This window comes from Paenibacillus xinjiangensis, assembly GCF_059686975.1.
The window spans coordinates 288,358-403,700 of record NZ_JCAALS010000002.1; the positions used below are offsets into that span (position 1 = coordinate 288,358).

Annotated in this window: 103 protein-coding genes and 2 riboswitches (2 of these 105 only partly in view); of the genes, 80 read left to right on the forward strand and 23 right to left on the reverse strand. The window is 47.6% G+C overall.

Translation table 11 applies throughout. The annotated features are described in order from the left end of the window. The 8 genes from argC to AC6ESP_RS03440 form a co-directional block, all read left to right on the forward strand. Positions 1-846, forward strand: partial view of an N-acetyl-gamma-glutamyl-phosphate reductase gene (argC, locus tag AC6ESP_RS03405; RefSeq protein WP_497095265.1) — the 3' portion only. 207 nt of this gene lie to the left of the window's left edge; only the last 846 of its 1,053 coding nucleotides appear in the window; its start codon lies off the left edge, out of view; it ends in the stop codon at positions 844-846. Next, positions 846-2,693, forward strand: a complete 1,848-nt coding sequence (locus tag AC6ESP_RS03410) for a M20/M25/M40 family metallo-hydrolase (protein ID WP_497095266.1) — start codon at positions 846-848, stop codon at positions 2,691-2,693. The genes argC and AC6ESP_RS03410 overlap by 1 nt, the downstream gene beginning before the upstream one ends. Continuing rightward, positions 2,694-3,497, forward strand: coding sequence for a thiamine pyrophosphate-binding protein (locus AC6ESP_RS03415; RefSeq protein ID WP_497095267.1), 804 nt, complete (start codon positions 2,694-2,696; stop codon positions 3,495-3,497). Beyond that, positions 3,494-4,429: a transketolase family protein gene (locus tag AC6ESP_RS03420; protein WP_497095268.1), complete on the forward strand. Its 936-nt coding sequence runs from the start codon at positions 3,494-3,496 to the stop codon at positions 4,427-4,429. Before AC6ESP_RS03415 ends, AC6ESP_RS03420 begins: the two co-directional genes overlap by 4 nt. Continuing rightward, positions 4,419-5,633 (forward strand): MFS transporter, encoded by a 1,215-nt coding sequence (locus AC6ESP_RS03425; RefSeq protein WP_497095269.1) that lies wholly within the window; start codon positions 4,419-4,421, stop codon positions 5,631-5,633. The genes AC6ESP_RS03420 and AC6ESP_RS03425 overlap by 11 nt, the downstream gene beginning before the upstream one ends. A 45-nt stretch (positions 5,634-5,678) precedes the next feature. Next, complete coding sequence (locus tag AC6ESP_RS03430; protein ID WP_497095270.1) at positions 5,679-6,941, forward strand: ATP-grasp domain-containing protein; 1,263 nt, start codon at positions 5,679-5,681, stop codon at positions 6,939-6,941. 77 nt (positions 6,942-7,018) lie between these two features. Continuing rightward, positions 7,019-7,558, forward strand: a complete 540-nt coding sequence (locus tag AC6ESP_RS03435) for a flavodoxin family protein (protein WP_497095271.1) — start codon at positions 7,019-7,021, stop codon at positions 7,556-7,558. A gap of 184 nt (positions 7,559-7,742) precedes the next feature. Continuing rightward, entirely contained in the window at positions 7,743-8,477 is a 735-nt protein-coding gene (locus tag AC6ESP_RS03440; protein WP_497095272.1) for a hypothetical protein, read from the forward strand. Here the strand turns inward: AC6ESP_RS03440 and AC6ESP_RS03445 are convergent. After that, the gene (locus AC6ESP_RS03445; protein WP_497095273.1) at positions 8,474-8,971 is read right to left on the reverse strand and encodes a hypothetical protein; all 498 of its coding nucleotides are present in this window, start codon (positions 8,969-8,971) and stop codon (positions 8,474-8,476) included. The genes AC6ESP_RS03440 and AC6ESP_RS03445 overlap by 4 nt on opposite strands. 220 nt (positions 8,972-9,191) lie before the next feature. Here AC6ESP_RS03445 and AC6ESP_RS03450 point away from each other — a divergent pair, with 220 nt between their 5' ends. The 10 genes from AC6ESP_RS03450 (at position 9,192) to AC6ESP_RS03495 (ending at position 20,939) form a co-directional block, all read left to right on the forward strand. Further along, a complete protein-coding gene (locus tag AC6ESP_RS03450) occupies positions 9,192-11,504 on the forward strand; it encodes a beta-galactosidase (protein WP_497095274.1) in 2,313 nt (770 codons plus the stop codon). Positions 11,505-11,666: 162 nt separating this feature from the next. Continuing rightward, entirely contained in the window at positions 11,667-12,473 is an 807-nt protein-coding gene (locus AC6ESP_RS03455; RefSeq protein WP_497095275.1) for an alpha/beta hydrolase, read from the forward strand. Between the two features lie 755 nt (positions 12,474-13,228). Next, positions 13,229-13,945: a response regulator transcription factor gene (locus AC6ESP_RS03460; RefSeq protein WP_497095276.1), complete on the forward strand. Its 717-nt coding sequence runs from the start codon at positions 13,229-13,231 to the stop codon at positions 13,943-13,945. After that, the gene (locus AC6ESP_RS03465; RefSeq protein ID WP_497095277.1) at positions 13,942-15,012 is read left to right on the forward strand and encodes a sensor histidine kinase; all 1,071 of its coding nucleotides are present in this window, start codon (positions 13,942-13,944) and stop codon (positions 15,010-15,012) included. The genes AC6ESP_RS03460 and AC6ESP_RS03465 overlap by 4 nt, the downstream gene beginning before the upstream one ends. Before the next feature lie 120 nt (positions 15,013-15,132). After that, positions 15,133-15,909 (forward strand): ABC transporter ATP-binding protein, encoded by a 777-nt coding sequence (locus tag AC6ESP_RS03470; RefSeq protein WP_497095278.1) that lies wholly within the window; start codon positions 15,133-15,135, stop codon positions 15,907-15,909. Continuing rightward, the gene (locus tag AC6ESP_RS03475) at positions 15,884-17,815 is read left to right on the forward strand and encodes an FtsX-like permease family protein (protein ID WP_497095279.1); all 1,932 of its coding nucleotides are present in this window, start codon (positions 15,884-15,886) and stop codon (positions 17,813-17,815) included. The genes AC6ESP_RS03470 and AC6ESP_RS03475 overlap by 26 nt, the downstream gene beginning before the upstream one ends. A gap of 110 nt (positions 17,816-17,925) precedes the next feature. After that, the gene (locus AC6ESP_RS03480) at positions 17,926-18,780 is read left to right on the forward strand and encodes an SDR family oxidoreductase (protein ID WP_497095280.1); all 855 of its coding nucleotides are present in this window, start codon (positions 17,926-17,928) and stop codon (positions 18,778-18,780) included. A gap of 94 nt (positions 18,781-18,874) precedes the next feature. Next, complete coding sequence (locus AC6ESP_RS03485) at positions 18,875-19,465, forward strand: NAD(P)H-dependent oxidoreductase (RefSeq protein ID WP_497095281.1); 591 nt, start codon at positions 18,875-18,877, stop codon at positions 19,463-19,465. Positions 19,466-19,623: 158 nt separating this feature from the next. Next, complete coding sequence (locus tag AC6ESP_RS03490) at positions 19,624-20,370, forward strand: AAA family ATPase (protein ID WP_497095282.1); 747 nt, start codon at positions 19,624-19,626, stop codon at positions 20,368-20,370. Between the two features lie 11 nt (positions 20,371-20,381). Next, positions 20,382-20,939: a hypothetical protein gene (locus AC6ESP_RS03495; protein ID WP_497095283.1), complete on the forward strand. Its 558-nt coding sequence runs from the start codon at positions 20,382-20,384 to the stop codon at positions 20,937-20,939. Positions 20,940-20,943: 4 nt separating this feature from the next. On the opposite strand, the gene AC6ESP_RS03500 is transcribed toward AC6ESP_RS03495, so the two are convergent. Continuing rightward, on the reverse strand, positions 20,944-22,095 hold the full coding sequence (locus tag AC6ESP_RS03500) for a metallophosphoesterase (RefSeq protein WP_497095284.1): 1,152 nt from the start codon (positions 22,093-22,095) through the stop codon (positions 20,944-20,946). A gap of 127 nt (positions 22,096-22,222) precedes the next feature. On the opposite strand from AC6ESP_RS03500, the gene AC6ESP_RS03505 reads away from it, so the two are divergent. Next, the gene (locus AC6ESP_RS03505; RefSeq protein WP_497095378.1) at positions 22,223-22,549 is read left to right on the forward strand and encodes a YnfA family protein; all 327 of its coding nucleotides are present in this window, start codon (positions 22,223-22,225) and stop codon (positions 22,547-22,549) included. Positions 22,550-22,687: 138 nt separating this feature from the next. Continuing rightward, the gene (locus AC6ESP_RS03510; RefSeq protein WP_497095285.1) at positions 22,688-24,856 is read left to right on the forward strand and encodes a DNA topoisomerase III; all 2,169 of its coding nucleotides are present in this window, start codon (positions 22,688-22,690) and stop codon (positions 24,854-24,856) included. 45 nt (positions 24,857-24,901) lie between these two features. Here the strand turns inward: AC6ESP_RS03510 and AC6ESP_RS03515 are convergent, their stop codons facing one another. After that, the gene (locus AC6ESP_RS03515) at positions 24,902-25,588 is read right to left on the reverse strand and encodes a class I SAM-dependent methyltransferase (protein WP_497095286.1); all 687 of its coding nucleotides are present in this window, start codon (positions 25,586-25,588) and stop codon (positions 24,902-24,904) included. Between the two features lie 236 nt (positions 25,589-25,824). Between AC6ESP_RS03515 and AC6ESP_RS03520 the strand changes: the two genes are divergently transcribed. Next, on the forward strand, positions 25,825-26,496 hold the full coding sequence (locus tag AC6ESP_RS03520; RefSeq protein ID WP_497095287.1) for a YheC/YheD family protein: 672 nt from the start codon (positions 25,825-25,827) through the stop codon (positions 26,494-26,496). A gap of 319 nt (positions 26,497-26,815) precedes the next feature. Then, positions 26,816-26,959: a sporulation histidine kinase inhibitor Sda gene (sda, locus tag AC6ESP_RS03525; protein ID WP_497095288.1), complete on the forward strand. Its 144-nt coding sequence runs from the start codon at positions 26,816-26,818 to the stop codon at positions 26,957-26,959. A 14-nt stretch (positions 26,960-26,973) separates the two neighbouring features. Here sda and AC6ESP_RS03530 read toward each other — a convergent pair whose 3' ends face one another. After that, the gene (locus AC6ESP_RS03530) at positions 26,974-27,237 is read right to left on the reverse strand and encodes a hypothetical protein (RefSeq protein WP_497095289.1); all 264 of its coding nucleotides are present in this window, start codon (positions 27,235-27,237) and stop codon (positions 26,974-26,976) included. Between the two features lie 71 nt (positions 27,238-27,308). Then, on the reverse strand, positions 27,309-28,325 hold the full coding sequence (locus AC6ESP_RS03535; RefSeq protein WP_497095290.1) for an NAD(P)/FAD-dependent oxidoreductase: 1,017 nt from the start codon (positions 28,323-28,325) through the stop codon (positions 27,309-27,311). Positions 28,326-28,656: 331 nt separating this feature from the next. Between AC6ESP_RS03535 and AC6ESP_RS03540 the strand changes: the two genes are divergently transcribed. Both AC6ESP_RS03540 and AC6ESP_RS03545 read left to right on the forward strand, forming a co-directional pair. Beyond that, entirely contained in the window at positions 28,657-29,850 is a 1,194-nt protein-coding gene (locus AC6ESP_RS03540; protein WP_497095291.1) for an NAD(P)/FAD-dependent oxidoreductase, read from the forward strand. After that, positions 29,850-30,116 carry a hypothetical protein gene (locus AC6ESP_RS03545; RefSeq protein WP_497095292.1) on the forward strand — a complete coding sequence of 89 codons (267 nt, stop codon included), beginning with the start codon at positions 29,850-29,852 and terminating at the stop codon, positions 30,114-30,116. The genes AC6ESP_RS03540 and AC6ESP_RS03545 overlap by 1 nt, the downstream gene beginning before the upstream one ends. A 768-nt stretch (positions 30,117-30,884) precedes the next feature. On the opposite strand, the gene AC6ESP_RS03550 is transcribed toward AC6ESP_RS03545, so the two are convergent. From AC6ESP_RS03550 to hemQ, 3 genes are all read right to left on the reverse strand, one after another. Further along, a complete protein-coding gene (locus AC6ESP_RS03550; RefSeq protein WP_497095379.1) occupies positions 30,885-31,415 on the reverse strand; it encodes a DUF559 domain-containing protein in 531 nt (176 codons plus the stop codon). Further along, the gene (locus tag AC6ESP_RS03555; RefSeq protein WP_497095293.1) at positions 31,351-31,548 is read right to left on the reverse strand and encodes a hypothetical protein; all 198 of its coding nucleotides are present in this window, start codon (positions 31,546-31,548) and stop codon (positions 31,351-31,353) included. Before AC6ESP_RS03555 ends, AC6ESP_RS03550 begins: the two co-directional genes overlap by 65 nt. Before the next feature lie 145 nt (positions 31,549-31,693). Further along, positions 31,694-32,437 carry a hydrogen peroxide-dependent heme synthase gene (gene hemQ, locus AC6ESP_RS03560; RefSeq protein WP_497095294.1) on the reverse strand — a complete coding sequence of 248 codons (744 nt, stop codon included), beginning with the start codon at positions 32,435-32,437 and terminating at the stop codon, positions 31,694-31,696. A 160-nt stretch (positions 32,438-32,597) separates the two neighbouring features. Between hemQ and AC6ESP_RS03565 the strand changes: the two genes are divergently transcribed. From AC6ESP_RS03565 to AC6ESP_RS03595, 7 genes are all read left to right on the forward strand, one after another. After that, positions 32,598-32,885 carry a YuiB family protein gene (locus AC6ESP_RS03565; RefSeq protein WP_497095295.1) on the forward strand — a complete coding sequence of 96 codons (288 nt, stop codon included), beginning with the start codon at positions 32,598-32,600 and terminating at the stop codon, positions 32,883-32,885. A gap of 109 nt (positions 32,886-32,994) precedes the next feature. Continuing rightward, positions 32,995-34,521 (forward strand): replication initiation and membrane attachment family protein, encoded by a 1,527-nt coding sequence (locus AC6ESP_RS03570; protein ID WP_497095380.1) that lies wholly within the window; start codon positions 32,995-32,997, stop codon positions 34,519-34,521. Positions 34,522-34,538: 17 nt separating this feature from the next. Further along, entirely contained in the window at positions 34,539-35,495 is a 957-nt protein-coding gene (gene dnaI / locus AC6ESP_RS03575; RefSeq protein ID WP_497095296.1) for a primosomal protein DnaI, read from the forward strand. 325 nt (positions 35,496-35,820) lie between these two features. Beyond that, on the forward strand, positions 35,821-36,927 hold the full coding sequence (locus AC6ESP_RS03580) for a sulfate ABC transporter substrate-binding protein (RefSeq protein ID WP_497095297.1): 1,107 nt from the start codon (positions 35,821-35,823) through the stop codon (positions 36,925-36,927). Between the two features lie 34 nt (positions 36,928-36,961). After that, on the forward strand, positions 36,962-37,804 hold the full coding sequence (gene cysT / locus AC6ESP_RS03585; RefSeq protein ID WP_497095298.1) for a sulfate ABC transporter permease subunit CysT: 843 nt from the start codon (positions 36,962-36,964) through the stop codon (positions 37,802-37,804). Positions 37,805-37,815: 11 nt separating this feature from the next. Continuing rightward, positions 37,816-38,703: a sulfate ABC transporter permease subunit CysW gene (cysW, locus tag AC6ESP_RS03590; protein WP_497095299.1), complete on the forward strand. Its 888-nt coding sequence runs from the start codon at positions 37,816-37,818 to the stop codon at positions 38,701-38,703. Positions 38,704-38,789: 86 nt separating this feature from the next. Continuing rightward, entirely contained in the window at positions 38,790-39,035 is a 246-nt protein-coding gene (locus AC6ESP_RS03595; protein ID WP_497095300.1) for a YezD family protein, read from the forward strand. A gap of 118 nt (positions 39,036-39,153) precedes the next feature. Here the strand turns inward: AC6ESP_RS03595 and AC6ESP_RS03600 are convergent, their stop codons facing one another. Further along, positions 39,154-39,300: a YqzM family protein gene (locus AC6ESP_RS03600; RefSeq protein WP_497095301.1), complete on the reverse strand. Its 147-nt coding sequence runs from the start codon at positions 39,298-39,300 to the stop codon at positions 39,154-39,156. Positions 39,301-39,445: 145 nt separating this feature from the next. On the opposite strand from AC6ESP_RS03600, the gene uvrC reads away from it, so the two are divergent. Then, positions 39,446-41,350 carry an excinuclease ABC subunit UvrC gene (gene uvrC, locus AC6ESP_RS03605; RefSeq protein ID WP_497095302.1) on the forward strand — a complete coding sequence of 635 codons (1,905 nt, stop codon included), beginning with the start codon at positions 39,446-39,448 and terminating at the stop codon, positions 41,348-41,350. On the opposite strand, the gene AC6ESP_RS03610 is transcribed toward uvrC, so the two are convergent. Then, on the reverse strand, positions 41,316-42,950 hold the full coding sequence (locus tag AC6ESP_RS03610) for a CPBP family intramembrane glutamic endopeptidase (RefSeq protein WP_497095303.1): 1,635 nt from the start codon (positions 42,948-42,950) through the stop codon (positions 41,316-41,318). The two genes, uvrC and AC6ESP_RS03610, sit on opposite strands and share 35 nt — an antisense overlap. Positions 42,951-43,229: 279 nt before the next feature. Further along, positions 43,230-43,407, forward strand: a riboswitch (cyclic di-AMP (ydaO/yuaA leader). 91 nt (positions 43,408-43,498) lie between these two features. On the opposite strand from AC6ESP_RS03610, the gene AC6ESP_RS03615 reads away from it, so the two are divergent. Both AC6ESP_RS03615 and AC6ESP_RS03620 read left to right on the forward strand, forming a co-directional pair. Continuing rightward, on the forward strand, positions 43,499-44,836 hold the full coding sequence (locus tag AC6ESP_RS03615; protein WP_497095304.1) for a TrkH family potassium uptake protein: 1,338 nt from the start codon (positions 43,499-43,501) through the stop codon (positions 44,834-44,836). Positions 44,837-44,853: 17 nt separating this feature from the next. Further along, positions 44,854-45,516: a potassium channel family protein gene (locus AC6ESP_RS03620; protein ID WP_497095305.1), complete on the forward strand. Its 663-nt coding sequence runs from the start codon at positions 44,854-44,856 to the stop codon at positions 45,514-45,516. 65 nt (positions 45,517-45,581) lie between these two features. Here AC6ESP_RS03620 and AC6ESP_RS03625 read toward each other — a convergent pair whose 3' ends face one another. After that, positions 45,582-46,466, reverse strand: coding sequence for a LysR family transcriptional regulator (locus tag AC6ESP_RS03625; protein WP_497095306.1), 885 nt, complete (start codon positions 46,464-46,466; stop codon positions 45,582-45,584). Positions 46,467-46,670: 204 nt separating this feature from the next. On the opposite strand from AC6ESP_RS03625, the gene AC6ESP_RS03630 reads away from it, so the two are divergent. The 3 genes from AC6ESP_RS03630 to sdhB are packed head-to-tail and all read left to right on the forward strand — an operon-like array spanning position 46,671 to position 49,892. Further along, positions 46,671-47,342 (forward strand): succinate dehydrogenase cytochrome b558 subunit, encoded by a 672-nt coding sequence (locus AC6ESP_RS03630; RefSeq protein WP_497095307.1) that lies wholly within the window; start codon positions 46,671-46,673, stop codon positions 47,340-47,342. Positions 47,343-47,366: 24 nt separating this feature from the next. Then, positions 47,367-49,124 (forward strand): succinate dehydrogenase flavoprotein subunit, encoded by a 1,758-nt coding sequence (gene sdhA, locus AC6ESP_RS03635; protein WP_497095308.1) that lies wholly within the window; start codon positions 47,367-47,369, stop codon positions 49,122-49,124. 3 nt (positions 49,125-49,127) lie between these two features. Continuing rightward, complete coding sequence (gene sdhB, locus AC6ESP_RS03640; RefSeq protein ID WP_497095309.1) at positions 49,128-49,892, forward strand: succinate dehydrogenase iron-sulfur subunit; 765 nt, start codon at positions 49,128-49,130, stop codon at positions 49,890-49,892. Positions 49,893-50,922: 1,030 nt separating this feature from the next. On the opposite strand, the gene AC6ESP_RS03645 is transcribed toward sdhB, so the two are convergent. Further along, complete coding sequence (locus AC6ESP_RS03645) at positions 50,923-51,216, reverse strand: winged helix-turn-helix transcriptional regulator (protein WP_497095310.1); 294 nt, start codon at positions 51,214-51,216, stop codon at positions 50,923-50,925. A gap of 209 nt (positions 51,217-51,425) precedes the next feature. Here AC6ESP_RS03645 and AC6ESP_RS03650 point away from each other — a divergent pair, with 209 nt between their 5' ends. Further along, entirely contained in the window at positions 51,426-51,824 is a 399-nt protein-coding gene (locus AC6ESP_RS03650; RefSeq protein ID WP_497095311.1) for a DoxX family protein, read from the forward strand. 144 nt (positions 51,825-51,968) lie between these two features. On the opposite strand, the gene AC6ESP_RS03655 is transcribed toward AC6ESP_RS03650, so the two are convergent. The 3 genes from AC6ESP_RS03655 to AC6ESP_RS03665 all read right to left on the reverse strand — a co-directional run bounded on the left by AC6ESP_RS03655 (position 51,969) and on the right by AC6ESP_RS03665 (position 55,000). Beyond that, positions 51,969-52,814, reverse strand: a complete 846-nt coding sequence (locus AC6ESP_RS03655; protein ID WP_497095312.1) for an EamA family transporter — start codon at positions 52,812-52,814, stop codon at positions 51,969-51,971. A 421-nt stretch (positions 52,815-53,235) separates the two neighbouring features. Then, complete coding sequence (locus AC6ESP_RS03660) at positions 53,236-54,045, reverse strand: histidinol-phosphatase (protein ID WP_497095313.1); 810 nt, start codon at positions 54,043-54,045, stop codon at positions 53,236-53,238. A gap of 52 nt (positions 54,046-54,097) precedes the next feature. Then, positions 54,098-55,000, reverse strand: coding sequence for a LysR family transcriptional regulator (locus tag AC6ESP_RS03665; protein WP_497095314.1), 903 nt, complete (start codon positions 54,998-55,000; stop codon positions 54,098-54,100). A gap of 274 nt (positions 55,001-55,274) precedes the next feature. Between AC6ESP_RS03665 and AC6ESP_RS03670 the strand changes: the two genes are divergently transcribed. Continuing rightward, positions 55,275-56,381, forward strand: a complete 1,107-nt coding sequence (locus AC6ESP_RS03670; protein WP_497095315.1) for a rhamnogalacturonan acetylesterase — start codon at positions 55,275-55,277, stop codon at positions 56,379-56,381. A gap of 124 nt (positions 56,382-56,505) precedes the next feature. After that, positions 56,506-57,438, forward strand: coding sequence for a cysteine synthase A (cysK, locus tag AC6ESP_RS03675; RefSeq protein WP_497095316.1), 933 nt, complete (start codon positions 56,506-56,508; stop codon positions 57,436-57,438). A 371-nt stretch (positions 57,439-57,809) separates the two neighbouring features. Here the strand turns inward: cysK and corA are convergent, their stop codons facing one another. Continuing rightward, positions 57,810-58,745 carry a magnesium/cobalt transporter CorA gene (corA, locus tag AC6ESP_RS03680; protein WP_497095317.1) on the reverse strand — a complete coding sequence of 312 codons (936 nt, stop codon included), beginning with the start codon at positions 58,743-58,745 and terminating at the stop codon, positions 57,810-57,812. A gap of 374 nt (positions 58,746-59,119) precedes the next feature. Beyond that, positions 59,120-59,230, forward strand: a riboswitch (SAM riboswitch). A 100-nt stretch (positions 59,231-59,330) separates the two neighbouring features. Here corA and metA point away from each other — a divergent pair. From metA to AC6ESP_RS03730, 10 genes are all read left to right on the forward strand, one after another. Further along, positions 59,331-60,248, forward strand: a complete 918-nt coding sequence (metA, locus tag AC6ESP_RS03685) for a homoserine O-acetyltransferase MetA (protein ID WP_497095318.1) — start codon at positions 59,331-59,333, stop codon at positions 60,246-60,248. Between the two features lie 23 nt (positions 60,249-60,271). Then, positions 60,272-61,432, forward strand: a complete 1,161-nt coding sequence (locus AC6ESP_RS03690; RefSeq protein WP_497095319.1) for a PLP-dependent transferase — start codon at positions 60,272-60,274, stop codon at positions 61,430-61,432. A 6-nt stretch (positions 61,433-61,438) separates the two neighbouring features. After that, entirely contained in the window at positions 61,439-62,611 is a 1,173-nt protein-coding gene (locus tag AC6ESP_RS03695; RefSeq protein ID WP_497095320.1) for a trans-sulfuration enzyme family protein, read from the forward strand. Positions 62,612-62,765: 154 nt separating this feature from the next. After that, on the forward strand, positions 62,766-63,902 hold the full coding sequence (mqnC, locus tag AC6ESP_RS03700) for a cyclic dehypoxanthinyl futalosine synthase (RefSeq protein ID WP_497095321.1): 1,137 nt from the start codon (positions 62,766-62,768) through the stop codon (positions 63,900-63,902). Positions 63,903-64,080: 178 nt separating this feature from the next. After that, a complete protein-coding gene (locus AC6ESP_RS03705; protein WP_497095322.1) occupies positions 64,081-65,022 on the forward strand; it encodes a putative sporulation protein YtxC in 942 nt (313 codons plus the stop codon). Positions 65,023-65,450: 428 nt separating this feature from the next. Continuing rightward, a complete protein-coding gene (gene thrS, locus AC6ESP_RS03710; RefSeq protein WP_497095323.1) occupies positions 65,451-67,388 on the forward strand; it encodes a threonine--tRNA ligase in 1,938 nt (645 codons plus the stop codon). A 61-nt stretch (positions 67,389-67,449) separates the two neighbouring features. Then, positions 67,450-68,022 (forward strand): 3D domain-containing protein, encoded by a 573-nt coding sequence (locus AC6ESP_RS03715; protein WP_497095324.1) that lies wholly within the window; start codon positions 67,450-67,452, stop codon positions 68,020-68,022. A 61-nt stretch (positions 68,023-68,083) separates the two neighbouring features. Further along, the gene (locus AC6ESP_RS03720; protein ID WP_497095325.1) at positions 68,084-68,212 is read left to right on the forward strand and encodes a hypothetical protein; all 129 of its coding nucleotides are present in this window, start codon (positions 68,084-68,086) and stop codon (positions 68,210-68,212) included. A 119-nt stretch (positions 68,213-68,331) separates the two neighbouring features. Then, positions 68,332-69,729 (forward strand): methyl-accepting chemotaxis protein, encoded by a 1,398-nt coding sequence (locus AC6ESP_RS03725; RefSeq protein WP_497095326.1) that lies wholly within the window; start codon positions 68,332-68,334, stop codon positions 69,727-69,729. Between the two features lie 85 nt (positions 69,730-69,814). Further along, positions 69,815-70,195, forward strand: coding sequence for a hypothetical protein (locus AC6ESP_RS03730; RefSeq protein WP_497095327.1), 381 nt, complete (start codon positions 69,815-69,817; stop codon positions 70,193-70,195). 58 nt (positions 70,196-70,253) lie between these two features. Here AC6ESP_RS03730 and AC6ESP_RS03735 read toward each other — a convergent pair whose 3' ends face one another. Then, complete coding sequence (locus AC6ESP_RS03735; RefSeq protein WP_497095328.1) at positions 70,254-71,549, reverse strand: ammonium transporter; 1,296 nt, start codon at positions 71,547-71,549, stop codon at positions 70,254-70,256. A gap of 268 nt (positions 71,550-71,817) precedes the next feature. On the opposite strand from AC6ESP_RS03735, the gene liaF reads away from it, so the two are divergent. From liaF to glnA, 10 genes are all read left to right on the forward strand, one after another. Then, on the forward strand, positions 71,818-72,828 hold the full coding sequence (liaF, locus tag AC6ESP_RS03740) for a cell wall-active antibiotics response protein LiaF (RefSeq protein ID WP_497095329.1): 1,011 nt from the start codon (positions 71,818-71,820) through the stop codon (positions 72,826-72,828). Between the two features lie 5 nt (positions 72,829-72,833). Next, entirely contained in the window at positions 72,834-73,865 is a 1,032-nt protein-coding gene (locus AC6ESP_RS03745) for a sensor histidine kinase (protein ID WP_497095330.1), read from the forward strand. Between the two features lie 14 nt (positions 73,866-73,879). Then, positions 73,880-74,527: a response regulator gene (locus tag AC6ESP_RS03750; protein WP_497095381.1), complete on the forward strand. Its 648-nt coding sequence runs from the start codon at positions 73,880-73,882 to the stop codon at positions 74,525-74,527. 63 nt (positions 74,528-74,590) lie between these two features. Next, complete coding sequence (locus AC6ESP_RS03755) at positions 74,591-75,007, forward strand: YugN family protein (RefSeq protein WP_497095331.1); 417 nt, start codon at positions 74,591-74,593, stop codon at positions 75,005-75,007. A gap of 227 nt (positions 75,008-75,234) precedes the next feature. Continuing rightward, entirely contained in the window at positions 75,235-76,914 is a 1,680-nt protein-coding gene (locus AC6ESP_RS03760) for a S1C family serine protease (protein ID WP_497095332.1), read from the forward strand. Between the two features lie 99 nt (positions 76,915-77,013). Beyond that, on the forward strand, positions 77,014-77,703 hold the full coding sequence (locus AC6ESP_RS03765) for a response regulator transcription factor (RefSeq protein ID WP_497095333.1): 690 nt from the start codon (positions 77,014-77,016) through the stop codon (positions 77,701-77,703). A gap of 6 nt (positions 77,704-77,709) precedes the next feature. Next, positions 77,710-79,233, forward strand: coding sequence for a sensor histidine kinase (locus AC6ESP_RS03770; protein ID WP_497095334.1), 1,524 nt, complete (start codon positions 77,710-77,712; stop codon positions 79,231-79,233). 28 nt (positions 79,234-79,261) lie between these two features. Next, positions 79,262-80,233, forward strand: a complete 972-nt coding sequence (locus AC6ESP_RS03775) for a 4-hydroxy-3-methylbut-2-enyl diphosphate reductase (RefSeq protein ID WP_497095335.1) — start codon at positions 79,262-79,264, stop codon at positions 80,231-80,233. A 192-nt stretch (positions 80,234-80,425) separates the two neighbouring features. Continuing rightward, positions 80,426-81,487 (forward strand): 3-deoxy-7-phosphoheptulonate synthase, encoded by a 1,062-nt coding sequence (gene aroF, locus AC6ESP_RS03780; protein WP_497095336.1) that lies wholly within the window; start codon positions 80,426-80,428, stop codon positions 81,485-81,487. A gap of 254 nt (positions 81,488-81,741) precedes the next feature. Continuing rightward, a complete protein-coding gene (glnA, locus tag AC6ESP_RS03785; RefSeq protein ID WP_497095337.1) occupies positions 81,742-83,166 on the forward strand; it encodes a type I glutamate--ammonia ligase in 1,425 nt (474 codons plus the stop codon). A gap of 76 nt (positions 83,167-83,242) precedes the next feature. Here the strand turns inward: glnA and thpR are convergent, their stop codons facing one another. Then, a complete protein-coding gene (gene thpR / locus AC6ESP_RS03790) occupies positions 83,243-83,827 on the reverse strand; it encodes an RNA 2',3'-cyclic phosphodiesterase (RefSeq protein ID WP_497095338.1) in 585 nt (194 codons plus the stop codon). A 137-nt stretch (positions 83,828-83,964) separates the two neighbouring features. Here thpR and serC point away from each other — a divergent pair, with 137 nt between their 5' ends. Continuing rightward, positions 83,965-85,050 carry a 3-phosphoserine/phosphohydroxythreonine transaminase gene (gene serC, locus AC6ESP_RS03795; protein WP_497095339.1) on the forward strand — a complete coding sequence of 362 codons (1,086 nt, stop codon included), beginning with the start codon at positions 83,965-83,967 and terminating at the stop codon, positions 85,048-85,050. A gap of 93 nt (positions 85,051-85,143) precedes the next feature. Here serC and AC6ESP_RS03800 read toward each other — a convergent pair whose 3' ends face one another. Continuing rightward, positions 85,144-85,860 carry a response regulator transcription factor gene (locus AC6ESP_RS03800; protein WP_497095340.1) on the reverse strand — a complete coding sequence of 239 codons (717 nt, stop codon included), beginning with the start codon at positions 85,858-85,860 and terminating at the stop codon, positions 85,144-85,146. A 160-nt stretch (positions 85,861-86,020) separates the two neighbouring features. Between AC6ESP_RS03800 and trmL the strand changes: the two genes are divergently transcribed. From trmL to AC6ESP_RS03815, 3 genes are all read left to right on the forward strand, one after another. Further along, positions 86,021-86,485, forward strand: coding sequence for a tRNA (uridine(34)/cytosine(34)/5-carboxymethylaminomethyluridine(34)-2'-O)-methyltransferase TrmL (gene trmL, locus AC6ESP_RS03805; protein WP_497095341.1), 465 nt, complete (start codon positions 86,021-86,023; stop codon positions 86,483-86,485). A gap of 119 nt (positions 86,486-86,604) precedes the next feature. After that, complete coding sequence (locus AC6ESP_RS03810) at positions 86,605-86,853, forward strand: AbrB/MazE/SpoVT family DNA-binding domain-containing protein (RefSeq protein WP_497095342.1); 249 nt, start codon at positions 86,605-86,607, stop codon at positions 86,851-86,853. A gap of 402 nt (positions 86,854-87,255) precedes the next feature. After that, positions 87,256-88,452, forward strand: coding sequence for an aminotransferase-like domain-containing protein (locus AC6ESP_RS03815; RefSeq protein WP_497095343.1), 1,197 nt, complete (start codon positions 87,256-87,258; stop codon positions 88,450-88,452). Positions 88,453-88,472: 20 nt separating this feature from the next. Here AC6ESP_RS03815 and AC6ESP_RS03820 read toward each other — a convergent pair whose 3' ends face one another. Beyond that, entirely contained in the window at positions 88,473-89,213 is a 741-nt protein-coding gene (locus AC6ESP_RS03820) for a DUF2161 family putative PD-(D/E)XK-type phosphodiesterase (protein ID WP_497095344.1), read from the reverse strand. Between the two features lie 219 nt (positions 89,214-89,432). Between AC6ESP_RS03820 and AC6ESP_RS03825 the strand changes: the two genes are divergently transcribed. The 11 genes from AC6ESP_RS03825 (at position 89,433) to AC6ESP_RS03875 (ending at position 105,907) form a co-directional block, all read left to right on the forward strand. Then, positions 89,433-91,328 (forward strand): PrkA family serine protein kinase, encoded by a 1,896-nt coding sequence (locus AC6ESP_RS03825; RefSeq protein WP_497095345.1) that lies wholly within the window; start codon positions 89,433-89,435, stop codon positions 91,326-91,328. Between the two features lie 225 nt (positions 91,329-91,553). Beyond that, positions 91,554-92,555, forward strand: coding sequence for a protoglobin domain-containing protein (locus tag AC6ESP_RS03830; RefSeq protein ID WP_497095346.1), 1,002 nt, complete (start codon positions 91,554-91,556; stop codon positions 92,553-92,555). Positions 92,556-92,791: 236 nt separating this feature from the next. Next, on the forward strand, positions 92,792-94,249 hold the full coding sequence (locus AC6ESP_RS03835) for a circularly permuted type 2 ATP-grasp protein (RefSeq protein WP_497095347.1): 1,458 nt from the start codon (positions 92,792-92,794) through the stop codon (positions 94,247-94,249). A gap of 40 nt (positions 94,250-94,289) precedes the next feature. Further along, positions 94,290-95,285, forward strand: coding sequence for an alpha-E domain-containing protein (locus AC6ESP_RS03840; protein WP_497095348.1), 996 nt, complete (start codon positions 94,290-94,292; stop codon positions 95,283-95,285). After that, positions 95,282-96,169 (forward strand): transglutaminase family protein, encoded by an 888-nt coding sequence (locus AC6ESP_RS03845; protein ID WP_497095349.1) that lies wholly within the window; start codon positions 95,282-95,284, stop codon positions 96,167-96,169. Before AC6ESP_RS03840 ends, AC6ESP_RS03845 begins: the two co-directional genes overlap by 4 nt. A 172-nt stretch (positions 96,170-96,341) precedes the next feature. Next, positions 96,342-97,034 carry a DNA alkylation repair protein gene (locus AC6ESP_RS03850; RefSeq protein WP_497095350.1) on the forward strand — a complete coding sequence of 231 codons (693 nt, stop codon included), beginning with the start codon at positions 96,342-96,344 and terminating at the stop codon, positions 97,032-97,034. A gap of 294 nt (positions 97,035-97,328) precedes the next feature. Further along, on the forward strand, positions 97,329-97,616 hold the full coding sequence (locus tag AC6ESP_RS03855; RefSeq protein WP_497095351.1) for a hypothetical protein: 288 nt from the start codon (positions 97,329-97,331) through the stop codon (positions 97,614-97,616). After that, positions 97,613-101,896: an endo-1,4-beta-xylanase gene (locus tag AC6ESP_RS03860; RefSeq protein WP_497095352.1), complete on the forward strand. Its 4,284-nt coding sequence runs from the start codon at positions 97,613-97,615 to the stop codon at positions 101,894-101,896. Before AC6ESP_RS03855 ends, AC6ESP_RS03860 begins: the two co-directional genes overlap by 4 nt. A 294-nt stretch (positions 101,897-102,190) precedes the next feature. Further along, positions 102,191-103,156: an ABC transporter permease gene (locus AC6ESP_RS03865; RefSeq protein ID WP_497095353.1), complete on the forward strand. Its 966-nt coding sequence runs from the start codon at positions 102,191-102,193 to the stop codon at positions 103,154-103,156. 18 nt (positions 103,157-103,174) lie between these two features. Beyond that, entirely contained in the window at positions 103,175-104,053 is an 879-nt protein-coding gene (locus AC6ESP_RS03870) for a carbohydrate ABC transporter permease (protein ID WP_497095354.1), read from the forward strand. A gap of 150 nt (positions 104,054-104,203) precedes the next feature. Then, the gene (locus AC6ESP_RS03875) at positions 104,204-105,907 is read left to right on the forward strand and encodes an extracellular solute-binding protein (protein WP_497095355.1); all 1,704 of its coding nucleotides are present in this window, start codon (positions 104,204-104,206) and stop codon (positions 105,905-105,907) included. Positions 105,908-106,017: 110 nt separating this feature from the next. Here the strand turns inward: AC6ESP_RS03875 and AC6ESP_RS03880 are convergent, their stop codons facing one another. Then, positions 106,018-107,622 (reverse strand): response regulator, encoded by a 1,605-nt coding sequence (locus AC6ESP_RS03880; protein WP_497095356.1) that lies wholly within the window; start codon positions 107,620-107,622, stop codon positions 106,018-106,020. Next, positions 107,600-109,312 carry a sensor histidine kinase gene (locus AC6ESP_RS03885; RefSeq protein ID WP_497095357.1) on the reverse strand — a complete coding sequence of 571 codons (1,713 nt, stop codon included), beginning with the start codon at positions 109,310-109,312 and terminating at the stop codon, positions 107,600-107,602. The genes AC6ESP_RS03880 and AC6ESP_RS03885 overlap by 23 nt, the downstream gene beginning before the upstream one ends. A 278-nt stretch (positions 109,313-109,590) precedes the next feature. Here AC6ESP_RS03885 and AC6ESP_RS03890 point away from each other — a divergent pair, with 278 nt between their 5' ends. The 4 genes from AC6ESP_RS03890 to AC6ESP_RS03905 all read left to right on the forward strand — a co-directional run bounded on the left by AC6ESP_RS03890 (position 109,591) and on the right by AC6ESP_RS03905 (position 112,416). Then, positions 109,591-110,073: an RrF2 family transcriptional regulator gene (locus AC6ESP_RS03890; protein WP_497095358.1), complete on the forward strand. Its 483-nt coding sequence runs from the start codon at positions 109,591-109,593 to the stop codon at positions 110,071-110,073. 32 nt (positions 110,074-110,105) lie between these two features. After that, a complete protein-coding gene (locus AC6ESP_RS03895; RefSeq protein WP_497095359.1) occupies positions 110,106-110,324 on the forward strand; it encodes a DUF896 domain-containing protein in 219 nt (72 codons plus the stop codon). 60 nt (positions 110,325-110,384) lie between these two features. Then, positions 110,385-111,377, forward strand: coding sequence for an LLM class flavin-dependent oxidoreductase (locus AC6ESP_RS03900; protein WP_497095360.1), 993 nt, complete (start codon positions 110,385-110,387; stop codon positions 111,375-111,377). Between the two features lie 157 nt (positions 111,378-111,534). Beyond that, entirely contained in the window at positions 111,535-112,416 is an 882-nt protein-coding gene (locus AC6ESP_RS03905; protein ID WP_497095361.1) for an NAD(P)-dependent oxidoreductase, read from the forward strand. A 392-nt stretch (positions 112,417-112,808) separates the two neighbouring features. On the opposite strand, the gene AC6ESP_RS03910 is transcribed toward AC6ESP_RS03905, so the two are convergent. Further along, on the reverse strand, positions 112,809-114,257 hold the full coding sequence (locus AC6ESP_RS03910) for a SpoVR family protein (RefSeq protein WP_497095362.1): 1,449 nt from the start codon (positions 114,255-114,257) through the stop codon (positions 112,809-112,811). A 297-nt stretch (positions 114,258-114,554) separates the two neighbouring features. On the opposite strand from AC6ESP_RS03910, the gene AC6ESP_RS03915 reads away from it, so the two are divergent. Next, positions 114,555-115,343 carry the 5' portion of an ATP-binding protein gene (locus AC6ESP_RS03915; protein ID WP_497095363.1) on the forward strand. It continues 405 nt past the right edge of the window, so only the first 789 of its 1,194 coding nucleotides appear in the window; the start codon lies at positions 114,555-114,557; its stop codon lies beyond the right edge, outside the window.

Genomic DNA, 115,343 nt, shown 5'->3' on the forward strand with positions numbered 1-115,343 from the left:
ATAGCCGAGCTGAACGGTCATTACGATGCCATCTTCTCTTGCTTGCCTACAGGTGCTCTGCCCAAAATCATTCAGCAGGTGGCGGAGCATACCGAGTATATCTTCAATGTAAGCGGGGATTACCGAATTGCCGATTCGGATTTGCTTAATAAGCATTATCCGGAGACGGTGAAGCATCCATTCGATGGAGGCTGGCATTATTATGTGCCTGAGTTCAGCACGATCAATACGGCGGTCAAGGTCGTTAATCTCCCGGGCTGTATGGCAGTTGCTACCCTGTATACGCTCTATCCTCTGGTAGCGCATGATTTAATTGAAGGCCGTGTGGTGACGGATGCCAAGACGGGCTCAAGCGGCGGCGGCAAGTCGACGACGGAGCATCATGCGGAGCGCTCCCATAACTTCCGAGCTTATAAGGTGCATGGACACCGCCATAAGCCGGAGGTGGAGCATGCGCTGGCTTATCATCTGGACCGCACGGTCGACCTTCAATTCTCGGTCTACAGTCTCGATCTTCCAAGAGGGATCATGGCGACCTCTTATTCCTTACTCAAGGAGCATGTGACGGACGTAGATGTCAGAAAAGCTTTTTACAGCACCTATAACGCGAAGCCGTTCCTTCATTATTTCAACTCAGGCAATGGCTCGCCTATGATCAAAACGGTTGTAGGAACGAATTACGCGGAGATTGGTGCTTATGTGGAAGGCCGGAACTGCGTATCTATCGCAACGATTGATAATCTGATCAAAGGGGCAGCAGGTCAGGCTATTCAAGCAGCTAATCTATATTTCAACTTCCCTGAGGAGTCAGGATTGTCATTCGAGTACGAAGGGGCGTGGCCTTGATGAGCAGTGGCAGTCTCTATGTCATCAAGCTTGGCAGCAGCACCATTGTGAATCATCCGCGAATATTCGAGGAGCTCGATCGCATCGTGAAGCGAGGCAACCAAGTGCTGCTCGTTGCTGGCGGGGCGGAAGCGATTCGCAAGAAATACGAAGCTATTGATCGCCCGATGCCCTTCCTCACGCTGCCATCAGGCGACGAGGTGCGATATTGCGCTCCCGAGGAAATGTCTATTATCCGTGAGGCTTACCATGAGTATATATTGTCAGAGGTTCATCAACAGGCGAAGGTACATGGTCTCACTGTCTACGCGCAGCTTGGCGGTGAGCATGGTCTGGTCTATGGGCAGAAAGCGAAGCCGCTGAAGGCGATCAGAGGCGAGAAGACCGTGATCATTCGAGATTCCTTATTCGGTTCGTTCAGAGGAAGCCATACAACCTTCCTGAGGTCTGCGCTGGCAGCCTTCGATATCGTATGTCTGACACCACCCATCTTCGACCCCGAGCTGAACGCTTATATCAATATCGATGCCGATGTACTGGCTGCTCACTTAGCTGTAGATTTGGGGGCGCATCATCTTCGCTTCGTTACCGGTACTGCAGGTCTGCTGCATGATATTGATAATCCGCAGTCGACGATCCAGGATGTCTATACGAATGATGAGTTAACCTCTGTCCAAGGACGGATGAAGCAGAAGGTGAGGGCTGCTGAGCTGGCGATTGCCGAAGGCATCTGTGATGTCAGCATTGCTGGCCCTCATACGCTGGAGCAGGGAAGCCAGACATGGTTCTGGAGCTTCGAGCGTGGCCCAAGCGAGCTTGATCTGTTGAACAAGGTTACACGTATTCCTTCGGTGTCCAAGGATGAGCATGTTCTTGCCCACTATTTGCTGGATACCATCGATTACCCTGATGTTAGCGGGAGCATAGACGATGCTGGCAATATCGTATTCCGCAAAGGGAGTGGCCCTCATACGCTGCTGCTGCTCGGACATATTGATACAGTTCCGCATGTGTGGCCTGTGCGCACCGATTCGGAAGGGACTACAGGCAGAGGTATAGTGGATGCCAAAGGCTGCTTCGTTAATTTCATCCATATGCTGGATGAGGTTCAGGTGCCTGAGCAGGGAAGCCTGCTCGTTGTAGGTGCTGTCGAGGAAGAAATATCGTCTTCCAAGGGGGCGTTCTTTGTTAGGGATCACTACGCTGCGGATGCGGTCATCATTGGTGAGCCTAGTGGGGAAGATAGCTTAACACTCGGGTATTACGGCTTGTTCAAGCTGCTGATTACGATACATCGCGCGCAGGAGCACACTGCAGCGAAGGACAGTATCAGCGTTATTGATGAGCTGTATAATGTCGCCACGGATATTCGTGCTCGCGTACGTGATATCGATCCACAGTCACTGTCCTCGCTCATCGATATTGAGCATCTTCAGGATAAAGGCTTTCTGACGGTTAAGGGGACGCTGAATTTCCGCCTATCGCCAGAGGCAGGGAGTGATTACGTAGACAAGATTGATCTTGCTTTCGGTGATGGCGTGAAGGTTGAGGTTCAGCGTGCAACAGCAGGGTTTGCCAATCCGCGAACAGGTACCCTGGTGAAGTCTTTCGTTCGAAGCTTCGCAAAGCACGGAAAATCGGTACATTATATCAAAAAACGCGGAACGAGCGACATGAATACACTTGCGACCAGCTGGACCTCAGTTCCAATGGTGGCTTATGGCCCTGGAGATTCCAGCCTTGATCATACGAACGAAGAGTATCTGTATGCGAGCGAGGCGAAGTCGGCTAGGAGCATTCTCAAGGAAGCCGTAGACGAATGGTTCCGGCTGCGAACGGAGGTATAAATGGAACAAGCTGTTCGAGAAGGTATTAGGGAAGATATCCCGGTGTTATTGGAGAGAGCTAGATTAGCAAGGGAACTCATTATCGATATGGCGGCAGCACCAACAGGCTGCCATATTGGGGGCAGCTTATCGGCTATTGATCTGTTGATTGGGGCTTATTCCAGATATATCGAAGATCCCCATACCGCCATTATTCTGAGCAAAGGGCACGCTGCTGCAGCGCTGTATGCCGCTCTGCATGTCTATGGAGTCATACCCGATAATCCTGGGGAGAGCTACGGGCAAGCAGGCTCTTTATTCACAGGGCATCCGAATCATAAGCTTCCGGGAATTCCCTTCGCAACGGGAAGTCTTGGGCATGGTATTGCTTATGCTGCTGGTTGGGCGCTTGCTCAGAAGCTTAAGGGGACCGATGGATTAGCTATCGTTATCGGAGGAGATGGGGAGCTTCAGGAAGGGCTATGCTGGGAAACTGCGCAGATTGTTCAAGCAAGGTCCCTGACGAACTTCATCTACATCGTTGACTGCAACGGCGGTCAGAACGATGGTTATGTTCAGGATATATCGCCGATTCGTCATTTGCGTCAGCGCTTTGAGGCATTCGGCTTCTCTGTCAGAGAAATCGATGGACATCGTTATGAAGACATTGTTGCGGCGATTGAGCCCGATCCTGAGAAGCCCTTAGCTATTCTTGCTAACACGATCAAAGGAAAGGGCGTGGCGGCGATTGAAGGAAATCCGGAAGCGCATTATGTGAAAATATCCGGGAAGCTGGCTCACAAATGGAAGGTGAGTCTGTCATGACGCAATCAGGTAGAGATTCGTATAAAGATGAGCTTGCCAGGCTTGCTGCTGGCAATGAGCAAATAGTATGTATTGAAGCGGATTTAGGCGGTAAGAACCATTCTTTTGGACAACAGCATCCCGAGCGATTCTTTAACCTCGGCATCGCGGAGCTGGCTGGCATTGATATAGCAGCGGGGCTTGCCGAAGCGGGATTCATTCCATTCTTCTCGACCTTCGCTTCGTTCGCAGCGCTGCGTGCCTCGGAGAGCATCAAGCTTACCATGGGCTATATGGGCAAGAATGTGAAGGTCGTAGCTGCTTACGGCGGTGTCTCAGGCGGCTGGTTCGGCACGACGCATCATGCGCTGGAGGATATCGCTGTCCTTCAGTCCTTCCAGAATATTCGAATCGCTTGTCCGCATGGTGAGCAAGAGACGAGAAGGGTTATTCAAGAAGCTGCGGTATCGGAGGAGCCTTACTATATTCGGCTATCGCGGAATGACGCATTCGAGAGCTTGTTCAGAGAGGAAGGCGCAAGCTGCAGAGAGCTGATTGTGGAAGGCGAGGAACGAGGTGAACGGCCTGCGCTATGCTTGATATCGGTCGGCGAGCAAGCAACTGAGCTGTGCAAGAAAATCGTTCAAGAGGATGAATCCATTGTGCACGTGCATTTGTGCTACGTCGATATTCAAAGCTTGAAAGACTATATCGAGCCACTGAAGGCATTGTCTGAATGCTTTCTAGTTGTGGAGGAGCATCGGGCTACTGGCAGTACAGCGTCCTATCTTGCCCTGCTGCTGCCGAGGCATGAGGTGTATTCGCATCATTGCGGGGAGCAGTGGCCGATCTATGGGGGAACCCATGAAGAGGTTCTGGATTATTTGGGATTCGGGTATGAGCCTCTTCAGCAGCAAATTCTGGCGATTAGAGGAGGTACGCATGGTCTTTAGTGTACTGAAACCAGGCAACTTCCGGCATTATTTCGCTGCGGATATCATCTCAGGCTTCGGTGTGGGGCTGAGTACGATCGGGGCTAACTGGTATTTGCTCGATCAGACGAATTCCAATACCTCCATTGGCTTCATGCTTTCTCTGAATGTCATTGCTGGCTTTATTGTGTCGGCATTCGCAGGGACCATCATTGATAAGTGGAACCGGAGGAACATTATATTATGGGCGAATGGGTTACGAGTGCTGGCGCTGCTGCTTCTTACGGGCGCTTTTGCGTGGACGGGCTTTCGGATCGAATATCTGTATGCCTTCACCATTATTAACGGCATGGGCTGGGCTTTGTATATGTCTGCCTCGCGCAGCTTGGTTCAAGAGATTGTGCCGGAGCAGGAGCTGATCCAAGGCAATTCGCTAATTGAAATCAGCTTGCAGGTGGGCATGTTCATGGCGGGAGCTCTCTCGGGCATTTTGTACAAATACGTAGGGTTTGAGGTTATTCTTCTATTGAATGCACTTGCCTTTATGATCAGCAGCTTCTTCTTGAGCCGAATGAAATATATCCCTATAGCTATCGACAATGCAGGAGAGTCGTTCTATCGAACGTTCAAGAATGGCATTCAGTACTTAGTGGAGAGGCCTTATATATTGCTATTGGGCATTGTATCCATTATTCCACTCGTCTCAACGATGGTGTACAACGTTGTGCTTCCAGGCTATGTCAGTACCACGGTACGAGGGGATTCTGTCGTATTCGGGTTATCGGATATGTTCTACGGTATCGGGGGATTGTTGTCTGGATTGATTGCCGCACCTCTGGCGAGGAAGCTATCGCATAACGGAACGGTGCTATTATTCTTTCTCTTATCTGTGGTTAGTCTATTGGCGGTCGCGTTCAATTCGACGGTGCTTCTCTTGTACTTGGGCAGTGTATTGATTGGCCTTACGAACTCCTCTCTGCGCATTCTTATTACAACGACACTAATGAAGTCGGTCTCGAAGTCCTACATGGGGCGGGCAACTTCGGTCTGGATGGCCTTCTCCCTGCTCCTACAGACCTTCTCGGCTACAGGGCTAGGCGTTCTGATTGACCGATATTCGCCAGGCGTAGGCTTTATCTGTATGAGCGGCTTGATGGTAGTAGGCTTGGTTCTGTTCTATATGCTCAATAGCAGAGTATCTGAAAAGAAAGTGCTGGAAGCCTAGGCATGCATGCATGCAGGCTCCATATCTCGTTAAGGAGGCAACCCTATGACAACGATTAAGACAGTCGCTTTTGTTGAACCAAGCTTCTATGGCGTTAGCTTCGCCAGAGCTGCTTATGAACAGGGGCATAAAGTTATTGCGATCGTATCTTCAACAGACAATCCGCAGAAATATGGCTATGAAGGCATTTATCATGATCTGATCGTGGCGGATATACGGGATGAAGAGTCACTCTACGAGGCTATCGTCCAATCTCCCTATGCAGATCAGCTCGATGCACTCATTCCTGCTACGGACTATGCCTCCCATCTCACGGCGAAGGTAACCGAGAGGCTTGGGCTGCGAGGGGTGCCCTACGAGGCAGCGCTTAAGTCCAGAAATAAGGACTTGGCTCGTGAGGCTTATGCGGAGCATGGCGTTCCAAGTGCGAAATTCCACAAAGTAAGCAATTTTGAAGAGGCTGCGGCTGCCGCGGCCGCCATAGGATATCCAGTGGTATTGAAGCCGACGAACTGTGCGAGCAGTCAGAACGTCTATTTCATTAAAGATGCAGACGAGCTGCGGCGTGCAGTGGATATTATCGTAGAGTTCAAGGTGACCTATATGGACTTTAAAGTTCGCGAGGAGTATTTGATCGAGGAATATTTGGATGGGCCGGAATTTAGTGTGGAGCTGTTCGTAAGAGAGGGTGAGCCGATCTTTTCTGCTGTTACGGAGAAGAGTACGTCAGCCTTGCCTTATTTTGTAGAGATTGCTCATACGCTTCCGACATCCGTGCATACTGATCGCGAAGAGGACATCATAGAGACAGCTGTGCAAGCATTAAGGGCGATAGGGATTACGGATGGTCCGAGTCATGTAGAGGTGAAGCTGTCCAGCACGGGACCGCGCATTATTGAGGTGAATGGCAGACCGGGCGGCGACAACATCTCCTCGGATTTACTAGTGCAGGCGTTCGGAGTAGACGTCTTCGAAGCGACGGTGAATTATTACTTGGATAACCCGATTGATATTCGGAAGAAGCATAACCGGGCAGCTGCAATTGCTTATGTGACTGCAGATCGTGAAGGGGTATTCGAGGGAATTGAAGGCTTCGAGGCTGCGAGCCAGCAGGAGGGAGTCGTCCGTGCTCAGCTTACCGCTGCTCCTGGCGATGTGGTATCAGAGGCGAGAAGCTCGGATGATCGCCTTGGCTATATCATTACCGCTGGCGATACCCCGCAAGAGGCCAAAGAGCTTGCTCTTGCTCTCGTGAGAAGCTTGAACGTAATCTATCGGCAGCAAGAAGCGGGTATAGCGAACGCTTAATAGCTCGTAGGCTAGCTGCAATGAAAAGTAAGAATGGCGACACAAGCAGCTGTATACACGAAGAGAGGATGTTGAATATGGGCATTGCAGTAATCTACGGAAGCTCGCGCAACAATGGCAACTCTGCTCAACTAGCTGATCTTCTGGTTGAGGGCTTTGAAGCAGACAAAATCCATTTGTCTGATTACAAGATCGAGCCCATAATCGACTACCGCCATTCTGTGGAGAAGGGTCCTTATCCCGATGATGATTATCACCACGTGATTGAACGTGTTCTGGCACAGGAGGTTCTTGTATTTACAACTCCAATATACTGGTATGGAGCCTCTGGCCTGACGAAAACCTTCATTGATCGCTGGTCGCAGTCATTACGGGAGAATAAGGCTGAGTTCCTGGCGAAGCTTGCAACGAAAACAGCTTGGGTAATTGGAGTTGGCGATGATGAGCCGCGGATCAAGGGGCTTCCACTCGTGCAGCAATTCCAGCATATTTTCGACTATACAGGTACAGAATTTGCTGGGTATATTCTAGGTGCCGGCAACCAGCCCGGGGACATTGTGCAGGATGAGGTAACATTAGCTGCGGTCGAGGGAATTCGTAAGAAATGGCGTACCTAATGGAAACCTAGCAAGGCTGGAATTATAGCATCATTCGAGACGGTCGATCTGCAGCACCTTGAACCAAGGTGGGAGCGGATTGGCTGTTTTTTTGCGAATTTGTGTTAATCGATATCTGCTATTCTCATCGACAATTGAAATATGTTAGTCTGTATTTCAGAATGATCTTGGAGGCAAGCAGCATATGAAAACAAAGGACATTATTTATTTGATTCATAATGAGGATGAACCATCCGTCACATCAATGGGAATAGAATTCAGTGATTTTGTGCAATCCCTTCGTCATGGGCTGCATCATATTGTGCTGCTGAAGTCGGATTATGCGGGAGAGGAGTATCATAAGGGGCTTCAAATGGAGGTTGTAAGGAATGAGCACTTGAGTGATCTGTACAAGGAGAATGTTCATCGTTATGGCGATTTTTGCTGGGTCGATTGTGAGGATGTAGAAAAGCTGGATAGTGTGGAGCCACACGAAAAGGCAGAGCTCCTCTATTTGGGTCATTACAAACAACCATTGGGAAGCCCTTTTTTTCCACAGCTGAATAATCGATTTGCTTATTTGGCCCATGACGATGGCTGGTATAATAAATTATTTTTGAGGGATAAGAATGATTATGTGGAGATGCTGCAACTACTCATTCCTAATAGAGTGGAAGCCTCCTATAAAAAGAAAAATCTACTGCCGCTTAGCTCGGAGATTGCGCAGCAATTGCTGCGACTGGCTGGGAGCGGCTTGCTAATCGATCTCTATAGAATAATCAAAGGGCAAGGACACGTGGAGATTCCTTTTAGCATAATTGGTGCTGCTCTTGACCTTGATGATGTCTACAACAACATGGAACGATATAAACGTAAGGCTAATGCGGAATACTGGCTAGTCTATGCCCAAAAAGAATGGACGATCAAGCGCTACTCCTAGATACTATCGATCTCGTTGATAGGAGATAGATCAGCCGACTCCGTGCTGATGCCATCTGCTCCGTCCAAGACGTCGATCAGACCAACAGCGATTACGCTGATAGCTGCTGCTGTCACCAAGCCTTTGGCGCCGGATTTGGCTCTGGCATAGTCCTCTTGCTGTAATCCAACGACGACATTTTTGCCGCTGCCATAGACAAAGTTGACGGATGATATGACGCCTGCAGCTGTCGTCTTCACGGCCCCGCCTATATCGCTCAGGCCTCCGTTAATTGTATCTCGATTCTGACGTATCGCCCCGCTTGCCACATCATATACACCACTTGCAAGCTCTCCGGCTGTTCTTCCCGTCGTTATTGTAGCCTGCTCCACACCGTTTCCAATTTCTTTGATATAGTCACTTCGCACGACCTCTCCTACAACACGTACCGTTCCTCCCAGCACCCTTCCCGTCATCTCGCCGGCAAACAGGCCTAATCCTTTTAAGAAGCTCATTCTCATCTCTCCTTGGAACAGTAATGGATACCCTTATGATACAGCATCACCTGCCCGAAAGTGTAGATCTGAGCAATGGACGCCTTGAACAGGTGTCTTTTTGATGAAATCCGAATATCGTCCATCATGAACAGGACATTGTGAATTGTGTTCGCCATGTTCCTCTAGTAAGGTGTAGCTATAAATAGCTTAAACAAGGGATATTAAAAGGAGTAACTAGATGAATAATGTAACTGTTAAGCTGGATACGGTGAATAAGCAGATTGTACCAGGTAAGCTTGCAAGCAACAGAGGGACCAGTCCGCAGGGCGAGAGCTACGGGTTTACTAATTATTATATGACGCGTAATGGCGAACCATTTATTCCGGTTGTCGGAGAGTTTCATTTTGCGAGATATTCTTATTTGCACTGGGAAGAAGAGCTGCTCAAAATGAAAGCTGGCGGCGTCCAGATCGTAGCAACTTATATTTTCTGGATCTATCACGAGGAGGAGGAGGGACGCTTCGAATGGGGCGGGGATCGGAATCTTCGTCATTTTATCGATTTGTGTAACAAGCATAACCTCCCGCTCATTCTCCGAATTGGCCCTTTCTGTCATGGTGAAGTACGTAATGGCGGTATCCCGGACTGGGTGTTCAGCAAGCCTATCGAGATCCGTTCGAATGATGCGGGTTATTTGTCATATGCCAAAAGGCTATACCGAGAGATTGCTAAGCAGATGAAGGGATCTTTGTTCCAGGAGGGCGGCTCCGTTATTGGTGTCCAGCTGGAAAATGAATTCATGCATGCGGGTGCGCCATTTGACGCTTGGGGCTACAAATCTGGCACCTTCATCTCATCTGGCACAGGTGGTAAAGAGCATCTTGCCGAGCTGCGACGTCTAGCAGAGGAGGCTGGCATTACGCCATTGTTCTTCACAGCAACAGCTTGGGGTGGGGCAGCGGTTCCGGATACAGATACACTGCCGATGCTAGCGGGCTATGCTTATACGCCATGGATTCCGAATCAACCGCCAAGCGGTGAGTATATCTATCGCGATCTGCATGTGACACCATCTGAGGCTGTCGGATATGATACGCTGGATTATCCTGTTGCTTATTGTGAAATGGCTGGAGGCATGCAGGTCAGCTATCATGCTAGACCCTATGTTAGCCCTGAGAGTATCGAGGCGATGACTTGGGTCAAGCTTGCCAGCGGCAGTAATCTGCTCGGCTATTATATGTACCATGGCGGTTCGAATAAGCAGGGGATGCATGGCTATCTGAATGAATCGGCACTTCCCAAAATTACTTACGATTACCAGTCTCCACTTGGTGAGTTCGGTCGAATCGGAGCATCCTATGACCGCATTCGGTCAGTCGCGCTGTTCCTGCAAGCATTCGGCAGCGTTATCGCTGATATGGGAACCGTGCTTCCAACGGGGCAGATGGATATAGCACCTGATAATACGAAGGAGCTTCGCTACTGCATTCGACAGAAGGATGGAGCGGGATTCTTATTCCTGAACAACTTCCAAGACCATGTAGATATGCCAGACCGGGAAGGGGTTCGAATCGAGCTCCAAACGTCTAGAGGAGCAATTGCTTTTCCGCGTCAAGGCATATTCACTCTGAAAAGTAATTGTAGTGTAGTGCTGCCCTTTCATCTGACGATGGAAGGTGTAGATATCGTGACGGCCACTGTACAGCCCTTGACGAAGCTCGCAGCGAGCCATGACAACGATGCATTGCTGGTCTTTTATGCGCATGAGGGCATGACACCAGAGATCATACTGAGCGCCGCTTCTGTTGTGAATGTGAAGGCAGGAGCGGGACAAGCACAGCGTGAAGATGATGTGTGGGTGGTGAGTCCAGTTACTGGGAAGCAGCATGCTGTTACACTAGAGCTGACAGACAAGCGAATCGTTCAGCTCATCGTGCTTACAAGGGAAGAAGCGCTCCAGACTTATCGCTTCCGTGTGTGGGGCGAGGATCGCCTCGTCATTAGCAGCAGTCATCTATATGTTCAGAATGAACGATTAGTTAGTACCTCAGAGGAGCAGTCCAATTGGAGCGTAGCGGTGTATCCGGCTCTGCGGGAAGGGCTGCGGACTAGTTATGGAGCAATATCGGATAGACAGGACGGCTTGTTCACCAGCTATGAGCTTAGCGTGGAGCCATATGCACCAGAGTTGTCTGTGCGTAAGGTGACAGAGCGCAATTCAATGATAGGCATAGAAACTGCGTGGCCTGAGCAAGTCGGTGATGTTTTCCTAGAGATTGAATACGATGGTGATGTCGCAGGTGCCTACTTAGGCGAGCGTCTGTTGACCGACCATATTCATTATGGCCAAAGCTGGCCAATCGGCTTGAAGCAATTCAAGGACGATCTAGAAAATAGGGAGCTGCATATTGCCATTACTCCACTTCGTAAAGGGACTATTCATACCTTCGTTAATCAAGCATTGGTCGAACGGTTCGAAGGCGTTGAGCTCAGCGAGCTTCATAGTGTTCGTGCGGTTCCGCATTATGTTGCTGCTCTAGCGCGCGCTTAGTTCTTATTGCAGGCAGGCTGTGCTTGACTCACTGAGTCTAGAACAGCCTATTTGCACGTGATGCCATTGATTGCCATGGATTAAAGCTGTTATGATAATGGAATGATGTAACCGCTTTAAATTCAGGTAAGACTAATTCATTCCGAAACGAGGGACATGGTTATGGCTTCTATTCCATTATGGGATGCTGATGTAGTTTTTGAGCAGGGAGAAACGCCGCGTATTACTCCTTATTTGTTGAAGGCGGACAAGCCGCTTGCAGCTGTTATCGTTCTGCCAGGCGGTGGATACGGAATGAGGGCCGATCATGAAGGGAGGCCGGTAGCGGAATGGTTGAACGATATCGGAGTGAACGCATTCGTGCTGGATTATCGAGTGGCACCGAATAAGCATCCACTTCCGCTCAGCGATGCCAAACGGGCAATCCGCATGGTAAGAAGTCAAGCGGCTGAATTCGGAGTTGATCCGAACCGCATAGGAATATTAGGCTTCTCCGCAGGGGGACATCTAGCTTCAACAGCAGGCACACATTATGATGCGGGCGATCAGAATCATGCTGATCCAGTGGAGCGTGTTAGCAGTCGGCCTGATGTAATGGTTCTGTGTTACCCAGTAATCTCATTCGGTGAGCATAGACATCATGGATCGATGGTTAATCTGATTGGCGAGGATGCCCCGCAGGAGCTGCGTGATCTGCTGTCCAGCGAGCTGCAGGTGACCGAGGATACGCCTCCAACATTCTTATGGCATACAGCTGATGACGGAGCTGTGCCGGTTCAGAACAGTCTTATGTTCACACAAGCATTGACCGGCAATGGGGTACCCTGTGAGCTGCATGTCTACGAGAGTGGGCGTCATGGCTTAGGACTAGCTTATGACCATCCCGAAGCACACACCTGGTCACTATGCTGCGCCAACTGGTTGAAACGACGCGGATTCGTTGAAGAATCTCCTATTGTGACGGAATAAGGGTTAAACTGGCTGCTGCGCAGACGAATGTTCTTACGATCGCTGTTGCTTCCGGATGACGTGAACAATAGTCATAGGCTGTCATCCGGAGGGTGGCGAACGCTGAAGCTTGTAGGGACAGCATGGTTTGCATAATGTTGCCTAAAAGTCAGCATTTCCGCCTCAATCGGCTAGAACCCCGCCTTAATGATGCATAAAAGTCAACACTCTCGTCCATCCGAGGCCCCCAACGCCCATAATGATGACCTTTGTGCAACATTATCGTCCATCCGAGGCCCCCAACGCCCATAATGCTGACTTTTGTGCATCATTATCGCCTAACTGGAGCCCCTACCGCCCATAATGCTGACTTTTGTGCAACATTCTCGTCCATCCGAGGCCCCCAACGCCAATAATGCTGACCTATGTGCAACATTCTCGTCCATCCGAGGCCCCCAACGCCCATAATGCTGACTTTTGTGCAACATTCTCGTCCATCCGAGGCCTACCAATCGGCCAGAACCGCGCCTTAATGATGCCTAAAAGTCAGCATTCTCGCCTCAATCTCGCCTCAATCTCTCGCCTCAATCTTCCTGCAGTACCCACAAAATAAAATCAGCATGACGGGAAAGTGTAGAACTCGAGTATTATCCCATTTGCTCGATATAAATGGAACTGCTATCATGAACGATGGATATAACAATGGAATCATGATACGCAGTATATAATGTCTCCGAGTCTATCGGGGGCCTTTTTTATAAGGAGGAATCATGCATATGTATCGTATTTTCATAGTGGAAGACGATGATAAGATTGGAGCCATTCTGACGACGACCATGGAGAAATACGGCTTCGAGGCGAGTCGGGCCAGCCGCTTCAAGGAGCTGCTTACCGAATTTGAAGGGTACAATCCACATCTCGTGCTGCTCGATATTAATCTGCCATATTTCGATGGGTTTTACTGGTGCCGGCAAATCCGTACGCGTTCTAATGTCCCCATTATCTTCATCTCGGCACGCGCTGGGGAGATGGATCAGGTGATGGCCATTGAGAACGGCGGCGATGATTATGTTGCCAAGCCGATACCGCTGGATCTTTTAATGGCCAAAATAAAAAGCTCACTTCGTCGTGTGTACGGTGAGTATGCAGCTACAATGGCTGCCTCAAGTACACTAGAGCTGAATGTAGATGGGCTGAAGCTGCATCTTAGCCGCAATGAGCTGGAGTGGAGAGGCCGGAAAGCCGAGCTGACCAAGAACGAAAGGCTGCTGGCCGAATGCCTGATGAACCAGCCAGAGAAGGTGATCTCCCGTGAGCAGCTGCTAGAGGCGTTATGGGATGATGTGCAATTCGTCGATGACAATACACTGACCGTTAACGTTACGCGGCTGCGGAAGAAGCTGGAGGAGCTCGGTATTATGAAAGCAATAGAAACGATTCGGGGACAGGGCTATAAGCTGCTTCCACAGGAAGTGTGGGAGGAAATACAGTGATCAGAGCCTTTCTGTGGGATCGAAAAATATATATTGCTCTGTATATCGTCTGTACAGCGATTGCTTCCTTCATGTTCGTATTGGATAAGCTGCGTTATTCGAAGCAAGCGGATGCCGGTCTGGTCTATTATTTTATCGTACTAGTGCTATTCGTTCTTATTGCTGGACTAGCCATTGATTATTTGCATCAGCGCAGCTATTACCGGCAGATGGATGAAGCGATCAACAATGGAGCGAGTTTGAAGTCATCCTCGATCGTACGTTCTGGCGTAACGGCGGAGCAGAAAAAAGTCCAGCTTCTATTGGAGTCGCAGCATAGCGCGTACTTGACCGAGCTGGGTAAATATCGCAGGCAGCAGGAGCAGCATAACCACTTCGTGCTGCAATGGGTCCATCATATGAAGACACCTGTCTCTGTCATTGATCTGCTGGCGCAGGATGCGCAGCAGCAGGAGCTCTCACAAGAGGAGCAGAAGCAGCTGTTATCCAGCCTGCAGGAGGAAACCGAGCGAATGACGAGAGGGCTGGAGATGATGCTCTATACCTCTCGATTAGAGAAATTCGAGCTTGATCTTCATCTTCGATCGGTTGCACTGCATGAGCTGCTTCGCAGCGTCATTAATGCCCATAAGCGGCTGTGCATCCGCTACGCCATCTATCCTCGCATTGAAGGAGAGGCTTACATTGAGACCGATGAGAAATGGATGACCTTCGTGCTGAATCAGCTTGTCAGCAACGCGATCAAATATTCGAAGCGGCAGCCAGGCAGCAAGAATCTGACTCTTCGCATTCGGCAGCACAATAGCAATAAGGGCGGGTTCAGCGTAGAGCTGTCCATTATTGATGAGGGGATCGGGATTGAAGAGCAGGACCTGCCGCGGATCTTCGATCCGTTCTTCACCGGAGAGAATGGCCGAGCTCTGGAAGAGTCTACGGGAATGGGGCTCTACTTGGCTAAGCAGGTATGCAGCCGATTAGGTCATGAGCTGATCGTCACATCGCAGGTTGGCGAGGGGACGACGGTGCTGCTTTATTTTCAGTCAGACGGCATACACCTATTATCTTAAAAGTGACAACAATGTAAGGTTGCTTCTAGGCAATTGAAAGGGAAATCGATGGGTGACACCTCTCCTCCAAGGCTATACTGGGTTCATCAAATGACATGGAAGACTTGGGAGGAACGAATAATGAGTGTATTACGCACACAAGGGCTTGGTAAAATATACAGCTCCAAAGGCAATGTATCCTACAAAGCGCTTGAGGATATTGACCTGAACATTGAGGCAGGAGAGTTCGTCGGGGTCATGGGCCCGTCTGGAAGCGGCAAGACGACTCTGCTGAATTTGCTGGCAACGATCGACCGGCCAACAACCGGAGAGCTTGAGATCAACGGCGTACAGCCGAGCAGATTGAATGATAAGAAGCTGGCGCTGTTCCGGCGCAGGGAGCTAGGCTTCGTCTTTCAGGATTTTAACTTACTCGATACGATGACGATCAAGGAAAATATTATTCTACCTCTAGTGCTTGAGGGCGTGGCTCCTAGAAAAATCGAAGAGAAGCTGGCGCCGATTACGGACATGCTGCAGATCAGCGCGATCCTTGGCAAGCGTACCTATGAGGTGTCCGGCGGACAGAAACAGCGTGCAGCGATTGCGAGGGCTATTATTCATCAACCATCACTTGTATTAGCCGATGAGCTGACAGGTAATCTGGATTCCAAAGCAGCGAAGGATGTCATGGATGCGTTGAAGGATATGAATGAAAGGCTGAAGGCGACGGTACTAATGGTTACGCATGATCCTTTCTCGGCTAGCTACTGCAAACGAATTGTATTCATCAAGGACGGCAGGTTCTTCTCGGAAATCCGGCGGGGCTCCAATAGACAGGCGTTCTTCCAACAAATATTGGACGCACTGAGCGTGCTGGGAGGTAATTTCGATGACGTTCCGTTCGCTCGCGCTTAGCAACATTAGAGGCAATTGGCGTTCGTATAGCGCATTTTTCCTGAGCAGCGTCTTCTCGGTTATTATCTTCTATATGTATGCCGCATTTATCTATCATCCTGATGTAGTCAATGGACATATTATGGCTGCCTCAAAAGTTCGCATAGGCATGCAGTTCTGCCTGTACATTATCGTTATCTTCTCCTTCCTGTTCGTCTTGTACTCCAATTCTGCCTTTCTCAAAACCCGGAAGCAGGAGTTCGGCCTATTCTCCTTATTCGGGATGACGAGGTCACAGCTGAGGAAGCTCGTTATTTATGAAGCAGTGGGGATCGCGGTTCTGTCCATCGCAACGGGGATAGCGCTTGGCATGCTGCTTAGCAAGCTGTTCTTCATGGCACTTGCGGTTATGCTGAAGGTAGCGGACCCTATTCCGTTCGCAGCTCCGGTTAAGGCGCTAGGACTAACTGGAATCGGATTTTTCACCTTATTCGTGGTCATAGCGGTATTAACGTCTTTCCGCATAGGGAAGTCGGAAATTGTGGATCTGCTGAAAGCTGGACGCAAGCCGAAGGGAGAGCTCGTCTTCTCACGTTGGCTAGTAGCATTGTCCGTTGTCTGTCTTGCGGCAGCTTACGCTATGGCTCTTATGATGAATGCAGGAACCTTCGTTCTATTCACACTGCCAGTATTGATTACGGTAGTGGTTGGTACGTATTTCGGCTTCACTCAGCTCAGCGTACTCGCTATTCGATTTCTTCAGAAGCGCAAGTCGGTGTTCTACAATCGGACGAATATGCTGGTATTGTCCCAGCTTGGCTATAAGCTGAAGGACAATGCTCGGATCTTGTTCATGGTATCGATATTGAGCGCGGTTATTTTGACGGCTTCTGGAACCTTCTATTTGATGCAAATCGGCTTTAAGCAAAATGTATCGACCTATCGACCTTATTCTATTGCTGTCGTTGAACGCGGATTAAATACACTTGAGGTAATCGATCCAGATCAGATGGCTAATTCGCTTCGTGAGGATGGATTTCCTATTACAAAAGAAGACAAGCTTGTTGGTGCGGAGCTGAAGCAGTCGCTCATCATTACTCAAGCTGGAAAGGAATATACCTACGATAGCGGTATGATTATTTCGGAGGAGAGCTATAACCGGAATGCGAAGAGCTTGGGACTTGATTCAATCACTGTAGATCAGAATAAAGTTGTACTCCAGAGCACTTGGTTGACAACAGCTAGTACAGTAAGCGGCGAGCTGAACGGTAAGCCGGTTGACTATAGCCTATCCGATACGGTCAAGCCAGCGGTTATGAACTTAACGAATCTGAATGCATTCCTTCTTATTATGGATGATGCTGCATATGACAAGCTAATCTCCTCCATTCCGGAAGAGAAGCAGTTGGCCGCATACGGTTATGAGCTTCATAACTGGGAGGGTGCAGCGGATGCAATAGCCAGCCTGCAAGCTAGTGTTCCGGAAGCAGTGGCTGATCAGGTAGATATGAGCCGCGCAGAGATGTATGAAGAATATCAAGAGACTAGCTCACTAACCCTGTTTCTTGGATTATTTATCAGTCTGCTGTTCTTCATCGCTTCTGGCAGCATGATTTATTTCAAGCTATTCACCGAGCTGCAGGAAGATCAAGCCCAGTTCCGAGCATTGAAGCGCATAGGGATGACGAAGCAGGAGATTCGCCGAATATCGGTAACACAGATTGCTATTATTTTCTACGTGCCCTGTGTAGTGGGCATCATACATGCTCTGTTCGCCATGAAGGCACTCGATAATCTGATGATGTCTGGGGTGTGGGTGTACTCCTTTGTCGTCATAGGCATATACGTAGCGATGCAGACGGTGTATTTCCTCGTGGCTTGTATCAGTTATTTGAGAAGCATGAATCGTAGTGGCGTATCGGCCTAGCGGTGGGTAAATAAAAACGTAGTGATGCAAGATTGATCTTGTATCACTAACGTTTTTTTGTTTTTTTACAAGTATAATAGAAGAAAAAGGGATACGGGAGGCTGATGGCAATGGCATCTCTGGATAATAAGATCGTTCTTATTACAGGTGCGAATTCTGGCATGGGGCTTGCTTCGACAATCGAGCTTGCTAGAGCAGGAGCAGTGGTAGTCATGGCTTGCAGAAGCTTGGAGCGCGGCGAGCGTGCACGGCAGGAGGCCATCGCTCAGAGCGACTCAAGCCGAATTGAGCTGATGGAATGTGATCTCGGCTCCTTCGCGAGCATACGCAGATTCGCGGACGCGTTCGAGAAAAAGTACAAGCATCTGGACATTCTGCTCAATAATGCGGGTGTCGTGTCGCTGAAGCGGGAGCTGACAACGGATGGGTATGAGAGTGCGATCGGCATTAACCACTTGGGTCATTTTCTGCTGACGAATCTGCTGCTTGAGCTGTTGAAGAAAGCACCCCAGGGCAGAATTATTAACGTCTCCTCAGGTGCGCATAAGGTAGGAACGATACATTTCGCAGATCCGAACTTAACGAAGGGCTACAACGTGTGGAAAAGCTATGCGCAGTCGAAGCTCGCCAATGTATTGTTCACGAAGGAGCTTGCCCGTCGACTGGGAGGCACGAATGTGACTGTGAACAGTCTTCATCCCGGCGCGGTTGGGACAAGTATCGGTGTTGATCGGCGAACCGGCTTCGGTAAAAGCCTACATGCCATGCTGAGACCGTTCTTCCTTACTCCTGTCCAAGGAGCAGATACGGCGATTTATTTGGCATTAGGCAGTGAAGGCGGTACGGCCACGGGACACTATTATTATAGAAGGAAACAAGCCAAAGTATCGGCAAAGGCGAATGATTCGGAGGCAGCAGCAAGGCTGTGGAAGTGGAGTGAGGAGCAGGTTGGACTTCAGCTTTAGTTAACCAGCTTAGTCTGTACACATAAAGCTGAGCTCCATGGAGACAATAACACCAATGCGATTACATTTTATCCAATTGGGGGTACCTGCGTCCATGAACCATCTAGTTATATACGGCCATCCTAATCCGGAGAGCTTCAACCATGCTGTCCTGAATACGTATACGGATGCCTTGCGAGAGCAGGGACATAACGTTGTTATTCGTAATCTATATGAATTGAGATTCGATCCTGTACTCAATGGCAGTGATTTCGAGGCTCTTAAATCGGGCAATATCCCGGAAGATATTAAGACTGAGCAGGACCATATCCGCCAAGCAGATGTGCTGACCCTGATCTATCCGATCTGGTGGACAGGCATGCCTGCTGTACTTAAGGGATATATCGATCGAGTGTTATCCTATGGGTTCGCATATGCCTACGGAGAGGATGGGAGCATCAACAAGCTGCTGTCGGGCAAGAAGGGTTTTATCATAAATACGCAAGGCTCACCCAAGGATTATTACGATTCCATCGGCATGACCGAAGCGCTTAAGAAAACATCGGATACGGGCATATTCGAGTTCTGCGGCATTGAATCAGTAGGCCATCTCTTCTTCGGAAGCGTGCCGCAAGCTGATGATGCCAAGCTGCAGCAGATGCTGGGTCAGGTGAAGGAAGCGGCTGGGAAGTTCGGCGGGAAGTAGTGGCATTGGTGTGGAAAAAAATAGTCATGTGGAGATATAGATAGGGCAACAGCAACAACAGTGAACAGAATTGTTTACTGTTGTTTTTTTGTGCGTTCATCCTCATAACAAGACAATCACTCCAAAATTTGTAATAATGGAACCTAAGGAGGGATGATATGCCTTTTCTCAAACGAATTACACTTGATTGGCAAGCTGCAGCGGATAAAGGGCTGGAACAGGAGTATCCATTCAATATACCTTCTTTGCAGCAGGTGGACCATCTGGCATTGAAGAGCAATGTGACCTTTTTTATCGGCGAGAACGGCTCGGGGAAATCAACCTTACTGGAGGCGGTTGCACATTTATGCGGCTTCAATACGGTGGGTGGCAACAACTCGATTCTGTACAAGGAGAAGGACGACTTGTCACTATCCTCCATTATGAGGCTGTCCTGGCTGCCGAAGGTGTCGAACGGGTTCTTTTTCCGGGCGGAGACGTTTAATGCTTTTGCTGACTATATCGATGAATTGGCTAAAGACCCGATGCAAGGGGGAAGGGCGTATTCGTCCTATGGTGGCAAGTCCCTCAATGAGCAATCGCATGGGCAAGCATTCTTAGCTCTATTCACGAACCGACTGGGCGGCAAAGGCATCTATCTGCTGGATGAGCCGGAGTCGGCGCTTTCCCCGCAGAATCAACTTGCATTCATGCGTGTGATATGGGATCTGGAGCGGGAGAAGCAGGCCCAGTTCATTATTGCGACGCATTCGCCAATCCTGCTGTCCTATCCGGGCGCGGATATCCTGAGCTTTGATGACACACCGATCGCTTCTGTGGAGTATGAGCAGACGGATCATTTTTTGCTGACTAGAGATTTTCTGAATAATAGGGAGAGGTACTTCCGCACATTATTCGAAGAATAGGAGGAAGGACTATGCGAGTAAGGGAGATGACCTTCATTGCCTTGCGGATTATGGCGGTATATGTATTTATTCGAGGCATAGGGTACTTGGGGTCGACGTTACAAATGTGGCTGACCTATATCGCTCAGACAACAAACGAGGTTGATAGGAGTATGGATGGGATATGGACGATTTCACTGCTGCCAGGACTGCTATTCATCGGTATAAGCTTGCTGCTATGGAATAAGGCAGGTGCCACTGCCTCTCGGATTCTAGGCCATACCGAAGAGACAGAGGCGGATTGGACGGCTATAACCAAAGGTGAACTGTATAGACTCGGCTTCTCTATTGTTGGAATCGTAATTATAATAATGACGCTTCCTGAGTTAATCGGTAATGTTGGACAGCTGTTTCAAGTTAATAGGAGTGATTATTATACAGTATCTACTCCTTTTATTGTGAGTGTATGGACAGTGCTATTCGTGAATATGATGAAGCTGCTGCTCGCTTGTATTCTTATCATGAGCAGGGATACGCTTTATAATTGGCTGAACCGGACAGCTAAGCAAGTTAGGGTGAATAATCAATAGCGGATCAGCGCGATTGCCCGAACTCCACGTCAATCTGAATGATCTCGCATCGGCTGCCGATACGGACAGGCGGGCCCCAAGTGCCGAAGCCGGAGGAGACGAAGGCATGTAAATTCCCTTTTTTCAAAAAGCCCCAATCGAGCTCGAACAGACGCCGCGTAATGAGATGATTCGGCGCCATTTGGCCGCGATGGGTGTGGCCGGATAGGGAAATATCAATACCATTATCAGCGGCTGCGCTAAGATCAGATGGCTGATGATCCATCATAATAAGCGGCAGAGATGTGTTGACGGAAGCTACCATTTCACTAATCGGGAGCCTGCCGGCGCGGCCTCTGCCACCAGCAGATAGATCCTTGCGTCCCATAACATAGAAGCTGTCTTGAATGAGCACGCTCTCGTCGAGCAGTACACGAATGCCGACAGCTTCCATCTCCGCAATAAACTGCGGGATACTGCCGCCGATATACTCATGATTGCCGAGAACCGCGTACACGCCGAGAGGTGCCTGCAGGTTTTTCATAACCGAGGCCATATTGCCGTGAATGAAAGGCTCAATAGCATCATCGATAACGTCGCCTGGAAGCAGAATAATATCGGGCTTCATCTGTTCCATCCCATCAACGAGGCGCTGAAGGTGGCGCTTGCCGACAATGGTTCCAAGGTGAATATCGGACGCCATTCCGATACGCAGCTTCTTAAGCGAGCCAGCCTGCTTGGGGAGAGACACGTTGTACGTTCGTACGATTGGTGTCCAAGCGTTCCAGGTTCCTTTTATGAGCAGGGCAGCCATGAGTACAATCGTCAACGTTCCTACGATTATGATGGAGGTCTTCTCAGGAACGGATGCTTGAATGAGCAGCCAGGCAATCAGATCAGCAGCTGGCAGCAGCAGAACGGAATACTCGACTACAGCGAACCAGTAGGAGCCTATGAGCTTCAAAAAATGACCGATTGGCCTAACGGCAGAGCCTTGCAGCATACGGCCAATAATGTAAGACAAGGAGATAATTCCGACAATGATGCCGTAGAGGGCGGCGTTCTCTAGTTGGATAATGGTTGATAGATAGACCCAGCCATTCCATCCGATATACCAATTGACTAGGCCAAAAATAACGAGTATGGATGCAATAACAGCGATAAAACGCGGCTTCATCTGAGCAGCACTCCTTGATAATTCTATTAGGATCAGATAGATTGTGAACTTACTATAACATATCCGGAATTGTCGGGTAAAATGTAGTCAAAGCAGCAGCATAGAGGAGTGTTAGCGTTAGATGGGTATGGGGATGCAAATCGCATTATTCGTGGCAGCAGGTCTTGCTGAGATTGGCGGCGGGTACCTGGTATGGTTATGGCTGAGGGAAGGGAAGCCGCTCTGGTATGGCGGAATTGGAGGGATCATCCTGATGCTGTACGGTGTAATTCCTACGCTGCAGCAATTTCCGTCCTTCGGCCGAGTCTATGCGGCTTATGGCGGAGTTTTTATCGTGCTGGCAGTGTTGTGGGGATGGCTCGTGGACAAGCGTACGCCTGACCTGTATGACTGGATAGGGGCAGCCATATGTCTAATAGGCGTCTCGGTTATGATCTGGGCACCTCGCGCTTAAATGAAGCAAGAATTCCACCACTTATGGAGTGATTAGGAACAGCGGTTTATTTTGACATTGAGTACGGGGTTACGGATAATGGGTTAAGGTAATGACAGACTTGGAAACCCCGTATATGGATTGGAGAGAAAGCAACGAATGAAAGCACTAGTATTGGCAGAGAAGCCGAGTGTGGCAAGGGAAATTGCCCGTGTACTCGGCTGCAGCCACAAAAATAAAAGCTATATTGAAGGCCCTGACTATGTAGTTACCTGGGCACTCGGACATCTGGTTACTCTAGCAGAGCCTGAGGAATATGATGCCAAATACCGGACTTGGAACTTGGAGGATCTGCCGCTGCTGCCTCCCAAGATGAACCTGAAGGTGATGAAAGAAACCTCGCATCAATATAAAGCGGTAGCGCAGCTATGCAAGCGTTCGGATATTGGCGAGCTAATCATCGCGACGGACGCTGGTCGTGAGGGTGAGCTCGTTGCCCGCTGGATCATGGAGCTTGTTCATTGGAGGAAGCCGTTCAAGCGGCTGTGGATATCTTCGCAGACGGACAAGGCGATTAAGGATGGCTTCAAGGCGCTGAAGCCGGGCAAGGATTACAATAATCTATATGCTTCAGCCGTATGCCGGGCAGAGGCGGATTGGCTGATCGGCCTTAATGTAACGCGTGCGCTGACGGTCAAATATAACGCACAGCTTGCGGCAGGTCGTGTACAGACTCCGACGCTTGGTGCGCTTATGGATCGGGAGAAAGAAATTAATCAGTTCCAATCACAGCCATTCTGGACAGTATCAGCTGTTATGGGAACCTTCCAAGCTGTATGGCGGGAATCGGATTCCCATGACGGCAGGCTGTGGAGCAATACGGATGCAGCCGATGTAACAGCCCGTCTGCAAGGAAAAGACGCGAAGGTGGATAAGCTGCGCACCATCGAGAAATCCGAGCCGCATCCGCAGGCTTACGATCTGACAGAGCTGCAGCGGGATGCGAATAAGCGGCTCGGCTTCTCGGCGAAGCAGACGTCGAATGTGCTGCAGAAGCTGTATGAGCAGCATAAGCTTGTGACTTATCCGCGTACGGATTCACGGTATCTCTCGAGTGATATCGTGCCAACACTGAAGGGCAGGCTGGAGAGTATTGCTATCGGACCTTATGCACAGCTTGCTCGCAAAGTGCTTCGCGGACAGCTGCCGGTGACGAAGAGGTTCGTTGATGATAGCAAGGTTAGTGATCACCACGCGATCATTCCTACGGATGAATATGTGAATCTATCTGCCTTAAGCAATGAAGAGAGGAAGCTGTATGATCTAATCGTACGTCGATTCATTGCATTGTTCTATCCAGCATACCGTTACGATGAGACGAGCGTGACTTTCACTGTCGGAAGCGATAAGCTGTATGCCAAAGGAAAGGTTCAGAAGGATATCGGCTGGAAAGAGCTGTACACCGCCGATTCACGTCTTGCGGATGATGACGATGACGAAGAGGATGAAGGCGAGGGAGGCCGCGGACGAGCTGAGCGTCAGCCAGAGCAGCTGCTGCCTGCGCTTGTGGTCGGACAGAAGCTGCCGGTGAAGATGAGCCGGATGAAGGAGCTTCGGACAATGCCCCCAGCACGTTATACGGAAGCAACACTGCTCTCGAAGATGGAGAAGCATGGACTGGGAACGCCAGCGACACGTGCGGATATTATTGAGAAGCTGCTATCGACGGATACGATCGAAAGATCGCAGAATAGACTTATTCCTACCGGCAAAGGCAAGCAGCTGATTGAGCTCGTTGTAGATGAGCTTCGCAGTCCTGATCTTACGGCGCAATGGGAGCGCGAGCTAGAACGGATTGCACAAGGCAAAGGCGATGCAGCGAAGTTCATGAGCGGCATTCGTGAGCAGGCGAGCAAATGGGTGGGTGAAGTGAAGAATGAGACGAAGGAATACAAGCCTCATAATCTAACTCATTCTCGTTGTCCCGAATGCGGCAAGCTGCTGATGGAAGTGAAGGGCAAGCGCGGCAAATCCTTCGTCTGCTCGGATCGGGAATGCAGCTATCGCCGCTCAGCGGAGCCGCAATTATCGAATAAACGTTGCCCGCAGTGCCATAAGAAAATGGAGATTCACACAGGCAAAGCAGGCAAATACGCGCAATGCCGTCCCTGCAATGTCATTGAGATGCTGGGAGACAAGCAAGGCGGCGGCCGTGTGAACAAGCACCAGCAGAAAAAACTCATCGACCAATATAGTGACAAGGTCTCCTTGTCGAGCAGTCTAGGGGATGCGCTCAAGGCAGCGATGTTGAAGCAGGACGATAATTAGACCTATGAAGTAGAGGACAGCCATGTGGCTGTCCTTTTTTTGTTGCTATTGCAGCTTCCGTCCATACATAACGACAAAGTTGAAATACTTATATACGCAATCTACATCGGAGAAGCCTATTTCCTGGAGCCAGTTAAGCTGAGACTGCAAGCTAGACATCCTGTCGAGCTTCGTTCGTTCATAAGCCGATGTCAATGCCGCCTCACTTAATCCGCTAGCCTGAACTTTGTTTCTCCAGTCTTTTTTATATAGAGAATCAATGAAGGAGGTATGACCGAGAACTTGATCCGCGTTAACCAAAATTCCGTTAGAGTTGAGGTTCTTATAAGTGTTACTGTACAGCTCCTGCTTATCCGCATCATCAAGATGATGAATGGACAGGCCAGAGATAATGATGTCATACTTCTCAGCAGCTACGTAATTCGTGTAGTCATCCAATATGTAGGTCACGTTCGCATAGCTTTGAAGCCTTGTTCGTGCAATATCTAGCATTTTCTCCGAAAGATCAATGAGTGTAATAGATGCAGCAGGATAGCGTTGTAAAATAAGAGAGGAGAACAGCCCCGTCCCAGCGCCTAAATCCAATATACGGGGAAATTGTGATTCAGTCTCTGCAATAGCTATCGCAGTCTGATAGAAATCATCAAAGCAGGGTATCAGCTTCCGTCGCTGCTCATCGTATGCCTGTGCAGCTTCATCAAAGGTGCTGCCTATTACATTGCGCCCAACCATAGTTCTCGTCTCCTCTTAGTTAACTTATGAGGCTATAATAGTCGATTAGGAATTATTTGTATAATATATAGAATGAATTAACTTAATAGGTATTGCCTATTACTTTCTATGACTAGTAGTCATGAGTCTCTATGAACACAATAAAAGGCTTCTAACCTGCGGCAATCATCCAAGAGACAGACGTCTTTATGTCATATGCTATGGATGTAGACGCTAGGAAAGGAGATTGATAGCATTTGGGTGAACATCAAGGAAGGCAATTGGCTAGCAAATGGGCGAAGACAGCGGTCCTCTTATCTCATTCTGCTATTGCCCCACATATCCCGCCAACGAGGAGATATACGGGCGAGAATCTGCGGAGTATGCTGAGCACGCATCAAATGGTGGTTGTTAAGCCCGTGTGTGGAGCAGGAGGGCATGGCGTTATAAAAGTAACGAAGGATAGCAGCGGTTACTCCTATTCCTATTATTCCAAGACGAGCCGATTCTCAAGCTTCGAAGGGTTGAAGAGCGCGCTTGACCGGAAGCGGAGAGGACGTGCTTATATTATTCAAAAGGGAATTCGACTGGCGACTGTCGGAGGACGTCCAATCGATTACCGAGTGAAATATGTGAAGACGGATAAGGGCTGGGTGTATCGTTCGATGGTTGGCAGAATTGCCAAGCCGGGCCTCTTTGTAACTAATCTATGCCGAGGTGGAACAATGGTTACGGCTGCCCAAGGAATAAGCAGATCATTGTCACCATCGCAGGTCAAAGCCAAAAAAAGCAAGATGCGCGAGCTGACGGTGCTATCAACTGGCATGCTGGAGAAGAAGTTCCCAGGCATTGGACAGCTGGGATTTGACTACGGGATTGATCAGAGCGGGCATATATGGATATTCGAAGTGAACACGCGTCCTCAATAAACCCGCTATGGGTTTATTTTTTTAGGTAAGGGGGTAATAGAGGGAATGATATTCCTTTTAGTTTATCCCATTAAATTATTACATTGATAGATTCATAGAATGTAATTAAAGTTTTTTATAGATTTGTAAAAGAAATAGGCTGTGCATAACAATATCCACATCATCCACGTTGGTAATCCTCATTATTCGACGTATACCCACAAATCATGCACACCCTGTCCACAGGTAGCTGTGTATAACCGGAACGGTTGTTCTAGTGAACAGGTACATGATACGATGAGGAAGAATTAGGAAACCATGGTAGAAAGGAAGTGCCGGTATGGACCTGTTATCAGATGAGCTGCTAGAGGATACCTATTTTGCAGCAATCCAGTTTGACTTAGAACCGGAATTTATCCAAATGCTCATGATCGAGATGAAGCGCAGACAGATGGATTTGGAGAGCTCTTCCATTACAGCTTAGCTGTATTTGTTCACTTATAACCATTCAGGTACAGTAATTTCAATGGATTGTTCACAATTGAAGCAGAACGCGATGTGTTTGCAATGATCTGCACCCGTCGATTGATTATATAGCTCATTCCCAGCCTCCAACGGCTCATACGGGGCATATGGTCCTGCTAAATCCGTTATTCGGCCTAGATCTGCAGCTAATTGCTTACACTGGCTGCACTCCGCTTGTAGCGGCTGTAGTCCGTTGCATACTGGACAAAACATAAGGGTATCCTCTCCTTGGCTCACGTAGTAGCGATGTAACGCTCTGCATGATCTTTTGTAGCCAAAGTTAGGATACCCTTATCGATTGTTGTTTACTATCGTTTCATATTGCTGCTGTGACCTGGGGACAGCTTAGCATTTGGATCAATATATACTTTTGCATTATTGATTGCAGTAGGAGCTTCGCCGAAGCCAACTGCGATAAGCTTAAGCTTACCAGGATAGGTAGTAACGTCACCTGCTGCGAAGATACCAGGGATATTCGTCTCCATGCGCGTGTCGACTACAATCGAACCGCTCTGGATGTTAATGCCCCATTCGGCAATCGGTCCAAGCGAGGAGACGAAGCCGAAGTTCACGATTACAGCATCTACATCAATAACCGCTGTTTCATTCGTCTTCACATCGCTAAGCGTAACTTGTTCAATGCGGTGTTCGCCGTGAAGCGCCGTTATTTCCATAGGTGTCATTACTTTGACAGTAGAGTTCATTAAGTTCTCAACACTATGCTCATGTGCACGGAACTTATCGCGGCGATGAATGAGTGTTACACTCTCAGCGATAGGCTCAAGCATAAGCGACCAGTCAACAGCGGAATCGCCGCCACCGCTAATGAGAACCTTCTGACCTTTGAAGCGGCTCAGATCGCCTACAAAATAATGCAGGTTTTCTTTTTCGTAGGCTGCAGCTTCTGGAAGCTCTAGGCGACGCGGCTCGAATGCGCCAACTCCAGCTGTAATAATGACTGCTTTGGCATAGTGAGTAGTTACGTTCGTTATAATCTCGAATTGACGCTCGTCCAGCTTATTAACCTGTACGACTTTCTCTTCCAGACATATATCAGGCTTGAAATGATCGAGCTGTTCAACCAGACGATCGACAAGCTCTTGTGCTGTTACTTTAGGAAAGCCTGCAACATCATATATGTATTTCTCTGGGTAGAGTGCAGCTAATTGTCCTCCGAGTTGAGGCATGCTTTCGATCAATTTAACGGATGCCTGGCGCATGCCGCCGTAAAATGCAGCGAACAATCCGGCAGGTCCTCCACCAATGATCGCAATGTCTACAATGTTTTCTGATGGGTCTAACGTAGTCAGGGTGAGCACCTCCATAGGTTAATGAATATAATACTCATTATAAACGTCTGGGTTCGAAGAAGGAAATAGTAATTTGTATGCGGCTCTAAAGTTTTTCGTATACTTTGCCCTTGAACTTTTTCTGAAAACTATGTAAAATTTCTGATGTATGTTATGTTTGACACTGATGTAAGCCATGGAAAGTGACGGTATCACGATATAGAATGCCGAGCCGAAACGGGTACAGAGTCGGGCACTAATAATTCGGAATCAGATTGCACAAGCTGCTAATACTATTAGGTTGCAGATACGCATGTGTAATTTTTCACAAACTAAATAAGAGCATAGGAATGGAAGGGATCATACAATGAGCAATATTCCGAAAATCGTTATTTTGGGTGCGGGCTACGGTGGCGTGTTGACGGCACTTCGGTTGCAGAAGGAGTTAAATTATAACGAAGCTGATGTCACTCTTGTGAATAAGCATGATTATCATTACATTACAACACATTTGCATATGCCTGCTGCAGGCACAGATAACCCTGAGAACGCACGAGTCAGCATCTCCAAATTGATTGATGAATTCAAGATTGATTTCGTCAAATCAACGGTGGTTCAGATTCGTCCCCAAGATAAAAAAGTTATTCTCGAAGACGGAACGCTCTCTTATGATTACCTGGTTATCGGTCTTGGCGGCGAGCCGGAAACCTTCGGCATTCCTGGTCTTGGCGAGCATGCGATGAACATTCGCAGCATCAACTCGGTTCGTTTGATCCGCGAGCATATTGAATATCAATTCGCACGCTTCAAACGCGAGCCGCATCGTACTGATTATTTGACCTTTATCGTTGGCGGCGCGGGCTTTACCGGCATTGAGTTCGTAGGGGAATTGTCCGACCGGATTCCTGAGCTATGCAAACAATTCGACGTAGATCCAGCACTTGTGAAAATATATAATATTGAAGCTGCGCCTACTGCGCTTCCAGGCTTCGACCCTGAGCTTGTTGAATACGGCATGGACGTATTGACTAAGAAAGGCGTAACGTTCCGCATTGGAACAGCGATTAAAGAATGCTCGCCTGATGGCGTTATTGTTGGCGAAGGTGAAGAAATCAAATCACAAACCGTTATTTGGACCGGTGGTATCCGCGGCAACCGCTTGATCGAGGACGCTGGCTTCGAGACGATGCGCGGTCGTGTCAAAATTGACGACAACCTGCGTGCACCAGGACATGAGAACATCTACATCGTTGGCGACAACTCCCTGATGTTCAATCCAGAGGGCCGTCCCTATCCGCCAACTGCACAAATCGCGATGCAGCAAGGTGTCGTATGTGCGCATAATCTGGTTGCTTCCATTCGCAATCAGCCGCTGAAAGCCTTCACGTTCAGCAACAAAGGTACGGTAGCATCTCTTGGTAAAGGTGAAGCTATCGGGATTGCCTTCGGTAAGAAATATAAAGGTCGTACAGCTGCATGGCTGAAAAAATTGATCGACCTTCGTTACCTATTCATCATTGGCGGCATTCCGCTCGTACTTCGCAAAGGCAAGTTCCTATAATGCGCCACTGCAGTGTACAGGTTCGCGGGCTGCTGACGAGAGAGGAGCTTGATCGTTACAACGCTCTAATGGAGGTTGGTTCGTTTCTGGAATCCCAGAATCGTTACGATCTTGCTTATCCGGTACAAAAAGAAGTAGATCTGCTCATCCAGCCAGCCATCGAACGGCTCAAGGAAAAAGGGCGCGAACGTGATCGCGCAACGCAGGAATACTTGGAAGCCAAGCGTCTTGGCCTCCATGAGGAAGACGATGAGGACGAGGACTAATTTTCATATTATTAGAAGCTATCGCCGAGGCGAACACTCCTCGGCGATAGCTTTTTTAGTGTGGTTGCGCATGTTGGTGCAACGGTAGAGTAGCGAAGCGAGCTGTCTTATTAGCGAGAATGGTTACGCTAATGTAGTGAGCAGCAAGCAAGTGTAGAGCAATAGCGAAACGTGGTCACCAATAGCGAAAGTGATTTCGCTATTGGTGGCGACAGAGCGAGGATGAGCCAGAATAGCGAAAGGAATTACTTATATAGCGAAAGTAGCTGCGCGAGGAGCGAAAATGGTTACTCTAACCCCGTGAGCAGCAAGCTAGCGTGGAGCAATAGCGAAACGGGGTTCACCAATAGCGAAAATGATTTCGCTATTGGCGGAGGCAGACCGAGGATGAGCCAGAATAGCGAAAGGAATTACCTAAATACCTAAAGTAGCTGCGCGAGGAGCGAAAATGGTTACTCTAATCCCGTGAGCAGCAAGCAAGTGTAGAGCAATAGCGAAACGGGGTTCACCAATAGCGAAAATGATTTCGCTATTGGCGGAGGCAGACCGAGGATGAGCCAGAATAGCGAAAGGAATTACCTAAATAGCGAAAGTAGCTGCGCGAGGAGTTGAAAATGGTTACTCTAACCCCGTGAGCAGCAAGCTAGCGTGGAGCAATAGCGAAACGGGGTTCACCAATAGCGAAAATGATTTCGCTATTGGCGGCTTGAAAGCGAGGTAGAGCGGTTAGTAGCGAAGCGGGTTACCCTTTCTGCGCAGACTAGAGGGTTAAGGTTTATAGTTAGGCAAGCAATATACAGTAACTCGCTGCTGGGAAGGAGAAGCTAGCAATGTGCCCTCCTGTTCGAAACGCTTTAGCCAGTTTATAGCTGTGCGGCTGGAGATATGAAATTGGTGGACAAGCTCGCTGGATTTGATTCTGCCATCGCGCTGCATAGCCAATTGAATGACGAGACGCTTGCGTAATTCCCAGATCTGGCCTGAGCCTCCGCTTTCTCCACTATGTACCTGTGTCCACCACTGCCCAATCGCTTGTTTGATTTGTCGTTCACAAGCTTTTGACTGATTCTCAACCTGCCATGCAGAGAAGCGGAGAACTAGCCAGCCAGACAGAACCAAATCGTTCTGACGTGTAAGGTGATCATTAAATTCACCAGGAGTGATATCTCGTGCATGAGTGTTGAATCCATCGATTTCGATGACAATCCGGATTCCATTCTTTACATAGACGAAATCAGCGAAGCGCTGTCCCCCTTTGTAATCTAGAAAAGGATGCTCCGCTTTTAAGCCAGAGTAAATCGAAACGGAAGACTGGCCCCCACACCTGCTCTAGGAATCTAATCTCGATCTTGCCAAGCTTATTGCGGTATTTGCCATTCAAAGCTGCATCCCTGTCGAATTCTTCAATAAAACGTATCAAGGCATCATTCATGATCAAATCCTCCTCTGTGTAACTAGAAAAACAAAACACCCCGACCGCAGGCTATCGCCGCAATCGGGGTGTTCTTCACTCCCAGTTATATACATTAATGATAATTCGAGCTGAGAGGAAAGGCAACAAATTGTTTAATATTTAGTTACAGCTGCAACAGTCCAGAGAACTTCTCCGCAGTCAGCAGGTTGCCGACGTAGAAGTCGCCGAAGTCGCCGTAGCGAGCGCTGACTTCATCGAAGCGCATTTCATAGATCAGCTTCTTGAACTGAAGCGAATCATCTGCGAACAGCGTTACGCCCCATTCCCAGTTGTCGAAGCCGACAGAGCCAGAAATAATTTGTTTTACTTTGCCTGCATATTGACGGCCGATCATACCGTGGCTGCGCATGAGCGTGCGGCGCTCATCCATACCGAGCATATACCAGTTATCGTTGCCATCGCGGCGCTTGTTCATTGGATAGAAGCAAATATAGTTCGTTTTAGGCAGTGACGGCTTCAGGCGAGCAACGATATCCGGATTTTGCATCGGATCTGCACCTGGTTGGTTCATATAGTTGCTAAGCTCAACGACGCTTACATAAGAGTATGTAGGAATCGTGAAGGATGCGAATGTGGTTTTGTTGAATGCGGTTTCGACCTCGTTAAGATCCTCAAGCGTTTCTCTTAGATGCATGAACACGAAGTCTGCCTTCTGACCAACGATAGAGTAGACTGCCGTGCTGCCTTGCTTGCTCGCATCGACCTCTGCCCATTGCTGCAGGAAGCTGTGGAGCTCGTCCAGTGCGCGGTTTCTTTCACTCTCTTCGGCGTTTCTCCAAGCGGTCCAATTGATGCTGCGGAAATCATGTAGAGCATACCAGCCTTCTAATGTCATAACTTCATTCATTATAATAAATCTCCTCTCGGGTAGTGTTCGCTGTAAACATTGTATCTTAAACGATTGAGCGGGAGCAAATGGCGGTCTTGTGACAATTATCCAGCGCTGATTGACTTCCTTAATACCATTATTTAAACTGAAGAGCGAGAGCTCGAAAGGAGAAGTGTACATGCTTCAGTTAATCGTGGCGACGGTGCTGTTCCTTGTTATGATGTTCGGCATCGGTTTTATACTTAACATGCTATTAAAAACAACATGGTTTCCGATTTATTTATTCATTATCGTCCTCATACCACTCGGTATTTGGTGGACATGGGATGATTCACAATCAGCCGTCGATAATTTCACTGCCTTCACCATCGTGGACTTGATTCCGGTCTTCGGTGCTCTAGTGGGAGCATACGTAAGCGGATGGGCGATTCGGGCATTGCGACGCGGCGGTTATAAAATGTTCTAACACAGAAATCCCTCAATCGGGGGATTTTTCTATTTCTCGAGCCCTCTTTCGACGCTTCTTTTATGGTAGAATGAATGATAGAAAGTCTAGACAGGATGGGGTAGATGCTGTGCGCATCGGTAATATATTGCAATACACGGAACATCATCGTTACTACATATTCCGTGATTTTTCTCTCAGCAGCTTAGACTACAAAATGCTATCGCTCATCTATCAACCGATGATCGGTGCATTCGCAATTGGTCTGTATCAGCAGCTATATCACGGAATTTCAGAAGGAACATCAGGTTATTCTTCCTTAGAGCCGCAGCGTAAGCTGTTCCTAGGGTTAGGTCTGGATATGAATGAACGGGGAAGAAAATATCTCATTGAACAAGCATCGCGCCTTGAGGCCGTTGGCTTATTGCAAACCTCTCGGCTTGGCTTGCCCGAGCAAGGAGATGTTATTTATGAATATGAGCTGTCACAGCCATTGTCACCTGGTGAGTTTTTTCGCAATCAGCATCTAACGATGCTCCTAACGGATAAGGTAGGCAAATATTCCGTTATTTCACTGCGGGAAGCTTTCGGCGCGCAAGAGCCGGATGAGCTGGCGCAGACACTGCTTACGAAAGAGGATATTTCAGTGCCATTCTATGAATTATTCCAGTTAAATACGAAATCACTCGATCTGGAGCTGGAGCAAGCACTTACGGAAGTGGCGCCAACAAGACAGGCAGCACCGCGGGCTCAACTGGAAACAGCAGGTATCCCTTATGGAGAGATCATTCTGAGATTCCCCCGGAATTCCGTTAACCGGAATTATGTGGAGCGTCTTCGCGGAGATTCTGAGCAGCTGGCGCAGATTAATTATGTCGCATATAAATACAGTCTGTCTGTAGCAGATATTTGCCGCTTATTAGATGAAGATGGCGTATTCACTACAGATGGCACGCTCGTAGTTGATGAGATGCAGATTCGCGCCAATCAACTGTATAGGCAGGATCAGAAGCGTGAGGGCGATCGGCAGCGGACGATGGCTCGCGTGCAGGCTGCATCCGCAGAAGAGGCAGCCGAAATGGATGAAGAGCCTGAAGAGATTGGCGTACTGGCCGAATTCCATTTGAACGTACCTAATCAATTGCTTGGGCGCTGTGACGTTCAGCAATATAATATGCTCATGCGGAATGAGCCGCATACTCGGTTCCTGCACCGGTTTTTCCCAGGTGCAGTGCCTGATTGGATAGAAAGATCCTTCGAGCGGATCGATCTGAATTATCGACTTCCTGCACCTGTAATTAATATACTTATCCATTATGTAATTGGTATGAATGATGCCCAGAGAGTAACCAAAACATTCATTGAAGCCGTCGTATCCAATATGCTCGTGAAGCAAGTAGATACCTTTGAGAAGGCAGTCACCTACGTTCGTGAACAAGTGCAGGTTGAGGCTGACAAGGAAAGACGCAAGGAAAGTGCAATAAGCGGTAATTCAGGCAGCAGAGGCAGCTCAAGAGGATCGACAGGGCGTGGAGGCATCCCGCGTAAGCCTTCCATCCCTATTGTGCAGGATACTGGAGCGAATGATACAGTTATCTCCCCGGAGAAGCTCGAAGAAATGCGTAGACTAGCTAGAAAACTGGATGGCAAAATATAAACGCGGGGTGAGTGAGGATGGAATCGCTTGGTGAATTGTTAAAAGCATGGCCTACCGGTAAATCAATAACCGAACAGGCAGAGCAGAAGCTGACGGAGCTTATGGCTGATCCGTTAGTACAACGGCTGCGGGATAAGAATCCTGAGATTGACGAACAAGCGGTTCGTCTTAATCTGAACCGTGTATATCAATATGTAAAAGAATATCGCAACTGTTCGAATTGCCCGGGCCTCGATCATTGCCCGAATGATTTTGGGGGGCATTACACGCTTCTTTCTACTGAGAAAGTGTATGATCAGGTGCAGCTGTATGACCGCAAGGTGTCCTGCAAGAAGTTCAATGCCCGCCGTACAGAGGAGCAGATCAAAAGCCGTGTTCGCAGCTTTTATGTCGATGAAAGAGCTCTTCAAAGCGGTTATTCGGCTGATGAAATATTGTTCAATGATCCCAAACGGACGGAAGCCGCTTATCAAATCTTAGCTTATATTGATAAAACAAAGGAATTGGGGCTTCAGCAAGAAGGTCTGTATTTAGCAGGCAAGTTCGGCACAGGGAAAACCTTCCTGATGTGTTATCTGCTCCACGAGCTGGCTAAAGCAGGGTATTCCGGAGCTATCGTATACATGCCTGAATTCGTCGAGGATCTGAAGTCAATGATGCATGAGCCCGGCAAGCTGAGGGAAACAGTAGAGGTCATGAAGGAAACGGATCTGCTCATATTCGATGATATTGGTGCAGAGAATTTGAATCCATGGGTTCGAGATCATGTGTTAGGCGCCATTCTGAACTATCGGATGAATCGCAAGCCAACGCTCTATACCTCCAATTATGAGCTCGATGCATTGGAACGCCATTTCAGCTTCACGAACAAGGATGGCGATGAGCAGCATAAGGGAGAACGTCTCATGGACCGTATACGACCTTATGTAGAAGTGGTTATGGTAACGGGAGAGAACAAGCGCGGGAGAAAATAACAATCAGGGACCGATTCCTACAAGGAGCCGGTCCCTTTTCTGTGAGTCAGTGATGCCTACGATCCAAAGGGCAGAATTAAGCTTACATCAGTTGGAAAGCCCTCATGCTCCAAGTTTTGGAGCGTGGGGGCTTTTTGTGCGCCTGCTATTAGACTTTCTTATAAGCCTTATAAGTTTTTTCCATTTTTCTATTGACAGCTTGCGGGATACGCTGGTAAAATCCTTCCATAACCAACTAAACAGGTAGGAATAATTCATTTGTCTACCGGACAACCGGGTGCCGATTGTTATTCATCTGTCCAAAAAACAAGGGGTGTGTTGACTAATGAAAAATTTAGCTATTGTCCGTTCCGCCGTTCTGCTACTCGTACTTACTCTGGTACTTGCAGCCTGCGGTGCCAACAGCAATAACACTGGTGCACAACAGACTACAGCACCATCTCCTGCGGCAGACACAGGCACTGCGACAGAAGCACCTACAGAAGCGCCTAAGGAGCCAGTAGAGCTATTGAATGTTTCTTATGACCCAACACGAGAGTTATATGTCGAATTCAATACGGCATTCGCTAAATACTGGAAAGACAAGGAAGGTCAAGAGGTTACTGTTAAGCAGTCTCACGGTGGATCCGGCAAGCAAGCTCGCGCAGTTATTGATGGGCTCAAAGCCGATGTTGTAACGCTGGCGCTTGGCTATGATATTGATGCACTTATAGAGCCTGGTCTTCTAGGAACGGATTGGCAGTCCAAATTCGAGCACAACAGCTCGCCTTATACCTCTACAATCGTATTTCTTGTTCGCAAAGGCAATCCAAAAGGAATCAAGGACTGGAATGATCTCATCAAGGATAAAGTGGAAGTTATTACGCCGAACCCCAAAACTTCCGGTGGAGCTCGTTGGAACTATCTAGCCGCTTGGGGCTATGCACTGAAGCAGAACAACAATGATGAAGCGAAAGCTCAACAATTCGTTACAGAGCTGTTCAAGCATGTTCCTGTATTGGATACAGGTGCAAGGGGAGCGACAACAACCTTCGTTGAGAAGGGAATCGGTGATGTCCTGTTGGCTTGGGAGAATGAAGCTTATCTGTCGGTCAAAGAGCTTGGTCCGGACAAATTCGATATCGTCTATCCATCCCTCAGTATATTGGCTGAACCGCCAGTAGCTGTCGTTGATAAAACAGTGGATGATCGTGGAACGAGAGAAGTAGCGCAGGCTTACCTGGAATACTTGTACTCCGATGAAGGCCAGGAGATTGCTGCTAAAAACTACTACCGTCCGATCAACGAGACGATTGGTGCCAAATACCAAGATACGTTCAAGGAGCTGGAGCTGCTCACAATCGACAAGGATTTCGGCGGCTGGAAAGCAGCTCAAGAGAAGCATTTCAATGATGGCGGTATATTCGATAAAATTTATACGCCAGGTTCCTAATGATCTACAGACTGATGAATGGAGCTGACTTCACATGAAAGGTTCCAAACGAAAAGCATCCAAGAATGTCCTGCCAGGGTTTGGTCTGTCTATGGGCTTCACGATCATTTACTTGAGCTTGATCGTGCTCATACCGCTCGCTGGTGTGTTTATTAAGACAACCGGCCTGAGCTGGGCAGAGTTCTGGGCAGTCATTACGAATCCACGAGTGCTTGCCTCCTACCGAATAAGCTTCGTCACGGCATTCAGTGCAGCCTTGGTAAATTTAGTTTTTGGCCTGCTGGTCGCATGGGTACTCGTTCGTTATAAGTTTCCGGGCAAGAAGCTGATTGACAGTCTGGTCGACCTGCCATTTGCACTTCCAACGGCGGTTGCCGGAATTGCGCTGACAGCCATCTATGCGCCTAACGGCTGGGTAGGATCATTGCTGGAACCACTTGGCTTGAAGGTTGCATATACGCCTCTGGGTATTACGATTGCCTTGATTTTTATTGGTATTCCTTTCGTTGTTCGGACGGTACAGCCTGTACTGCAAGACTTCGATAAAGAAACAGAGGAAGCGGCAGTCATGTTGGGGGCTTATCGCCTCCGGACATTCTGGAAGGTCATTCTGCCAGAACTTATGCCAGCGCTATTAACAGGGTTCGCGCTGGCATTTGCCCGCGGAATAGGTGAGTATGGATCTGTAGTGTTCATCTCAGGTAACATGCCGATGAAGACAGAGATTGCCCCTCTTCTTATTATGACGAAGCTGGAGCAATTCGATTATGCTGGCGCAACAGCCATTGCACTAGTGATGCTCGTCGTTTCCTTCCTGCTTCTTCTGCTTATCAATTTCTTTCAATGGCGGATTAACCGCCGTACGATTGCGGATTAGGAGGAACGGGGATGGCTGGAGCAATTACTGCACATTTATCGGAAGAAGCGTCAACAAGGCCAAGACATATTACAGAGTCAACGGGAGTCCGTATCGTTCTTATAGTGATCGCGATGCTGTTTCTGGGTTTAGTCGTCATACTGCCGCTTGTGTCCATCTTTATAGAAGCGTTTAAGAAAGGCTTTGATGTATACAAGGCATCTATTCTAGATCCTGATGCTTTATCGGCATTGAAGCTAACGCTGCTGGTTGCCTTAATCGCTGTTCCACTTAATACGATATTTGGGGTAGCGGCAGCGTGGGCTATTAGCAAGTTCAGGTTTAAAGGCAAAAACTTTCTCATTACATTAATCGATCTTCCTTTCGCTGTATCACCGGTTATTGCAGGCCTCATCTATATTCTAATGTTTGGCGCACAGGGCTTTTTTGGTCCATGGCTGGATGATCATGACATTCAGATTGTGTTCGCGCTGCCAGGTATCATTCTAGCTACCGTATTCGTCACGGTTCCGTTCGTGGCACGGGAGCTAATACCGCTGATGCAAGCGCAGGGCGTGCAGGAAGAAGAGGCCGCAGCAAGTCTCGGTGCGAAGGGCTGGCAGATCTTCTGGCGTGTAACGGTGCCCATTATCAAATGGGGTCTGCTGTATGGTGTCATACTGAGCAATGCCAGGGCGATGGGCGAATTCGGAGCCGTATCGGTCGTATCCGGCCATATTCGCGGAGAGACGAATACGCTGCCCCTCCATATTGAAATTTTGTACAATGAATATCAGTTCTCGGCTTCCTTCGCGGTTGCTTCCCTGCTGGTGATGCTTGCTGTCATTACTCTGCTTGCCAAAGCATTGTTCGAATGGAAAACAGCGCAGCGGCGTGCACCAACAAGAATAGAAGATTAATGTTTCACATCAGATAAAGACTCCTCGAGAGTCTTTATCTCAACCAACTAATCCGAGTATATCGGTTGATTATGGAGGGATTAACGATGGCGAAGCCTTTGGAATTGGATCAACAGTGGCTGGAACGGATTATCAATCAGGTGAATGGCCTGCAGTATGGTTCAGTTAATATTACGGTGCATGATGGACGAATTGTCCAGATCGACCGGACGGAGCGTACAAGGTACGATCAGTCCTCGCATAAGCAGACGAATAATGATCAGCAGCAGGTGAAGGGTGGCAATAGCAGCAATGGCAGCAATGGCGGAGAGTCACTGCGTATCGTTCAATAGTGCAGGCCTAAGTAAAAGAAGCTCCGCCCGAATGATCGAATGCGGAGCTTCCTATATTGCAGCATACAAAACGGATCGCCCTGCGTACAGGACGATCCGTTTCGTATGTCATATCCAATTATGAAATGACGAACTTCACAATTACAGCTGCAGCGAAGATGATTGTCATGAAACCAAGCATACCGCCAAAGCCAAATACAACATCCATCAAGTCGTGACGCGGTTCTTCATTAATATGTTCGCGTGGATCTCTGACTTGTTCCATCGTTGACGCCTCCCTTGAAAAGCATTCAGCTTATCATAGTATACCCAACTATCCGAATAATTGTAAAGTAAATCTGGACAGAAATGTAAGGTACAGCCGTAGCGGGTTATGCTAAAATGAGAGAGGAATAGTCGGGAGGGAGAGCATGGATCAAGAACAACATACCGGCACGTCCGATCGTGCCGAAGCGGCGGATTTGATCCGTCACAAATTAGCGCTGCTCCCAGATCAGTCAGGCTGCTACTTAATGAAGAACGCTGAAGGCACAATTATTTATGTTGGCAAAGCGAAAGTGTTGAAGAATCGGGTACGCTCGTATTTCAACGGCAGTCATAATGGGAAGACGCAGCGTCTCGTCTCAGAAATCCGTGATTTTGATTTCATCGTGACGGGCAGCAATATGGAAGCACTTATACTTGAGTGCAATCTAATCAAGCAATATCATCCAAGGTATAACGTATTGCTGAAGGACGATAAAACATTTCCTTATATAAAAATTACGAATGAGGCTCATCCTCGTCTTGAAGTAACAAGGCGTATTCTGAAGGATAAAGGCAAATATTTCGGTCCCTATCCGAATGCCTATGCGGCACAGCAGACGAAGAAGCTGCTTGATCGGCTGTATCCGATGCGCAAGTGCAACACGCTCCCGGACAAAGTGTGCTTGTATTATCATCTGGGCCAATGTATCGCTCCTTGTGTATATGAGGTGGAGCCGGGCACTTACGATGTCATGGTACAGGAAATTACGAAGTTTCTGAACGGCGGACATGATGTCGTGAAGGTCGAGCTTCAACGTAAAATGGAAGCAGCCGCGGAGGATATGGAATTCGAGCGGGCCAAAGAATACCGTGATCAGCTCATCGCTATCGATGCTGTGATGGAGAAACAAAAAATAACGATGTCTGATGCGCTCGACAGGGATATATTCGGCTATGCCGTGGAGAAGGGCTGGATGTGTGTTCAGATCTTATATATGCGCCAAGGCAAGCTCATCGAGCGCAGAGGTACTACCTTTCCCTATTACGGTGAGGAATACGATGATTTCATGACATTCGTTACCCAATATTATAGTGACAACCCTGCATTGCCGAAGCAAATTCTGCTGCCGCTGCCACCAGAGCAAGAGGAGACAGTAGAAGCTGAGCCGCAGCTATTGGATGAAGCCTCATCCGAGCCAGCCGCATCGCGCGCTGATGAGGTTATATCTTCCTTGTACAGCTGGCTCAAGGTCAAGGTGTTAATGCCGCAGCGGGGACGCAAGAGTGAAGTCGTAACGATGGCAACGGACAACGCCAGAATTATGCTGGCCGATAAGTTCCGGCTTATCGAGCGAGATGAGGAGCGCAGCGTGAAGGCATCCGAAGCATTGGCGCAGTGGCTGGGCCTGCCAGAGGTGCGCCGGATTGAGGCGTTCGATAACTCTAATATACAAGGCACGAATCCAGTATCGGCGATGGTCGTATTTACCGACGGGAAGCCGGATCGCAAGGAATATCGCAAATATAAGATTAAGACGGTACAGGGTCCAGATGATTATGAAACGATGCGTGAGGTTGTACGCAGACGCTATGAGCGGGTGCTGAAGGATCAGCTCGCTGCACCAGATGTCATTGTAGTCGATGGCGGCAAAGGGCAGATATCTGCGGCGATCGACGTTCTGCATAATGAACTGGGCTTGTTTATCCCGGTATGTGGGCTTGTGAAGGATGCCAAGCATAAGACTGCTCAGCTTATGACGGGTGACCCGCCTGAGGTTGTGCCGCTTCCTAGAGACAGTCAGGAGTTTTATCTGCTCCAGCGCATTCAAGACGAGGTTCACCGCTTCGCCATCACCTTCCACCGCGAGCAGCGGGGCAAATCGATGATTGCTTCTCAGCTGGATGCGATTCCGGGAATTGGCGAGAAGCGGCGTAAGCTGCTGCTTAAGCATTTTGGCTCGATCAAAAAAATAAAAGAGGCCTCAGTGGAAGATTTCCGGCCTCTTTCAATAGGAGATAAGCTCGCTGCACAGATTATTGCGGCGCTGCGGGAGGAGCCGTCGTCATAGCTGATGACGGCTTTTTCCTTTTGTAATCATGCCATTTCTTCATGACCCACGCAATAATAACAGGCAGCACAGCGTAGAAGATTGCCGCTGTAATATGGAGTGCGCCGCCTACGGATATGAGCGACAAGCCCATTAATAAGCTGTCAAGAATGGCATGCGTGAACAGTGCCGTAATGAATCCGAAGCGAAGGAAAATATAACAGAATATAAGCCCCAGAATAACAAGCTCGATAAGTCTTGTGTAGTAAGGAAAGATGGGATAGCCAACATGGCCAAGAGCCCAGAAGATCGTCGGTATTAAGGAAGCGATGAAGGTATTCTTGAACCATCGCTTGAACAGCGCGATGCCGAACAGCCGGTAGATCGCTTCCTCGGATATGGCAGCGCACCAGGCAAGCATAGGGAGCAGCCATAGCGACTTCATATTGTACGGTGATTGCGTCGCATCACTAGTGCTCCACGAGCCGATAAAGAACTCCAGCGCGATGAAGATGATGGACTGCAGGCCGAGCATAATGATGGCTAGCAGATAGGATAAGCCTACACTGCGCCATACATGGTCACCGTAGTTAGATTCCCTGAACCCGGGCCATAATGGCCGCTTCCACGATCTCCACATGCCATCCCCGGCAACAAGCGTGAAGTATACCGTAATGCCAACAGGAATGAGTAGGATAACGGTGACAATCATCGTAATGGTCAGCGTCGTTTCATCCATTATTTGCTCGCCCTGCTGGGCACGAATGCCATCCATGATACTCATATTATTGTAGATATAAAAAATGATGAAAATAAGGCTGATAAAAATACCTCGTTTGAATGTCGTATGTCCGCGGTACAAGATCGCATAAATAATAGCAAGCACGAGTGAGATCAAGCACATATACAGCAGACTGACGAGAGATAACACATTGGCTGTTTGCTTCTGACTGGCGACCTCTGTTTCATAGGCAGCTGGTGCCTTGAATTCAGGCTTGTATTGTGTAACAACAGGTTTGCCGTCGACTAGCTCTGCACTTATCGTAAGCTCGAGTGCGGCGTCCGCAAGGGTATAGCCAGTGGGATGAATAACGAGCTCTCCATCATCGTTCACCCAACGCTCCTTCAGCTCGCTGATTCGGAAGCCTTTGGTGACAGCCAGCTGTTCTGCGGCCTGAAAGAGCTGCTCCTCCTGAACCGGCTCATCATTGCTGTTCATAAGATGCCACGCTACCACATTCCCATTAGTCATATGTACATAGACGAAAGCGGTACTGCCGTCTACAGCATCGACTTGAACCTGATACGTATCGTTAGGGAATTGCTTGCCGTATTGCTTCTCATAGGATTCGAGCAATTTCTCTTTGGACAGATAGCCTGTTGCTAAGCTGTCGGTCTGATAGACAGTGTAGGCAGATTTCGTATCCATTCCAAGCTGCTGCTTCGTGAACTGGAGGGCTTGTCCTTCGGCTGCGCTTTTATCGATGACTTTCATTGTACTGTCAATCGAAGCGGACTGCTGGAAGATCGGACCGACCTGTGTGAATACAAAAATAAGCGCACCTGCTATTGCGGCCCATAGGAAGCGTTTCCAGTCGTGGCGGGCAATTGAATCGACCATATTTCACCTCAATTTTGAATTGTAGATTTCTTACGCTGCCATGTAACCATACCATACAAAACCCTGTATTATCCAATCCAAGCGTCTGATTTACAACATCCAGTATTATGAAAACCAACGATTGTTTTCATAAAAACGAGAAATAACGATGTGCGAGAAGCGTTGGGCGCACTGTTGCATAAGGTTGACCATTTTTGAGCCAATATAGGCTTATTTATGCGGTATACTCGTTTTGTATTCCAGATGATTTAGCTTATAATCATAATCGTCATTGTTAATTGAATAAAAAAGCCGAATTTCCGTATGAAAACGGGGGAACCATAATGCTGACAGAAATGCCAGCAGTGGGGTGAATTTCAGGAAGAGCACGGGATGTGATCCGTAAGCTTCTTGAATAGGGCTGCCTGTCCAGGCCCGAATCCGTCAGCTAACCTCGTAGGCTTTGTGGAACAGGACTCATCGCATAAGGCATTGGGTTTCCAGTGCTTTTTTCTATGCCCAAAATTCGATTGACACCAGTTATTAGAGGAGAGCAGGGACTTATATTGATGAAACACTTAAATGTTCTAAAATGGTCTCCCCCGCGTATTCTCGTACTGGGCTTCGCGGTCATTATTCTGCTCGGTGCCACGCTGCTGTCGATGCCATTCGCATCAGCCGATGGATCGCGGCTCCGCTTCGTAGATGCTTTGTTCACAGCTACTTCAGCAACTTGTGTAACTGGGCTTGTTGTGGTGGATACAGGCACTTATTTCTCAAAAGCAGGGCAAATGATCATTATGGCTTTAATTCAAGTCGGCGGTGTCGGCTTCATGACGATGGGCACGCTGTTCGCTCTCGTGCTGCGCAAAAAAATCTCGCTCAAGGAGCGTCTTATCCTCCAAGAAGCGATGAATCAGTCCAGCATGGAAGGTATCGTTAGATTAATCCGTAAGGTTATCTTTTATTCTTTATCTATAGAACTGATCGGCGCGCTGCTGTTCGCTTCTCGCTTCGCAGTAGATATGCCGCTAGGCAAAGCGATTTATTTCGGAATTTTCCATTCGATCTCGCTATTCAACAATGCAGGCTTCGACATCTTTGGTGATTATCGCAGCCTAACGCTGTATGTAGATGATCCAATTGTCAATTTAACCGGTATACTGCTTATTATTTTGGGTGGACTAGGCTTCATCGTTCTGTCCGATTTACTCGAGTATCGCAGCAAGAGAAAACTGTCGCTGCATAGTAAAGTCGTTCTGTCCATGACAGGAGCACTTATTGCCGTAGGTGCAATCGTCATTTTCATATTCGAGTTCTCTAACAGCAAGACGTTAGGAGCGCTGAGCTGGGATGGCAAGATTATAGCTTCCATATTCCAGTCTGTCACTCCGAGAACGGCTGGAGCCAATACGCTTGATTACACAGCGCTTCGCCAAGCTACAGTATTCTTCACCATTATCCTCATGTTCATCGGCGCATCACCTGGTTCAACCGGGGGAGGAATTAAGACGACGACGTTCACGACGCTGATCGGTGCAGTTATCGCCATGGTTCGAGGCAGAGAAGATATCGTCTTCTTCCGATTCAGACTGGCGAAGGAACGTATTCTGAAGGCTTTGTCGATCACGATGCTGTCACTTGCACTCGTCATCTTCGTTACGATGGTGCTCGCGACGACAGAGGATCAGCAATTTATCAAAATATTGTTCGAGACGACCTCTGCTTTTGCCACAGTCGGATTATCGCTTGGACTAACACCAGAGCTCACGGACATAGGGAAAATGATCATCATCTTAACGATGTTTGCCGGCAGGCTTGGTCCATTGACACTTGCTTATGCGCTTGGACCGAAAACAGAGAAAGAGCTGTACCGGTATCCCGAAGGTAAAATCACAATTGGATAGGGGAATGGAACGATTTAATGAAAAGTAAACAATTTGTCGTCGTGGGATTAGGGAGATTCGGCTCAAGCCTGGGGAGAGAATTAGTAGAGCTTGGCCACGAGGTGCTTGGTATAGATAAGGATGAGGAAGCAGTTCAGGAGATGAGCGATATATTAACGTATTGCGTATCTGCGGACTGTACAGATGAGGATGCGCTCCGCTCGCTGGGTGCCCGCAACTTCGATTGCGGTGTTGTCGCGATTGGTGACAATATTCAGGCTAGTATTCTAACCACAATATTATTGAAGGATTTGGGTGTGAAAAAGGTTGTCGCCAAAGCGATGACTGAGCTTCACGGGCGCGTACTGGAGAAAATCGGTGTCGATCGCGTTGTCTACCCTGAGCGTGATATGGGAATTCGTGTAGCGCATCAGCTCGTATCGCCTAATCTGCTTGATTATATCGAGCTGTCCAAAGACTATACCATTGCCGAGCTTGTTGTACCTAGATCATTGAATGGCAAGTCCCTGCATGAATTTAATCCGCGTGCGCGATTCGGCTGCAGCATCGTTGCCATTAATAAGTCCCAAGGCATCATTATTGCTCCTACCGCGACAGATGTGCTTACCGAACGAGATGTCATGGTCGTCATAGGTACGAATGAACAGATAGAACAGTTTGAAGAAGCAATAATCAGGTGAAGCTAAGACAGTAGCGCTGCAAGGGCAGAGGCTGCTGTCTTTTTGTGCTGATACATATATTAATGCTATTTGCGCGCCAGCTCCTCGATCCATTGCCTCACGACAGGATTCAGATTGGCAGGATCGGCATGGATGAGACAGGTTGTGCGTTTCGTATCCTCCAGCTCCCGGATCGGAACGACGGTCAGCTCATTATCCTCAAGCAGCTGCTGGCGCATGTAGGATTGTGGAAGCAGCGTAGCGGCGCGGCAAGTATGGAGCAGACGCAGTATAGCCTCGAAGGAGTCGATCTCCATTCTGACATCAGGCTGTAGATTGTATTTGGCGAACAGCTCATCGGTTAATACCCGATACCAGGTTCCCTTGGAGAAGAGAATCATCGGGAAACCGTTCAGATCCTTGATCTCGAACGTCGCTTCTTGGCTTGTTACGACAACGCTCTTGGGCAGAACGAGCAGCAGATGATCCTCGAACAGCGGAACGCAGTGCAGCTGAGCATCCTCGATGCGGGAAGCTACGATAGCGATATCTGCTTTATTCTCCCGAACAAGCGTTACGATCTCATGGGTTTTTCCAGTGACTGCCTTAATATCGAACTCGGGATGGCTGGCATTGAGTGACTGAATGAAGTCAGGCAGAGTCGTCTGCAGGGTTGTTAAGCTCGCTCCTATTGTAATAGAAGTTCTGCCTGTAGAAGTATACTCTGATACCGTTTCCAGATACTTGCGATGAAGCTGCCGCAGCTCAAGCGCATATTCATACGTTAATTGGCCGATCCGAGTCAATTCTAGTCTTTTGCCGATTCTCCGGAACAGCTGAACGCCGATATCTTCCTCGAGCTTGGCAATTTTACGGGACAGTGCAGGCTGAGATAAATTAAGCACGCTAGCAGCTTTATTCATGCTGGAATACTCCACAATAGTGGCAAACATATGCAATTCTTCTAGCATAATGAATCGTTACCCTTCTTATGCGTAATTGTTATAATAAATTATGATAAATATGCAATTCCATTATAAGCTGAAAAGGAGTAGGATGTGAAGTGTGACTAATTCGTGTCAACTCCTGTTGACGGCATATTTTTACAGGGTTAAAATGTAAAATGGTTTTCAAAAAGAAATTGAGCATCCACAGTCTGGAAAGGAGAAGTATTAATGAAAGGAAATTCGTATTACTCGCGCAAGCTTCACTCGCTTCTTGGAGTGATTCCGCTGGGCATGTTTATCGTCGTACACGCACTGGCGAACTATCAGGCTTTTGAGCGGGGACCAGAGGGCTTCAGCAAAGGCGTTCATCTTATCAATAGCCTGCCAATTGTAACACTGCTGGAGATTGTCGGTATTTACATCCCGATCCTGTTCCACGGTATTTATGGCTTGTATGTCGCATACCAGTCTAACTCCAACACAGGACGGTTCAAATACGGCCGCAACTGGGCGTTCACCGCACAAAGGATTACAGGGGTTATTACCTTTATTTTTATTTTCTGGCATGTGTTCCAGACAAGGGTTCAAGTCTACTTGGGCAATATTTCGCATGAAGAGCTCGGATCGACGATGAATCAGATCGCGAACAATCCGTTATTCTTCATTTTTTATGTGATTGGTGTTCTAGCAGCAGTATTCCACTTCAGCAACGGCCTCTGGGCATTCCTTATTAGCTGGGGGATTACAATCAATGCTCGTTCACAAAAAATATCTTCATACATTTGTATGGTTATTTTCGTACTCGTGTCCGCAATGTTCATTCTTTCTCTTGTTGCCTTCCAAGGTGATGAGTTCAAAGAAGCAGCAAGCGCTGCAGTGGCATGGACAACTATCGGCTAGTTTTAAGACAAGGAGCGAATCGTTATGGCTAAAAATAAAATTATCGTCATAGGCGGCGGCCTGGCCGGACTAATGGCTACCATCAAAGCTGCGGAAGCGGGAGTGCACGTTGATCTATTCTCGGTCGTGCCGGTTAAGCGTTCTCATTCCGTCTGCGCGCAAGGTGGCATCAACGGCGCCGTTAATACAAAAGGTGAAGGCGACTCCCCGTGGGAGCATTTCGATGACACCGTGTACGGGGGAGACTTCCTAGCGAACCAGCCTCCGGTAAAAGCAATGTGTGAAGCAGCACCTGGCATTATCCACTTGATGGACCGGATGGGCGTTATGTTCAGCCGTACTCCGGAAGGCCTTCTAGATTTCCGTCGCTTCGGCGGCACGCAGTATCACCGTACAGCTTTCGCTGGGGCAACGACTGGCCAACAGCTGCTCTATGCTTTGGATGAGCAAGTGCGTCGCTGGGAAGCTGCGGGACTGGTTACGAAATATGAGCACTGGGAATTCCTTGGCGCTGTGCTGGACGACGAAGGCATCTGCCGCGGTGTATCGGCTCAGGATCTACGTTCAATGGAGATCCATACTTTCGTTGGTGATGCAGTTATTCTGGCATCCGGCGGCCCTGGCATTATTTTCGGCAAAACAACGAACTCTGTTATTAATACAGGTACAGCAGCGAGCGCTGTCTATCAGCAAGGCGTTCATTATGCTAACGGCGAGTTCATTCAGATTCACCCAACAGCTATTCCAGGCGATGACAAGAACCGTCTAATGTCGGAATCTGCTCGTGGTGAAGGCGGCCGTGTATGGACGTACAAAGACGGTAAGCCTTGGTACTTCCTCGAAGAGAAATATCCTGCTTACGGTAACCTTGTACCTCGTGACATCGCAACTCGTGAGATCTTCAGCGTCTGCGTAGACCAAGGGCTTGGCATTAACGGCGAGAACATGGTTTATCTTGATCTGTCGCACAAAGATCCGAAGGAGCTCGATGTGAAGCTCGGCGGTATCATTGAAATCTATGAGAAGTTTACTGGTGACGATCCACGGAAGCTTCCTATGAAAATATTCCCAGCAGTTCACTACTCCATGGGCGGCATGTGGGTTGACTACAACCAAATGACGAATATCCCTGGTCTGTTCGCAGCTGGCGAATGCGATTATCAATTCCACGGTGCTAACCGTCTAGGCGCTAACTCCTTGCTATCCGCTATCTTCGGCGGTATGGTAGCAGGTCCGAAAGCGGTAGAATACATCAAAGGGCTGAAGAAATCAGCTGAAGATGTAGCGTCCTCTGTATTCGATCGTGAGAAGAAGCGTCAAGTAGACAAGCATAACAGCATCACTAGCATGAACGGTACAGAGAATGCGTACGTGATCCAAAAAGAGCTGGGCGAATGGATGACGAACAACATGACGGTTGTACGGTTCAACGATAAGCTGGAGCAAACGATCGGCAAAATCAAAGAACTGAAGCAGCGTTACCGCAATATCAACATTAACGATGCGGCAAAATGGAACAACTCCAGCCTGGCCTTCACTCGCCAATTATGGAACATGCTTGAGCTGTCAGAAGCGATGACGCTAGGCGCATTGCTGCGTGACGAGAGCCGCGGCGCACATTACAAGCCAGATTTCCCTGAACGTAATGACGAGGAGTTCCTCAAGACGACCAAAGCGACATGGACTCCTGAAGGTCCACAAATCTCATATGAAGAAGTCGATGTTTCTCTTATTGCTCCGCGTAAACGCGATTATACTTCAAGCAAGAAGAAAGGAGACTAGATCATGGCCGGAACTACAGTTGCTACTAAAACAGTAAAGTTCATCGTTACTCGTCAGGACAGCCCAGATTCCCAGCCATATACAGAAGAATTTGAAATTCCATACCGCACGAATATGAACGTTATTAGCGGACTGATGGAAATTCAACGTAATCCGAAAAAAGCGGATGGAGCTAATACTGCACCAGTATGTTGGGAATCCAACTGTCTGGAAGAAGTATGTGGAGCTTGCTCCATGGTCATTAACGGCAAGCCGCGCCAAGCGTGCAGCTCGCTGATCGATCAGCTGGAGCAGCCAATTCGTCTAGAACCGATGCGTACGTTCCCTGTGGTCCGTGACCTCGTTATTAACCGTGAACGCATGTTCAACGCGCTGAAACGGGTCAAAGCATGGATTCCGATTGACGGAACGTATGATCTTGGACCTGGACCGCGCCTTGCAGAATCGAAGCGTCAATGGGCTTACGAGCTGTCCAAATGTATGACATGTGGTGTGTGCTTGGAATCTTGCCCGAACGTGAACGACCGGAACAGCTTTATCGGACCTGCTGCCATTTCTCAAGTTCGTCTATTCAACGTTCACCCGACAGGTGAGATGAACAAGGAAGAGCGTCTTGAAGCTCTGATGGAAGACGGCGGCATTGAAGGCTGCGGCAACTCACAGAACTGTGTGCGTTCATGTCCGAAAGGCATTCCGCTTACGACTTCCATTGCAGCAATGAACAAAGATACAACAAAGCATCTGTTCAAAAAATGGCTGGGCATGTAGTCAGCCTTCGAGTCGAGTCCTCCGCTTATGCGGGGGGCTTTTTTTATGGTAATAAGTTGATTAGTTGATCAAGCCTGAATAATGACAATGATAATTATTATCAATAATAAAATATAATTTATCAAATGTCAACTTCTCTGCCCCGTGATCATTGTCCGTCTTATTGGTGGGTTTGGAGCGTTGAGCGAAACATCCAAGGTCGTTTTCCGGCTTAGAGAGGGGTTCTGGTACATGATCTGGCTGCTTTTGTGTGATCTAAGGTCGATATAGAGCTTGTTGGTGGATTTAGAGCATCGGTTGTAACATCTAAGGTCGTTTTCCGGCTTAGAGAGGGGTTCTGGTACATAATCTGGCTGCGATAGTGCGATCTAAGGTCGATATTGAGCTTGTTGGTGTGTTTGGAGCGTCGAGCGAAGCATCTAAGGTCGTTTTCCGGCTTAGAGAGGCGTTCTGGTACATAATCTGGCTGCGATAGTGCAATCTAAGGTCGATATTGAGCTTGTTGGTGGGTTTGGAGCGTCGAGCGAAGCATCTAAGGTCGTTTTCCGGCTTAGTGAGACGTATGAGTACAGAATTTGGAGAATTTGGGTGCTAGAGGATGATCCAAGGTCGTTTTTGATCTTATTGGTGGGTTTGGAATGTCGATCGTACATCTAAGGCTGTTTTTCGGCTTAGTGAGGCGTATGAGTACAGAATCTAGGTGCTAGAGGGTGATTTAAGGTCGTTATTGATCTTATTGGTGGGTCTGGAGCGTCGAGCGAAGCATCTAAGGTCGTTTTCCGGCTTAGAGAGGTGTTTGAGTACAGAATCTGGGTGTTAGGAGGCGATCTAAGGTCGATATTGATCTTATTGGTGGGTTAGGAGCGTCGAGCGTAGCATCTAAGGTTGTTTTCCGGTTTAGTGAGGCGTTCTGCTTCAGTATCTAGTTGGGAAGGGCTAGTCTATGCTGTTAGCTGTCCTGCATTTGCATCTTCGAGGAGCTATAGATGCAGGACAAATAAAAAAAGCCGCTTGCGCGGCCTCCTCTATACTACATCCATTCTTCTCCCCACTTCTGAATTGACTCAATGACAGGCTGTAGCTCCCGTCCTTTGACCGTCAAATCATACTCAATACGTACGGGCATTTCTGGATATACGGTTCTTTTAATAATGGATTGAGCTTCTAGCTCCTTCATTCGATCAGTGAGCATTTTGTCGCTCATCTCAGGAATTTGTTCTTTGATTTCTTTGAATCGTTTCGGTCCGCCGAGAAGTACCCGAATAATTAAGCCAGTCCATTTCTTCCCCAAGACATCGGAGGCAGCTTCATACTTTGGGCACATTGTTGAATAATCCAACGCGATCACCCCGCTTTTTCTGTTTCTATTGTAGCATATTCACTTAGGAAAAGTAAGTGCAATTCCATCCAATGTCCTACAAACTATATAATATTTATTAACTTGACAAAAGTAAGTGACTTAACATAAGATAAATGTAACAGAGAGCGGCCGCTCGATTAAATACGATATGAGAGATGAAGGGTGAGGTTATAATGTTGGATGTAGGATTATTAATTATACGGTTGGTTATTGGCTTGTTAATGGTGGGGCATGGCGCCCAAAAGCTATTCGGATTATTCGGTGGTTACGGTGTGAAAGGCACTGCAGGGTGGCTTGAGTCGATGGGGCTCAAACCAGGTGTTCTAATGGCTATAGGTGCAGGGTTGACTGAATTGGTTGGCGGTATTCTATTCGCAGCCGGCTTATGGACGATAGTTGGCGCTATTCTTCTTATTGTTCCTATGCTGATGGCAATTATTAAAGTTCACGGAGCCAATGGCTTGTGGTCAACACAGAATGGCTACGAATATAATCTGGTGCTTATCGCTGTAGCGCTTGGCGTAGCCTTCACAGGCGCTGGAGAAATTTCCATTGATGCACTGCTTCAATAATTTAAATGCTTAACTGATTAGCGACTGCTTACTGATGATCGATGTCAGGAGGTGGTCGCTTTGCTTTTGGCAAAGGGGTTGTCCCTCGTAATTGAACAACAATTACTGAGAGACAACCCCTTTTGATGGTTCCATTACTATTGCTTACAAGCGGATAATGACAAGCCCAGCTATCGTAAGAGCGAAAGCTGCCCATTGTGGGGGCGTGAGCTTTTCTTGGTAGAAGAGGATAGATCCTCCTGCGACAACGAGACTATTGGTTGCGAAGATCGGGGCTGCCAGATTAGCCTGTCCCGTTGCGAGAGCAACAGCGTACAGCTGGAGTCCCGCATAAGAGAATACACCTGCAAGCAGGCCCAGCTTCATGCCCGTCCATGCCTTGCCGCGGTCAGCACCCAGCTTAGTCCGAGCGGCGAACCAGAGGAAGGATAGGCCATATCCGATGAAGAGGATTGGAGCGCTAGATAATCCAAGCTCCTCAGTAATCTTTAGACCGCCATTACGGAAGGTGAAAAAAAGAATCGCTGCCGCAACATAAATGAACCATTGTTTTTCTATAGTCGATCTACGCACTTGTTTTTTATACGAGATGAGGATAACAGCAAGCAGAAGAAGAATGATGCCTACTGCTTCATTGAAACCTAACGTTTCCCCATATCCTATAGTTCCGAGTGCAATGACCAGCACAATATTCATATTCGTTAGAGGGGAAGTCAAGCTAGCTGGGCCATAATCGAGCGCCTTCATGAACAAAGCATTGCCTAGCGCTGAGCCGGCACCGATGATTAGGCCCGCCAACCAGACGCGATAATCCAGCAATTCATATAAAGATTGTTCCACTGCTGAATGAATGCCAAAGCCTAACGTACCGGAAGCGTATAATCCTAGCAGCATAACGGAGGTTGTGCCTCCGCGCATTTGGCTTACCTTCATCCACCAGCCTGCGAGTCCGAACAGCAAAGCGCTGCCGACCGCTGTTGCCAGCCACATGATCCACCACTCCTATCGTTTTTGCGAAGCAAAAACGTCTTCGAAAGCATAAACTCTGTTTTTTGCGAAGCAAAAACGTCTTCGAAAGCATAAACTCTGTTTTTTGCGAAGCAAAAACGTCTTAGTAAGCATAAGCTCTGTTTTGCGAAGCAAAAAACGTCTTCGTAAGCCCGCAGTTTACAGGAGCTTTAAATTTGTTACACAAATGAAATAGTTCTGTTACGCTGCGAACACATTAATGGGCTATTATAATAAACAAGACCCCCTTTTAATATAACTTTTTGGACCCGTGATCGCACGGGTCCACTTTTTTTGTCCACCCATCCCACGAACAAGCCAATACCTGTAGAAAAAGGGCCATGCGACACCGATATTCAACCATCGGCAGAAGCACAGGCCCTTTTGCGAATAGATACATGACTTAGATAGGAACGATAATCTGATGGCGTTGACGATAGAATACCCATTGCTTGAAGCCAATTTCTTGTAGACGGCTGCGTACGAGCTCCCATTCATCGCCGACACGTGCTGGCACATGGGCATCGGAGCCGAAGGTGACGTTCACGCCGAAGTGAAGCGCCCGCTCTAGAATAGCATCAGAAGGGTACCAGCCTCCGACATCCTTTGTACTTCCTGATGTATTAATCTCGATAGCGACATCATGCTTGGCGATTACTCGAAGTGTCTCGTCAATGTCCTCTGTGGCAGGAATATCGGAGAACGCCGGATAATACCCCTTCATAGCGTCGATATGCCCTAGAATCTCGAACATGCCACTGCTTGCCGATTGTTGGATCAACTGATAGTAGAGCTGCTTCTCCTCAATGTGCCGCTTCTCCGAGAGTCCCTTCCAGCGATTGCGGTTGAAAATACTTACGCCGCTAACCTGATGCACGGAGCCAATAATATAGTCGAACGGCACATCCTTGTATGCTTCCTTATATTTCTCGATATGAGCGGGGAAAAAGTCGGATTCCATGCCGAGCAGGACCTCAATTCGACCGCTATATTGCTTCTTCAGCTTCAGAACCTCATCAATGTATTGCTTGAATCCACTAGTTGCCATAGCGATACCAGGGAAAGGCTGATCATGCTCGCTTCCGAAATATGGAGAATGATCCGAAATGCCGATAACCTGTAGTCCGGCATCTATCGCTGCAATAATGTAGTCTTCAATTGTCCCAATGGCATGTCCGCATCTCTCGTGATGAGTATGTAAATCGAATTTCATGTATAACCCTCCTTAAGTTTATCGAAGAAAAGCGACTAATATTCGTATTCACTTATTCGGTGCTGAAGAATTGAGCCTCTGGCATGCCTTTGAGGTCATTCAGAAATTGCTGCATGGCGGAATTCAGATAACGTCCTGATTTATATACGAGACCGACCGGATGACTGATTTCAAGCTCATTGACTTTGATCATACGCAGCGTCCCTTGCCGGAGTTCATTCGCGATAGACAGCTTGGATACGACTGCTGCGCCAAGGTTGATCTCAACCATTCGTTTGACTTCCTCACTGCTCGAGAGCTCCATTACAATATTAGGCTGCAAGTTGTATTTGCGTAAAATTTTATCCAAGAACCGTCGTCCGAGTGTATCTGGTGCAAGCATAATAATAGGAATATCTCTGAGCGCATCTACGGTAGTATGCGTAAGATGGCTCAATGGATGAGCGGGAGAGACAACTAGCTCGAATGTATCGTAATAAAGGACGGATGAAGCCACATTCGGATTTTTTTCCGTTAAATAAGTAATGCCAATATCAACGAAGCCATTCTCTACACTGGTCATGACCTGTGAGGACGGCATAGTGTGAATCGTTGTATTGATTAATGGGAATTGATCCTGGAAGTAGGACAGCACTCGCGGTAAAATTTGAATGGCGATAGAAGATGTTGTACCAAGAACGATATGGCCTTGCGGTGTTAGGTTCAAATCAGACAGCTTCTGCTTGAGCTCTTCTACGATTGTTAATATTCTCTCAGCGTGCTCAAGAAATACTTGCCCGTTGTCGGTCAGGGTTACTGGCTGGTTACGATCGATAAGAACGGTCTTAAATTCATCCTCCAGTGTCCGAATCTGTGCCGATACGGCAGGCTGCGTTAAATTAAGCAGTTCGCCGGCTTTGCGGAAACTCATCGTTTTGGAAATCATGAGGAGCGTTTCTAGCTGGCTAATATTCATTCCAATCCCCCCTTTGTATGTAAAAAAGTTCTCCGGGCAGTGGTAACATAACTTTTATTATAAAGGAAACAATGGGTTTTTAGCAAAATGTCCATTCTTCCATTCCATATTTCCAAATATGGAGGATATTCTATTCGAATGTCGAAAACGAGATAGTCGGAATTTTCAACAAATGTATCGACTTTTTACATAGCCAAGCAAGAACCGGAGCATTCACAATGTGAATAGGGAATCATATTGCCCTGTAGGGGACATGGAGAGGATGGTGCGACAGATGACAATACAATACAAATTTGATTGTGGACCAGGCCAAGCAGAGCCGGGCTATACGCAGGTGTGTGCGGATACATTGTATAATGACAAGCTGGGCTACGGATTTGATGGGAATGGCATTGTCAATTCACGGGATCGGGGTTTTCCCGATAAGCTGCGAGGATCGTTCTGCATACCGGTGGATGCCACATTCCTGATCGACGTGCCGAATGGCAATTACACCATTACATTAGTTATGGGAGATTCCATTGCACCCGCAACAACAACAGTGAAGGCAGGTCCGAACCGGATTGTGCTGCACCAGACATCTGCTTCGGCAGGTCAGTTCATCGTTCGCAGCTTTACTGTTCATGTGAATACGGGACAGCTGAAGCTGGCTTTTTCAGGCGTGGCTCCGCGCATTAACTCTATTGAGATTAAAGAGACGGTGCAGGCAACGACGATCTTTCTCGCAGGCGACTCTACGGTAACGGATCAAGACACATTCCCTTATGCGGGATGGGGTCAGATGCTTCCGATATATTTCAATGCAGACGTTGCGCTGGTTAACGAAGCCTACTCAGGCAGAAGCTCGAAGAGCTTCCTGGCAGAAGGCAGACTTCAGCCTATTCTGGATGCCATCAAGCCCAATGACTGTCTGTTCATTCAGTTCGGACATAACGATGAGAAGCCGGATGAAGAACGGGCGACGGACCCTTTTACAACGTATAAGCAATATTTGAACGTGTACATACAGGAAGCAAGGAGCAGAGGGGCGCAGCCTGTCCTGATTACTCCGGTGCATCGACGTAAGTTCAACGCAAGTGGTCAGATTATCGATACGCATGGTGATTACATTGTGGCGATGAAGGAGCTCGCGGAAGAACAGAATGTACCTTTAATTGATCTGGCTGCCAAGAGTAAAAGCTTGTATGAGGAACTCGGAGACGAACCGTCCAAGGCACTCTTCATGTGGGCTTACCCGGGAGAGTTCGTCAGCTTCCCAGAGGGTGCGAAGGACGACACACATTTTCAAGAAATAGGCGGTATTCGCATCGCGGGACTGGTTGCGGAGGGCATTCGTGAGCTGGATTTGGAGCCGCTTCAGTTGTACCTAAGGAAATTATAAGCGGAATTGTTCCTATTCTATAATGAATTGTAATGAGGCGATCCAACTCTTCAATGGTATACTATTATTATCCCGATTATATTGATCAGGATTACTAGTGGAATGGAAAGGCATGGTGAGCCCTATGGCCCAAATTTACAGCAATCTTACACAATTGATCGGCAGCACGCCGCTGCTCGAGCTTACTAACTATAATAAGAAGCATAAGATTCAAGCGAAGCTGATTGCCAAGCTGGAATATTTCAATCCTGCAGGCAGTGTGAAGGATCGTATTGGCTTTGCGATGATTAACGATGCGGAGGAACAAGGCAAGCTTAGCGAGGGCAGTGTCATTATCGAGCCGACGAGCGGCAATACGGGTATTGCCCTTGCGTTCGCGGCTGCGGCGCTTGGCTATCGGTTAATTATTATATTGCCGGATTCATTCAGTGTGGAGCGGAGAAAGCTGATGCTGGCACTAGGTGCGGAGCTAGTCCTTACACCGGCTGCCGAAGGCATGACAGGAGCTATCAACAAAGCAAATGAATTAGCCGCTGAGATTCCGAATTCATATATTCCGCAGCAGTTCAACAATCCGGCAAATCCTAACATTCATAAGCTGACGACAGCGGAGGAGATATGGAACGATACGGATGGTGAGGTTGATATTTTCATTGCAGGTGTCGGTACAGGCGGAACGATCTCTGGCGTTGGAGAAGTGTTGAAGGAGAAGAAGCCATCCGTTCAGATTATCGCAGTGGAGCCATACAGCTCTCCGGTATTATCTGGAGGGAGCCGTGGTGTTCACCAGATCCAGGGGATTGGAGCGGGCTTCGTACCAGGTAACTTCAACCGGGCAGTCGTGGATGAGATCTTCAAGGTCAAGAATGAAGATGCGATCAATACGACTCGCGAGCTTGCAAGAAGCGAGGGTCTTCTTGTCGGCATATCCTCAGGCGCAGCCGTCTATGCAGCAGCCGAAATCGCCGCCCGTCCAGAGAATAAGGGCAAGACTATCGTCGCTTTGCTCCCAGATACCGGCGAACGTTACCTCTCGACCAACCTCTTCGACGAATAGTAGCATTGTGTTAATGCACTTGTGCACTTGTGCACTTGTGCACTTATGCACTTGTGCATTTATGCACCTGAGGTTCGTGCCCAGCACCTGAACCTCGCTTTTGCTTCTACCCCACCAAGCCGCCTGGGATTTTGGGCGGCTTGGTTGTTTTGAACTTGGGGTGGTGGGGAGTGAGTGTGAAGGGGGAGAGGGGAGTTGTCTGGAAGAGCTTGCGTCCGCCTTTGTCCGACCTTTTTCACCTTATAGGTGGAATCAAAAAAAGGGCGGACAACAGCGGCTGGAAGATAACCCCCGTCCCCCGAACGCCGAACGTCCCCTAGCTAGCTCAAATCAAAACTAAAAAAGCCGCCCGAAAATCGAGCGGCTCCCCACTATAACCATTTTTTCTTCCGAAAAATCACCAGCATCCCAAAGCCCAGCACCAGCATGATGCCGAGCAAAATATACGATCCGCCCCGGAGATGCAAGCCGGGAATAAAATCAAAGTTCATTCCATATATGCCGGTAATGAACGTCAGAGGCATGAATATCGTCGTCATTGCCGTAAACACGCGCATAATCTCATTCGCGCGGGCCGAGATACTCGACTGATAAGCCTCTCGTAAGTTGCCCATGAGCTCTCGATACGTATCGAACGACTCAGCGATTTTGACGGCATTCTCATAGATGTCGCTGAAATACTTCTGCAGCTGATCATCAATAAGCTTCAAGTCGCGCTTGTTGAGGGTAGCGATCAGATCCTTCTGCGGACCGAGCACCTTTTTGAGCCATAGAATCTCACCGCGCAGACCGATAATCTCGTTCAGATGAGATTTCTTCGTGTTCATTAATATATCTTCCTCAAGCGTCTCGATTCGCGTATCGATTCGATCGCCTACGAGAAAATAATTGTCGACGACGAGGTCGACGAGATGATACAGGAAGTAGTCTGGGCGGCTGACCTCCTGCTCCCATAGAATGGGCTTAAGAGAACGAAGCTCATTAATCTTTTGCTTAGTAACCGTAATAATATAATGCCGACCTAGAAAAATATTCAATGCGCGAAGGAAGATTTCTTCGTCATCGAATCGAATGCTGTTGATTACTATAAAATAATGGCCTTCATGAATCTCGATCTTGGGCCGCTGTTCTTCTTCACTTAGGCAGTCTTCTACTGCCAGATCATGCATGCCGAATAACGGCTGCAGTACGGCCAGATCCTCGACATCGGCATCAATCCAATAAAAGCCTGTTGTCGCTGGATGCAGCGTTTGGTTAATATCATCAACGGTAGTGAATACACCGTTGTTCACGAGACGAATTTTCATCCGGGCTTCTCCTCTCTAGTTAACGGAGACTGCCGGATCACACGTGCAGCGGGAAGGGTTAGTTAACCCTGCTTCAGCCCGGTCACGAAAAGCTCCGGCAGCAGCCGTATTCGAATGTTGTCAGGCTTGGGTCGGTCGCCTTCCATGTCCTTAAGCACCCCTTTACACACAAATAGTTGAAATAATGGGACAATACGCTCACACTTTTATACGTATAATCCTTGTCTAGTATACTCCGGCTGCAGCTTTACATACAAGGATTAATACAAGGTATTTAACCTAAATCATCATATGCGAATAACCTTCTTGACGCGAATCGCAGAATCCATTAAAGTAAAAATATAAGTTGGATTCGAAAACAGAATAGATTTACTTTCTTATCAAGAGCAGGCGGAGGGACTAGCCCGATGAAGCCCGGCAACCGGCGTAAGCACGGTGCTAATTCTTGCGGAGGCATATTTTTTTATGCTTCTGGGAGATGAGAGAGGCGGAAGGCTTTTTCCAATGAGCATACGACCTTTTCTCACGCAGAAAGGGTCTTTTTTGCGTATAGAATACCGACTATATAGCAGAGGAGTGAATCATATGCCGATTAAAGTACCTGATCAATTGCCAGCCAAGGAGATTCTGAATAACGAGAATATATTCGTTATGGATGAGAGCACAGCTTACCACCAGGACATCCGTCCTTTGCGAATTGCCGTCCTCAACTTAATGCCTTCCAAAGAGACCACTGAAACACAGCTGCTTCGTCTAATCGGTAACACGCCGCTGCAGGTTGAGGTCGTTCTGATACGTCCCATTACACATACGTCCAAGAATACATCCTCCGAGCATTTGGAAACCTTCTACAAAACATTCGAGGATATCAAAGACGAATATTATGACGGACTAGTCATTACAGGCGCTCCGGTTGAGCATCTGGCATTCGAAGAGGTTAATTATTGGGAGGAGCTCAAAGAAATCATGGATTGGAGCGCTCGCAGAGTGACCTCTACCTTCCATATCTGTTGGGCCTCACAGGCAGGCTTGTACCATCATTATGGCGTACAGAAATACGATCTGGATGAGAAAATATTCGGCGTATTCCCGCACACGGTTGAGAAGCGCAATGTGAATCTGCTTCGCGGCTTCGATGAGCTGTTCCATGTACCGCAGTCACGTCATACTGAGGTGCGCCGCGAGGATATCGAAGGCATTGAGAAGCTTGATATTTTGTCGGAATCTGCGGATTCGGGTGTATATATTGTTGCCTCCAAAGATGGTCGTCAAATCTTCGTAAGCGGACATTCCGAATACGATCCTTTAACCTTGAAATATGAATATGATCGTGACGTGGCCAAAGGAATGAAGATTGATCTTCCTAAGAACTATTTCCCGGGTGATAACCCAGAGGCATTGCCTCTATCCACATGGCGTTCGCATGCGAATCTGCTATTCTCGAATTGGTTGAATTATTATGTATACCAACAAACGCCTTATGACCTAGGCGCTGGCATATAAGAGACAAAGGAGTGTATTGGGCAATGAAAATTGAGAGTCATTTGGCGCAAATCGGTTCCCAGAAGGAGCCTGTAACAGGTGCAGTTAGCTTCCCTATTTATCAATCAACGGCGTTCCGCCATCCTAAGCTTGGACAAAGCACAGGATTTGATTATGCGCGGACGAAGAGCCCAACTCGCTCAGTCTTGGAAGAAGCAGCGGCTTCGCTCGAATCTGGTGACGCAGGCTTCGCGTGTAGCTCCGGCATGGCTGCTCTTCAGACGGTATTCGCATTGTTCAGTCAGGGCGATCATCTAATCGTATCGCTTGATCTATACGGTGGAACGTACCGTCTGCTTGAGCGGATCATGTCGAGATTTGGTGTAACAGCTTCTTATGTAGATACGAATGATATCGATGCAATGTCTGCCCTCTGGCAGCCGAGCACCAAGGCTGTGCTTATCGAGACGCCAACTAACCCGTTAATGATGATTACCGATGTGGAACGGGTAGCTGCTTGGGCCAAAGCCAAAGGACTGCTAACGATTGTTGATAATACACTGCTTACACCTTTCTTCCAGCGTCCACTGGAGCTTGGCGCGGATATCGTTGTTCATAGCGCGACCAAATATTTGGGCGGACATAATGATGTATTAGCTGGACTAATCGTGACGAAGGGCAAAGAGCTGTCTGAAGAAATGGCTTTTCTTCACAATTCTATTGGTGCCGTTCTTGGACCTCAGGACAGCTGGCTGCTGATGCGCGGAATGAAGACACTAGCCCTTCGGATGGAGCGCCATCAATATAATGCGACGAAGCTGTCCGAATACTTGATGGAGCATCCAGCTGTAGAGGATGTCTATTATCCGGCATTGCCTCACCATCCTGGCCATGATGTACAGAGCCGGCAATCATCCGGCAATACAGGCATTTTCTCCTTCCGCTTGAAGGATGCCCGTTATGTAGAACCGATCTTGCGCCACGTTCAGCTCATTGCCTTCGCAGAGAGCTTAGGGGGAGTAGAGTCCCTGATGACCTATCCATCCGTTCAGACCCACGCGGATATCCCAGAGGAAATTCGCCAAGCTATCGGAGTAGACGACAGATTGCTGCGCTTCTCTGTGGGGATTGAGCACATCGATGATCTGATTGCAGATATGGGTCAAGCATTAGAGAAGGCGAAGCAGGAGATTGGGGAGGAATAGGGGAAGATGACAGACCGTACGAATAAGGAACAAATCGCCAAACGCAGCTTCGCGACGAAGCTCCTGCATTTTGGTGCAGAAATAGATGAAGAGACGGGCGCTTCGAGCGCTCCGATATTCCAAGCTTCAACATTCCACCAGAAGGACTTGTTCAACCCGCCGCAGTATGATTACAGCCGTTCTGGCAACCCGACAAGGGATGCTCTTGAGAATTATATTGCGCTGCTAGAGGGTGGAACTAGAGGCTTCGCGTTCGCTTCGGGTATGGCTGCGATCTCGACGACCTTCCTTCTGCTCTCAGCGGGCGATCACGTTATTGTGACGGAGGATGTGTACGGCGGAACCTACCGTTTCCTTACGACCGTCCTCTCGAGAATGAACATTGAGACGACCTTCGTAGATATGACTCAGCTCGATGAAGTGAAGGCGGCGCTTAAGTCGAATACGAAAGCTGTGTTCATGGAGACGCCATCGAACCCAACACTCAAGATTACCGACATTACGGCTACGACAGCATGGGCCAAAGAGCATGGATTGTTGACCATGCTCGACAATACCTTCATGACGCCTTATTACCAGCGTCCGCTGGAGCTCGGTGTAGACATCGTCTTGCATAGCGCTACGAAGTTCCTAAGCGGCCATAGTGACGTTCTTGCAGGTCTCGCTGTTACAGCGGACGAAGCATTGGGACGTCGACTGTACCAGCTGCAGAATGGAATGGGAACGGTGCTTAGCGCTCATGAGTCATGGCTCTTGATGCGCGGAATGAAGACGCTGCAAGCTCGCATGGAGCACAGCGAGAAGAGTGCGCAGAGGCTTGCGGAATGGCTGCAGAGCCATCCTGAAGTAGAGAAGGTCTATTACCCTGGTCTTGCAGATCACCCGGGCCGCGAAATTCATGAGAAGCAGTCTACCGGCTATGGTGCTGTCGTATCCTTCGACGTTGGCAGTGGAGATCGTGCCAAAGCGATGCTCAGCCGTGTGCAGCTGCCGCTAGTGGCAGTCAGTCTCGGTGCTGTAGAGAGCATTCTGTCCTATCCCGCGATGATGTCACATGCGTCCATGCCTAAGGAAGTTCGGCATGAGCGTGGTATTACAGACGGACTAGTGCGTTACTCCGTAGGTCTTGAAGATATTGATGATCTCATTGAGGATCTTGATGCTGCACTTCGCGGCTAACTGTCTCTAAAAGGGAGGAAAACGCGGCTGTCGCTACCGACAAGCCGTGTTTTTCCGTTATTAGCCTATTTTCCGAAGATGACGTAATGAAATGATATGTGATAGGATAAAGTGATGTTTACTATAGAACGGATGGATAAGGAGGTCTTGCGTAATGGCAACCGTAGACCAAATATTAGAAAAAGCGCTGCAGGGTGTTCGTATTACATTGGAAGAATGCGTCACGCTGTTCGAATCAGATGAAATTGAAAAAATGGGACATGTCGCAAATCAGCTGATGCTGAGAAGACATCCTGAACCAATAACGACTTTCGTAGTAGGACGTAATGTCAATTATACGAATGTCTGTGATGTATATTGTCGTTTCTGTGCATTCTATCGGGCTCCAGGCTCGAAGGAAGGGTATGTGCTTGAGAACCAGACGATATTGGATAAAATTCAAGAAACGATTGACGTTGGCGGAACAGAAATACTAATGCAGGGTGGCACAAACCCTGATCTGCCTTTTACTTACTATACAGATCTGCTTCGTGAAATTAAGCAGCATTTCCCTGATATCACGATGCACTCCTTCTCTCCAGCAGAAATTCAGAAAATGAAGGTCGTCTCAGACGGCTTGTCTCTGGATGAAGTAATCAGGCAGCTCCATGAAGCAGGCCTGGATTCGCTTCCTGGCGGCGGAGCTGAAATTCTGGATGACCGTACACGCCGGAAGATCAGTCGGATGAAGGGCTCATGGACGGATTGGATGGACGTGATGAAGTCTGCCCATCGTCATGGCATGAATACGACTGCAACGATGGTATACGGCTTCGGAGAAACGATGGAGGAGCGTGCGCTTCATTTGCTCCGCATTCGTGATGCTCAAGATGAATGTATCGCTAATGGCTATGATTCCAAAGGATTCCTTGCCTTCATCTCATGGCCGTTCCAGCCAGATAACACGAACATGAAGCGTGAGAAGGCTAAGCCCGAGGAATACCTGAAGGTTGTAGCTGTTAGCCGCATCATGCTAGATAATATTGATAACTTCCAATCCTCTTGGGTAACGATGGGACCTGAGATGGGTAAGCTGTCTCTATCCTATGGCTGCAACGATTTCGGAAGCACGATGATCGAGGAGAACGTTGTTTCTGCAGCGGGCACAACCCATAAAGTGAACATTGAATCGATTCTTCAATTGGTTCGCGAAGCGGGCAAAATTCCTGCACAGCGTGATACGAAGTATAATACCATTAAGATCTATAATGAGACAGATAAAGCTGAGCATGATTTTATTATGCAGAACTAGCACTTATATCTCTTGATTTACCCAGCGGATGGATGCGACTATGGTCGTGTCTGTCCATTTTTTATATATCCAAATATTTGCAGAAATCCCCTCCCCATGATCACTTCCCAATCTCTTCATCGTATATCCCTAACACCGGGGCCATATACTTATAAAGGGGAATGAAAGGGGTGAGCTCATGGAGCTGTTTACCGTAACACTACCTTCGAGTTTGGAGAGATCAGCAGCGAGCTTAGCTGCAAGAATGTCCGAATACACGAACACTGATTTACATATTGCAGCAGAAGATGAAGGGAAGGCAATACAGTTCAATCTTTTGGCTGATAACAGCATTTGCTGTGAGGCGATATTGCCTGATTTCAGATTGGCTGATCATAGCCCTGCGGTGTTTCGTTCCACTTCCAGAGCAGTAGCAGAATTTGTCGTAACCCATATGGAGACGCACATATTGTCCGTCATCATTAAACGAAAGTATAAGGATAATTACAAGCTAGATGGGCCAGTTATCGAAAAATATTGCCACGATCTGCTCCATGGATCGGAGTGGGATACGCTTGGCACCAAGTTCCTCGATGCTGACAAACAGCGCCGCAAGTCTAAGGTGGCTGATGAGGTTGATCGGTATTTGCAGGAGAACACCATCCTTCATTTAGAAGGTCTGACCACGTTCAGATTGGAGCCATACCGCAAGGAACTGTCGGAAATTGTTGAATATGCCCTTGATGAATATGTTCTGGATAAGCAGTATCAGGAGTTTATTTCACTTCTGAAATATTTTGTCGGATTGCAGGATTCGAAGGTTCCTGTCGTTCATCTCGTCCATAAAGGCAGCCATGACTTCGTCATGTACAACGAGACATTCCAGCTGTTCGAGCCTAAGCCTCATTCGGATCGATTAGTAGCGGAGATGCTTGAGACTGAGATGAATATTGAAGATATGGTCATCAGCTCGTTGATTGCGGTATGTCCGAAGCACATCATGATCCACACTAGGCAGCCGGATATGCAGGTCATTCGAACGATTGAGACTATTTTTGATAAAAGAGTGTCTATTTGCGCGCAATGTACGGCATGCAATCCAAGCTTTGAAGGAGTTAATAACGGCTTGATCCAGCCTTAGGGCATAGGGCATGGCTAACCTATTGACCAAACGCCGTTTGGCGGCTATAATGTTTCACATAACCAATGTGAACAGCAATGACAAAGACATGTACCTGCCGCAAGTGCTGGCCCAGAGAGAGGAAACTTGGCTGTAATTTCCTTCCGAGCATAAGCAGATATACCCCTTTGTAGCTGTGCAGTTGAACCAGGAAGCGAAGCTTTCTTATTAAGCTGCACCGGATGTCTCCGTTATCAGATCATTACAAGGATTGCTTGATATCTGCAACTTACGGGACGTCAATTGCAATTGAAGTAGGGTGGAACCACGGGTATTCAAGCACTCGTCCCTTTGCGGGATGCGTGCTTTTTTTGCGTTCATCCCGCGCCAAGCAGAACTAAGCTATTGCTTACGAAGCTTTGCTTCGCAAAAAGTCGAGGAGGATGAAAATGTCTATTCAAGTTAAATTTCCAGACGGTGCAGTCAGAGAATATGAGACTGGCACTACAATTGAAGAGGTAGCAGGCTCAATTAGCCCGGGACTTCGCAAGAACGCCATTGCAGGCAAGCTGAATGGTAAAGTGGTTGATGTATACACGGCTATCGATGCTGATGCAGATATAGAGATCGTAACTGTTGATTCTACGGAAGGATTAGAGGTGTATCGTCATAGTACAGCTCACTTGATGGCTCAAGCGATTAAACGTCTGTACAGCGATGCTAACGTGAAGCTTGGTATTGGTCCAGTTATTGAAGATGGCTTCTATTATGATATCGATATGGAGCATTCACTGACTCCTGAGGATCTAGGTAAGATCGAGAAAGAAATGAACAAAATCATTGGTCAGAATCTAGACATTCGCCGCCGCATTGTCAGCCGTGACGAGGCGCTTGCGATCTTTACAGAGCTGAACGATGAGCTTAAGCTGGAGCTGATCCGTGATCTGGCTGCGGATTCCGTCATTACGATCTATGATCAAGGCGAATTCTTCGACCTCTGCCGTGGGCCGCATCTGCCGTCTACTGGCCGAATCAAGTCGTTCAAGCTTCTGAGTGTTGCCGGCGCTTACTGGCGCGGTGATTCCAAGAACAAAATGCTGCAGCGTATCTATGGAACAGCATTCCCCAAGAAAGCACAGCTTGATGAGCATCTTCATTTCCTTGAGGAAGCGAAGAAACGTGATCACCGCAAGCTGGGCCGCGAGCTGAAGATGTTTACTTTCTCTCGTGAGGTTGGTCAAGGTCTGCCCCTCTGGCTGCCTAACGGAGCCAAGGTTCGCCGTACATTGGAGCGTTATATTGTGGATTTGGAAGAAAGACTTGGCTATGAGCATGTGTACACACCTGTTCTTGCTAACGTTGAGCTGTACAAAACTTCGGGACACTGGGAGCACTACAGCGAGGACATGTTCCCTAAGATGGTGCTTGATAATGAAGAGCTCGTGCTTCGCCCGATGAACTGCCCGCATCATATGATGGTGTTCAAGAGCGATATGAGAAGCTACCGCGATCTTCCGGTACGTATTGCTGAGATGGGTACAATGCACCGTTACGAGATGTCAGGCGCTTTGACTGGGCTGCATCGTGTCCGTGCGATGACTCTCAATGACGCTCATATCTTCTGTCGTCCGGATCAAATCAAGGAAGAATTCGCACGTGTCGTTAACCTGATCCGCAAAGTCTATGAAGACTTCGGGATTAAAGACTATCGCTTCCGTCTATCCTACCGTGATCCGCAGGATACAGAGAAGTATTTCCAGAACGATGAGATGTGGGAAATGTCGCAACGTATGCTGCGCGAGGTTGTTGAAGAGCTTGAGCTTCCGTTCTTCGAAGCAGAGGGAGAAGCAGCCTTCTATGGTCCGAAGCTGGACGTTCAGATCAAGACAGCACTTGGCAAGGAAGAGACGCTATCGACTGCACAGCTTGATTTCTTGCTGCCAGAGCGTTTCGAGCTTGAGTATATTGGCGAGGATGGCAAGAAGCATCGTCCAGTCGTTATTCACCGCGGTATTATCAGCACAATGGAGCGGATGACAGCATTCTTGCTAGAGAACTTTGCAGGAGCTTTGCCGCTGTGGCTGTCTCCTGTACAAGCTAAGGTCATTCCAGTATCGACTGCTTACGAGGCTTATGCTCGTGAAGTAGCAGAGAAGCTGCAGGAAGCGGGTATTCGTGTAGAAAGCGACTTGCGCAATGAGAAGCTAGGCTACAAAATCCGTGAAGCACAGCTGGAAAAAGCGCCGTACATGCTTGTTGTTGGCGATAATGAAGCACAGACTGGCTCCGTATCGATCCGCAAACGCGGTGAAGGCGATATTGGCGCAAAGCCAGTAGCAGAGCTGATTGAGCTGCTCCAGCAGGAGATTGCGACTAAAGCGATATAATCATTCATGCATAAAGCTTGGATCGTATGGGAAATATTCTTCTGAGGAGGAAGTAACCCACATGATCACAAGCTTTTTTGCTTACAAGCGTACAGGTATCTGCGTCATGCTGTTGACAATTCTCATGACAAGTACATCTATGGCGCATCCAAGCGCCGTCACAGCCACCGCCAGCATAGAAGAGCAGCAGGCAGTGAAGCCTGCCAAGCTGGCAGAAGAACAAGCAGTAACATCGGTCGAAGTCGTCGCGACTGGGTACACAGCCGGGTTCGAATCAACCGGCAAATCGCCGGGACATCCGCAGTATGGCATCACTTATTCTGGCGTCAAGGTACGACGGGGACAAGTGTCGACAGTAGCGGCGGATCCTAAGCTATTCCCGATCGGGACACTTCTTTATATACCCGGATATGGTTATGGCGTCGTGGCTGATACTGGCTCCGCCATTAAAGGTCACCGACTTGATCTGTATTTCGAAACGATTAAAGATGTATATGCGGAATGGGGTAAGCGCAAGGTTGCCGTTCAGGTGCTGCGCAAAGGGTCAGGCAAGCTGTCTCAAGCCTGGTTGAACCAGATTAATAGTGTGGTAGAGGCAGGGAAGCCGATACCTCAAACCTACTTGGAATCGTAAGCCAAAGCGCATAATAACATTCGCAGATGCCATACTATCCATGGAAGGTGAGGTGGACAATATGGCAAAGAACAAGAATAATAAAGCTAAGAAGAGCGGTCAATTTAATGCGGAGTTCGCTGAAGAGTTCAACCAAAACAATGCATCAAGCAAAGCGACCAACAATGCTTCTCAAAATGCTCAAAAGTAATGTCTGAAAATAAAGGTTAGGCAGGAAGAGGAACCAGCTGCTCATTGTTGGTTTCTCTTTCCTTTTGTCGAACCCTGCTATATAATGTAGGAAAATATTCCATATAAGGTGGGGAGCGAATGAGTCCGCTGCGCTGGTTATCCCGTAGCAATGCTGCTTCTTCGAAGACGAGCATTAGCACAGAAGAATACTCTCGCATGAGCCTGCTTATGAATGAGTCTGTCGTCCTGTCAGATCAGTTGAATGCTGTTGTTGATGAGGTAGATGCCTCCATCGAGCATTTGACCACAATTGCTGACTCTTCAGCTGTTCAAGAGAAGACGCTGCGTACGAGAAGTGAGCAAGCCATGTACAAGATGGAGGAAGCATTCGCGGCATTGCAGGAGGTTGCGTCAGCAGCTGAGCAGATAAGCGGTGCCTCTACCTATCTACAAGTGAAAAGCCAGGAAACGAAAGACATCGTAGTGGATGTATGCCGTTCGCTGACGAACACAGATCAAGTGATGAATGATTTACATACACAGAATAAAGCGATGGAGCAGCATATTCATCAGCTTATTGAACAAACCTCACATATCAATGAAATCAATCATTTTATTCAAGAAATCGTATCCCAAACCTCACTATTAGCTCTGAACGCATCTATTGAGGCGGCTCATGCAGGGGAATATGGCAGAGGCTTCGCGGTCGTTGCGCAGCAGATCAGGAAGCTTGCTGAGCAGAGCCACGAGGCTGTTACCCGTTCCTCTCATATGGTGGAGCAGATCGAGAGCGGTGTGAAGCTAGTCGTTGAATCCGTAACAACTGAGAGAACGGCGGTAGATCGCGGTGTCGCTGAGATGGCTGTTAACAAGCAGCGTATGGACCTCATTTTTTCCCGTATTAATGAAGTGAATGAACTGGTCGATCAGACTCATACCTCCAGCCGTCAACAGACAGAGCATATGACAGGTACGACAGACATGCTGAAGGAGGTTGTCGACTCCTTCAATGAAACGCTCGTCAGTGTAGATCATACGCTGCAGATGACGGATAAACAGCGTGAGCAGATAGGGAAGCTGAATCGCATTGGCCGTAACCTGCACAAATCCTCTACGGAGCTGACGAAAGCGATTGATCAGGTTGGTGCGAAGCGAATGGATAAGACAGTCAGCGCGGAGAGCATAGCTGCTACGCTAGAATGGCTGCATACAGCGGCAGGGCACAAGGACTTCGTTACACTGGACAGCCAGCAGCATCAGAGAAAGCTGACAGAGCTGTTGAAGTCCAGAGGAGATATTGAAGCGATATGGTCGAATAAGGATGACGGCTCTTTCGTATTCTCGCTGCCTGAGGCTGGGCTTCTTAACGCCAAAGGGCGGGAGTGGTGGAAGCGTGGCATAGCGGGGCAGTCATTTCAGTCTGAGGTGTACATCTCTGCCATTACGAAGCAGCCATGCGTCACGATAGCAGTGCCTTTGCGTGGTGAGGGCGGTAAGGTGATTGGTGTTATTGGGGCAGATATTTCCATTCCTTAATTCGAAAAAAAAGTTTTCAAAGCATAGCTGTTTATTGTATGATTAGATGTAAGAATTAATCACACGATAAGACAGGTGAACTCTCATGACAGATCCTATAATACAAAAAAGCTATTCATCCGTTCAGCATCGTAAAGCAGCTGAAGTACTGCCCTTCGTAGAAGCATACGTGACTAAGAAAGAACAGGAAATAGTGGAAATCGAACAAATGGTTGAACGTTATGAGAAGCGCCGTCTGAAGGAAGAGCGTGCATATCAGTCCATGTCGACGCTTCGGCGGATGTTATCGGGCAAGAAGCCGGATCATCATTTGGCTGTCGAATATATTCATTTTGTGAAAAAGCCGATGGAGAAGGTGCGCGCACTCCGTCTTGAGATCGAGAGTGCACGAACTATCCAGAGTGGAGCCGCACCAACAGACATGGTGTCCGTGTCATTGGATCTTGCTGATGAAATGAATACGTAATAAATGAAAAGCTGCCCCGCTCGTTAGAGCGGGGCAGCTTTTTTTGGAGTGATATTAGTTAGTTGCCGTTTTTGATGCGATCAATGTCAATGAAATCACTGTCTTGGCTGTAGGCAGGCACACCATGTATGCCTACATCAAGACCAATAAGCTCTTCGTCCTTCGATACTCGTACAGGCATTACTCGGCGAATAAGCCACAGAACACCCCAAGTTATAAGGAAGCCCCACGCCGATACTGTAACGAGACCAAGAGCTTGGACACCTAATAGGTTCCACCCTCCGCCATAGAATAGACCGTGATAGCCTTGGCCAACTCCGGAAGACAGCTCAGGCATGGCGAATAGACCTACTGCGAGTGTGCCTAAGCTGCCGCTGACGCCATGAACAGCGAACGCGCCGACGGGATCATCGACACGCTTGCTCTCAAGAAATTCAGTCGCGAGCACCATGGCAATGCCGCATACCGCCCCAATGAGAATGGCAGCGCCGTCTGAGACGAAAGCGCAGCCTGCTGTTATGCCGACAAGTCCTGCCAGTGAACCGTTGATGACCATCGGCGGGTCGGCTTTTTTGTAGCGGAACATAGTAAATAGAATACAAGTAGCTCCGCCAGCTGCAGCCGACAGCATCGTCGTTACAGCAATATGCCCGATCGTAACGTTCGTTGCGCTGAGGGTGCTGCCTGCGTTAAAGCCGAACCATCCGAACCATAGGATGAATGCTCCTACGGAAGCGAGCGGGAGATTGGAGGGGGATACGATATTGACCTTACCCTCAGCAGTGAATTTGCCAATCCGCGGCCCGATGAAGATGGCTGCCGCCAATGCAGCGAAACCACCCAAAGCATGAATAACGGCAGAGCCTGCGAAGTCGATCATGCCAAGCTTGCCAAGCCAGCCTCCTGTGGACCATACCCAGTGTCCTGCAAGTGGGTAGATCATCCCTGTCATCGCTATGGTTAAGAGAATATAGGCGCGGAAGTGAATGCGCTCTGCGACCGCTCCTGATACGATCGAAATAACGGCAATAACGAATGCGCACTGGAACAGCCAATATGTTTCATGAGTAATATTCAATACAATATGAGAGAGATCGCCATCAAGCAGGAAACCAGTTGTACCGATGAGCCCGCCGGCATCTTGTCCGTACATAAGGGCGAAGCCGAAGAAATAGAACACGAGCGCACCGAATGCGATATCTACGAAAACCTTCATTATAATGCTCACGGCATTCTTCTGTCGGACGAAGCCTGCCTCCAGCAATGCGAAGCCGCCCTCCATTAGCAAGATCATAGCTGCCGTTAAGACGACCCAAATGGTATCTAATCCTCTGGATAGTTCGGAAATATCCATCTTTTCAACCCCAATTCAGTAGTAATGGTGTGAGTTTGTTTCATTTATTATCTAATCCGTTCATCATTATAAATAGTTGAAGTGAGCTATGTCAACGCTTCAACGTTACCTTATATGACTCATGTTAGGTTTTCTTGAGGCGGGGCGAGGTGTCCTCGGTCTAGAGACGGATAAACAATTCAATCGAGCGTCCCTTTCTTAGAGAGAATGTGTTAGTTATACTTAGAATAAATAAGAAGCTATGTAAGCAGGCAGGGAGTTGAATGGGATGAATGGGAGTTTCTTTAATCGATTGCTAGCCGGTGTGGTCGTCATCACTGTAGGTGTCCTTTTTTTACTTAGACAGCTAGGTCATCTAGAGTTTGAGGTAGACCTCGGCTACATTATTTCCACATATTGGCCAGTCATCTTGTTATTCGTAGGGCTTCAAGGGATCGTTGCAGGACGCTCTGCTGGAGCAGGCTCAGGCTGGTGGGGCGCAATGCTGATGCTGATCGGCTTCGTGTTTCTAGGCCGGAATCTGGATTGGTTCGACTGGTCTATCGGCGATATTATTTCTTATATTTGGCCAGTTGCTATTATTTTAATCGGAGTCAATCTGATCAGAAAACCACGCAGGAAGCATCATGCTCCTCCTCAGGATGAGTGGAAGTCCTACGGTGCTTATACGGATACGAGCGGCAAGGTTCCACCAGCGCCGCCGCTTCATCCTGACCCGACTAAGGCTGGTATTTCGCTGGAGAAGGACATGAACAAGGAGACAAATCAGCAATACGTCAAAGAAGAGAATGCACAGGAACAGGACTGGGAAGGCATTCCGCCCCATAATAAATGGTATTATCAGTCCAAGCATCATCACAAGCATAATGATTGGACAGAGTGGTGGAATAACGATCCGAAGGCTCAGACGAGATCAGGGTTTATTGGAGATATTCATATCGGACATGACTATTGGGAGCTTAAGCCGCTTAATATTTCGCATTTTATCGGTGATACAGTCATCGATTTAACGAAAGCCCAAATCCCTCTGGGTGAGACGAGAATCTGCATCTCTTCCTTTATAGGGGATGTGAAAATCTACGTGCCCAACGACTATGAGGTTGGTATTCAGGTTATCTCCAGTGCCTTCGTAGGTGATGCCAAGATATTGGGGCACAAAGAAGGCGGTATTTTTAAAAACATGAATATTCATTCCCCTTCCTATATGGAAATGGACAAGAAAATTAAGCTCGTTGTCAGCACCTTCATCGGCGATGTCCGTGTAACGAAGGTGGGTTAACGCTTATGATGGTAAGGTTTCTTCGCAGCGGCAAATGGGAATTGATTGCAATGTTCGTTATGTCCTCTCTCGCCTCCCTATGTGCCGGATGCGCAGTGTGGATTGGGTTGTCAGATGAAGCTAGTCAGACGGAAGTGCGGCTTGGTGCCGCCTCCGTCTTTCTGCTTGTCAGTACAGCGTTCGGCTATTGGGCGGGGCAGCGGATTCAAAGACGCGTGGATACGATGCAGCTAGCGCTGAAGCAAGCGATTAACGGCAATTTTGAAGTAAGAATTACGGAGAATGGCCATTTTTCATTCATGGAGCTATACCGGGAATTTAATGAGCTTGCCGAGAAAATGGAAGAGCGGCTGACTTGGCTGCAGAAGACTGGGGAAGAAAGCGTATTGACGGAGGCAGCCTCTAATGAAGCGGCTGTCCTTGAGGAGCGCAAACGGCTGGCGCGTGATCTGCATGATACGGTGAGCCAGCAGCTTTTCGCTATGCATATGTGTGCTTCCTCTCTTCCGAAGCTGCAGGAAATCGACCCTGAGCGTGCAGCTTCCGTGCTGGAGCAGCTTATCCAGATGTCGACACTCGCACAGAAGCAAATGAGGGTATTCATCGCACAGCTCAGGCCAATGGAGCTGGAGGGCAGAACACTGCAGGAGGCGCTGGATAAATGGTTTCCTGATTACTGCCGTCAGAATGGCTTGCAGGGTGCAATGGAGTTTCGGCTTACCGAGCCCTTGTCTGAAGCGAAGGAGCATCAGCTGTTCCTTATTGTTCAGGAGGCGATGGCAAATGTGGTTAAGCATGCGAAGGCGGATAGTTGTACACTCACGATCGCCGATAATGAGCGTCAGATCGTGCTTAATCTGCAGGATGATGGTGCGGGCTTCCGTGTTGATGAGGTGAAGCGCGGCTCTTATGGATTGTCTACGATGCAGGAGCGAGCCCAGAAGCTTAGCGGTTCAACAGAAATTATCAGCAAGCCGGGCAGCGGGACAAGGGTTAAGGTAACGATACCGAAAATGCGGGGAGTGGAGCAATCTTGAGCGAGTTGGAAAAGATGAGAATTATGATTGTGGATGATCATGATATGGTTAGAACGGGTCTGCGCACCTACTTGATGCTGGAGCCGCGGTTCGAGGTTGTTGCTGAGGCCGGCAGTGGTCAGAGCGCGCTTGATCTGCTGGAAGCAGGTATTCCAGCCGGGCAACCGGAGCTTATCCTGATGGATCTCATGATGCCTGGTCTTGATGGTATTGCAACGACCAAGCAAGTGATAGCCAAATACCCTGATATGAAGATCGTCATGCTGACGAGCTTTCTCGAAGATGAGAAAGTATACGGAGCTATTGAGGCGGGAGCAGTCAGCTATGTTCTGAAGACTGTTTCTGCAGAAGAGCTCATCTATGCCATGAATGGAGCGTTCAAAGGAATGCCAGTCATGACAGCAGATGTGTCCCAGGCTCTAACAAGAGGACTTCGCCAACGCACGGCCCAGTCGGGTGACGAGGGATTGACGGAGCGGGAGAAGGAAGTGCTGCTGCTCATTGCGGAAGGCCGCTCGAATAAAGAGATTGGGGACGAGCTTCATATTAGTATTAAGACAGTAAAAACTCATGTCAGCAATCTATTGATGAAATGCGAGTTGGAGGATCGAACGCAGCTTGCTGTGCTTGCGCATCGCAAAGGCTGGGTGAAGAACACATAATCCGCCAATAGCAGGGTCATACTACCTTTTATATAAGGCATACATAAAAGGAGTGTGATCGTCATGATGCCACTATCATCAAGCTTGGAATCGAGTGAGCATACCTTCTCCGAGACGAGGAATATGCTCGAGCAGCACCAATTCGCGCTCGGTGGAGATTGGGATTATACGCATGGATCATTCGACCGTTATCTGGATGAAGCACATAAAGTATGGCTTCGAATCCCCTTCGAGGTCATCAACGGACATGTGGATGATACAACGGAGGACAACTCCGCGCTTATAAGGCTTGGAACCCCCTATGTATTGAAGCATGTCTATCATGAAGGCAATGATGATGAGGCGTCCGTACGAGTACTCGGAGCGCTGTTCGACCAATTTCAAGCGCCATTAGATCCGGATGCTCCCATTGAGCCCAAATGGATTGATGAGGCGAAGGGGAAGCTGTCTGACGTAGAAACGCTTTTTGCAAGCCTTTAAGGGCTTATAGGACAAACTCTCTATTAGAATATGGGGAGTTTTTTCTTTTTTTAGGTCATAGTGATTAGTGCCATTTGTCTGAAAAGCCCAGTTTTTTTATTTTCGTTTAAATTCCTTTTAAGTTTGTTTTAAGGTAGAATGTGCATGATAGGTATACAGACAAATGATTCGGCAGCCGTGATTGCGTGAGGTAGGCTGCTTCGTGAATATTCGAGGAGGAAACGGACATGAACGATCAGAACAAAAAAGATGGATATGATGATTTCTTTCAAAGCCGTGAAGAAGGGGAAGCGAGAAAAGAGCAGCATGATGCTGCTAGTGAGAGCGACCACAGCTCATCTGCAGCAGATACGCAGGGCAAGCCTTCTTACTACTATTCATATGGTCCTTTTAAAGCGGGTTCTCAGGATGAAAGGGCATCTTCAACTTCATCTCCAACTGCTTCTAATCAAGAACCATCAAGCGATGAGCCATACTCTTCTGGCAGATCCTACACACAGCAATCGCAATCGGCATTCGCACAGCCTAGCGGACAAGAACAGCAAGCACAATCGGCAGAGCAGGCCAATCCTTTTGAAGTAAATACGCCACCGCAGCTCAAGCCTTTCAGGCCTAATCAGCAATCGGCCAAAGGAAGCTGGCAGGTTCGTGAACCACGTCGGAAAACGTCCTTCAAGGCGATGTTTGCTTCTTTCCTGGCAGGTGTGGTTGTTGTCGGCGGGCTTATGTATACGGCGGATACCAAAAACTGGTTCAGCGATAATGCGACAGCTACGACTACTCAGCAGGCATCCTCTGGGACAGCCGTTAATGGGTCTACTGCACAAAGCAATGCTGGTGCCGCGGTAACGGCAGCACGGCCGGATAACATTGCCCAGCTGTTCGAGACGGCGAGTCCAGCTGTTGTCAAAATTGAGACCTACACGAATCCGAGCAGTCGGGGCAGCAGCAGCGGCAGTATTCTAGATGATCCATTCTTCCGTCAGTTTTTCGGTGAGGAAGCACCACAAACGCAGCAGCAAGAAGAGTCTGACAGCACGGATATGCAGGCAAGCGGAATCGGAACCGGCTTCTTCTTCGAATCTGATGGATACATTCTGACCAATCAGCATGTCGTTGCAGATTCCGATAAAATCGAAGTAACCGTTCAAGGCTACGATAAGCCGTTAACAGCAGAGCTTCTCGGTTCCAGCGAAGAGCTTGATCTAGCGGTTCTGAAGGTAACGAGCGATAAGGCCTTCCCTACACTTCCGCTTGGTAATTCCGATAATATTAATATTGGGGACTGGGTTGTTGCCATTGGTAACCCTTATGGCTTCGATCATACGGTAACGGTAGGAGTGCTAAGCGCCAAAGAACGTCCAATTGACATTCAAGACGGACAATCTACTCGCAGCTATGAGCATTTGCTGCAGACCGATGCTTCGATTAATCCAGGTAACTCCGGCGGCCCATTACTTAATGTGAACGGCGAGGTTGTAGGGATCAACACAGCTGTCAGCTCACAAGCGCAAGGTATTGGATTCGCGATTCCGACTAGTACCATTCAAGAAGTGCTCGATAACTTGAAGAACAATGTAGAGGTTCCTAAGACCCCTGTTCCATTCATCGGTGCTCAGCTAGGTGATGTAACGGAGGATATAGCGAGCCAGCTTGGAATGGATAAGGCTGAGGGCTCTATCGTAAGCAATGTCTACTATAACTCTCCAGCTTATCTTGCTGATCTGAAGCAGTTCGATGTCATTGTCGGCATAGACGGCAAAAGCTATTCATCCACACAGGCGTTAATCGATGCCATTCAGGCTAAGAATGTTGGGGATAAAGCAGAGCTCAATATTATCCGCAAAGGCGAGAAGCTTAATCTAGAGGTTGAAATTGGCGATATGAATAAGTTCAACGCTGAATAATCGATTGTTGGATCGTAAAAGAAGCGCAGAGTGCGGCATGCTCTGCGCTATTTTTCTGAATGCAGAGAGAGAAGTATATCATTTATTGGAGGGTTATTCATGAGATCACATATCGTAGTAGTAGATGATGATGATAAAATTATTTCTTTATTAAGAAGAAGCCTAGCGTTCGAGGGTTATGAGATAAGCACAGCGAGCAATGGGCTGGAGGGCTTGAAGGTGCTAATGACAGCAGAACCGGATTTGCTCATTCTGGATGTCATGATGCCTCAGCTAGATGGCTGGGAAGTGTGCAGACGGGTAAGAGAGAGTGGAAGCACCGTTCCGATTCTGATGTTGACTGCTAAGGATGATATTACAGATCGGGTCAAAGGGCTGGACACAGGGGCTGATGATTATTTGGTTAAGCCGTTCGCGCTGGAGGAACTCCTTGCACGGGTAAGGGCATTGCTGCGGCGTAAGAGCGACAAGATTGAGGAGAATAGCAGCAAGATCGTCTATGAGAACTTGGCGCTGGATCAGGACTCCCGTGAAGCGATTCGCTCCGGCCGCCGTATTGAGCTGACTGCGAAGGAATATGATCTGCTGTTATTGTTCATGAACAATCCTCGCAGAGTACTGACGAGAGATTCCATTATGGAGAAAATCTGGGGCTATGACTTCAGCGGGGAGTCGAATGTGCTAGAGGTTTATATTGCGATGCTTCGTCAAAAGCTGGAGGAAGGCAACGAGAAACGAATTATTCAAACGGTGCGCGGCACCGGGTATGTGCTGCGCGGAGAGGGCTGATTAGTCATGACGATTCGGCTTCGTCTTACTTTATGGTATTCTTGCTTATTGGCAGCGACGCTGATCGTGTTCGGCTGTGCGATTTATTTTTTCGTAAACATTAATACTTATGGGGATATGAAGGATTCTCTTCGCAAGTATGCGGAAAACTATAATGTTGTGAAATACGAGAATGCCTTGAATCAGCTTGATCTGGAGCTGCAAACCAAGTCGAACTTTTATGAGAAGGATTTCTATGTTCAACTGGTCAATTATAAAGAAGGCGTTATTAAGGCATCATTGGGCTTAACTGCCAATAATATTCGTTATCCAATACCAGAAGCTGAGACGAATCCTGATTATGGGTACGAGAAGGTCAAAATCAAAACAAATACTGGAGAGGTTCCATTTCTCATCTATCAGCAGCCGATCTATAACAACACCAAGGATGGCGCATTAATTGGGCTATTGCAGGTTGGGACGGTTGTTGGCAGTGAAGAGAATTATTTGGCCGGTCTTCGGTATATTCTAATCCTCTCATCAGTGATGGTGCTGTTCATTGCGTTCACGGTCGGTCTATTCCTGGCTCGCCAAGTTCTGCGTCCAATCGAGCGTGTGATTCGATCGACAGAGCAGATACAAGGAGGCTCCGATCTCAGCGTTAGAATTCCTATGGAGGGCCCTAAGGATGAGATTGGCAGGCTGGTCTATACCTTGAATGTGATGCTATCGCGGCTGGAGAATGCTTATAACGTGCTCGATGAGTCATATAAGGCACAAAGACGCTTCGTTTCAGATGCATCGCATGAGCTGCGGACGCCGCTCACAACGATTCGAGGCAATATCGAGCTGCTGCAGCGGATGTGGACGAAGTCGCTTGATCCGCATGCTGTAGATGGCATTGTGTTAGGCTTGGATGATCAGAAGTGGGAGCTGTCTAATGAGGCGATGCAGGATATTTCATCTGAAGCAAGGCGGATGTCTACGCTTGTTAACGATCTGCTGGCGCTTGCCAGAGCGGATGCTGGCTACTCGATGGAGAAGCAGCAGCTGGATATGCTGACGGTAGTAGAGGAAGTTGCGCGAAGAGCGCAACTGCTCCCTCGTGATGCAGAGTGGATTGTAGATGACTTGTCTGCCCTTGTGGATACGAGAGTATATGGCAATCAGGATTATTTGCAGCAGCTGCTGTTTATTTTCATCGAAAATGCCTTCAAGTATACGCCTAACGGCTATATTGAATTGAGTGCTAAGCGCAAGGATGACCAGATTGGAATTATGATCAGGGATACGGGTATCGGGATGAATCCAGAGGAAGTTCCCCATATATTCGATCGCTTCTATCGGGCTGATGAATCTCGTGGGAAGACTATAGGGACGGGGCTCGGCTTATCGATTGCCAAATGGATCATTGATGAGCATAGAGGCTCTATTGAGGTCACGACACGGGAAGAAGAGGGGTCCGTATTTACCATATGGCTGCCGATAGACTTTTCTGTCCAGCCTGATTCGATTATAATGGAAAGAACAGATCGAATCGAAGGCGAATAGCCGCTCGGTCGGAAAGCAGGTGCAGTAGATGGAAATTGTCAAAATTTCACCTCGGGGTTATTGCTACGGCGTTGTCGATGCGATGGTGCTCGCGCTCAATACAGCCAAAAACTTAGATCTTCCAAGGCCTATTTATATTCTCGGTATGATTGTTCATAATGCGCATGTGACGGATGCATTCGAGCAGGAAGGCGTCATTACGCTGGATGGCGAGAATCGCCTGGAAATATTGGATCAGATTGAGAAGGGGACAGTCATCTTTACCGCCCATGGCGTATCTCCAGAAGTACGCAAGCGGGCTCGTGACAAAGGATTGTCAGTAGTTGATGCAACTTGTCCAGATGTAACGAAGACACATGATCTGATTCGGGAGAAGGTAGCCGAGGATTATCATATTATTTATATCGGCAAGAAGAATCATCCTGAGCCAGAGGGTGCCATCGGCGTTGCGCCGGATCGCGTTCATCTTATTGAGCATGAGGAAGAGATTGCTTCGCTTCAATTATCGCATGACCGTATCATTATTACGAATCAGACCACGATGTCTCAGTGGGATATTCGGCATATCATTAGCCGGCTTCTGGAGAAATTCCCTACAGCTGAGGTTCACAATGAAATCTGTCTAGCTACACAAGTGAGACAGGAAGCTGTGGCTGGGCAAGCAGGACAGGCACAGCTATGTATCGTAGTAGGAGATCCTCGCAGCAATAACTCGAATAGGCTTGCTCAGGTTTCGGAGGAGATTGCTGGTGTAACCGCCTATCGCGTAGGGGATGTATCCGAGATTAAGCGGGAATGGCTAGTTGGTGTGGAGCGGGTAGCTGTCACCTCAGGTGCATCTACACCTACTCCGATTACGAAGGAAGTCATCCAATATCTGGAGCAATATGATAACAAGGACCCTTCCACTTGGGAAATTAAAAGAACCGTCAATATGAATAAATTGCTGCCTAATATTCGCGTGAAAACGAATACAACAGCAGAAACAACAACCTCATAATGATAAGACAGAATGCCGCATCCTAGATGTCGGCATTCTGTTTGTTTATTGGATGTCTGCTGGTTAATTTTTGACTTGACGAGAGCAAGGCTCATCATGTATATTTACTTTAGCGATTAAAAGCATAAAAGCCACAAAGCATAAAAGCTTAAAAGCATACAAGCGTTGAAGTGAAGAAGAGGAGAGATAACGATGATCGTAATTACAAGTCCACATATCACTGAGGAAAGAATCACAGAAATCGTCCAGCAGATTGAAAAAGCAGGTGTGCAGCCGCATGTATCGAGAGGGACGGATCGGACAGTTATCGGAATTATCGGTAATGCCAAGCCGACGTTGGCCGAGCATCTTCGTCAAATGAAAGGCGTCGAGAATGTAATCAAAATCTCCAAATCCTACAAGCTGGCGAGCCGTGACTTCCACCCGGATGACACAATCATTGATATTAAAGGGGTCAAAATCGGTGGCAGCAATCTTGTCATTATGGGCGGTCCTTGTGCAGTTGAAACGCCAGAGCAGATTGATGAAATTGCTCGTCTGGTCAAGGCAGCAGGCGGACAGGTGCTTCGTGGAGGTGCGTTCAAGCCTCGTACGGGTCCTTACAGCTTCCAAGGGGTTGGGGTTGAAGGCCTTGTTATGATGGCTGAAGCGGGCAAAAAGCATGGCCTTCTGACAATTACAGAGGTTATGACGCCGGAGTACGTAGATGTATGTGCAGAATACGCCGATATTCTTCAAGTGGGTACTCGCAATATGCAGAACTTCGACTTGCTGCGCAAGCTTGGAACGATCCAAACGCCAGTATTACTGAAGCGTGGCTTCAGCTCAACTTATGACGAATTCCTTAATGCAGCTGAGTACATCTTGGCAGGCGGCAACCCTAACGTGATGCTCTGCGAGCGCGGAATCCGCACATTCGAGACCTACACGAGAAATACGCTTGATCTGTCTGCTATTCCTGTACTGCAAGGACTGAGCCATCTTCCAGTTATCTCTGACCCTTCACACGGTACAGGTCGCCGCGAGCTGGTAGAGCCGATGTCCAAAGCCTCTGTAGCTGCTGGTGCGAATGGGCTGATCGTAGAAATGCATACCGATCCGGATAACTCGATGACAGGTGATGGTGTACAATCCCTGTTCCCAGATCAATTCGCTAATTTGTTAAAAGATTTGGAGAAACTAGCTCCAATTGTAGGCAAACAATTCGATACGCCCAAAGAGCCAGCTGAAGCATTTGCTGAGTGGAAAATTTAACCAAATTAATTCCTATTAATAAGCCGCGAATCCTTGGATATCAAGGGATTGCGGCTTATTCTGTCGAGAAAAAGGATCAAATGTGAACAACTGTTTAAACCTGTAAGTATAGCTTACATAGCGATAAAAAATACCTGACATAACTATTGACGATGCCAAATCGTAGTTTTATAATTACCTCATAGTTTAGAACGAAAAATTGAACAATAACTGTTCACAACTAAGCAAATGTTCGGAAATGGAGGAAATATCTGATGTCAGTTCAAAACGTTTTGGACAATATTAAAGAAAACAGCATTCAGTTTGTAGATTTCCGCTTCGTGGATCTATTCGGTCATGCGCACCACATTACTCTTCCTTCGACAGAAGTCGACAGTGACACTTTCGTAAATGGTGTAGCTTTCGATGGTTCATCGATCCCAGGTTTCCGTGGTATCGAGGAATCTGATATGGTAATGATGCCTGATACGAACTCTGTATTCATCGATCCATTCACTGATCACCCAACTCTAAACATTATGTGTAACATTCATACGCCGGACGGCGAGCGCTATGAGCGCGATCCGCGCAGCATCGCTCAAAAGGCTGAAGAATATTTGCAAACTACTGGTGTAGGTACAGCAGCATTCTTCGCACCAGAATCCGAGTTCTTCATTTTCGACGAAGTTCGTTATGAGAGCACAATGAACTCTTCCAGCTATTTCGTAGATTCGGAAGAAGCTGGCTGGAACACGAACCGCAAAGAAGAAGGCGGTAACCTTGGATTTAAAGTTCCTGTTAAAGGCGGTTACGTGCCAGTAGCTCCGGTTGACTCCCAACAAGACATCCGTAGTGAAATGGTTCGCCTGATGCAAGAAGCTGGCCTTCGCATTGAGCGTCATCACCATGAGGTTGCTACAGCTGGTCAAGCTGAAATCAACTTCCGTTTTGACACTTTGACTAAAACAGCTGATAATCTTCTTCTCTACAAATATATCGTTGCTAACACAGCTCGCCAATATGGCAAAGTTGCAACATTCATGCCAAAACCATTGTTTGGTGACAACGGTTCAGGTATGCACGTTCACTCTTCCATCTTCAATGGTGACACTCCGTTGTTCTATGAAAAAGGCAACTATGGTAACCTGAGTGAACTGGCTATGCACTACATTGGCGGTATCTTGTACCATGCACCAGCACTGATCGCTTTGACTAACCCGAGCACGAACTCGTTCAAACGTCTTGTGCCTGGATACGAAGCGCCAGTTAACTTGGTATTCTCCAAAGGTAACCGTTCCGCTGCAGTACGTATTCCAATTGCATCTGTAACTCCTAAAGGCTGCCGTATCGAATTCCGTACACCGGATTCCACAGCTAACCCTTACCTTGCATTCGCAGCAATGCTGCTTGCAGGCTTGGATGGCATCAAGCGCAAGCTTGATCCAGTTGCACTGGGCTACGGTCCTTTCGACAAAAACATTTACGAATTGCCAGAAGAAGAGAAAAAAGAAATCCGCAGCGTACCTGGTACACTCGACGAAGCGCTTAGCGCTCTTGAGGCTGATTCCGAGTTCTTGACTGAAGGCGGCGTGTTCACGGAAGATTTCATTGCTAACTACGTTGCATTCAAACGTAATGAAGCAAAAGCAGTATCGATTCGTGTTCACCCACATGAATACAGCCTTTATTTCGATTGCTAATTATAAGAATGAAGCGAGTTCCTTCGGGAGCTCGCTTTTTTGCGTGTGTGGAATTTGCTAATTTGCAGCATAATACTTAGGGCGTGATTGGCAAAGAGCGTGAGATCAGCTCCTCATACATAGGGGTATGCCCCAGACGAGTTCTATATAACACAAGCCTGTCGACAGTGAAGGTCGTCGATTGCTGTCTGAATGACTCAGAAGCTAGGTCCAGCAATTGTGATGAGCAGGGTTGCAGGCCTACGTACTTACGCGCAATGGTCACATGGGGTGTGAAGGGCCTTGTCTCAGGTGTGTAGCCGATCAGGTCTGATAGAGCAGAACTCAGCGTCTGATGGAGCCCATTAAGCTCCTCCTTGTCACCGCCCAGCTTCGCCCACAGTACGGAGGGGTGCTCTTCTCTGCCGAAATAAGCCAGACCGTCTAGATGGAGCACTAGTCTTCTTGATTGGAAAGCTGCTCTTTCTAAAGCTTTCTCTATTGCGTCCAAAGAGGATAAGGAGATGTCACCAATGAAGTGAAGAGTGATATGCCAATCTTCGGGATGAACGAATTTCTGGAAGGGGATTTCTTGCTGCCATGCCCCTAAATACCTATTTAATAGCGTTCTTGCCCCTTCTGGTAGGGGCAAAGCTGCGAAAACACGAATGTTATTCATCATAAAAACATTCTCCGTTCGACTTTTTGTCAATAAACGATGCTAAACATACTTGAAGCTTGCCTCCAAACTTGCTATCATAAACGATATCATGTGAGATAAACCTCGGATGTAACAAAATCAAAAGGTGGTTAACGGAGATGAAACGAGCATTTAATTTCAATGCAGGACCGGCCGCTTTACCGCTTGAAGTGCTGGAGCAGGCACAAGAGCAATTTGTTGAATATCAAGGCGCGGGCATGTCCATAATGGAAATGTCGCACCGGAGCGCTCTATATGAGCAAGTGAATAATGAGACACAAGCGCTTATGCGTGAATTGTTCGGAGTTCCTGATAACTATCACGTCCTCTTCCTACAAGGCGGTGCAAGCACACAATTCGCCATGATGCCTATGAACTTGCTTCGTCCTGGTCGTCCAGGCGCTTACGTAATGAGTGGCAACTGGGCTGAGAAGGCCGTTAAGGAAGCGAAGCTAATCGGTGAGACTGTTATTGCCGCTTCATCGGAGAGCGATTCATTCAAGCGTATGCCAAGCCTGAGCGATATTACAGTGCCGGACAATGCCGCGTATCTCCACCTTACATCTAATGAAACGATTGGCGGAACACAATTCGCGGAGTTCCCAACTACAGGCAGCATTCCCCTGGTAGCAGATATGTCCAGCGATATTTTGTGCCGACCGGTTGATGTTAGTAATTTCGGTCTGATCTATGCAGGCGCTCAAAAAAATCTTGGACCATCTGGCGTAACCGTTGTTATTGTTCGTGATGATATTGTTGCCGAAAGTCCGAAGACGATTCCTGCTATTTTCCGTTATGATACACATGCGAAGAACAGCTCGCTCTATAACACACCGCCATCATTCTCGGTATACATGATGAACTTGGTGTTGAAATGGATTCAAGGCAAGGGCGGCGTTGCTCAAATCGAGCAATACAACCGTGACAAAACCAACCTGATCTATGACACGATTGATCAAAGCGGCGGGTTCTATAAAGGCTTTGCTGAGAAGGGCAGCCGTTCCCTGATGAACATTACTTTCCGAATTAATAACGAAGAGCTTGAGAAGCAGTTCATCAAGGAATCAGAGCAGCAAGGATTCGTTGGGCTCAAAGGTCATCGCGATGTTGGCGGCCTGCGTGCTTCGACATATAATGCAGTACCGCTGGAGAGCTGCAAGGCACTGACTGAGTTTATGACAGATTTCCAGCGTCGGAACGGCTAACGCGGTCTAGCTTTTCAGTTGATGAATAAAGAAGACCGCCCATTCCTCTATAGGAAGGGCGGTCTTTCCATGTTATCTATTCTTATGATGGGGTTAAGCTAATGAGGAATCTAACACATGAGGACCATGAAGCTTATAACCGACATTACGGACTGTCATAATATATTCAGGCGTTCTTGCGTTCTTCTCAATCTTATCGCGCAGATGGCTGATATGGACATCTACAATGCGAGTGTCTCCGAGGAAATGATAATCCCAGACACCATGCAGCAGCTGCTGGCGGCTTAGTACCTTTCCTTTGTGCTTGCATAGGAATAGCAGCAGCTCGAATTCCTTCGGGGTCAGCTCAATGCCTTTGCCGTCAACGAGCACTTCTCGCTGCTCGGCGCGTACAGTAAGCCTGCCGATGTCGAATATAGTCGTTTCCACTAACCCTGGAAGAGCTTGAATCCGGCGGAAAATAGCTTGTATGCGTGAGATTAGCTCTTGCGGACTGAAAGGCTTAGTCATGTAGTCATCCGCGCCATTATCAAGTCCTGTGATTTTATCGGTAACATCCTGCAGAGCCGTAAGCATGACGATCGGTACTGCGTTGTTCTGCTTGCGAAGCTCTCGGCATACTTGAATGCCATCCATCTTCGGAAGCATGAGATCTAATACGATTAAGTCAGGCCGGAAAGGCTTCAACATATCAAATACGGCTTCACCATCACTTACACATCTTACTTCATAGCCGGCGAGCTTCAAATTGAATTCGATCAGCATGGAGATGGAGGGCTCGTCGTCGACGATCAATATTTTCTTTTTCATAAATTAGATTCTCCTTTGCCTCCTAATGATAGCCCTATTATGACGAAGAACGTTCATGGCGGTATTAAGGGTACGTTAAGCGAATGTAAAAATTACCCTAGATGTGCGGTTAAATAGTAATTCATGTATAATAGTCAAGGATGGAAGAGGTGAAGTAGAAATGGCATTTCATATTGTACTAGTGGAACCGGAGATACCGGCTAATACCGGTAACATCGCCCGGACATGCGCGGCGACAGGGGCGCATCTGCATTTGGTTCGTCCTTTGGGCTTCCAGACGGATGATCGTACACTGAAGCGTGCTGGACTAGATTATTGGCACGCCGTGCATGTGGAGTATCATGACTCTTTCCAGGAGCTGCTCGATTCGAATCCGAATGGGCGTTTTTTCTATGCAAGTACGAGGGCTAAAAAGCAGTATACGGAGTTTCAATTCGAGGATGGCGATTTTTTTGTATTCGGCAAAGAAACGAAAGGCCTTCCTCAAGAGCTCATTGATGCTAACCTCGATACCTGCTTGAAAATGCCGATGACTGATGCTGTAAGATCACTAAATCTATCAAATTCGGCAGCTATCATTGTATATGAGGCACTTAGACAAAACCAGTTCCCTGGGCTTCGATAATTGCAGGATACTAAGATTATGAGGTCCGGGGAAGGAATTGCCCGATTACCATCGAAACACTATTAATGCAAAGGTTTCACAGCGGGCTTGCAAAACTAGACACAGGAGAGGTGAAAACGATGAAACCAGCAGGAGTAGTACGTAAAGTGGATCAACTAGGAAGAATTGTTCTCCCTAAATCGTTGCGGAAACGTTACCAGATGAACGAAGGAGATCCTGTAGAAATTTTGGTGCAGGGTGATCATATTATTTTGGAGCGTTACCGTCCAAGATGTGTGTTCTGTGGTTCTATGGAAGAAGTACGCGAATTCAAAGAGCGTTATGTATGTGGACAATGCATGAGCGATATGAATCAAATTCGCCATTAAATCATACAAGCCATAATAGGTTCGTACATGAACGAAATGAAGCTTCCTGCAAGGGCGCCCGAGCGCTCTTGACAAGAAGCTTCATTTGTTTTGTTTGGCATTAGAGGCCTTTTGTCTTATCATCGTTGTAAGCTGCCGTGAACATAGCTGTCAGGAACAAAACAAAGACCGAAAGTACAATAATCATCGTAATGGACATTGTGAAGACACCTCCGATTAAACCACTAATATGATTATACCCAACGTGAGACAAAAAGAAAACTTTAAAAGTTGTGAATGAACGGTTAACTTTACAAAGAAACAATAAAAGCGCTTGCGCAATGGGTATTTTCTATGCAAAAATTATTAAATTAAAGGTTTTTATTGAATGAAGGCCATTTATGCTTAGGAGGAATAGTAGCAATGGATTATCGGTTCTCATCAAGAGTTGCCCAGACCAAAACATCAGCTGTAAGGGATATTCTGAAGCTGACGCAGGGGAAAGATATGATCTCTTTCGCGGGAGGGCTTCCTGCTGAGGAGCTGTTCCCTGTACAAGCTGTGCGTGAAGCAGCTGACCGCGTATTCACCGCAGGTGCAAGCGCGCTGCAATACGGTCTTACCGAAGGATATTTGCCGCTTCGTGAGCAGCTGTGTGTAAGGATGGCGCAAAAAGGGATGAATGTTCAGCCAGAGGAAATGATCCTTACAACAGGCTCGCAGCAATCCATAAGCCTGCTGGTTCAGGTATTGACTGAGCCAGGCGACACCATCCTTGTAGAGAAGCCTACCTATTTGGCTTGCTTGCAAGTATTTGAAATTCATGGCTTGAATGTTATAGCGGCAGAGAGTGATGAGCATGGCATCATTCCTGAGGATGCAGAGCGTCTTATTAAGCTGCACAAGCCCAAGCTTATGTATGCAGTCCCTACCTTCGGCAACCCAACAGGCAAGGTGTGGAGCCTCGAGAGAAGACAGCAGCTGCTGGAGCTATGCATAGCTAATGGAATGCCCATTATAGAAGATGATCCTTACGGTGAAATTAAATTTGATCAGAGCGAGAACTTCCCTACCCTCTTCGCGCTGGATGGTGCGATTGGCAGTGGAGCAGTTATTTATACGAGCACCTTCTCCAAGACGGTAGCGCCAGCTCTTCGATCAGGTTGGGCAATCGGGAATGAATTGGTTATCCAGATGATGGCGAAGGCGAAGCAAGCGGCAGATCTGCAATCCAGCACGATCGACCAGCAAATTCTGAGCCAGCTGCTCGGCAGCTTCCCTCTGGATGACCATATTAAGGTCATCTCAGATTCCTATGGAACACGAATGCGTGAGATGCAGTCCTTGCTTCAGCAGCAAGCTATTGAGGGCTTGAGCTGGATCGAGCCCAAAGGCGGAATGTTCCTGTGGGCAGAGCTGCCAGAGGGACTTGATGCAGAAGCGCTGCTCAAGGTAGCTGTTACGAAAGGTGTGGCATTCGTGCCAGGCAGCTCTTTCTATGCTTATGATCCGAAGCGGAATACTGCTCGTCTGAACTTCACGCACAATAAAGGCGTTAGGACAATTCAAGGGGTGGAGCGACTGGCGGAGGCCATTCGTGAATTTACCGCTCGCAGCTAAGACTTGAGGGCAGATTAGAATTAGTCCTTGTTGTCCGTATTCAATAAAGGAACCGTTAATGTCCACTCTGCAATGACTTCCCTATACTCGGTTAGGGCAGCGACCCCTGCGGGCAGTAATTGATAGCTACCGCGCTTCACCCGCTCGAACCAGCCGTAATAGTTGCTGCGCAGCATATCGCCGCTTTTGGAATAGCCGGTAATAGCGGACACCTTGCTTGGCGAGAGTGGACCAGACATATGAATGGCATAGGCGCAGCGCAATGCTTTCTCGCGATAAGCAGTAACAAGCTTGCGGCCCGTGCTGCCACCAACGTTATAATCTCCGCTTCGTTCGCGGAATTCCTGAAGCAGGCGTGCCTGCTTCTTTTTTTTGGTTCCACGCCGCGGCTCTTCTCCAGGCTCGCAGAGCATCTCAATCATAGGCGCCTTCGTCTTGAAGAAGGTGACCGTCATGAGTCCAAGCCCAAGCATCCGGCATAGCTCCGTAATATCTCCGAAGCGCTGATTATGTGCGCCGCTCTTCTTGCGGTTGCGTTCTACAGCCAGCACAACGTGATGATTTATTCGAAGACGTTCAATCCCTTGCAGCAGTAAGGCGAGGGTGAATGTTTTTTTCATTTCGACAACAACTGCATCGCTTCCGTCCGGCTTGATGGCCACCAGATCACAGTGAAGCACTTCGCCTTTAACCGCGAAGCCACGCTGTTCGTAGTACGTTTTTATCGGGCCGTACAGCTCCTCTTCCTTGTTGATTGCCACGACTCTCCCTCGCTTTCTTCTACCTATTATAGCAAAGGATTGTTCACGCTTGTCGCAATTTGCTGGATTGCAGACTAAAATAGTGGTCAATTTCCTTAAGGACTAAGCATAGAAATGTAATACCTCAAAAAAAGTTGGTCCCACTCGATAGATTGTCTAGAGAAAATCCCGGGCGGAGTAAAAATTGCGGATTGCGGAAGCGATGGGAGGAGGCACGGTATGGACATTTTCAAGCGAATATCGGAGTATCAGACAGAGGGCGAAAAGCTTGCCTGGACAGGAACATTCAAGGAATACGTTGAGCAATTGAGGGAAGACCCGGCGCCGGCAATGACAGCGCATGCGCGCGTCTATGAGATGATTGAGTCATTCGGAGTAGTAGACAGCAATGGGAATAAGAAGTATAAGTTTTTCGATCAGGAAATATTCGGGCTTGATCGCGCCGTAGAAAAGCTCGTTGAAGAATATTTTCACTCTGCGGCAAGGAGACTGGATGTAAGAAAACGTATATTGCTGCTGATGGGTCCTGTGAGCGGTGGTAAATCTACCATTGTAACCATGATCAAAAAAGGTCTGGAGCGCTTCTCTAGAACGCCTCGAGGCGCTGTGTATGCGATTAAAGGCTGCCCGATGCATGAAGATCCGCTGCATCTGATCCCTCATGAGCTTCGTGTTGAGATTGAGAAAGAGCTGGATGTGCGGATTGAAGGCAATCTATGCCCATCCTGCCAGATGAGGCTTCAGACGGAGTACGGCGGCAACATTGAGAATGTTACCGTCGAGCGGGTATTCATCTCAGAGGACAATCGCGTCGGGATTGGCACATTCAGCCCTTCCGATCCAAAGTCGCAGGATATTGCTGATCTGACGGGAAGCATCGATTTCTCTACCATTACGGAGTACGGCTCGGAATCCGATCCGCGTGCTTATCGATTCGATGGTGAGCTGAACAAGGCGAACAGAGGGCTGATGGAGTTCCAGGAGATGCTGAAATGTGATGAGAAGTTTCTATGGAATCTGCTCTCGCTGACGCAAGAGGGGAATTTCAAGGCCGGTAGGTTCGCGTTAATATCAGCGGATGAGCTCATCATTGCCCATACGAATGAAACCGAGTACAAATCATTCATAAGCAACAAGAAGAATGAAGCCCTCCAGTCCAGGATGATTGTGATGCCGATTCCTTATAACCTGAAGGTTTCTGAGGAAGAGAAAATCTATACGAAGCTTATTGCACAGAGCGACATGAAGCATATTCACATTGCACCGCATGCACTGCGGGCGGCAGCTATCTTCTCCATACTTACGCGCCTCAAAGAAACGAAGAAGCAAGGCATGGATCTGGTCAAAAAGATGAGAATGTACGATGGAGAAGAGGTTGAGGGCTTCAAGGAAGCTGACCTCAAGGAAATGCAAAATGAATACATCGAGGAAGGGATGTCTGGGATCGACCCGAGGTATGTCATTAACCGGATATCGAGCGCGCTCATCAAGCAGGATATGCAGTGTATCAACGCGCTTGATGTACTGCGGGCATTGAAGGAGGGTCTTGACCAGCATCCATCGATCACGAAGGAAGAACGGGAGAGGTATTTGAACTTCATCTCAGTCGCTCGCAAAGAGTATGACGGGCTGGCGAAGAAGGAAATTCAGAAGGCCTTCGTCTATTCCTTCGAGGAGTCTGCGCGTACGCTGTTCGAGAATTATCTCGACAATATCGAATCCTACTGCAATTGGTCCAAAATCAAGGACCCGCTTACTGGCGAGGAGATGGACCCCGATGAGCGTCTAATGCGGTCGATTGAAGAGCAGATAGGCGTCTCGGAAAATGCGAAGAAGGCATTCCGGGAAGAAATACTGATCCGCATATCCTCCTATTCGCGCAAAGGGAAGAAATTCGACTTTACGAGCCATGAACGGCTGCGGGAGGCGGTTGAGAAGAAGCTGTTCACCGATCTTAAGGATATTGTGAAGATTACGACCTCAACCAAGACGCCAGATGAGAGCCAGCTTAAGCGTATTAATGAAGTAACGAAGAGGCTGATGGATGAGCATGGCTATTGCCCAGTATGCTCCAACGAGCTGCTGCGTTATGTGGGAAGCTTATTGAACAGGTGATGTAAGCAGATTTAACAGGAATGGCAGTGCTAGGAGCTACCCCAGCGCTGCCATTTCTTTGTGCGTGAGCATCAGTAATTGTAGGAAGATTCGGGTATGTAAGCAGCAGCTTTACAATTATTTGTGTCATTTGGGTTCGGAGGCCAAATAATAGTTAAAATTTGTAGTGAACTGACGATATAATAAGAATACATATTGTAACTACAGCTTAGGGGGATTAATACCATGATTCATGTATCTGCAGAAAGACAGGTTCAATTAGACTATACATTAATAACAGAAATAGACTTGAAGCGCCTTGCGGAATGCCGACCAATCTTCGAAAAGGTAGTCGAAGAGGTTGTAGATAGGTTCTATGAGAGCATTGGCCAGCACACAGAGCTTGTCGAGCTAATAGAGAGGGTCAGCAATATTGATCGCTTGAAGGAGACACAAAGAGTGTATTGGCTGTCGCTCGCAGAGGGAGTAATCGACGAGTCCTTTATCGAGAATCGGATTAAAATAGGACATGTTCATTCTCGTATAGGTTTAACCACTGATTGGTACCTAGGTACTTATATGACTTACTTGGATATAGCGGCGTCTGTGATGCAGAGGGTAATTCCAGAGAAATGGACAGGCGTTCTGCACTCTCTCTCCAAAATGTTTAATCTGGATTCCCAGCTCGTGCTGGAAGCCTACAATCAGCGTGAGCAAGCCCGGGTTCAAGAGCTGGCTGATGATCGCGCTACTATGCTAACTACGGTTACAGATGCTGTACAGAAGCTTGCGGGCTTAATGGTGGAGCTGGACGAGGGAGCACAGTCAATTGCGCAGACGGCTATCTCCACATCTCAATCACAGGATAAGGCACATGGACTGCTGGAGGAGCTTCAGACGGACCTGGACAACGTGACAGAGATGGGGACGTTAATACGCGGCATTTCGGATCAAACGCATTTGCTCGGTTTGAATGCAGCTATTGAAGCGGCAAGAGCAGGCGAGCATGGAAGAGGCTTCGAGGTCGTCGCTAATGAAGTGCGTAAGCTCGCCGCTTCATCTCGCAGAGCATTAGAAACGATACAGGCTAACCTGGACGAAATTGAGAAAAAGGTAAAAGCGGTGCGCAAGGAATCGGAACAGACATCATCGGAAGCGCGTAATCAGGCTGCCCGTTCGCAGGAGCTCGCTGTATTCGTCCATATGGTCGATAATGTTGCGAAAGATTTGCGCCAGTTGAATACATAACAAGAGAAAAGGCATATGATATAAAGCAGGGTTTCTTCGCCAGCGCAGAAGCCCTGCTTTTATGCTATATAAGTTGACACGTAAATCTGGATTTAGTATGATTGCACTAACATATTTTTACTTTAATCGCTAAATTGAAGTAAGGTTAACTGACGTTGATATAACACATATATATCTTATGTCAGTTTGGGGGTATCTAAACAGGATGTAGTGCCATCATGGAGGAGGCGGTTGTCATGTCGACGGCCAAACAGTCGCAGTCGCATTTTTATGATTCGCAATCATTTTACGACGAAATGTTCGAGAAGGACTTTTCTGTTCGCCCACACTATGATAGTGTGCATCGCTTATTCGCGCGGATCAAATCATCTGAATTAACGATGCGACAACACGCCCTGAATCAGAGAATGCTGGAGGAAGGCATTACGTTCACCCTGTATAGTGCTAATCAGAGCGAGCCTCTAGAGCGAACGATTCCATTCGATTATATTCCTCGTGTCATCCCCAAGCACGAATGGGAAGCCGTCGATCGCGGCGTTCGTCAGCGCATTCGCGCGCTTAATGCTTTTACTCATGATATCTATCACGGGCAGCGCATTGTGTCTGATGGCGTAATACCAAGACGTATGATTGTATCCAATACTTATTTCCGTCCAGAAATGGTTGGATTAGATGTGCCTGGAGGCGTTTATATTACAGCTTCCGGCATAGACTTAATTAGAGACGAGAAAGGCCGTTATTATGTGCTCGAGGATAATCTCCGTTCTCCTTCCGGGTTCTCGTATTTGTTCAAAGGCCGCACACTGATGAGCGAGCTATTCCACGATTTATATTTATCCTCTTCCGTTCAAAGTATTGACCGAAGTCTGAATTATTTCCTAAGCTCACTTCGCTTCCTTGCTCCGAATGGCAAACGCGATCCGCTAATCGTATTGCTCAGCCCGGGCTCCTTCAATTCGGCTTATTATGAGCATACCTTTCTCGCCCAGCAGATGGGTATACACTTAGTTGAAGGCCGGGACCTTGTGTACAAGGACCATAAAATCTATTTGCGTGATTTGCGCGGTCTTCGTCAGGTTGACGTAATCTATCGGCGCATCGACGATGATTTTCTTGATCCTCTGGCGTTCCAGCCGGACTCTCTGTTAGGTGTTCCAGGGCTCATGAATGCTTATCGCGCGGGCAATGTCGCAATCGCGAATGCTCCAGGAACGGGTGTAGCGGACGATAAGGCAGTGTATGCCTATGTGCCGGATATGATTCGTTATTATCTTGGAGAAGAGCCGATTCTGCACAATGTACCAACTTACATTTTATCGCGTAAGGAGGAGCGGGATTACGTGCTTGATCATCTCGAGCAGCTAGTTGTGAAGGAAACATCACTGTCAGGCGGCTATGGTATGCTGATTGGTCCAAGTGCGACCCCGAAAGAAATTAGCGCATTCGCCGAAGCGATCAAGAAGGAACCGGAACGCTATATTGCGCAGACGACAATGAAGCTGTCACGTGCTCCAGTTATGGTGGATGGTGTAATGTCTCCTCGCCATATTGATCTGCGGGCATTCGCTCTTATGGGAGAAGAGACGCATGTCATACCAGGCGGGCTGACAAGGGTCGCAATGAACGAAGGCTCGTTGGTCGTCAATTCCTCGCAAGGCGGTGGAGTCAAAGACACATGGGTGCTTAACCGATGAGTTAGCCCTCTCTTGAGGGTCAAGAAACGGAGGGATCGCTATGCTTAACCGAAACGCTGAGGCATTATTTTGGATTGGACGCTATATGGAACGGGCAGAGAATCATGCAAGATTAATTGATGTCCACTATCATCTGCAGGCAGAGGATGAAAGAGGCGTAGATATTGGCGGTCCAGACGATGAAGTGAAGGAAGTGCCATGCAAATGGACGCGGATTGTGGATGCTCTGGGCAGCAGAGATTCCTACGAACAGCAATACGGCCAATATAGCGAGCCAGAAGTGCTGTATTACACGACTCTTGATCGAGATAATGCCAATTCATTGGTATCCTGCGTCAGCCATGCCAGAGGGAACCTGCGGACGCTGCGTGAGAAGGTACCGAGTGAGCTATGGGATACGGTCAATGCCTTCTATCTATGGCTGCGCGAGAAGCAGCCGGAGGATCTGATGCGCGAATCGCCTCATCTATTCTACGGACGGATTAAGGAATGGACGGCGCTATTCCAGGGCTTCGGACAATCGGTTATGCCGCGGGAGAATGAATGGCATTTCATCGAATGCGGACGTTACTTGGAGCGGGCGGAGAATACGCTCCGAATTATTAAGGCTGTAGGCAATGCAGCGAGCGGGGAAGGCTGGAATAGTGTAGGGGCATACTCTTATCTTCATGCGGTATTGAAGTCGGTGAGCGGCTATCAATCGTTCCGTCGTTATTATGCGGATGGTCTATCGGTGGAATCCATTGTTGACTTCCTTATTCTCAATTCAGCCTTCCCGAGATCGGTACACTTTGCCCTGCATACGCTCGATGAACATATGCGGCAAATTGAGCTTCAGGATAAGCAGCTGCGCACGGCTCATGACCGGGTCATCCGGCAGGTTGGCAAAGTGAAGGCCGATCTTGCTTGCTTAGATCATGAAGATATGATTATTGACCGCAATGGCTCCATCGTCGGGCATCTGCTGGATACTTGCCAGACGCTGGGCGTATCGTTCGCCAAAACCTTTTTTCGAATGGGGGAGGCAAGCGCATGAAGCTCAACATCTCGCATGTGACGCATTACGATTACGAAGAGCCGGTTACGGACAGTGTCAATGAAATCCGGCTTACCCCTAGCACGAATGAACGTCAGTCCTGCTATCAGCAAGCGATCTGGATTGAGCCTAACGCTTCTCTGTTCACGTATGAGGATTATTTTGGCAATCGAGTACACTCCTTCTCTGTGAATCCAACTCATCGGAAGCTGACGATTCGTACGCAGATGACCGTTGTTACCAAAAACGCACCGAGTCCAGAGGAGCAGGCTGCATTATTGAATGGCAAGCCGGCAAGGGAAGCTTGGTTATGGCTGGAGTCAGATGAGGCACTGAATCGTTTTGCTGAGTTTCTATTATCGACGGAGTATACAGAAGCCACGGAGCTCGTGGGAGATTACGCAAGAAGTGTCAGTGACTCCAAGGCAGCTGACATTAGCGTATTAGGCTGGCTGATGCAATTGTCGAGCAAGATTCGGACAGAGTTCATCTATGATCCAGATGCGACTACGGTTAAGACCAAAGCGAGCGATATGATCGAGCGCAAGCGAGGGGTATGTCAGGATTTTGCTCATCTCATGATTGCTTGCTCAAGAGCGCATCATATTCCAGCTCGTTATGTGAGCGGATATCACTTCGTAGGTGATCTGCAAGGAGGAGCAGCTGATTTCGAGCAAGCCTCTCATGCATGGGTTGAGGCGTATGTACCGTCGCTCGGCTGGTGCAGCTTCGACCCGACGAATAAGGATCCCGTAGGTGAACGATATGTGAAGCTTGGACATGGCCGAGACTATAAGGATATCGTTCCTGTAAAGGGAGTATATCGTGGCAGCGGTGAACAGCGGCTTCACGTGACGGTGGACGTAAGGAAAATTGAGGATTAGACAATCATGCATACAAATAAGCTGCAAGCATCAGACACTCGTGTGATGCTTGCAGCTTATTTGGTGTTGCCGCATAAGAATAGGATCAGCGCAGCTGGAGCGCTGACTTATGAGAGTAGGTACGATATAGTAGAGCTAGCATTTTATCTTGGGAGTCTAAGGAGCTATATCCATGATTGTAGAGCAAGGGATAAGAGAACAGTTATTGGGGATGGCGGAGGAGAAGTACCAGAAGTTTAGTTCAGCACTCATTCCGACTATTCATAATGTGCTTGGTGTTCGGCTGCCGGCACTGCGTCAGCTTGCGAAGGGGATCGCGCAAGGAGACTGGCGCTCCTATCTGAAGCATGCTGAGGATGACTATTTCGAAGAAGTTATGCTGCAGGGAATGGTTATCGGGTACCTATCAACAGATGTGGAAGAAATATGGCATTATGTTACTGAGTTTGTGCCGAAGATCGATAACTGGTCCGTATGCGACAGCTTCTGCGTTGGCTTGAAGTTCACGCAGAAAAACAAGGGGCAGGTATGGGAGTGGCTGCAGCCCTACTTGTCATCGAACAAGGAATATGAGCTGAGGTTCGGTATCGTTATGCTGCTCAATTATTATATTGAGGATGACTATATAGCAGAGGTTCTGCAATTGCTGGATCATGCCAAGCATGAGGGCTACTACGTGAAAATGGCGGTTGCTTGGGCGCTATCTATCTGTTATATTAAGCAGCCGGAGCCGACGATGAATTATCTAAGTCGTCATCATACGCTGGATACGTTCACTTACAATAAAGCTTTGCAGAAAATTACAGAGTCGCGGCAGGTGACCGAGGAGAACAAAGTCTATATTCGCAGTATGAAGAGGAAATAAACGAAGAGTATTTGGACAATTCAGAATGAGGCTGCATGGCGGTATTCTATCGCCTGCAGCTTCTTTTTGTTCTTACGAGAAAGGGGTATCGTTCTGTACTTTGACCTTAGTTTAACCGTCAGTTGATGTGTAAGTTAATATATTGTTATTTGCTTTATGTATTTGTTATATGGAAACGCTTTCCTGGACGTTATAATTCAACTACGGTTGTATTTTGCATACTGCTTGGAAAAATCATTAATTAATGATTAGAGGGAAAAAGCATGGATGAAAAGGAGGAATAGATTTCTTGTATTGTTGCTGATGGTTGTTACACTCAGCTGTGTAGTGCTTGGCTGTACCAAGGAAAAAGAAGCAAGCAACGAGGAAAATGGAGAAGAGCAGATAGAAGCTTCTACAACCATAGATGTAAATGAGAGAGCAAGCGCGCTTGGGAGTTCAGAAGCGGAGCGCCATGGGATGTTTTGGGCCTATTGGGAGTTTGGAGCAACCTTTGGTCTATATGACCGCAAGAGAGCTACTTGGAATGAAGAGCTAATGCCACACTTTTCCCATCACAATAAAGGAGGATATGAAGTATGAAAATACAAAAACGAATATCATTGTTCATCATTTGCGCTCTATTGGCTACAATTATTCTACCGCTCCCCCGCACTCAACAGGTGTATGCAGCGGACTCATTAACGACCATCCTAGCAACTGATTTCGAAGACGGTACTTTGCAGGGCTGGGCTCCAAAAGGGAGTGAGTCGATAACGGTTACTGACAGTGTATACCATAGCGGCTTGCATAGCTTGTTTATCACCGATCGCACAGAGAATTGGGAGGGACCGAACTATGTGTTGTCGGAGCTTCTGGCCGTTGAGAGCACCTACACGGTTAGTGCATGGGTCAAGCTTGCCCCAGGTACTCAGCCAGCTGATATTAAGCTGACCATGAAGAGCACTGTGGATGGGCAGGATAACTGGGAGCTGATAGGAACGGCTGGACAGGCTGCTGCATCCGAATGGACATTGATTAGTGGTACATATACGACTGGCAGCAAGAATGGCTTCTATGAGCTGTATGCGGAATCGGCAGCGGGCACCTCGTTTTATTTTGATGATGCTTCCATAACGATTGAGAATGCTCCATCAGGTCCAGAAGGTGAGGATGGTATCAGCACGGACTTCGAGGATGGCACTCTGCAAAATTGGCTGCCGCGGATTGGTCATGAACTAATGACCGTGGCGGATGATATCGCTCATAGCGGTACGAAGAGCATGCTGGTTGAGAACCGCAGCCGCAGCTTCCATGGTCCGATGCTTTCACTTAAGGAGCAGCTATTGAAGAACACGCAATATGAGCTTACGGCCTATGTGCGATTGAAGGAAGAGCCAGCTGCTGATGTCAAACTTCAGATGACGGCTTATAAGAAATCAGGTGCGGAGAGCTGGAATCCGCTCGATGTCACGACCATTAAGAAAGCGGATTGGCAGCAGTGGCATGAGCTTAAGGGGCAGCTGCAGTACAGCGATTCTCCGTCCGAGCTGAGCCTATTCATCGAAACGCCTTACATCACGGAGGATACAGTTGATACGTTGTCTTTCTATGTGGATGATGTGATGATCGACTCCACTGAAGGATTAACCATTCAGGATGACATAGTGGGATTGAAGGATTATTTTGCAGATGCGTTCCCAATTGGTGCTGCTGTCTACACTTGGCAGTTGGATGGGACATATGGCGAGCTTCTCAAAAAGCATTTCAACAGTATAACCGCCACCTATGAAATGAAGCCGAAATTTATAGCTCCTGCTGAGAATGAGTATATGTTCGATGTGGCAGATAACTATGTGAAATTCGCTGAGGACAATGGGATAGGGCTGCGTGGACACGCGCTGCTATGGCATATCGATGCTGCGGAGTGGATGTTCACAGACAGTAATGGCCAGCCTGCCAGCCGTGACCTGCTGTTGCAGCGTCTTCAGTCTTATATCGAGACAGTAATGACACGCTACAAAGGTAAAATATACGCTTGGGATGTTGTAAATGAAGCTATTGCAGACAATGGCGGGGATGCGGACGGTGTAAGAATTTCACCGTGGTATGATATTATTGGGCCTGACTATATTGAGAAGGCCTTCGAGTTCGCTCGCGCTGTAGACCCGGATGCCAAGCTGTATTATAACGACTACTACACAGAGGTTCCGGATAAAAGAGAGCATATTTACCAGTTGCTGAAGCGGCTTAAGGAAAAAGGGCTCATTGATGGAGTAGGACTGCAATCTCATTATGGTATGAATACACCTCCAATTGAAGAGATTGAGAAGACGATTAAGCTATTCTCCTCTCTGGATCTGGATATTCAAATTACTGAGCTGGATGTGGATAGTGGCTATGCTCTAGGGACAGTGATGCCGGCAGATATTGCGGCTAAGCAAGCCTATCGCTATAAAGAGCTGTTTGATTTATACAAGGCTTATAAGAATGTTATCTCCTCGGTGACGTTCTGGGGTCTTCAGGATGAGAAATCCTACAACAATCAGGCGTTTCTGTTCGATGACAAGCTTCAGGCTAAGCAAGCTTACTGGGGGGTAGTAGATCCCTCAACGCTGCCAACGCTGACGAACCGTATGGTATCATTCATGGCATCGCCAGACATTACTAATCAAGCTAAGGCTGAAGCTGTATGGAATCAGGCACTGCAAAAGAAGCTTAAGAGAAGCGGAACAGAGGTCGCTTCATTCCGGACACTATGGGATGAGAATAATCTCTATGTTCAAGTCGCGGTTAATGATGCTACCCGTGACGAAGCGGATAGGGTAGAGCTGTATTTGGATGAGAATAATGGAAAGACAACAGAATATGAACAAGATGACCGCCACTTCAGCTTGAATCGGGGAGGTACAAGTACGGGTGCATCGGGGATCGCTTATCAAATGAGGGAGTCTTCAGATGGCTATACACTAGAGGCTGCAATTCCTTGGACCAACATAACACCGCTTGCTGGAGAAGATATTGGATTCGATGTTCGTATTGAGGATTCGCACGAGGCTGAGCTATCACCCATCTATTGGAATGACAGCACACTATCGCAAGATAGCGATACTAGCAAATATGGTGTTCTTCAGCTTGCTGACATGCCGAGGTCAGCGGAATCGATTGAAGGCTTAGCTACTATTGATGGATTAATAGATAGCGTATGGGAGAGCACGGAGCCGTTCACGGTTGCTCCCATTAATGGAGGCATCGCTTCGGCACAAGTAAGATCGTTGTGGACGGATGATAGTATTCTGCTGTTGATTGATGTAACCGATCCCCTGCTGAAAGCGGATGATCCAATGCCTTGGCTGCAGGACTCGGTGGAAGTATTTATCGATGAGAATCATCAACGTACCTCCTTCTACGAATTTGATGATGCACAATATCGAATCAATATAAACAATGAAGCGACGTTTGCAGGCAATGCCTCACCTTCACGCCTCGAGAGCGCAGTCGTTCAGACAAAGAATGGATACCGTGTCGAACTGAAGATTGCAATGGCTAGTGTCAAGCTTCAGCCAGGCAGCGCAATCGGTCTGGATATCCAAGTGAATGATGATCAAGGTGATGGGAATCATGGCAATGCCAAATGGAATGATCCAACGAATGAATCATGGCGCAACACGTCCCAATTCGGAATTATGACCTTTGTGGAGGCATCTAATAACACGGGAATTCCTCCTGGCAGCGGGAATACGGGTACTGCTGCGGGTGATGAAAAAGTATTGACTATTAGTGAGGATAGCCTCAAGAAAGGTTCTAATGGGCAACTGACAATCGCTATTCCGCTGAACATACAGCAAATTCTACTCCCGCTTAATACAGGCAAGCTCCTAGATGGCAACAAGCTAGTTTTAACTAAAGGGGCGGCAACACTTACGATTAATTCTTCTGTTCTTCAGTCCTTCATGGAACAGCTGAATACTGCACAACAATCTGGAGCAAAGCTGTCTGTTCGTATTGCACAGGCAAGAGAAGCATCCGGCGTGCAGCCGATTAATGGGGAGCAAGGAGCAGCAGCGAAATTCATCGGCGAGGAGAGCTGGTCATTCGAGCTGTCCATCATTCAAGCGGACGGACAAGAGATAGAATCAGGCGTATTCAACGGTGCAGTTGAGCTATCCTTCTCGTATGCAGCAGATAAGGCTGTGAAGAAACAGCTATTGGGCATTTATACATGGAATGATCTTATTCGCAAATGGGAGTATGTCGGAGGCAAGGTACATGAGAGTGGAAGCAGTGTGTCGGCCGAGCTTGCTCATTTCAGTAAATATGCATTGCTGGAGTACGATAAGAGCTTCAATGATGTAACGCAGAAGCACTGGGTCTATGATGAGTTGAAGGCTCTAACAGCCAAGCAGCTTGTTCAAGGCAGAACCACTGCTCTATTCGCTCCAGAGGAAGCTATAACACGTGCAGAATTCACCTCACTACTGGTACGTCTGCTTGGGCTTAAGGAGCAAGGAGTGTCTCGATTCAACGATGTTGCCGATGGCAAATGGTTCTCTGCGGCAGTTAACGCTGCTTATCATGCTGGAATCGTCAAGGGAGTAGAGGCAGGCCGATTTGCTCCTGATCAGAACATTACTCGTGAAGAGATGGCTGTTATGCTAGGCAATGCCTATAGTTATCTGGAGCTAGCGGATAATACTGTGCCAAGTGCATTGGTCGAGTATGCGGATAAGGAGAGCATCTCCTCATGGGCACAGGATAGCGTGAAGCTTGTTTCTGCACTAGGGCTAATGCAAGGGAATGGCAGGGAGAAGTTTGTGCCTGGAGCACAAGCGACTCGTGCGGAGTCTGCACAAGTCATTTATAATTGGATGACCAGCCTGTAATCTAATGAGTAGTCATTTATTGTAAAGCAGCCTCCATTGTCGCCTGAGAATTAATCAGGCGATAATGGAGGTTTTATTTTACAAGGTAATACTTTAAATCTATTAAAAGATAGAGTAGTTCTATTTCTTGCAGTGGACGGTACCATTTCTGCATGTGCAAATAGCATTGATATTAACATATTGTTATCGATGCTTGTAATTTATCATTTTAGCCATTCCTGAGGCCATCTATAATAAGGACAGACGAGAGAACAGATCAAAGTCACGTCATTATAATAGAAGGGAAGCGCACACATGAAGAAATCAACTATTCCATCCGATGTCCTAGCAGATTCGGGCTTACAACCGGTACAACGCACGGAGCACAGCTCCAAGTGGCGTAGATCACTCGTACTGGATGCGATGCTGCTGCCTGCGGTCATCCTCACTCTAATCTTTTCTTATTTGCCAATGGCTGGACTCGTAATCGCTTTCCAAGATTTCAAGCCTTGGCTAGGCTTCTCTAAATCGAACTGGATCGGGCTAGAGCACTTCCAATATTTATTCAGTACACCGGAATATGTGCAGATCATTTGGAACACCGTTATTATTGCCGGAATGAAGATGGTGTCCGGATTGATTGCTCCTTTCACCTTCGCTCTCCTTCTCAATGAGGTGAGGAAGGCTGCCTTCAAAAGAACGGTTCAGACACTCGTTTACTTGCCGCATTTTCTATCCTGGGTCATTATGGGTGGAATATTGCTGGACATGCTATCTAGTGAAGGGCTGGTCAATCAGTTCTTAGGCGCCGTATTCGGCATACAGCCGATTTTCTTCCTGGGAGACGGCAACTGGTTCCGAGCTATCGTAGTCGTAAGTGATGTATGGAAGGAATTCGGCTTTGGAACGATCGTATTCTTGGCGTCACTCGCAGCAATCAACCCGGCGCTCTATGAAGCGGCTGAAGTCGATGGAGCGAACAGATGGCATCAGACTTGGTTTATTACGATTCCGGCCCTAATCCCGATTACGATTGTCGTCGGTACCTTGTCGCTTGGCAATATACTGAATGCGGGCTTCGACCAAATCTTCAACTTGTATAATGCACTCGTATTCGATAAAGGGGATATTATTGACACTTTTGTCTATCGTATCGGTATCGTGGATGGCAAGTTCGGATTCTCTACAGCAGTCGGATTGTTCAAGTCAGTCGTAGGCTTCGTATTTATCGTAACCGCGTACCGCTTGGCTTACAAACTAGCCAATTACCGTATTTTCTAGAAGGGATGGACCAACAGCATGTACTATAAAACAAGAAGCTACCGATTATTCACTATTGCCAACTATACTTTTCTAGCGCTTTTATCGATTGCCTGCATCATTCCACTCATTCATATTCTAGCCGTTTCCTTCAGTGGAAAGGCGGTAGCGAACGCTAATCTAGTCGGGTTATGGCCAATAGAATTCACGGTTGATGCTTATTCTAAGACGCTGGCTAATGAGAACTTCATTCGCTCCCTATGGGTAGCCGTTCAACGGACATCGCTCGGTACGATCATCAGTATGGTACTGGTTATACTAGCAGCGTATCCGTTATCCAAGGAAGTCCATCAATTTAGGCGCAGAAGCGTGTATACCTGGTTCTTCGTTTTCACGATGTTATTCAGCGGCGGGTTAATCCCACTCTATATTCTCATTCAAGAACTGAACATGATGAATACGCTGTGGGTGCTTATTATTCCTGGGGCAGTGTCAGTATGGAACATGATTCTTCTGCTTAACTTCTTCCGCGGAGTACCGAAGGATTTGGAGGAAGCAGCCTTCATCGATGGAGCTGGCCACCTGCGGACACTGTTCAGCGTTTACTTACCAGTATCAATGCCTGCCATTGCTACACTGTCGTTATTCTCGATGGTCGGCCATTGGAATTCATGGTTTGATGGATTGATCTTTATGACCGATCATAAGAACTACCCGCTTGCTACATTCCTACAGACCATTATCGTCCAGCAGGACTTCAGTAAAGTAACCGTGCGGCCGGAGGATCTGGAAAACATCTCACAAAGAACAGTTAAATCGGCTCAAATCTTTATCGGTATGGCTCCAATTCTATTCGTCTATCCGTTCCTACAGCGCTTCTTCGTTAAAGGTATTGTGCTTGGAGCTGTGAAGGAATAAGAAGAAAGGGACATCCGCTCTCGTAGTGAGCATGTGCTCAAGAGTATATATTGGAAGGGGGGTGCCGCTTAGCAACTGCTTCTATAATGAGAGCGTAAATAAGAATCAGACAGATGCACAAACCAATATATTCAACGGGGGAAATAACCAATGATTAATTTCAAAATGCTGAAAAAGCCTTTGGTCATCGTTATGTCAGGCGCAATGCTAATTGGCTTGCTGGCTGCCTGCGGCAATGACAATAACAATGCGGATTCAAAAGGTAACGATGCAAGCAGCGACTCTTTCTATTCGGCTAAGTTCGAGAACGGTAAATATGTCGAGCCGGTATCCATCTCAACGGTTTTCCCGATCACGACTAACATTAAATTCAAGAACGGCGAGAACATCGAGAACAACGTTCATACCAAATGGGCCAAAGAAACACTCGGAATTGATATCAAATACTTATGGACGGTAAGCGATCAGAACAATGCATACCAGACGAAGCTTCGTCTGATGCTTACATCCGGTCAGGAAATGCCTGATATTATTGCATTCCGCGGTGATCCGGCACTGATCAGCGATCTGATCGAGAGCGGTCAGTTCACCGATGCAGGTGAGTTATTCGATAAATACGCTTCGGATACGTACAAGGAAGCAATGGCGCAGGATCCAAGCGTATGGAATCCGTACATTCGTGACGGCAAGCGGATGGGTATTCCGATTCTGGAGAATGCCTATAACAATGATCCCGTCATGTATATCCGTGAAGATTGGCTCAAGAAGCTGAACTTGAAAGCTCCGACAACGCTAGATGAGCTGGAAGTGGTTATGGACGCATTCACGAATCAGGATCCAGACGGCAATGACAAGAAGGATACGACTGGGCTATCGGTTGGTTTTAAAAATAATCTAAACACGTGGATGTCCGATACAGGCTGGGTGTTCGGAATGTTCGGGGCAATGCCTAACCAATGGAACTTAGGCGCGGATGGCAAGCTCGTATACGGTTCTATCCAACCGGAGATGAAGCCTGCACTTGCTAAACTGCAGGACTGGATGAAGAAGGGATACATTTCTCAAGAATCCGGTCTGTATGATGAAGTAAAAGCTACAGAAGCTTTCACAGCGGGCAAATCCGGTATTATTGTTGGTCCTTATTGGATGACAGGCTGGCCAATTCCAGATCTGAAGAACAATGTACCGTCGTCTGAGTATAAGCCATATCCACTGCCTGCTGGTCCAGATGGCAAGGTTGGACGTCATGGAACGCCAATCAGTACAGGTGCGGTCCTCATTAATAAAGATATGAAGAACAAAGATGCATTCTTCGTCTATCAGAACTATTTGTTCGATAACTGGGCTAACCCAGACGGAGAAGGTCCATTCTCCAAAGGCTTCGCAGAAGGCTATGATTATGCAGTAGGTCCGAATGGCGAACTGTATAGTCAGCAGGAAAGTGATAAAATTGAAGGCGGATGGGTTGAACCGATTCGTTACACGCTAACCTTCGATGGAGCGATTATTCCGTTCCTGCGGATTAATGGTCTTGTGAAACTGGCGAATGGCGAAAAGCCATCGACACCCTATGAACAGACATTGACAACTGCTATTCCAGAACAAATGCAAGCAGCGAAGGTCGTTCTTGATCAGCAGGAAGCGATTATGCCTAATATGTTCACGGGTACTCCTACTGAAACTCAGCTATCCAAAGGTGATATGCTGAGCAAGCTAGAGAAAGAAGTACTTAACAAAATTATTTATAACAAAGCGCCTATTGAAGAGTTTGACACATTTGTTGAACGTTATACTTCCTCTGGTGGTGCGAAAATTACAGAAGAAGTAAATAGCTGGTATGAGTCTGTTAAATAAGTATTGAGGTATCTACAAATGATAAGGTGGTACAGGGAGCTATTCCTGTACCACCTTATTTGTTATTTCTATTGAAGTTTGCTCAATTACACCGATTATGAGTTCATTTCTTATGCTTTATCCCGGTAATCCTGTGGAGTCATTCCATAATGCTCTTTGAATACTTTGATGAAATATTGCGAGTTGGAGTAACCAAGCTTATCGGAAATTTCATACACCTTGTCAGAGGTATTGCGGAGCCAGGCGACGGCATGCTCCATTTTGGTACTTAGAATATATTCACTGAGACTTGTGCTCCATAGCTGTTTGAATAGCTTTGAGACGTACACAGGATGCAGACCGACATGATCCGCTACCGTTTGGAGACTGACCGAAGATAGATTGGCTGCAATAAAGACTTGAATATCACGGATGACAGCCTGCTGCTGGTTAGAAACATCCTTCTCTAGCTTATGCTGTAGAACGTCGACAACCTTTTGTGCCCACTGCAATAGCTGAGAAAGAGAGCGAAAGGTCTGTTCATAGATGAGCTCCGTCCCGATAACATCGGACAGGAGAGTGTTATTGCGGTGAGCCATATAATGAAAGGAAGACATAAGTACCGTTCTAGTGGCATCGAGATGCTCTTCGGTTTGCTCTGTTAACGCTCCGAAGGCAGTTTCTATTTGCTGCAATCGTTCTTTGAAGCCGTTCCACTGGGCAGTCTCCAATAGATGAATAAAGGTTGGGGGATCATATAAGACATCCATCGATCGTATCAATGGGGTTTCGAGCTGCTCCGTTAGTGCAACAAAATAACCGGTCCCATTCCCGACCTGTTTTCTAATAGCGGCTACTGCATTCCCATACATATTTCGGATATCACGGCCGAAGCTGCCTGGAGAGGATAGAATGACGGATATGCCCCCTCCTAAGTATTCATTCACGTTCCGATGCAACTGAAGGGAGCGGTGGGTTAGCTCTTTTTTCAGACTGCTGATATCTTGAGGCTTGCTCGTTGGTTTCGGAGTGAGCATGAATACAAGATAGTCATAGGAATCTCGGCAATGCCAGGTCTCAAAATCATCCTCGAGCAGCTCACAGGCGATATTCGTCACAGCATATTCGAAGAGCAGCAGGCTACTGAGGCCATAGCGGGTGAAATGCTCTTCTAGCCGTATGACGAGAAGGAACACAGTATCCTCTGTATGATAGGTGAGAGAATAGCCCGACAGCTTGGCCGCAATGGCATCTTCGGAATAGATCTTTCCTTGCAGCAGCTCATTCAGAAGCTTGTCCTTCATAACTGGTAGATGCTCTCGAAATGTAGAGAAGGCCTGCTCATAAGAAGCGGTAAGTTCCAGCTCCTGCCTCATAATCTGAATCGTTTTCTGAAGGCACTCAGCCAGCTTATTGTGATCTAGAGGCTTAACTAAATATTCTACGACCCCCTGCTTAATCGCTTCCTGTGCATATTCGAATTCGGCATAGCCCGTTAGTAGAATACATTTGATCGATTTGTTGTTAATCTGTTTAATAAGCTCCAGTCCAGTCATACCTGGCATAGATATATCTGTAATAATAATGTCGATAGATTGTTTCTCTATGACTTGAAGAGCTTCCATGCCAGAGTAAGCTTTATGCACCTTCTCAATGCCATATTGGCTCCAGGGAAAGGCGATTTCGAGATCATCAACGACATAGGCTTCATCATCAACTAACAATAGTTGCAGCATGGTTGTCCTCCTGCTTCTGAATGGTAATGATATAACTGGTTCCCTCTGATAACTGCGATTGAATGGTCAGGCCAGACCGCATGCCAAAATAAAGCTTCAGACGTTGATGGACATTACGCAGCCCCGTCCCAATTCTATTCTCCGAGAGGACGAATTGCTCGATATTCTGATTAACCCACTCGAGCTTCTCTTCCGACATGCCGACTCCGCTGTCTTTTATTAGTATATGGATGACCTGTTCATCTTCTTCTACGGTAAGTGTAATATGGCCAGGATGAAGCGATGGCTCTATGCCATGCTGAATGCAATTCTCTACTAGTGGCTGAAGAATCATTCTGGGCAGACGGTACATCCTGAGATGCGATGGAACATCAAGCTTGAAGGTCATCGTCTTCTTGCGTAATTGCAGAATAGACAGGTAATGCTCGACGAAAGCAAGCTCCTCGTTAATGGTGGAGTCGATATGTTCGATCTTGTGTACATATCGGCTGTAGGCACCAAGATGAAGCGTCATGGCAGTGACCGATTCATAATCCTCTACGCTGGCTTTACTCTGTATATAATTCAAGCAGTTATAGAGAAAATGTGGATTAATTTGCGCTTGATACTGTCTCAGTCTTGCCTCTTTAACCTCGAGCTCCCCTACAAGCACCTGCTCAATGAGCTTCTGGGTGTTCTCAGCCATGCGATTGAAGGAGTTGCCTAGCATTCTGAATTCAGTCGCATGAAGCTGAGCTACCCGGCTGGAGAAGTCTCCTCGGTCGAATCTGTCGATTGCCTTTCTTAGCACAACGACGGGTGATTGAACTTGCCTGCGCAGCACAAGGCTGTATATGAGAGAGATTAGCAATAATACGACTATGGCAATAACAAACAGCGTATTGTTGCGAGAGATAGGCTCAATGAACTGGCGCATCGGGTGATAATCAATAAAATATAAATCGAGCAGATTGGACTTCATATAGTTCAGTAAATATTCTGTTCCGTTGTCATCTACCGATAGAAAGCCGCTATTGCCTTCAATTAACGGAATGATCCTGCTTGTCGTGTCTTCCAGCAAAGGAGAGGACCCATTCTGAATGATAATATGGTTATAAGAATCATAGAGCAGAGGGGTTCCTGACGTATATTGCTTCATCATTTTACGTAAATTATCGAGCGATACTCTCGTTTCAATCCAAATCGGCCCTATATGGCTGCGGGTCAAATTCGAATAATAGCCTGTACCATCTGGATTCATATGAGCAACCCACTTATTAAGCGGCTGAGAGGGAAGATTGAATGTCGAGAAGGACAATGTAGGATCAGAAGAGACCGTTTCCTTCAAATCCGGATAATATAATGTAATCGTATTGATCCAAGAAGTTGAGGCGCTATTAAGAGCGAGCTTGTCAATGATCGTCAGCTTCGTCTCGTATTTGGAATAATGATCACCGAATTGAAGGACGTATGGATACCCTCGGACGGTCTGATCCTCCGACATTGTAATCGTATTCATAAGTACCTGCTCGAATTGTGTGGACAGCTGTGAAGTCATGAACTTGACCTCGCCAATCTTATTCTTTTTCAATTCTGCTTGAATGTCAGAGACATTAAGCCGGTAAATAATAAGGAAGATAATGACGATGAGAATGCACATAAGCACCAGGCCCATCATGAGTCTTTGAAAAATAGAAAGTCCTGCTTTCATAGTTGTCTGTCCCCCACAGTTTCTAATTACATTACCTTCTATTTTACTATATTTCAGAGCTTAGATGGAAAAAGGTTGTGAAATGATGTCCTATTTGCATCAACAATATACCGAATGCTGATGATTTGCCAGCGGATGGATTGACCTTGCCATGACAAGTCTAATTTGTCTTTTAGAGCATTTTACGATACAATCATAATAAACCGGACAATGATTATCCGCTTTATTATGAGTTGATGCTCTCAGTTAAGAAATATAAGGATAAATAGGTGATTCTCATGCAAATGAAAACGGGCGTTGAGCAGTCGATATATGCGATATCTCTATTGAGTATGCTGCCAGACAAAGCTGTGTTGCCAGGAGAAGCGATTAGTCAGAAGCTCAGAACCTCGCCCACTTATTTTCAAAAGCTGCTCAGAAAGCTGGTTTCTGCGGACCTGATTACCTCTGTCCCGGGAATGAAGGGCGGCTTCAAATTAAAAAAGAGACCGGAAGACATTCGTGTATACGATATTTATCTAGCTATAGAGGGGCAACAATCCTTATTCTCATCCAGCGGTGCACTCGATGATATCCTTGATTTGGAGAAGGACGAGAAATGCTGCTCATTATCGGATCTGATGGAGAGGGCAGAGTCTGCCTGGAAATCGGTGCTAAAAGATGAAACAGTAGCCTCATTATCTAATGAGCTGTATAGGGAATGTTATACAACCGAGCTTGAAGCGCTGCAGGAATGGCTGAAAGAAAAGATGGTAATCTAAACCATACAACAAAGATAAGCGAGGAGAACCATATGATAGTTAGCTTGAAACGAATTAATGAATTAGCGAAAAAACAACGTGAAGAAGGCTTGACGAATGCGGAGTGGGTGGAGCAGCAAGTGCTGCGCGAGGATTATTTGCGCGAAATCCGCGGTCAGTTCGAGAGTACGGTATCCACCCTTAAGATTGTTGATCCCGATGGGAACGATGTAACACCTGAGAAGGTTCGTCAGGTGAAGAGAAGACATTAACAACAGCGTAATGGTGACTTAGATGAATATCGTTAGCAGTAGAGAAGGGATGTTGAACAGATGAGACTTAGCGTATTGGATCAAGCCCCCGTCACGAAGGGGAATACACCAGCGGGCGCCCTTCTGAAGGCAGAGGAGCTTGCTATACTCGCGGATGAATTAGGCTATACGAGAATGTGGATGGCTGAGCATCATGGAGGCCTGTCATTCTCAAGCTCGGCTCCTGAGGTGACAGCTGCTCACTTGGCTGCAAGAACGAAGAAGCTTCGCATTGGTACTGGCGGAGTGATGATGATGCATTATTCTCCGCTCAAGCTGGCCGAAGTATTCAAGACGCTTAGCGCTTTTTCACCTGGGCGGATTGACTTCGGGGTAGGCAGAGCTCCTGGCGGCGATACAGAATCGATGTATGCTTTGTCTGAAGGACGCCAGCCGATGTTCAACAACATGTATGAGAAATTTCATACAGCATTGCAGCTGATCAACGATGAAGCACCGGATGAGGAATTGTACAAAAAAATGGTGGCCGCGCCTGCTCATATCGTACTGCCGGAAGCATGGCTGCTCGGATCGAGCGGCAACAGCGCGATGCAGGCTGGGCGTATGGGCGTAGGGTATTCGTTCGCTCAATTCTTCAACGGTCAGATGTCCAAAGAAATTCTGAATGTGTATAAAAACAACTTCATTCCGTCTGCCTTCATGGAGAAGCCGGACATTAGCGTCACCTATATGGTGACAGTGGCAGATACGAAGGAAGAAGCAGAGTTTGAAGCGGGCCCTCAGGATATCGCGCGTTTATTAATGATGAGAGGCAAATTCGGGAATCTGCTAACTCCTGAAGAAGCACAAAATTATCCACTCACGGAAATCGAACGCATGACGATCAAAGAAAATCGCAAGCTGCATTTAGTAGGAGATATGAAGGAAATTGCAGCCCGCTTGCAAGATGAGCAGCAATATTACGGGTATGATGAAGCGATGATATGCAGTATTCTCCACTCCCAGGAGAAACGACTGAACGTATATCGTTTGCTGGCAAGAGAATTGCTGTAAGGAAATAATAGACATAACGAGCTTTCATTCTGCCATTAGGGCAGAGTGAAGGCTTTTTGTGCATTCGCGGCAGTGGCGGCTCATTCGGCGTTGTGCTTTTAATGCTCCCATCCAGTATGGTATATTACCATTTATCAGGATGGAGGGCGGTAACGGAATGGGACTTAACAAAGAACAGACGGTCATTGGTTTAGTGGGCACGGGCGTGATGGGGAAAAGCATGGCTGGCCATTACATCAAAGCTGGTTATGAGGTCCATGTATATACTCGCACGAAGGCCAAAGCAGATGAGCTGCTTCAGCAGGGGGCACACTGGCAGGACACACCGGGACAGCTGGCGCAGCATTGTAATGTCATTATTACGATGGTTGGTTATCCGAGTGACGTAGAGGAAGTGTATTATGGGGAGCAGGGCATTATGCGGCAGGCGAAGCCAGGCAGCTATCTGATCGACATGACAACATCGAGCCCTGCACTTGCCGTTAAACTATATAATGATGCACGAGAGCATCAGATGAATTCGCTTGATGCGCCGGTCTCGGGCGGAGATATCGGAGCTAAGGAAGCGAGATTATCCATTATGGTAGGCGGGGATAAGGCTGTATTCGATGAGGTGCTGCCGCTGTTCGAGCTCATTGGCAGCAATATTGTGTACCAGGGAGTGGCTGGCAGCGGACAGCATACGAAGATGTGCAATCAGATCGCTATAGCAAGCAACATGATCGGTGTATGCGAAGCGCTTGTCTATGCTCAAAAAGCTGGTCTCGATCCGTCTACCGTACTTAGCAGCATTGCAGCCGGTGCAGCAGGCAGCTGGTCGCTCAGCAACTTGGCTCCGCGTATCATTGCCGACAATTATGCTCCCGGCTTCTATGTGAAGCATTTTATTAAAGACATGGGAATCGCATTACAGGCTGCTGAGGAAATGAAGCTCGACTTGCCAGGCTTGTCGTTAGCCAAGTCCTTGTATGAGCAGCTTGCTGCGATGGGCGAGGAAGAGAGTGGTACACAGGCTCTGTATAAAATATTAAATAAATAACGAGCACGAAGAAGACTAATCGCTGAACGAGCGGTTAGTTTTTTTTATGATCTGCTAGGGTAAATGCTTTTGGAGGATTGCATTCACCCGGGATATGCACATATTAATTGACACAAATATAATAAGCCGGCGAGATACACTTTCGACTGTTTATTTGTGTTCCCCGAGATAGGAAGCTCGTGAATAGGTTGGATAACGGAGAATTAATGATGTAAAGATACAAAAAAACGACCATGCTTCTACAGGAGAAGCATGGTCGGCAATGTGTAGTTAGATTCGGACCACCTGTACAAAGGTAGAAATCGACCGTCAGGCGAAAGGTGCATAGGTAGAACTCAACGAGTCGGTCTGTTTGTGTATATGGCTCAATATTGCAGAGCAAGTTACACCATCTACACAAACTTCCGACTCGTCTTCTTCCCATCGCAGCTGAACACGATTTTTTTATCCTCCACCACAGTTTCCAGATGAACCGACTTGCCCCACAGCTGAACGACGTAGGGGAGCGTGCGCTCGACGTACTTAAGATCAAGCTCCGTGCCCTCGTAATGATGCTTCAGGTAGAGCTCGCCTACACGGTTGAAGTCGCCGTCATTGACGACGATGTTCGGGAAGCCGCCGTTGACTTTGCTGTACACCAGCTGCTCACGGATGTTCTCCCAAGATTTATCGGTAATCTTCCACTCGGGACCCTTCTTCTCGAAAATATACAGATCGAGGTCGTCGACGAGCGGCTTCGTCAAGTAATTGCGAAGGAAGGAGATATCCGAATCATCCTCGCGGACCTCGAATATTTTCTCGCGGCCACGGCCGGGGACACGCCCGAACCGGGCTTGCTCCTCCTTGGTCGGGTTATCCCAGCGCTTCTCAATATCCTCGAAGATCTTGAGGCCAAGATAATAAGGGTTCAAGCTATGACGCGATGGCTGTACGACAGAGGAGTTCAGCATAGCGAACTCGATGGTCTCCTCACTCGTGAGCGGAAGCTCGCGAATGATACGTTGGTGCCAGTATGAAGCCCAGCCTTCGTTCATAATCTTCGTCTCAATTTGCGGCCAGAAGTAGAGCATCTCGTCGCGCAGCATCGACATGATATCACGCTGCCAATCGGTCAGCTGAGGAGAATACTCCTCAATAAACCATACGAGGTCCTTCTCCGGCTCAGGAGGGAAATGCTTGACGGATGCAGCAGCCTGTGCGCTGGCAGCTTCGGCTTTCTCATCGGAATCGAGCGACCATAGGTCATTGTAGTCAGACTCAGCAGGATGATGCTTGTCGGAACGATTCTTTTTCTTCGTCAGCAGCTCAATGTAGCGGCTTTTATCCAGCTGATAAGGCTTGATGATGGTTGGATCCACATGCTCCTGAATGGCAAGCACAGCATCAATAAATTTCTCAACTGCCTCAGAGCCGTAATCCATCTCATATTGATGAATACGATCCGCTGTAGCAGACATGCTCTCCACCATATTGCGGTTGGTCTCTCCGAAGCGGGCATTGTTCTTGAAGAAATCACAGTGAGCGAGAACATGGGCGACGATAAGCTTATTCTGTATGAGCGAATTGCCATCGAGAAGGAAGGCATAGCAGGGATTGGAGTTAATGACGAGCTCGTAAATTTTGCTTAAGCCAAAATCATACTGCATCTTCATTTTATTGAAGGTTTTTCCGAAGCTCCAATGGCTGAAGCGGGTCGGCATGCCGTAAGCACCGAACGTATAAATAATGTCTGCTGGACATATTTCGTAACGCATCGGGTAAAAATCCAGTCCGAACCCTTCCGCAATCTCCGTTATTTCATCGATGGACCGCTCCAACGCGCGAACCTCATCCTGGTTCATTCGCCATCCCCCCGTACTTGATAATACCGTTCATACCATTTGTATGTGGAGCTGGGCAAGTTTATGTCGATTGCGGCTTGCGAAATATTGTATAGTCATACTCTTGGCTTATAGGTATCAGATATGGAAAAGTTAGCCTATTTGTAGTAAGATGAAAACAATGAAATTACTTCAAATCCTGACAATTTGCGAGCTTTTCATTCAGATTAGTTGCAGGAATAAAGGAAGTCATCTGTCATTTTCCCAATAATAACGTCGATTATTCATGGATTGCTGTATATTATGGCGGCGGGATTAATGTTCATCATTATTACACCTAGATTCCTGTTCTTTAATCAACGTCGTAAGCTGCTGTTCATTGGTTTGTTCACGATGCTATTGTTCATCTATTTAAGCATCGAGCGAGAGGACGCATGGGTATTTGGATTGCATTTGGTACCTCTCATTGTCACATTAGCCGTATTGTATGAAGGAGTTATTGCGGGAATAGTGATAGGTGCGTTCTATACTGCTGGTAGCGTATTCATTATGAATACAGAATGGATACCTACAGCTGCTGGAAGCTTAATGGTCGTGGCACTCGGCAACTGGTTTCATTACAAGCTCAGAGGAGTTTCTCAGCATTGGATGGCTATCATGTATACAATGCTTGTGGCTGTTTACTTAGGATGCTTCCTTGCAGCGGCGGAATTAACAGGAATTGTAATGGTACAAGGGGATACTGTAGTGATCTGTATAGCTTCTCTTGTGTCTGCGGTAATCATTAATTATATTTATTTTTATGCGAAAAATCAGGAGTACTTGCAGCAAGAGCTCATCCTCTCGGAAAAATATCAAATGATCGGACAACTGGCTGCGTCTATCTCGCATGAAATCCGCAATCCGTTAACGACAACTAGAGGCTTCCTTCAATTGATGGGTAAGGATAATATTGATCGCGAGACGCTGGAACGTTATCGCAGACATGCCTTTGAAGGAATCGATCAAGCGAACTCGATCATAACGGAATATTTGTCTTTCTCCAAGCCTAGCAGAGAAGAGATGAAGCCACTAGACATTAAGCTGGAGATAGAGAGTGTCATTGAG

What these genes read in the sequence shown, in the direction of transcription:
- AC6ESP_RS03630 (WP_497095307.1), top strand. Translation starts at nt 46,671, where the DNA reads ATGAAAGGAAATTCGTATTACTCGCGCAAGCTTCACTCGCTTCTTGGA.
- sdhA (WP_497095308.1), top strand. Translation starts at nt 47,367, where the DNA reads ATGGCTAAAAATAAAATTATCGTCATAGGCGGCGGCCTGGCCGGACTA.
- AC6ESP_RS03435 (WP_497095271.1), top strand. Translation starts at nt 7,019, where the DNA reads ATGGGCATTGCAGTAATCTACGGAAGCTCGCGCAACAATGGCAACTCT.
- AC6ESP_RS03810 (WP_497095342.1), top strand. Translation starts at nt 86,605, where the DNA reads ATGAAACCAGCAGGAGTAGTACGTAAAGTGGATCAACTAGGAAGAATT.
- AC6ESP_RS03515 (WP_497095286.1), bottom strand. Translation starts at nt 25,588, where the DNA reads ATGGTTGGGCGCAATGTAATAGGCAGCACCTTTGATGAAGCTGCACAG.
- AC6ESP_RS03580 (WP_497095297.1), top strand. Translation starts at nt 35,821, where the DNA reads ATGAAAAATTTAGCTATTGTCCGTTCCGCCGTTCTGCTACTCGTACTT.
- AC6ESP_RS03505 (WP_497095378.1), top strand. Translation starts at nt 22,223, where the DNA reads ATGGGGATGCAAATCGCATTATTCGTGGCAGCAGGTCTTGCTGAGATT.
- AC6ESP_RS03865 (WP_497095353.1), top strand. Translation starts at nt 102,191, where the DNA reads ATGAAGAAATCAACTATTCCATCCGATGTCCTAGCAGATTCGGGCTTA.
- AC6ESP_RS03745 (WP_497095330.1), top strand. Translation starts at nt 72,834, where the DNA reads ATGATGGTAAGGTTTCTTCGCAGCGGCAAATGGGAATTGATTGCAATG.
- AC6ESP_RS03835 (WP_497095347.1), top strand. Translation starts at nt 92,792, where the DNA reads ATGTCGACGGCCAAACAGTCGCAGTCGCATTTTTATGATTCGCAATCA.
- corA (WP_497095317.1), bottom strand. Translation starts at nt 58,745, where the DNA reads ATGAAAATTCGTCTCGTGAACAACGGTGTATTCACTACCGTTGATGAT.
- AC6ESP_RS03625 (WP_497095306.1), bottom strand. Translation starts at nt 46,466, where the DNA reads ATGCTAGAAGAATTGCATATGTTTGCCACTATTGTGGAGTATTCCAGC.
- aroF (WP_497095336.1), top strand. Translation starts at nt 80,426, where the DNA reads ATGATCGTAATTACAAGTCCACATATCACTGAGGAAAGAATCACAGAA.
- AC6ESP_RS03880 (WP_497095356.1), bottom strand. Translation starts at nt 107,622, where the DNA reads ATGCTGCAACTATTGTTAGTTGATGATGAAGCCTATGTCGTTGATGAT.
- AC6ESP_RS03910 (WP_497095362.1), bottom strand. Translation starts at nt 114,257, where the DNA reads ATGAACCAGGATGAGGTTCGCGCGTTGGAGCGGTCCATCGATGAAATA.
- AC6ESP_RS03765 (WP_497095333.1), top strand. Translation starts at nt 77,014, where the DNA reads ATGAGATCACATATCGTAGTAGTAGATGATGATGATAAAATTATTTCT.
- cysK (WP_497095316.1), top strand. Translation starts at nt 56,506, where the DNA reads ATGGCCCAAATTTACAGCAATCTTACACAATTGATCGGCAGCACGCCG.
- AC6ESP_RS03735 (WP_497095328.1), bottom strand. Translation starts at nt 71,549, where the DNA reads ATGGATATTTCCGAACTATCCAGAGGATTAGATACCATTTGGGTCGTC.
- AC6ESP_RS03425 (WP_497095269.1), top strand. Translation starts at nt 4,419, where the DNA reads ATGGTCTTTAGTGTACTGAAACCAGGCAACTTCCGGCATTATTTCGCT.
- sdhB (WP_497095309.1), top strand. Translation starts at nt 49,128, where the DNA reads ATGGCCGGAACTACAGTTGCTACTAAAACAGTAAAGTTCATCGTTACT.
- AC6ESP_RS03885 (WP_497095357.1), bottom strand. Translation starts at nt 109,312, where the DNA reads ATGAAAGCAGGACTTTCTATTTTTCAAAGACTCATGATGGGCCTGGTG.
- AC6ESP_RS03455 (WP_497095275.1), top strand. Translation starts at nt 11,667, where the DNA reads ATGGCTTCTATTCCATTATGGGATGCTGATGTAGTTTTTGAGCAGGGA.
- AC6ESP_RS03890 (WP_497095358.1), top strand. Translation starts at nt 109,591, where the DNA reads ATGCAAATGAAAACGGGCGTTGAGCAGTCGATATATGCGATATCTCTA.
- AC6ESP_RS03650 (WP_497095311.1), top strand. Translation starts at nt 51,426, where the DNA reads ATGTTGGATGTAGGATTATTAATTATACGGTTGGTTATTGGCTTGTTA.
- AC6ESP_RS03730 (WP_497095327.1), top strand. Translation starts at nt 69,815, where the DNA reads ATGACAGATCCTATAATACAAAAAAGCTATTCATCCGTTCAGCATCGT.
- AC6ESP_RS03900 (WP_497095360.1), top strand. Translation starts at nt 110,385, where the DNA reads ATGAGACTTAGCGTATTGGATCAAGCCCCCGTCACGAAGGGGAATACA.
- AC6ESP_RS03470 (WP_497095278.1), top strand. Translation starts at nt 15,133, where the DNA reads ATGAGTGTATTACGCACACAAGGGCTTGGTAAAATATACAGCTCCAAA.
- AC6ESP_RS03760 (WP_497095332.1), top strand. Translation starts at nt 75,235, where the DNA reads ATGAACGATCAGAACAAAAAAGATGGATATGATGATTTCTTTCAAAGC.
- AC6ESP_RS03830 (WP_497095346.1), top strand. Translation starts at nt 91,554, where the DNA reads ATGATTCATGTATCTGCAGAAAGACAGGTTCAATTAGACTATACATTA.
- AC6ESP_RS03860 (WP_497095352.1), top strand. Translation starts at nt 97,613, where the DNA reads ATGAAAATACAAAAACGAATATCATTGTTCATCATTTGCGCTCTATTG.
- AC6ESP_RS03535 (WP_497095290.1), bottom strand. Translation starts at nt 28,325, where the DNA reads ATGGAGGTGCTCACCCTGACTACGTTAGACCCATCAGAAAACATTGTA.
- AC6ESP_RS03720 (WP_497095325.1), top strand. Translation starts at nt 68,084, where the DNA reads ATGGCAAAGAACAAGAATAATAAAGCTAAGAAGAGCGGTCAATTTAAT.
- AC6ESP_RS03430 (WP_497095270.1), top strand. Translation starts at nt 5,679, where the DNA reads ATGACAACGATTAAGACAGTCGCTTTTGTTGAACCAAGCTTCTATGGC.
- AC6ESP_RS03500 (WP_497095284.1), bottom strand. Translation starts at nt 22,095, where the DNA reads ATGAAGCCGCGTTTTATCGCTGTTATTGCATCCATACTCGTTATTTTT.
- AC6ESP_RS03615 (WP_497095304.1), top strand. Translation starts at nt 43,499, where the DNA reads ATGAAACACTTAAATGTTCTAAAATGGTCTCCCCCGCGTATTCTCGTA.
- AC6ESP_RS03545 (WP_497095292.1), top strand. Translation starts at nt 29,850, where the DNA reads ATGCGCCACTGCAGTGTACAGGTTCGCGGGCTGCTGACGAGAGAGGAG.
- AC6ESP_RS03815 (WP_497095343.1), top strand. Translation starts at nt 87,256, where the DNA reads ATGGATTATCGGTTCTCATCAAGAGTTGCCCAGACCAAAACATCAGCT.
- liaF (WP_497095329.1), top strand. Translation starts at nt 71,818, where the DNA reads ATGAATGGGAGTTTCTTTAATCGATTGCTAGCCGGTGTGGTCGTCATC.
- AC6ESP_RS03445 (WP_497095273.1), bottom strand. Translation starts at nt 8,971, where the DNA reads ATGAGCTTCTTAAAAGGATTAGGCCTGTTTGCCGGCGAGATGACGGGA.
- hemQ (WP_497095294.1), bottom strand. Translation starts at nt 32,437, where the DNA reads ATGAATGAAGTTATGACATTAGAAGGCTGGTATGCTCTACATGATTTC.
- cysT (WP_497095298.1), top strand. Translation starts at nt 36,962, where the DNA reads ATGAAAGGTTCCAAACGAAAAGCATCCAAGAATGTCCTGCCAGGGTTT.
- thrS (WP_497095323.1), top strand. Translation starts at nt 65,451, where the DNA reads ATGTCTATTCAAGTTAAATTTCCAGACGGTGCAGTCAGAGAATATGAG.
- AC6ESP_RS03610 (WP_497095303.1), bottom strand. Translation starts at nt 42,950, where the DNA reads ATGGTCGATTCAATTGCCCGCCACGACTGGAAACGCTTCCTATGGGCC.
- AC6ESP_RS03480 (WP_497095280.1), top strand. Translation starts at nt 17,926, where the DNA reads ATGGCATCTCTGGATAATAAGATCGTTCTTATTACAGGTGCGAATTCT.
- AC6ESP_RS03895 (WP_497095359.1), top strand. Translation starts at nt 110,106, where the DNA reads ATGATAGTTAGCTTGAAACGAATTAATGAATTAGCGAAAAAACAACGT.
- AC6ESP_RS03495 (WP_497095283.1), top strand. Translation starts at nt 20,382, where the DNA reads ATGCGAGTAAGGGAGATGACCTTCATTGCCTTGCGGATTATGGCGGTA.
- AC6ESP_RS03600 (WP_497095301.1), bottom strand. Translation starts at nt 39,300, where the DNA reads ATGGAACAAGTCAGAGATCCACGCGAACATATTAATGAAGAACCGCGT.
- AC6ESP_RS03725 (WP_497095326.1), top strand. Translation starts at nt 68,332, where the DNA reads ATGAGTCCGCTGCGCTGGTTATCCCGTAGCAATGCTGCTTCTTCGAAG.
- sda (WP_497095288.1), top strand. Translation starts at nt 26,816, where the DNA reads ATGGACCTGTTATCAGATGAGCTGCTAGAGGATACCTATTTTGCAGCA.
- AC6ESP_RS03620 (WP_497095305.1), top strand. Translation starts at nt 44,854, where the DNA reads ATGAAAAGTAAACAATTTGTCGTCGTGGGATTAGGGAGATTCGGCTCA.
- AC6ESP_RS03410 (WP_497095266.1), top strand. Translation starts at nt 846, where the DNA reads ATGAGCAGTGGCAGTCTCTATGTCATCAAGCTTGGCAGCAGCACCATT.
- AC6ESP_RS03645 (WP_497095310.1), bottom strand. Translation starts at nt 51,216, where the DNA reads ATGTGCCCAAAGTATGAAGCTGCCTCCGATGTCTTGGGGAAGAAATGG.
- AC6ESP_RS03850 (WP_497095350.1), top strand. Translation starts at nt 96,342, where the DNA reads ATGATTGTAGAGCAAGGGATAAGAGAACAGTTATTGGGGATGGCGGAG.
- AC6ESP_RS03750 (WP_497095381.1), top strand. Translation starts at nt 73,880, where the DNA reads ATGAGAATTATGATTGTGGATGATCATGATATGGTTAGAACGGGTCTG.
- AC6ESP_RS03460 (WP_497095276.1), top strand. Translation starts at nt 13,229, where the DNA reads ATGTATCGTATTTTCATAGTGGAAGACGATGATAAGATTGGAGCCATT.
- AC6ESP_RS03825 (WP_497095345.1), top strand. Translation starts at nt 89,433, where the DNA reads ATGGACATTTTCAAGCGAATATCGGAGTATCAGACAGAGGGCGAAAAG.
- AC6ESP_RS03670 (WP_497095315.1), top strand. Translation starts at nt 55,275, where the DNA reads ATGACAATACAATACAAATTTGATTGTGGACCAGGCCAAGCAGAGCCG.
- AC6ESP_RS03800 (WP_497095340.1), bottom strand. Translation starts at nt 85,860, where the DNA reads ATGAAAAAGAAAATATTGATCGTCGACGACGAGCCCTCCATCTCCATG.
- serC (WP_497095339.1), top strand. Translation starts at nt 83,965, where the DNA reads ATGAAACGAGCATTTAATTTCAATGCAGGACCGGCCGCTTTACCGCTT.
- AC6ESP_RS03510 (WP_497095285.1), top strand. Translation starts at nt 22,688, where the DNA reads ATGAAAGCACTAGTATTGGCAGAGAAGCCGAGTGTGGCAAGGGAAATT.
- AC6ESP_RS03660 (WP_497095313.1), bottom strand. Translation starts at nt 54,045, where the DNA reads ATGAAATTCGATTTACATACTCATCACGAGAGATGCGGACATGCCATT.
- AC6ESP_RS03690 (WP_497095319.1), top strand. Translation starts at nt 60,272, where the DNA reads ATGAAAATTGAGAGTCATTTGGCGCAAATCGGTTCCCAGAAGGAGCCT.
- AC6ESP_RS03485 (WP_497095281.1), top strand. Translation starts at nt 18,875, where the DNA reads ATGAACCATCTAGTTATATACGGCCATCCTAATCCGGAGAGCTTCAAC.
- AC6ESP_RS03845 (WP_497095349.1), top strand. Translation starts at nt 95,282, where the DNA reads ATGAAGCTCAACATCTCGCATGTGACGCATTACGATTACGAAGAGCCG.
- mqnC (WP_497095321.1), top strand. Translation starts at nt 62,766, where the DNA reads ATGGCAACCGTAGACCAAATATTAGAAAAAGCGCTGCAGGGTGTTCGT.
- AC6ESP_RS03705 (WP_497095322.1), top strand. Translation starts at nt 64,081, where the DNA reads ATGGAGCTGTTTACCGTAACACTACCTTCGAGTTTGGAGAGATCAGCA.
- glnA (WP_497095337.1), top strand. Translation starts at nt 81,742, where the DNA reads ATGTCAGTTCAAAACGTTTTGGACAATATTAAAGAAAACAGCATTCAG.
- AC6ESP_RS03770 (WP_497095334.1), top strand. Translation starts at nt 77,710, where the DNA reads ATGACGATTCGGCTTCGTCTTACTTTATGGTATTCTTGCTTATTGGCA.
- AC6ESP_RS03490 (WP_497095282.1), top strand. Translation starts at nt 19,624, where the DNA reads ATGCCTTTTCTCAAACGAATTACACTTGATTGGCAAGCTGCAGCGGAT.
- AC6ESP_RS03475 (WP_497095279.1), top strand. Translation starts at nt 15,884, where the DNA reads ATGACGTTCCGTTCGCTCGCGCTTAGCAACATTAGAGGCAATTGGCGT.
- AC6ESP_RS03840 (WP_497095348.1), top strand. Translation starts at nt 94,290, where the DNA reads ATGCTTAACCGAAACGCTGAGGCATTATTTTGGATTGGACGCTATATG.
- AC6ESP_RS03595 (WP_497095300.1), top strand. Translation starts at nt 38,790, where the DNA reads ATGGCGAAGCCTTTGGAATTGGATCAACAGTGGCTGGAACGGATTATC.
- AC6ESP_RS03655 (WP_497095312.1), bottom strand. Translation starts at nt 52,814, where the DNA reads ATGTGGCTGGCAACAGCGGTCGGCAGCGCTTTGCTGTTCGGACTCGCA.
- dnaI (WP_497095296.1), top strand. Translation starts at nt 34,539, where the DNA reads ATGGAATCGCTTGGTGAATTGTTAAAAGCATGGCCTACCGGTAAATCA.
- AC6ESP_RS03875 (WP_497095355.1), top strand. Translation starts at nt 104,204, where the DNA reads ATGATTAATTTCAAAATGCTGAAAAAGCCTTTGGTCATCGTTATGTCA.
- AC6ESP_RS03440 (WP_497095272.1), top strand. Translation starts at nt 7,743, where the DNA reads ATGAAAACAAAGGACATTATTTATTTGATTCATAATGAGGATGAACCA.
- thpR (WP_497095338.1), bottom strand. Translation starts at nt 83,827, where the DNA reads ATGATGAATAACATTCGTGTTTTCGCAGCTTTGCCCCTACCAGAAGGG.
- AC6ESP_RS03565 (WP_497095295.1), top strand. Translation starts at nt 32,598, where the DNA reads ATGCTTCAGTTAATCGTGGCGACGGTGCTGTTCCTTGTTATGATGTTC.
- AC6ESP_RS03540 (WP_497095291.1), top strand. Translation starts at nt 28,657, where the DNA reads ATGAGCAATATTCCGAAAATCGTTATTTTGGGTGCGGGCTACGGTGGC.
- AC6ESP_RS03450 (WP_497095274.1), top strand. Translation starts at nt 9,192, where the DNA reads ATGAATAATGTAACTGTTAAGCTGGATACGGTGAATAAGCAGATTGTA.
- AC6ESP_RS03420 (WP_497095268.1), top strand. Translation starts at nt 3,494, where the DNA reads ATGACGCAATCAGGTAGAGATTCGTATAAAGATGAGCTTGCCAGGCTT.
- AC6ESP_RS03715 (WP_497095324.1), top strand. Translation starts at nt 67,450, where the DNA reads ATGATCACAAGCTTTTTTGCTTACAAGCGTACAGGTATCTGCGTCATG.
- AC6ESP_RS03755 (WP_497095331.1), top strand. Translation starts at nt 74,591, where the DNA reads ATGATGCCACTATCATCAAGCTTGGAATCGAGTGAGCATACCTTCTCC.
- AC6ESP_RS03775 (WP_497095335.1), top strand. Translation starts at nt 79,262, where the DNA reads ATGGAAATTGTCAAAATTTCACCTCGGGGTTATTGCTACGGCGTTGTC.
- uvrC (WP_497095302.1), top strand. Translation starts at nt 39,446, where the DNA reads ATGGATCAAGAACAACATACCGGCACGTCCGATCGTGCCGAAGCGGCG.
- AC6ESP_RS03665 (WP_497095314.1), bottom strand. Translation starts at nt 55,000, where the DNA reads ATGAATATTAGCCAGCTAGAAACGCTCCTCATGATTTCCAAAACGATG.
- cysW (WP_497095299.1), top strand. Translation starts at nt 37,816, where the DNA reads ATGGCTGGAGCAATTACTGCACATTTATCGGAAGAAGCGTCAACAAGG.
- AC6ESP_RS03555 (WP_497095293.1), bottom strand. Translation starts at nt 31,548, where the DNA reads ATGAATGATGCCTTGATACGTTTTATTGAAGAATTCGACAGGGATGCA.
- AC6ESP_RS03905 (WP_497095361.1), top strand. Translation starts at nt 111,535, where the DNA reads ATGGGACTTAACAAAGAACAGACGGTCATTGGTTTAGTGGGCACGGGC.
- AC6ESP_RS03870 (WP_497095354.1), top strand. Translation starts at nt 103,175, where the DNA reads ATGTACTATAAAACAAGAAGCTACCGATTATTCACTATTGCCAACTAT.
- AC6ESP_RS03415 (WP_497095267.1), top strand. Translation starts at nt 2,694, where the DNA reads ATGGAACAAGCTGTTCGAGAAGGTATTAGGGAAGATATCCCGGTGTTA.
- metA (WP_497095318.1), top strand. Translation starts at nt 59,331, where the DNA reads ATGCCGATTAAAGTACCTGATCAATTGCCAGCCAAGGAGATTCTGAAT.
- trmL (WP_497095341.1), top strand. Translation starts at nt 86,021, where the DNA reads ATGGCATTTCATATTGTACTAGTGGAACCGGAGATACCGGCTAATACC.
- AC6ESP_RS03695 (WP_497095320.1), top strand. Translation starts at nt 61,439, where the DNA reads ATGACAGACCGTACGAATAAGGAACAAATCGCCAAACGCAGCTTCGCG.